This is a genomic window from Xanthomonas citri pv. citri, from assembly GCF_000961215.1.
GTDB lineage: Bacteria > Pseudomonadota > Gammaproteobacteria > Xanthomonadales > Xanthomonadaceae > Xanthomonas > Xanthomonas cissicola.
The window spans coordinates 4788720-4904062 of sequence record NZ_CP008998.1; the positions used below are offsets into that span (position 1 = coordinate 4788720).

87 protein-coding genes, 2 pseudogenes and 1 riboswitch (2 of these 90 cut by a window edge) are annotated in these 115343 nt (G+C 65.5%); of the genes and pseudogenes, 35 read left to right on the forward strand and 54 right to left on the reverse strand.

The features are described from left to right. The 8 genes from tssK to ecfK all read right to left on the reverse strand — a co-directional run. Window positions 1-682 carry the 5' portion of a type VI secretion system baseplate subunit TssK gene (gene tssK, locus AMD14_RS21070; protein WP_011052745.1) on the reverse strand. Its footprint begins 653 nt before the window's first position, so 682 of the gene's 1335 nt are visible here — the first part of the coding sequence; its start codon is at window positions 680-682; its stop codon lies off the left edge, out of view. A gap of 579 nt (window positions 683-1261) precedes the next feature. Then, window positions 1262-2578, reverse strand: coding sequence for a type VI secretion system-associated FHA domain protein TagH (gene tagH, locus AMD14_RS21075; RefSeq protein ID WP_011052746.1), 1317 nt, complete (start codon window positions 2576-2578; stop codon window positions 1262-1264). A 286-nt stretch (window positions 2579-2864) separates the two neighbouring features. Continuing rightward, complete coding sequence (locus tag AMD14_RS21080) at window positions 2865-3413, reverse strand: DUF6931 family protein (protein ID WP_003487349.1); 549 nt, start codon at window positions 3411-3413, stop codon at window positions 2865-2867. Then, complete coding sequence (locus AMD14_RS21085) at window positions 3410-5377, reverse strand: type VI secretion system Vgr family protein (RefSeq protein WP_015463729.1); 1968 nt, start codon at window positions 5375-5377, stop codon at window positions 3410-3412. Before AMD14_RS21085 ends, AMD14_RS21080 begins: the two co-directional genes overlap by 4 nt. Before the next feature lie 150 nt (window positions 5378-5527). Continuing rightward, window positions 5528-6859 (reverse strand): tetratricopeptide repeat protein, encoded by a 1332-nt coding sequence (locus tag AMD14_RS21090; RefSeq protein ID WP_011052748.1) that lies wholly within the window; start codon window positions 6857-6859, stop codon window positions 5528-5530. A 235-nt stretch (window positions 6860-7094) separates the two neighbouring features. Then, complete coding sequence (locus AMD14_RS21095; RefSeq protein ID WP_171843867.1) at window positions 7095-7409, reverse strand: PAAR domain-containing protein; 315 nt, start codon at window positions 7407-7409, stop codon at window positions 7095-7097. 43 nt (window positions 7410-7452) lie between these two features. After that, a complete protein-coding gene (locus AMD14_RS21100) occupies window positions 7453-9972 on the reverse strand; it encodes a serine/threonine-protein kinase (protein WP_015471428.1) in 2520 nt (839 codons plus the stop codon). Beyond that, window positions 9951-10490, reverse strand: a complete 540-nt coding sequence (ecfK, locus tag AMD14_RS21105; RefSeq protein WP_003487343.1) for an ECF-type sigma factor EcfK — start codon at window positions 10488-10490, stop codon at window positions 9951-9953. Before ecfK ends, AMD14_RS21100 begins: the two co-directional genes overlap by 22 nt. Window positions 10491-10838: 348 nt before the next feature. Between ecfK and AMD14_RS21110 the strand changes: the two genes are divergently transcribed. From AMD14_RS21110 to AMD14_RS21130, 5 genes are all read left to right on the forward strand, one after another. Beyond that, window positions 10839-11366, forward strand: coding sequence for an RNA polymerase sigma factor (locus AMD14_RS21110; protein ID WP_003487342.1), 528 nt, complete (start codon window positions 10839-10841; stop codon window positions 11364-11366). Window positions 11367-11431: 65 nt separating this feature from the next. Next, window positions 11432-12433 carry a FecR family protein gene (locus tag AMD14_RS21115; RefSeq protein ID WP_230598913.1) on the forward strand — a complete coding sequence of 334 codons (1002 nt, stop codon included), beginning with the start codon at window positions 11432-11434 and terminating at the stop codon, window positions 12431-12433. Between the two features lie 464 nt (window positions 12434-12897). Continuing rightward, the gene (locus AMD14_RS21120; RefSeq protein ID WP_015463733.1) at window positions 12898-15783 is read left to right on the forward strand and encodes a TonB-dependent receptor; all 2886 of its coding nucleotides are present in this window, start codon (window positions 12898-12900) and stop codon (window positions 15781-15783) included. Window positions 15784-15864: 81 nt separating this feature from the next. Next, a complete protein-coding gene (locus AMD14_RS21125) occupies window positions 15865-17172 on the forward strand; it encodes a histidine-type phosphatase (protein ID WP_015471425.1) in 1308 nt (435 codons plus the stop codon). Between the two features lie 70 nt (window positions 17173-17242). Next, a complete protein-coding gene (locus tag AMD14_RS21130) occupies window positions 17243-18547 on the forward strand; it encodes a jacalin-like lectin (protein ID WP_015463735.1) in 1305 nt (434 codons plus the stop codon). Between the two features lie 648 nt (window positions 18548-19195). Here AMD14_RS21130 and AMD14_RS21135 read toward each other — a convergent pair. After that, window positions 19196-19930, reverse strand: coding sequence for a hypothetical protein (locus AMD14_RS21135; RefSeq protein WP_015471424.1), 735 nt, complete (start codon window positions 19928-19930; stop codon window positions 19196-19198). Window positions 19931-20337: 407 nt separating this feature from the next. Beyond that, window positions 20338-22365 (reverse strand): hypothetical protein, encoded by a 2028-nt coding sequence (locus tag AMD14_RS21140; protein WP_003487331.1) that lies wholly within the window; start codon window positions 22363-22365, stop codon window positions 20338-20340. Between the two features lie 313 nt (window positions 22366-22678). Between AMD14_RS21140 and AMD14_RS21145 the strand changes: the two genes are divergently transcribed. Together AMD14_RS21145 and AMD14_RS21150 are read left to right on the forward strand one after the other, a co-directional pair. Further along, window positions 22679-22942, forward strand: coding sequence for a hypothetical protein (locus AMD14_RS21145; RefSeq protein ID WP_040107697.1), 264 nt, complete (start codon window positions 22679-22681; stop codon window positions 22940-22942). A gap of 511 nt (window positions 22943-23453) precedes the next feature. Next, entirely contained in the window at window positions 23454-24668 is a 1215-nt protein-coding gene (locus AMD14_RS21150) for an IS4-like element ISXac1 family transposase (RefSeq protein ID WP_011050083.1), read from the forward strand. Between the two features lie 420 nt (window positions 24669-25088). On the opposite strand, the gene AMD14_RS24790 is transcribed toward AMD14_RS21150, so the two are convergent. From AMD14_RS24790 to tssB, 9 genes are all read right to left on the reverse strand, one after another. Next, complete coding sequence (locus AMD14_RS24790; RefSeq protein WP_011052759.1) at window positions 25089-26105, reverse strand: LirA/MavJ family T4SS effector; 1017 nt, start codon at window positions 26103-26105, stop codon at window positions 25089-25091. Further along, on the reverse strand, window positions 26092-28872 hold the full coding sequence (tssH, locus tag AMD14_RS21155) for a type VI secretion system ATPase TssH (RefSeq protein ID WP_011052760.1): 2781 nt from the start codon (window positions 28870-28872) through the stop codon (window positions 26092-26094). Before tssH ends, AMD14_RS24790 begins: the two co-directional genes overlap by 14 nt. A gap of 55 nt (window positions 28873-28927) precedes the next feature. Further along, a complete protein-coding gene (gene tssG, locus AMD14_RS21160) occupies window positions 28928-29968 on the reverse strand; it encodes a type VI secretion system baseplate subunit TssG (RefSeq protein WP_011052761.1) in 1041 nt (346 codons plus the stop codon). Further along, window positions 29932-31815: a type VI secretion system baseplate subunit TssF gene (tssF, locus tag AMD14_RS21165; protein WP_011052762.1), complete on the reverse strand. Its 1884-nt coding sequence runs from the start codon at window positions 31813-31815 to the stop codon at window positions 29932-29934. Before tssF ends, tssG begins: the two co-directional genes overlap by 37 nt. 4 nt (window positions 31816-31819) lie before the next feature. Then, window positions 31820-32323 (reverse strand): type VI secretion system baseplate subunit TssE, encoded by a 504-nt coding sequence (tssE, locus tag AMD14_RS21170; RefSeq protein ID WP_003489896.1) that lies wholly within the window; start codon window positions 32321-32323, stop codon window positions 31820-31822. Window positions 32324-32328: 5 nt separating this feature from the next. Then, window positions 32329-33123 carry a type VI secretion system accessory protein TagJ gene (locus tag AMD14_RS21175; protein ID WP_015463737.1) on the reverse strand — a complete coding sequence of 265 codons (795 nt, stop codon included), beginning with the start codon at window positions 33121-33123 and terminating at the stop codon, window positions 32329-32331. A gap of 198 nt (window positions 33124-33321) precedes the next feature. Continuing rightward, complete coding sequence (locus AMD14_RS21180; protein ID WP_003489893.1) at window positions 33322-33825, reverse strand: Hcp family type VI secretion system effector; 504 nt, start codon at window positions 33823-33825, stop codon at window positions 33322-33324. An 80-nt stretch (window positions 33826-33905) separates the two neighbouring features. Next, window positions 33906-35399 (reverse strand): type VI secretion system contractile sheath large subunit, encoded by a 1494-nt coding sequence (gene tssC, locus AMD14_RS21185; protein WP_011052764.1) that lies wholly within the window; start codon window positions 35397-35399, stop codon window positions 33906-33908. Window positions 35400-35402: 3 nt separating this feature from the next. Beyond that, window positions 35403-35912 (reverse strand): type VI secretion system contractile sheath small subunit, encoded by a 510-nt coding sequence (gene tssB / locus AMD14_RS21190; protein WP_011052765.1) that lies wholly within the window; start codon window positions 35910-35912, stop codon window positions 35403-35405. Window positions 35913-36225: 313 nt separating this feature from the next. Here tssB and tagK point away from each other — a divergent pair, with 313 nt between their 5' ends. Then, complete coding sequence (tagK, locus tag AMD14_RS21195) at window positions 36226-36897, forward strand: transcriptional regulator TagK (RefSeq protein WP_011052766.1); 672 nt, start codon at window positions 36226-36228, stop codon at window positions 36895-36897. A gap of 96 nt (window positions 36898-36993) precedes the next feature. Here the strand turns inward: tagK and AMD14_RS21200 are convergent, their stop codons facing one another. Then, window positions 36994-37440, reverse strand: a complete 447-nt coding sequence (locus AMD14_RS21200; protein ID WP_011052767.1) for a universal stress protein — start codon at window positions 37438-37440, stop codon at window positions 36994-36996. A gap of 257 nt (window positions 37441-37697) precedes the next feature. Further along, window positions 37698-38276 (reverse strand): sugar O-acetyltransferase, encoded by a 579-nt coding sequence (locus tag AMD14_RS21205; protein ID WP_011052768.1) that lies wholly within the window; start codon window positions 38274-38276, stop codon window positions 37698-37700. A gap of 317 nt (window positions 38277-38593) precedes the next feature. Between AMD14_RS21205 and AMD14_RS24920 the strand changes: the two are divergent. Next, window positions 38594-38793 (forward strand): annotated as a pseudogene (locus AMD14_RS24920) (hypothetical protein). A gap of 178 nt (window positions 38794-38971) precedes the next feature. Here AMD14_RS24920 and uvrD read toward each other — a convergent pair. From uvrD to AMD14_RS21230, 4 genes are all read right to left on the reverse strand, one after another. After that, entirely contained in the window at window positions 38972-41158 is a 2187-nt protein-coding gene (gene uvrD, locus AMD14_RS21210) for a DNA helicase II (RefSeq protein WP_015463741.1), read from the reverse strand. 239 nt (window positions 41159-41397) lie between these two features. Continuing rightward, the gene (locus AMD14_RS21215; protein WP_011052770.1) at window positions 41398-42789 is read right to left on the reverse strand and encodes an FAD/NAD(P)-binding protein; all 1392 of its coding nucleotides are present in this window, start codon (window positions 42787-42789) and stop codon (window positions 41398-41400) included. Between the two features lie 256 nt (window positions 42790-43045). Continuing rightward, window positions 43046-44464, reverse strand: coding sequence for a cardiolipin synthase (gene cls, locus AMD14_RS21225; protein ID WP_015463743.1), 1419 nt, complete (start codon window positions 44462-44464; stop codon window positions 43046-43048). Window positions 44465-44480: 16 nt separating this feature from the next. After that, window positions 44481-45788, reverse strand: coding sequence for a LysR family transcriptional regulator (locus AMD14_RS21230; RefSeq protein ID WP_003489877.1), 1308 nt, complete (start codon window positions 45786-45788; stop codon window positions 44481-44483). Between the two features lie 101 nt (window positions 45789-45889). Between AMD14_RS21230 and AMD14_RS21235 the strand changes: the two genes are divergently transcribed. The 3 genes from AMD14_RS21235 (at window position 45890) to AMD14_RS21245 (ending at window position 48860) form a co-directional block, all read left to right on the forward strand. Continuing rightward, window positions 45890-46561, forward strand: a complete 672-nt coding sequence (locus AMD14_RS21235; RefSeq protein WP_011052772.1) for a 4-carboxy-4-hydroxy-2-oxoadipate aldolase/oxaloacetate decarboxylase — start codon at window positions 45890-45892, stop codon at window positions 46559-46561. After that, the gene (locus tag AMD14_RS21240; RefSeq protein WP_011052773.1) at window positions 46554-47609 is read left to right on the forward strand and encodes a 4-oxalomesaconate tautomerase; all 1056 of its coding nucleotides are present in this window, start codon (window positions 46554-46556) and stop codon (window positions 47607-47609) included. The genes AMD14_RS21235 and AMD14_RS21240 overlap by 8 nt, the downstream gene beginning before the upstream one ends. 228 nt (window positions 47610-47837) lie before the next feature. Then, window positions 47838-48860, forward strand: coding sequence for an amidohydrolase family protein (locus AMD14_RS21245; RefSeq protein WP_045714629.1), 1023 nt, complete (start codon window positions 47838-47840; stop codon window positions 48858-48860). A 297-nt stretch (window positions 48861-49157) separates the two neighbouring features. On the opposite strand, the gene rpmG is transcribed toward AMD14_RS21245, so the two are convergent. The 8 genes from rpmG to rsmG form a co-directional block, all read right to left on the reverse strand. Continuing rightward, complete coding sequence (gene rpmG / locus AMD14_RS21250; protein WP_002809462.1) at window positions 49158-49325, reverse strand: 50S ribosomal protein L33; 168 nt, start codon at window positions 49323-49325, stop codon at window positions 49158-49160. A 13-nt stretch (window positions 49326-49338) separates the two neighbouring features. Next, complete coding sequence (gene rpmB, locus AMD14_RS21255; RefSeq protein ID WP_002809459.1) at window positions 49339-49575, reverse strand: 50S ribosomal protein L28; 237 nt, start codon at window positions 49573-49575, stop codon at window positions 49339-49341. Between the two features lie 351 nt (window positions 49576-49926). Continuing rightward, window positions 49927-53121: an efflux RND transporter permease subunit gene (locus AMD14_RS21260; protein WP_011052774.1), complete on the reverse strand. Its 3195-nt coding sequence runs from the start codon at window positions 53119-53121 to the stop codon at window positions 49927-49929. A gap of 522 nt (window positions 53122-53643) precedes the next feature. After that, window positions 53644-54915 (reverse strand): efflux RND transporter periplasmic adaptor subunit, encoded by a 1272-nt coding sequence (locus tag AMD14_RS21265; RefSeq protein WP_011052775.1) that lies wholly within the window; start codon window positions 54913-54915, stop codon window positions 53644-53646. 193 nt (window positions 54916-55108) lie between these two features. Further along, the gene (locus AMD14_RS21270) at window positions 55109-56380 is read right to left on the reverse strand and encodes a TolC family protein (RefSeq protein ID WP_011052776.1); all 1272 of its coding nucleotides are present in this window, start codon (window positions 56378-56380) and stop codon (window positions 55109-55111) included. 55 nt (window positions 56381-56435) lie between these two features. After that, window positions 56436-56819: a DUF2946 family protein gene (locus AMD14_RS21275; RefSeq protein WP_011052777.1), complete on the reverse strand. Its 384-nt coding sequence runs from the start codon at window positions 56817-56819 to the stop codon at window positions 56436-56438. Window positions 56820-57056: 237 nt separating this feature from the next. Beyond that, window positions 57057-58901, reverse strand: a complete 1845-nt coding sequence (locus AMD14_RS21280) for a DUF885 domain-containing protein (protein ID WP_011052778.1) — start codon at window positions 58899-58901, stop codon at window positions 57057-57059. A 330-nt stretch (window positions 58902-59231) separates the two neighbouring features. Next, entirely contained in the window at window positions 59232-59870 is a 639-nt protein-coding gene (rsmG, locus tag AMD14_RS21285; RefSeq protein WP_003487708.1) for a 16S rRNA (guanine(527)-N(7))-methyltransferase RsmG, read from the reverse strand. A 223-nt stretch (window positions 59871-60093) separates the two neighbouring features. Here rsmG and AMD14_RS21290 point away from each other — a divergent pair, with 223 nt between their 5' ends. Next, the gene (locus AMD14_RS21290) at window positions 60094-61722 is read left to right on the forward strand and encodes an alkaline phosphatase D family protein (protein WP_011052779.1); all 1629 of its coding nucleotides are present in this window, start codon (window positions 60094-60096) and stop codon (window positions 61720-61722) included. Window positions 61723-61894: 172 nt separating this feature from the next. Beyond that, on the forward strand, window positions 61895-63466 hold the full coding sequence (locus AMD14_RS21295) for an alkaline phosphatase D family protein (RefSeq protein ID WP_011052780.1): 1572 nt from the start codon (window positions 61895-61897) through the stop codon (window positions 63464-63466). 31 nt (window positions 63467-63497) lie between these two features. On the opposite strand, the pseudogene AMD14_RS21300 reads toward AMD14_RS21295, so the two are convergent. Next, window positions 63498-64082, reverse strand: a pseudogene (locus AMD14_RS21300) (4'-phosphopantetheinyl transferase family protein); the annotation flags it as partial. A gap of 126 nt (window positions 64083-64208) precedes the next feature. Here AMD14_RS21300 and AMD14_RS21310 point away from each other — a divergent pair. After that, window positions 64209-64460, forward strand: a complete 252-nt coding sequence (locus AMD14_RS21310) for a GlsB/YeaQ/YmgE family stress response membrane protein (protein ID WP_005914591.1) — start codon at window positions 64209-64211, stop codon at window positions 64458-64460. Between the two features lie 59 nt (window positions 64461-64519). Here the strand turns inward: AMD14_RS21310 and AMD14_RS21315 are convergent, their stop codons facing one another. Further along, window positions 64520-64957, reverse strand: coding sequence for a GFA family protein (locus AMD14_RS21315; RefSeq protein WP_003487696.1), 438 nt, complete (start codon window positions 64955-64957; stop codon window positions 64520-64522). Beyond that, window positions 64954-65733, reverse strand: a complete 780-nt coding sequence (xth, locus tag AMD14_RS21320; RefSeq protein ID WP_011052783.1) for an exodeoxyribonuclease III — start codon at window positions 65731-65733, stop codon at window positions 64954-64956. Before xth ends, AMD14_RS21315 begins: the two co-directional genes overlap by 4 nt. A 389-nt stretch (window positions 65734-66122) precedes the next feature. Here xth and AMD14_RS21325 point away from each other — a divergent pair, with 389 nt between their 5' ends. After that, complete coding sequence (locus AMD14_RS21325) at window positions 66123-67265, forward strand: ROK family protein (RefSeq protein WP_040107816.1); 1143 nt, start codon at window positions 66123-66125, stop codon at window positions 67263-67265. Window positions 67266-67295: 30 nt separating this feature from the next. Here AMD14_RS21325 and AMD14_RS21330 read toward each other — a convergent pair whose 3' ends face one another. From AMD14_RS21330 to AMD14_RS21355, 6 genes are all read right to left on the reverse strand, one after another. Then, a complete protein-coding gene (locus AMD14_RS21330; RefSeq protein WP_033482731.1) occupies window positions 67296-68003 on the reverse strand; it encodes a hypothetical protein in 708 nt (235 codons plus the stop codon). A 166-nt stretch (window positions 68004-68169) separates the two neighbouring features. Further along, window positions 68170-69054 carry a peptidylprolyl isomerase gene (locus AMD14_RS21335; protein ID WP_015463747.1) on the reverse strand — a complete coding sequence of 295 codons (885 nt, stop codon included), beginning with the start codon at window positions 69052-69054 and terminating at the stop codon, window positions 68170-68172. Window positions 69055-69135: 81 nt separating this feature from the next. Beyond that, window positions 69136-70146, reverse strand: a complete 1011-nt coding sequence (locus AMD14_RS21340; protein WP_040145149.1) for a glycerophosphodiester phosphodiesterase family protein — start codon at window positions 70144-70146, stop codon at window positions 69136-69138. Between the two features lie 615 nt (window positions 70147-70761). Further along, complete coding sequence (locus AMD14_RS21345; RefSeq protein WP_003487681.1) at window positions 70762-72489, reverse strand: cation acetate symporter; 1728 nt, start codon at window positions 72487-72489, stop codon at window positions 70762-70764. Next, window positions 72486-72803, reverse strand: a complete 318-nt coding sequence (locus tag AMD14_RS21350) for a DUF485 domain-containing protein (protein WP_003487678.1) — start codon at window positions 72801-72803, stop codon at window positions 72486-72488. Before AMD14_RS21350 ends, AMD14_RS21345 begins: the two co-directional genes overlap by 4 nt. An 86-nt stretch (window positions 72804-72889) precedes the next feature. Beyond that, the gene (locus tag AMD14_RS21355; protein WP_015463749.1) at window positions 72890-74272 is read right to left on the reverse strand and encodes a DcaP family trimeric outer membrane transporter; all 1383 of its coding nucleotides are present in this window, start codon (window positions 74270-74272) and stop codon (window positions 72890-72892) included. A gap of 295 nt (window positions 74273-74567) precedes the next feature. Between AMD14_RS21355 and acs the strand changes: the two genes are divergently transcribed. Both acs and AMD14_RS21365 read left to right on the forward strand, forming a co-directional pair. Further along, window positions 74568-76511: an acetate--CoA ligase gene (gene acs / locus AMD14_RS21360; RefSeq protein WP_011052789.1), complete on the forward strand. Its 1944-nt coding sequence runs from the start codon at window positions 74568-74570 to the stop codon at window positions 76509-76511. A gap of 288 nt (window positions 76512-76799) precedes the next feature. Continuing rightward, entirely contained in the window at window positions 76800-77468 is a 669-nt protein-coding gene (locus AMD14_RS21365; RefSeq protein ID WP_005914583.1) for a response regulator transcription factor, read from the forward strand. Between the two features lie 300 nt (window positions 77469-77768). On the opposite strand, the gene AMD14_RS21370 is transcribed toward AMD14_RS21365, so the two are convergent. After that, on the reverse strand, window positions 77769-78677 hold the full coding sequence (locus AMD14_RS21370) for a DUF4424 domain-containing protein (protein ID WP_005930637.1): 909 nt from the start codon (window positions 78675-78677) through the stop codon (window positions 77769-77771). A gap of 562 nt (window positions 78678-79239) precedes the next feature. Here AMD14_RS21370 and AMD14_RS21380 point away from each other — a divergent pair. Beyond that, window positions 79240-79803: a peroxiredoxin family protein gene (locus AMD14_RS21380; RefSeq protein WP_015471414.1), complete on the forward strand. Its 564-nt coding sequence runs from the start codon at window positions 79240-79242 to the stop codon at window positions 79801-79803. A 3-nt stretch (window positions 79804-79806) separates the two neighbouring features. Further along, on the forward strand, window positions 79807-80010 hold the full coding sequence (locus tag AMD14_RS21385; protein WP_005922076.1) for a hypothetical protein: 204 nt from the start codon (window positions 79807-79809) through the stop codon (window positions 80008-80010). Between the two features lie 206 nt (window positions 80011-80216). On the opposite strand, the gene AMD14_RS21390 is transcribed toward AMD14_RS21385, so the two are convergent. After that, entirely contained in the window at window positions 80217-81839 is a 1623-nt protein-coding gene (locus tag AMD14_RS21390) for a family 43 glycosylhydrolase (protein WP_011052791.1), read from the reverse strand. 90 nt (window positions 81840-81929) lie between these two features. On the opposite strand from AMD14_RS21390, the gene AMD14_RS21395 reads away from it, so the two are divergent. The 6 genes from AMD14_RS21395 to AMD14_RS21420 all read left to right on the forward strand — a co-directional run bounded on the left by AMD14_RS21395 (window position 81930) and on the right by AMD14_RS21420 (window position 87713). Beyond that, a complete protein-coding gene (locus tag AMD14_RS21395; protein ID WP_026007070.1) occupies window positions 81930-82151 on the forward strand; it encodes a hypothetical protein in 222 nt (73 codons plus the stop codon). After that, on the forward strand, window positions 82148-83158 hold the full coding sequence (locus AMD14_RS21400; RefSeq protein ID WP_011052792.1) for an aldo/keto reductase: 1011 nt from the start codon (window positions 82148-82150) through the stop codon (window positions 83156-83158). The genes AMD14_RS21395 and AMD14_RS21400 overlap by 4 nt, the downstream gene beginning before the upstream one ends. After that, window positions 83155-84027, forward strand: a complete 873-nt coding sequence (locus AMD14_RS21405; protein WP_011052793.1) for an amidohydrolase family protein — start codon at window positions 83155-83157, stop codon at window positions 84025-84027. Before AMD14_RS21400 ends, AMD14_RS21405 begins: the two co-directional genes overlap by 4 nt. Next, the gene (locus AMD14_RS21410; RefSeq protein WP_003487654.1) at window positions 84024-84794 is read left to right on the forward strand and encodes an SDR family oxidoreductase; all 771 of its coding nucleotides are present in this window, start codon (window positions 84024-84026) and stop codon (window positions 84792-84794) included. Before AMD14_RS21405 ends, AMD14_RS21410 begins: the two co-directional genes overlap by 4 nt. Before the next feature lie 131 nt (window positions 84795-84925). Next, window positions 84926-85783: a fumarylacetoacetate hydrolase family protein gene (locus tag AMD14_RS21415; protein ID WP_003487651.1), complete on the forward strand. Its 858-nt coding sequence runs from the start codon at window positions 84926-84928 to the stop codon at window positions 85781-85783. A gap of 607 nt (window positions 85784-86390) precedes the next feature. Continuing rightward, window positions 86391-87713 carry an L-fuconate dehydratase gene (locus AMD14_RS21420; RefSeq protein ID WP_015463750.1) on the forward strand — a complete coding sequence of 441 codons (1323 nt, stop codon included), beginning with the start codon at window positions 86391-86393 and terminating at the stop codon, window positions 87711-87713. Window positions 87714-88032: 319 nt separating this feature from the next. Here AMD14_RS21420 and AMD14_RS21430 read toward each other — a convergent pair whose 3' ends face one another. Further along, entirely contained in the window at window positions 88033-88392 is a 360-nt protein-coding gene (locus AMD14_RS21430) for an L-fucose mutarotase (protein ID WP_015463752.1), read from the reverse strand. 2 nt (window positions 88393-88394) lie between these two features. After that, entirely contained in the window at window positions 88395-89696 is a 1302-nt protein-coding gene (gene fucP, locus AMD14_RS21435) for an L-fucose:H+ symporter permease (protein ID WP_011052796.1), read from the reverse strand. Between the two features lie 179 nt (window positions 89697-89875). Here fucP and AMD14_RS21440 point away from each other — a divergent pair, with 179 nt between their 5' ends. Next, window positions 89876-90625: an IclR family transcriptional regulator gene (locus tag AMD14_RS21440; protein WP_011052797.1), complete on the forward strand. Its 750-nt coding sequence runs from the start codon at window positions 89876-89878 to the stop codon at window positions 90623-90625. Between the two features lie 260 nt (window positions 90626-90885). Further along, window positions 90886-91046, forward strand: a riboswitch (yybP-ykoY riboswitch). Window positions 91047-91058: 12 nt separating this feature from the next. Further along, complete coding sequence (locus tag AMD14_RS21445) at window positions 91059-91643, forward strand: manganese efflux pump MntP (protein WP_005930599.1); 585 nt, start codon at window positions 91059-91061, stop codon at window positions 91641-91643. Between the two features lie 170 nt (window positions 91644-91813). Here the strand turns inward: AMD14_RS21445 and AMD14_RS21450 are convergent, their stop codons facing one another. Then, the gene (locus AMD14_RS21450; protein WP_171843851.1) at window positions 91814-95266 is read right to left on the reverse strand and encodes a hybrid sensor histidine kinase/response regulator; all 3453 of its coding nucleotides are present in this window, start codon (window positions 95264-95266) and stop codon (window positions 91814-91816) included. 724 nt (window positions 95267-95990) lie between these two features. Between AMD14_RS21450 and AMD14_RS21460 the strand changes: the two genes are divergently transcribed. Continuing rightward, window positions 95991-98633: a glycosyl hydrolase 115 family protein gene (locus tag AMD14_RS21460; RefSeq protein ID WP_040107701.1), complete on the forward strand. Its 2643-nt coding sequence runs from the start codon at window positions 95991-95993 to the stop codon at window positions 98631-98633. A gap of 91 nt (window positions 98634-98724) precedes the next feature. On the opposite strand, the gene AMD14_RS21465 is transcribed toward AMD14_RS21460, so the two are convergent. Both AMD14_RS21465 and AMD14_RS21470 read right to left on the reverse strand, forming a co-directional pair. Then, the gene (locus tag AMD14_RS21465; protein ID WP_029829669.1) at window positions 98725-101124 is read right to left on the reverse strand and encodes a GH36-type glycosyl hydrolase domain-containing protein; all 2400 of its coding nucleotides are present in this window, start codon (window positions 101122-101124) and stop codon (window positions 98725-98727) included. Window positions 101125-101126: 2 nt separating this feature from the next. Beyond that, entirely contained in the window at window positions 101127-102509 is a 1383-nt protein-coding gene (locus AMD14_RS21470; protein WP_011052801.1) for an MFS transporter, read from the reverse strand. Between the two features lie 157 nt (window positions 102510-102666). On the opposite strand from AMD14_RS21470, the gene AMD14_RS21475 reads away from it, so the two are divergent. Both AMD14_RS21475 and AMD14_RS21480 read left to right on the forward strand, forming a co-directional pair. Beyond that, a complete protein-coding gene (locus tag AMD14_RS21475) occupies window positions 102667-103251 on the forward strand; it encodes a gluconokinase (protein WP_005914567.1) in 585 nt (194 codons plus the stop codon). A gap of 819 nt (window positions 103252-104070) precedes the next feature. After that, the gene (locus AMD14_RS21480) at window positions 104071-105801 is read left to right on the forward strand and encodes an outer membrane protein assembly factor BamB family protein (RefSeq protein ID WP_040259990.1); all 1731 of its coding nucleotides are present in this window, start codon (window positions 104071-104073) and stop codon (window positions 105799-105801) included. 286 nt (window positions 105802-106087) lie between these two features. Here the strand turns inward: AMD14_RS21480 and AMD14_RS21485 are convergent, their stop codons facing one another. The 5 genes from AMD14_RS21485 to AMD14_RS21505 all read right to left on the reverse strand — a co-directional run bounded on the left by AMD14_RS21485 (window position 106088) and on the right by AMD14_RS21505 (window position 113077). Then, on the reverse strand, window positions 106088-106315 hold the full coding sequence (locus tag AMD14_RS21485) for a hypothetical protein (RefSeq protein WP_003490140.1): 228 nt from the start codon (window positions 106313-106315) through the stop codon (window positions 106088-106090). Beyond that, on the reverse strand, window positions 106296-106745 hold the full coding sequence (locus tag AMD14_RS21490; protein ID WP_015463757.1) for a 3-dehydroquinate dehydratase: 450 nt from the start codon (window positions 106743-106745) through the stop codon (window positions 106296-106298). The genes AMD14_RS21485 and AMD14_RS21490 overlap by 20 nt, the downstream gene beginning before the upstream one ends. Window positions 106746-106755: 10 nt before the next feature. Continuing rightward, window positions 106756-107184 carry a hypothetical protein gene (locus tag AMD14_RS21495; RefSeq protein ID WP_003490144.1) on the reverse strand — a complete coding sequence of 143 codons (429 nt, stop codon included), beginning with the start codon at window positions 107182-107184 and terminating at the stop codon, window positions 106756-106758. Between the two features lie 260 nt (window positions 107185-107444). Next, window positions 107445-111299 (reverse strand): translocation/assembly module TamB domain-containing protein, encoded by a 3855-nt coding sequence (locus AMD14_RS21500; RefSeq protein ID WP_011052808.1) that lies wholly within the window; start codon window positions 111297-111299, stop codon window positions 107445-107447. Then, window positions 111296-113077, reverse strand: a complete 1782-nt coding sequence (locus AMD14_RS21505; RefSeq protein WP_011052809.1) for an autotransporter assembly complex protein TamA — start codon at window positions 113075-113077, stop codon at window positions 111296-111298. Before AMD14_RS21505 ends, AMD14_RS21500 begins: the two co-directional genes overlap by 4 nt. Before the next feature lie 391 nt (window positions 113078-113468). On the opposite strand from AMD14_RS21505, the gene AMD14_RS25600 reads away from it, so the two are divergent. From AMD14_RS25600 to AMD14_RS25430, 4 genes are all read left to right on the forward strand, one after another. After that, window positions 113469-113858: an MvdC/MvdD family ATP grasp protein gene (locus AMD14_RS25600; RefSeq protein WP_327213051.1), complete on the forward strand. Its 390-nt coding sequence runs from the start codon at window positions 113469-113471 to the stop codon at window positions 113856-113858. After that, entirely contained in the window at window positions 113765-114550 is a 786-nt protein-coding gene (locus tag AMD14_RS25425) for an MvdC/MvdD family ATP grasp protein (RefSeq protein ID WP_234909447.1), read from the forward strand. The genes AMD14_RS25600 and AMD14_RS25425 overlap by 94 nt, the downstream gene beginning before the upstream one ends. A gap of 98 nt (window positions 114551-114648) precedes the next feature. Next, the gene (locus AMD14_RS24925; protein WP_124632109.1) at window positions 114649-114831 is read left to right on the forward strand and encodes a hypothetical protein; all 183 of its coding nucleotides are present in this window, start codon (window positions 114649-114651) and stop codon (window positions 114829-114831) included. Between the two features lie 327 nt (window positions 114832-115158). After that, a protein-coding gene (locus tag AMD14_RS25430) for a hypothetical protein (protein ID WP_234705907.1) crosses the window boundary here: on the forward strand, window positions 115159-115343 show its start. Its footprint extends 502 nt past the window's final position; the window shows 185 of its 687 coding nt (coding positions 1-185); it begins with the start codon at window positions 115159-115161; the stop codon falls past the right edge of the window.

Genomic DNA, 115343 nt, shown 5'->3' on the forward strand with positions numbered 1-115343 from the left:
CGCCGCGATCGGTCAGCGTCACGCGCGATGCCAGCGCTTCGCCGCGCTGATGCAACAGACCGAGCAACTCGGTCAGAAAGGTGGTCAAGCGCGGCGCCGCCTGGCATACCATCGCGCTGGGAATGAAATGCGGGTCCAGCACCACCTGACGGTCGGCGCGCATCTCGATGATGCGCGCCACCGCGATGCGGTCCAGCCCCTCCAACGGTTGCGAGTGCGGCAGCAACCGCGTGCTCAACCCGCCGACTTCCATCAACACCGCTTCGCTGGTGCTGCCGGAGGCGTCGTTGCTTTCGGTCTCGCGCACGCGGTAGCGAAACAGCTGATCGGCCGGCGATTCCGGGCGCCCGAGTTCGGGCTGCGCCGGCACCCGCAGCGGTACGGTGAGATAGACGATCTGGTCGCGGCAGTTGGGCTCGACCTCCAGCGCAACCGGCAGCGGGTCGTCGCCCGGCATCGCGAAGGGCGTGCCATCGGCGAACACGCCACGCGCGCGCCGCAGGCCCAGCTTGCCCACCGCCAGCAGGTCGCTCTCCCATTCCAGCTCGCTCACGCCCCAGGCATGCGGCCGCAATCGCGCGGCACGCAGATCGACGTAGCGCTCCAGGTAGCGCTCTTGCTGCTGCAGATGCTGCGGGCGCAGGAACAGCCCTTCGCTCCACACGACCTTGTTGTTCTGCATGATGCACTCGCTGAGGGAGGTCGGCCACCGATGCAGCGCACAGGCATCCGCACCGCGTCGCATGCGACCTGCCAGGCACGCTGCAGGAACGTCGATGCGCTGCGTTGTTGGGTGCATTGAGGTGCGTTGCATGCTGCACGCCTGGCGGTCGTTGCCGACGCAAGCCCCGCACTGCCGATGCGTGTCGGTGGAGCGATTCTGCGGCGCACCCGAGGTGCTCACCCGTCAAAATGTCTCAGCCCCCCGGCCTCGACCGCAGGCGGCGATATCATCCATCCGAAGCGGTATCGGGCTGCCGCCCAACTCAGACCGGCGGAACTCTCGCCGAGCCATGCAGAACTGGAAGATGTGCTGGACGACTGCCGCTCCAGCCAGCGACGCCATTGGCGTGCTCTGAACCCGATTCGCTCAACACATCGCCCGACGTCAGGCACCGGATCGTTTTTCTCCAACTCTGCAAGCCCGCCCCAGCGATGACGACCCACGTTGGCGGAGGACAACGGATCGGGCCGCGATCGATCGCGCTTGACCGAAAGCGATCGGCGATTTGGTGCCGGCCATCGTCGACCAGTGGGCCAATCAATGCCGCCGTGCCGATTTCAAGCGCGCCAGTTGCGCCTCGTAGGCACGCGCGAACTCATCGCCGAACAGGCGACGGAAGCAGTCGTCCGGGTCGCTGCGCAGCTGCTCGAAATTGTCGCGGTAGCGTTCCCAGTAACGCCCCTTGCCACCGAAACCCAGGCGCTTACCGCCGGCGTCGGCTTCCTGCTCCAGGCGGTCCGGGCTGAAGTGGAACAGCATGGCGTCGAAGGCCGCGCGCATGCCGGCCAGCATCGCCATCTGATGGCAGCGGATATCGTCGAAGGCATCTTCGAACGCTGGCACCCCGGACAGAAACGACGCGCTTGGCGGTGCGAGCAACTTCTGCAGCGCATCTTCGGCGGTGGCGGCGAACTTGAGCGGGTTGTTCTCCGAGCGTTGGATCACCGTGACCGGCAAGCGAAAGGTGTTCTTGATCTCTGCGCGTGCACGCAGCACATCCATGACGCCATCGACCACGATGGCGAAGATGCGATCCAGCTCCGGCGGCACTGTTGTTGCCGCCGATGGTGCGGTTGCAACCGACACCGCCGCCGGCGGCGCGAATGGCGAGGCCACCGGCGCGGCCATGGGCGCTAACGCAGGCAATGGCGCGGGCGGCGCAAAATCGCCAAGCGTCATGTCCCAGTTTTCCGGCAAGGTGGCGCGCGCATCGGGACTGGCCGGTGGACGGAAATGGTCGTGGCTGGCGTTGCTCTGATTCCACGCGCTGGGGCTGGCATCGCGTGCCGGTGCAGGCGACGGGTCGAGCAGGCGCAACGGATCCAGCTCGCCGGGTGCGCCGCTCAGCAGCAGATCGTCCAACAACGCGTCCACTGCAGGCCGCGCAGAAGGCGGCGTACCGAACTCCAGCAGATCCAGGCACGCTGTGGCGGAGGGGGCACGCCGCGTCGACGGCGGCGGCGCAACCTGGGTGCGGTCGTCCATCGCATCTGGCAGCGGGTCGAATGCCGGCGCCGGCGTCGGGGCTGCAGCCAGCGATTGCACCTGCACATGGATCTCGAAGCTGTCCAGCTGCAGGCGGTCGCCATCGCTGAGCGCGGACGGGTCCGCACGCGTCAGCGCAGTGCCGTTGAGCGACATGCCGTTGGTGCTGCGGTCCTCGATGAAATACATCCCGTTGAGAAAGCGCACCACCGCATGCGTGCGCGAGACACCGGGCGCGGCCAGGACCCAATCGCTTTCGTCGGAGCGGCCGATGCTGCCGCCGGTGCCGGCAAAGCGCTTCTGCGCGCTGGCGCCGAACTGCGCGGCCTGCGCGCCGCCGACGGTGAGGATCAACTGCGAACTGGACACGCCATGGGCTCCTGCAAAGGATCACTGAAAGTGGCCGCCGGCAAGCGTGCAGGCCGGCGGAAAACGCTGGGGACATCGATGCCGCACGCCTGTATGCGGCACGCAGGCAGCCGGTACACAGACCTGCGTCCGCCGATGCGGATCGGCACGCGCGCCCAGCGCAATAGACTTGTGCAAGAAAGCCTGTCGGCGCCGTTTCCGCGCGTGGACAGCGCACCCGCACGCGCAGCCAAACGCCAACGGCCATCGGCGCAATCGACCCCGCCCGTTCGGCGATCAGGCGGCTTCATGGCGCCCCCACACTGGTCAGCAGCTCCATGGCATGCGCTGCATAGCCGCTGCGCCGCGCTTCCAGCTGCGCCGGCTCGCGCGCGGCCAGCAAGGTGATGGCGGCGGCCACCGCGCGCGCAGTGAGATGGTCGGCCGGCGGCACGGGCGTGGTCTGATGCGGCGGCGCTAGGCTGCCGCCGGACCAGGCCACTGCCGCCGCCAGCCACGCACCCAGGGAGACATAGCCGCCGGCATGCGCAAATGCCTGCGCGGCGCGACGATGCGCCTCGCTGGGCTCGCGCACCCACTTCTCGGCCAGTGCCGCGCCGGCACGGTCTTCCTCGTCCAGGGTTTCGCCGCGCACGCATTGGCACAGCCAGGCCACCGCGTAGCGCTTGGGCAGCAGGCGCGCGAGCAGCTTGATGGCATCTTCGCCATGACCGCTGGCCAGCAGCGCGCCGACCGCCGCTTGCGGCGCGATCGGCGTACTAAGCTGCGCGCAGGCGGGCGCAGACAACTGCATCTGCGCACAGGCCTGCGCCAGCGAGAGCGTGGGCGCGCTCATCCGATCATGATCAGGCCGCCGCCGACCTGCACCAAGGCGTCGGCCTTGATGCTGACCAAAGGACCCTTGAGCGTGGCCGAGGCACCGGCTTCGGCACTGAGCATGCCGCCGGAGGTCAGTTTAAGCGTGGCATCGCCAGCCACTTCGGTGGCCGGCGATTTGGCCTGCAGCTGTGCATCGGCAAGGAGCTTGATGGCGGTGGAGGTGATCTTGGCTTCCGAGCTGGCATCGACCAGGATCTTGATGCCGCTCAACACGATCTCGCCGTTCTGCTTCATCACCAGGCGCGCGCTGCCGGTCACCAACTCGATCTCTTCGCCGGCTTTCAGCAGCAGCTTCTTGCCGACATCCACGCTGTCGTTATTGTCGATACGCGCGCTGCGGTCGTGCTTGACGGTCAGCACCCGATCGTTGTCGATGGTGCTGGTGTGATCGTGCTGCACTTCTTCGCGCAGATCGCGTTGCGCACGCAGGTAGAGCTCTTCTGCGCCGGCCTTGTCTTCGAATCGCAGCTCGTTGAAATCGGCAGTGCCGCCCAGCAGGCTGCGGCTGCGCACGCCGCTTTGGGTCTTGTTGTCGGGCAAGGAAAACGGCGGCGCATGGTCGCCGTTGTAGACGCTGCCCACGATCAGCGGGCGGTCCGGGTCGCCTTCCAGAAAGCTCACCACCACTTCCTGCCCCACGCGTGGCAGGCTCATCGCGCCCCAGCCCTTGCCCGCCCACATCGAGGCCACACGCACCCAGCACGACAGTGCGGCATGCGGGCGTGCCGCAGTGGCCCAGTGAAAGGTCACCTGCACGCGGCCATGCGCATCCACCGCAATGTCCTCGTCGGTGTCGCCGGTCACCACCGCCGTCTGCAGGCCGGCAATGGTCGGCGTTACGGTGCGTTGCAGGCTACGGAACGGCAGCCGGCTTTCCATCACCTGCACGCTGCTGGAAAACGGCGGCTCGCCGCTAGCGTGTTCGGGCGCGGCCAGCGTGGTGTGCGCCGACAGCACCAGATATTCCTGATTGAGTTCGGCACGCGGAAACCCGCGCAAGCGAAACAAGGCACCGACCATCAGGCCGCAGGCATTGGTGGTGGCTGCATGGCTGGCGCGCTGCACGTTGTGCGCCTCGCTGCGCACCTGCATGTAGCGATTACCGTCGGTTTGCACTGTATGCGCACCGGGATAGTCGAAGGCGATCAGACCATCGACGGTGTGCAACTGTTCGCCGCTGGCGTCGGCCTCGGCGGCCAGCGATGCACGCGGCTGCAGCGGGTCGTAGTCGGTGCTGCCATGCTGGCTGGAATGTACGCCGCGCGCACTGCGCCAATGGCTCACCACCGAGCGCATCAGGCGCCGGTCGTCGGTGCCCGGCGGCGCATACGGCAAGCTGTCCACGCCATTTTGCGCTGCATGCGCACCCAGCGCATCGGCCAGCACCAAGGTATGCGCACTGCGGCTATGGGTGAAGTAGTAGTAGATGCCTTCGCGTTCCAGCAGCCGGCTGATGAAGCTGAAATCGTCCTCGCGGTATTGCACGCAGTAGGTGCGCTTGGCGTACTGCGCGCTCAACTGCTGCTGCACATCGCCGTAGCCGATCTCGCCCAGCACGCTGGTGACGATCTCCGGCACGCTCATGTCCTGATAGATACGGCAATCGCGGCGCTGTGTCAGCAGCCATGGTTTGGGCACCACCTGCAGTTCCAGCACGGCGTACTCGAGCGCATCGACCACGGCGTAGCCGTTGTGCGCGCAACTGGCCACCATGCCGTGATACCAGCGCTGTTCGCCCTCGCCATCGGCCAGTTGCACCGCCACTGGCGTGCCAAGCAGATCACGCAGGTTGGGCTGCAGCTCGGTGCACAACGCATCGATGCGGTAGTCGAACAGCTGCCCCAACGCTTCGCTGGCCTGCATGCGGTGCAGCAGCAGGCGCTCGCCAAGGTCGGAGTGCAGCATGATGGTGCGCGGCATCGAAGCATCCACAGGTGATGGGGCAACGCACGTTGCGCTGACCGACGGCGCTGTGTTGCGTACCCGCACGTGCAACGGCAGGCGGCTCGGGCACGGCAACCGTCACGCACATGCTCACATGCGTGCGTGCGGCAAAGCCGACATTTCGTCTCAGGCCGACCCAGGCGTGCGCGCGGTCACGACCCAGCCATGCACCGGCTGGCCGCGTTCGCTGCGCAGCACGTCCAATTCCAACGCGATCGGCTGCAGACCAGCGCCTCGCAATGCGGCGCGCACATGCGCATGGCTGTGCCGATAGCGCCCGCTGGCATCGAGTTCGACCCGGTCGCTCCGCGCGTCCAGCGCTTCGACCGTGAAGCCCAGCACGCCCCCTGGCGTGAGCGCGCCAGCAGCGGCAGCGAGCACCGGCTGCAGCGCACCGAAGTACACCAACGTGTCGGCCGAGCCGATCACGTCCCACTGCGCGTGCTGCGCGTGCAGGTATGCAGTGAGTTCGGCCACGTCGAGGCGATCGTAGCCACCGCGTTGGCGTGCCTTGGCGACCATGCCCGGCGACAGGTCCACACCCACCAGTTCACGTGCATACGGGCGCCACAACGGCGCACACAGCCCGGTGCCGCAGCCGGCATCGAGCATGCGCAAGCCTGCATGCGGTGGCGCAAGGCAGGCCGCCAATGCCTCGGTCAGCCGGTGCGGCGCGCGGTACTCCAGGTGATGCAGCAACTGTTCGTCGAAACTGTCGGCAAAGCCATCGAACAGTTCACGCACATAGGTATCGCCAGCACGCGGCGGCGGTTCGGCACCACCACAGGCCGCCAGCATATGCGTCGCCACTGCGTTGCCCGGCTCAAGCGCCAGCCAGTCGCGATACACCGTTTGCGCCTGCGCCTGCTCGCCCAACAGGTAGAGCCCGGTGCCCAGCGCCTCGCGGGCGTGCAGGTTGTCCGGTGCCAGCGTGCAGGCCTGCTGCAGGCACTGCACCGATTGCTGCAGATGCTCGGCGGCCTGCGCGTTGTTGCGCAGGAACAGGCCGAGCAGGTAATGCGCATGCGCGGACTGTGGATAGGTGTGCAACAAGGCCGCATAGGTGACGAAGGCTTCTTCGCCGCGCCGCTGCGCTTCCAGTACCGCTGCCAGATTCGCCAGTGCATCGGCATGCGCAGGCGCCAGCGCCAGCGCGCGGCGATAGCAGCGTTCGGCATCGCGCAGGCGGCCGCATTCGCGGTGCACGTTGCCCAGGTTGTTGCAGGCATCCGGTTGCGCGGGCGCCAGCGTCAACGCCTGGGTGATGGAGGCCACCGCTGCGGCGCTGTTGCCGCGCTGATGCAGCAGGATGCCCTGGTAATGCAGCGCGTCGGCATGCCCGGGCTGATCGTCCAGCAGCTGCGTGTACAGCTGCGCGGCATGTTCGAGTCGGCCACTGCGGTGCGCGGCGATCGCCTGCTGCAGTGCCTCGGGGTGTGGCTGGGTCGCAGTTTGCATGAGCTTCTCCAAAGACACGGCAACCGGTGGTGCGGGTACGAACCTGAGCGCGGAGCGGCACGGCGTCACGCCTGCAACGCGCAGCCAACACCACGACCGTGGTGCTGACGCGCCGGGGCAGCCACTGCCTGGAATCGCTGCGGGCACTGGCAGGCCTGAGTACCTGCGCATGGGCGCGATCGGCGGACAACTGGCGGCAGCCTGCCACCGGTCACCAACCGCCCCACCGCACCGCTCACCCGATCAGCACGGTGAAGCAGCCCAAGGTGATCACCCCGCCATGTGCGGTACTGTCGCCCAGGCGCGCAGCAGGCTGGCCTGCGATCAACACGGTCGGTGCGCCGGCCACGATGCTGTCCGGCGGGCCGACGCATACCGCCATGTCGCCCAGCCGCGCCGCCGGCAGGCCGCCGATCAATACCGTTGGCGCACAGGGGCTGACGATCGGCCCGCCCACATGCGGCACCACCCCGGTCACCATGGGGCAGACATGCAAATCGGTCAGGCGCGCGGCGGGTTGCATCGGCACGCTTCGGTCGTGGCCATGCACGGCACTATCCAGCCAGGCCGCGCCGGTCACCCGACAATTCGTCTCAGCGCTGCGCCACCGCGGTAGTGGCCTCTGCCTCACGGCTGTCGGCCGGCGGCGTCGCCGATGCCAGGGTCTGGCGCGCGGCGCGCAGTGGCGCGTCTGCATCGCCGAAAATGCCGGTAAGAATCTGCAACGCCTGCCGTGCATGATCGCGCGCCGCCACGGTCTGTCCCAGCCTGCGCTCGGCTTCGGACATGCCGCGCAGGATCTCGGCCGTTTGCGGATGCGCGCGCCCCAGCACACGCTCCGATGCGGTGAGCGCGGCGCGCTGTTCGGCCAGCGACGCGTCCACCTGGCCGTCGTCCAGCAGCCAGAACGCATGGTTGCTGCGATAGGCGATGGTGACCGGTGCATCGTTGCCGAAGGCCGCGCGCGCGCGCTCCAGCGCCCTGCGGTAGTACGGCCCGGCTTCGGCCACCTTGCCCTGCTGCCGCAACGCGCCGGCCAGGTTGCCTTCGATCATCAAGGTGTCGGCGGCGCTCTCGCCATACAACGTGCGTGTGACCCGCAGCAGCGGGACGAGTTCGGCTTCGGCACCGGCAAAGTCGCGCTGCATCAGCAGGAACACTGCCAGGCTGTTGCGCATCGACACCACCAGTGGATGCTCGGGCCCGCGCATGGCCATGCGCTCGCGCAACAGGCTGCGCTGCAAGGCGATCGCCGGTACCAGCTGGCCGTTATCGGCCAGCATGGCGGCGTAGCTGTTGCCGGCGTCGATACGCTGGTCCGCGCTGCTGGAGGCATTGGCCAGCGCAGCGACATAGGCATGCCGGCTCTCTGCCAACGCATCGCGCATGCGGCCCTGTTCGCGCAGGGCCCACGCCAACCACGCACGCAGCTCGTTGCCCATGGCCTGCTGTTGCGCATCGCCGCGTGCTGCCTGTGCAATGCCCTGGCGCAAGACACGCTCGGCGTCGCCGGGTTTGCCGTCACCGGTGAGCGCCTGTCCCAGCATGGAAGCGGCCTTCAACGCCGGCAGGCTGCCCGCGCCGGCGGTCTGCTGCGCCAGGGTCTGTGCGATGCGCAGATGCTCCACGGCCTGCGGGAAATTAGCCAGCGCAATGAGCGTGCGGCCCAGCGTCAGTTCCACCTGGGTGCGCGCATCGGGCTGGTCGGCCAGCTCGCGCGCCGCACGCTGCGAGGCCTGCTGCATCACGCGCAGCATCAGGGTCTTGTCCAGGTCGCGCGCCACACCAGGGTCCACGCTGGACAACACCGAACTCATGAAATCGCCGGTGACCTGCGCGCGTTGGGCATCGCGCGCGGCCTGTTGCAGCGACCACAGCGTGGCACCCAGGCCGGCGACCACGGCGATCGCAGCCAGGCCGGCGGCGGCGACGCCGCTGCGATGACGCTGGGTGAATTTGCGCAGCCGCAGCCAGCGGCTCGCCTGCAGGGCGCGCGGCGGGTAACCGTCCAGCCAGCGATGCAGATCGTCCAGCAGCGCAGATACCGATGCGTAGCGCGCACCCGGTTGCGGTTCCAGGGCGCGCAGCACGATCGCATCCAGCCCGTCGCGCAGTTGCTCGTGTAGTTTTTGGTAGGTAGTCGCGCGCGCCGCGCAGATGCGCGCACGCGCATCGGCCGGCACTGCTGCCACCCGCTGCGACGGCGGCTGCGGCACCCCGTCGCGTCCGGCCACTGGCGCCAGCCCGCAACTCAATTCGTAGAACATCGCTCCCAGCGCATAGATATCGCTGCGTGCGTCCACATCCTGCGCGCCGCGTGCCTGTTCCGGGCTCATGTAGCCCGGCGTGCCGCGATCATGCGCGTAGGTCATGCCCGGGTTGGTCGCATCGACGGCGATGCCGAAGTCGATCACCCCTGGCATCGGCCGCCCGTCGATCTCGCTGACCAGCACGTTGCTGGGTTTGAGGTCGCGATGGATCACGCCCTTCTGATGCGCGTGCTGGACTGCCTCGCCGACACGCAGCATCAGCAATACGCGCGCATGCAGCGACAGGCGGTGTTCGTCGCACCACCAGGTGATCGGCTCGCCGCGCAGGTATTCCATCACCAGGTACGGCTGGCCGTGGGCATCGGTGCCCACGTCGTGTATCTGCGCGATCGCCGGGTGCACCATCTGCGCCAGCAGCCGGCACTCGAATTCGAACAGTGCACGGCCCTGCGCATCCAGCGCATCGGCAGCCACCAGCTTGATCGCCACCTCGCGCTCGTACGCGCCATCGGCACGGTGGCCCAGATACACCTGGCCCATGCCGCCAGCGCCGATCAGGCGGTCGATCGCCCACGCACCGAAGCGTGTGCCGGCCGGCAGTTCCGGTAATGGCGCGCGCAATGCGGCGACGGCCTGCTTCAATGGCGCCCGCACGCGCAAGGTGGCCTGCGATTCCACCGCCAGCATCGCCAGCAGGTCGTCGCGCAAGCTGGCGTCGTCGCCGGCCTGCGCGCGCGCGAATGCCTCGCGCTCAGCCGCAGGCAGCTGGCAGGCCCGATGAAACAAGGCTTCCAAACGTTGCCACGCGGTGGCCGCCAGGCTCACAGCTGCGCCGCCAGCCACACCCTGGCAAAACGCAGATCGCGCTCCAGCGTCGGCACCGACACCTCCAGCTGTTCGGCTGCCTCGGCCACGCTGAAACCCACCAGCTCGGTCAATGCGAATGCCTTGGCTTTGCGCTCGTCCACCTGGGCCAGCTTGTCGAAGGCATCGGCCACCAGCATCAATGCCTCCGGCCGTGCGGCGCCGTCGGACAGGCTGATGGTCAGCGTCACCGCCTGCCCCAACCGCTTGGCGCTGGCCTGCTGGCGCGCCAGATCCACCAACAGGTGGCGCATCTGCAGCGCAGCCACCGAATAGAAATGCGCCCGCGAACGAAAACCCTGCTGGCCCTGTTCCAGTCGCATCCACGCCTCGTGCACCAGCTCGGTTGCCTGCAAGCCGGCGCGCGCGTCGCGACGCAGTTCGCGCATCGCGGTGGCGCGCAGCACGTCGTAGACCTGGCGCGCCAATGCGTCGCCCGCGCCGGGTTCGTCGCGCTGCCAGGCCTGCAACAACTCGGTGATCGGCAGCTCGGACATCCAAGCCCATCTCGCCTGCGTGGACACGCAGTATCCCGCATTGGCGCCAACGCGGAACGCGCAGCCGGTAACCAATTGGATTCCCGATCACCGCGCCCCCCACAGCGCGGAGGAGCCAGGCCGGCGACCAGGTGTCGCCGGCAGCCGGGTCCGCCTCGGGCACGCCCAGCCTGTCCCCCGGAAAGCGCGACCTCCGGACGCCGCGGTATCGGGTAGCGGCGGCTGCGTGGGCAAGCACAGGCCTGTGCCCGCCTGCGTGCCTGCCGCCACGTCATGGGCAGCAACCGCGTCACCGCGACGTCATACGACGCCGCTAGCCTGCGCCCCTGCAATCGGCCGGAGGTTGGGGTGTCGGCACATCCAAAGCGCGCCTGGGCACGTCTGTTCACCGAGCATGGCCCGGTGCTGCGCGGCTTCTTCGTGCGCCGCGGAGCAAACGAGGACGCCGAAGACCTGGTCCAGGAAACCTATCTGCGCCTGCTGCGTGCGCATCAGCAGCCGGGCCAGGCCATCGCCAACCCGGAAGCGTATCTCTATACCGTGGCGGTCAATCTGGCGCGCGAGCAGGCGGCGCGGCGCAGGCAGGCCCCGCTGCGCATCGAGGACATGGAACAGTTCGCCCAACGGCTGGTGGCCGGTGACGATGTCGAAGACAGCGCCCAGCGGCAACAGCGCCAGCAACGGCTGCAGACCGTACTGGCCGGGCTGCCCGAGCGCGTGCGTGCGGTGCTGGTGATGCAGTACCGCGACGGCCTGAGCTACAAACAGATCGCCGAACGTCTGGGTGTGTCCTCGCACATGGTCAAGAAATACGTGGTGCGCGGCCTGTCGGCCTGTCGATCGGCGCTGGCCGACGAGGGAGCGCAGTGGTGGTGAGCGTCGCGTCGCTGGCGGCGCGCCGCCTGACCGAGGAAGCGGCACACTGGCATGCGCTGCAACGCATGCAGCCGCTGGATGCCGACCAGCAGGCGCGTTTCATGGATTGGCTGACCGCCTCGCCGGCGCATGTGCGCGAATACCTGGCAGTGACGCAGGTGGCCGGTGCGCTCGGCGAGGCGCTGGATGCGATGGCGCTGGATGTCGAGGCGCTGCTGCAGGCCGAGCGCCAACGCGACACCGGGACGGCGCGCAACGTGGTGGCGCTGCCGTTGCCGCCGCGGCGTCCCGTCGCTGCAAGGGGAACCGCGCGATCGCGGTCGGCGGCACGCCGGTCGCACTGGCATGTCGGTCTGGCCGCCATGCTCGGTCTGCTGACCGTGCTCGGCGGCTGGGCCTGGCCGCGCACCACGACCTATGCGACCGCACATGGCGAACAACGCCGCGTGCAACTGGCCGACCGCAGCGTGGTGTTCCTCGATGCAGACACGCGCATCCAGGCCACCATGTCGCCGTGGTCGCGCCACCTGCAGTTGCTGCAGGGCCAGGCGAGCTTCGATGTCGCCCGGGATCGGCGTCCGTTGCAGGTCCGGGTGCTGGACCTGCGCGTGGAAGACATCGGCACCGCGTTCGACATTGCCCTGCATGGCCAGCAAGCACGCATCGACGTGTCTGCCGGTCGCGTGCATGTCTGGCGCGCCGACCGCCCGGCGCAGCCGATGCTGGCCAACCTGGGTGCAGGACAAAGCGCGCGCATCGATGGCGCCGGCCAGGTCGAGTTGAGCAATGAAGATGTCGCCACCATGCATGCGTGGCAGCAGCAGCGCATCGTCTTCCGCGACGAGCCGTTGCGCAACGTGGCCGAAGACTTCAATCGCCTCAATCGCATCCAGCTGCATATCGACGATGCGCGCGCCGGCGCGATGCGCCTGACCGGCAATCTGCGTAGCGACGATCTCGCCGGCCTGCGCGCGTTTCTCGCGCGGCAGCCCGGCCTGCGGCTCGAACAGCACGCCGATGCGCTGCACATCGTCAGCCATGCACCACCGGCGACCGCCAACCGGTAAGGCCCGCGGCCAACGCGACAGACGCGCTTGCGCTCACGTGCGTGCAGAAGTCAGCACTGCAGGCACCACCGCATTGCTCGGCATGTGCCTGCCGTGGGTCGGCACGCCGCGGCGGCGCACTTTCATGCCTGTTCGCATCGCAGATTCGCGCTGACGCATCTGCGCACCGAACGGCTGGCATCCGGGTTGGCGCAATGCGATCTAGGCGTGCGCATTGCGCTGCATGGTGCCGCGCAACGCAACGATCGACGCAATCGGCGATCGAACCGCCAACGTGCTGTTCGCCGGGCAACACGGGCCTGCATGCACTCCACGGCACGCGCACGCCAGCGCCCCTGCACGTGTCACAGAAAATTCATGGAAAAACGGTGCCCGACTCGGCTTGTCGCGCCTCGTAGATGGGTAGTCGCCGCATCGCCCCATGCGCGTGTGCGGCGCCCCTCTCCCTCTGCCTGGAAGTGACGATGCGCCGCTGCCTGTTCCTGTCCGTTGCCCTTGCCCTGCATGCCGGTGCTGCCGGCGCCCAAACGCCACCCGTCGCGGTCACTGCCATTCCCGCACAACCGCTGGCACGCGCGCTCAATACGCTGTCGCGCCAGACCGGTCTGCAATTCGTCTACGCGGCCAGCGTCGGCGCCGAGCGTCAGAGCCGTGGCACCACCGACGGCGCGGCACCCGAGCAGGCATTGCAACAACTGCTCGATGGCACCGGCCTGCGCTATCGCTATCTCACGCCCACCACGGTGACCATCGAACCGGACACCGCCACCAGCCAGGCGCCGGCTGCAGCGGTGCCGGCTGCGCCAAGCAGCACGCCGATCGCCGCCGGTGCACCGGTGCGCGAACTGGACAGCATCCAGGTGCTGGGCAGCTATGCCGGCAGCCTCAGCGCCGCGCTGCGCGAGAAGCGCTATGCCGACAGCGTGGTGGACGTGATCGCCGCCGAAGACATCGGCAAGCTGCCAGCGCAGAACGTGGCCGAAGCCCTGCAGCGCGTGCCGGGCGTGTCGATCGTGCGCGACCGCGGCGAAGGCGTGTACGTGCGCGTGCGCGGCCTGGGACCGAATTTCCAGGTAACCACGCTCAACGGCCAGACCATGGCGGTCAACGAGAACGTGCGCACCTCCGGCCAGACCGGCCGCCAGTTTCGCTACGACACCTTGCCGGCGGAACTGGTCTCCGGCCTGGACGTGATCAAGAGCCCCACCGCCGATCTGGACGAAGGCGCCATCGGCGGCATCGTCAACGTACGCACCTTCCGCCCGCTGGAACTGGGCAAGACCCTGCTCAACACCTCGCTGGAATCCAGCCAGGCGCAACGCACGCATGCCAACGATCCGCGCGTCTCCGGCCTGTTCAACTGGGTCAATGCCCAGGGCACCTTCGGCATGCTGGTGTCCGGCGCATATGCCCAGCGCAGCCTGCGCCAGGACCGCGTCAACGAAGTGAGCTGGGATTACTACCCCAATGGCGTGCCGGGTGCGCCGGGTGCGTCCTACCTGCCCACCGGCCTGCGCCCGACGCTGGAACTGGAGCAGCGCGAGCGCACCGGCGTGGCCGCCTCGTTGCAATGGCGCCCCAGTGCCGCCTGGGAAACCAATCTGGACCTGCTGTATGCCAGGCAGACGGTGCACTACGACGAATACAGCCTGGGCGTGGGCTTCGACGGTGTGTCCAAGATGAGCAACCTGCAAGTGGACCATGGCGGCGTGACCGGTTTCGACTATCGCAATGGCCAGGTGCAGGTCTCGCGCGAAACCTCCGGCATCACCGACGACAACCGCAGCGCGCGCCTGTCCAGTACCTGGAATGGCGATCTGTGGACGCTTGGCGCAGTGGCGTTCCACTCGCAGGCACACAGCTACGACTCCGACCCGATCCGCCGCACGCGGCTGCGCAGCGGCACCAACCTGTCGATGCGGGTGGAAATGCCGCAGGCCGACGACGACAACGTGCCGAACTGGAGCTTCACCAATGGCTTCGATCCGACCAACCCGGCCAGCGTCAACGGACGCCGGCTGGAATGGCGCGAAATCGATGCCCGCGACAAGGAAGACGCGCTGCAGCTGGACGCCAAGCGCACGCTCGGCGATGGCTGGCTGCGCGACATCAAGTTCGGCGCCAAGTACCGCGAGCGCTCGCGCACCTATGATCGTGCCGACCTGCTGCTCAACCGCATCGCCGGCGTGCGCTTTCCGGGCAGCTATTTCACCGCGCTGCCGGTGAGCGACATGCTGGTCGACGGCAAGGGCACGCTGCCACGGCAGTGGCTGGCGCCGATCGAAGCGCCGTTCTGGGGCGACTGGCCGACCGCCGCCGACCTCAGCGGCACGCCCAACAGCGCCGACCTGCAGAATTCCTACGAGGTGCGCGAGAAGATCGGCTCGGCGTATGCGATGACCGACTTCGGCGGCACCCTGGCCGGGCGCGATGTACGCGGCAATCTCGGCGTGCGCTTGGTGCGCACCGAGCAGACCACCGACGGCCATGCCGACCTCGACGGCGCCGCCCAGCCGGTGCATTTCGAGCGCAGCTACACCAACGCCTTGCCCTCGTTCAACGCCGCCTGGGACGTGCGCGATGACATGGTGCTGCGGACCTCCGCGGCCAAGGTGATCACCCGCCCGGATCTCACCGACCTCTCGTCCAAGCTGACCTTCAACTCCAGCGGCGAAGTGTTGACCGCCAGCGGCGGCAATCCGGCGCTGCGTCCGTTCGAGGCCTGGCAATACGACCTGACCTTCGAGTGGTACATCGACGGCACCTCCGCGCTGACTGGCGGCGTGTTCTACAAGGACATCTCCAGTTTCATCCAGACCCAGCTGTCGTATCTGGATTACCAGGGCCAGACCTACCTGCTTTCGTCCAAGACCAACGGCAGCCAGGCCAGCGTCAAGGGCGTGGAGCTGGCCTACCAGCAGGTGTTCACCGGCCTGCCGGCGCCGCTGGACGGTTTGGGCATGCAGCTCAACTACACCTTTACCGACAGCCAGGCGAGCTACCGCGACGGTACGCGCCGCTTCACCGACAGCCTGGAAGGCGTGGCCAAGAACACCTACAACGCCGTGCTGTTCTACGAGAAGGGCCCGCTGATGGCGCGCGCCAGCTACAGCTGGAGCGACAACATCGTCAACGCGGTGGGCACCGCCAATGTGGCCACGCTCAACAGCGATGCATTCGGCAGCCTGGATGCCAATGTCGCCTGGAAGGTCAACGACACCCTGTCGGTGTTCGTCAACGCCATCAATCTCACCGGCCAGGTGCAGCGGCAGTACGTCGGCGACCACCTGTTCGGCGGCTACACCGACTACGGCCGTACGTGGTCGCTGGGTCTGCGCGCGCGCTTCTGAGCGGGTTTGCATGCGCAGCTGGCGGTCGTCGCGCTGCGCCGATTGTTTCGCCTCTCCGCTTCACTCGTCATGGATCTGCCGATGCTTCTGCACTTTTGCCGCCGCGCTACCGCCCTACTCGGGCTCGGGCTCGCGCTCGTGCCGCTCACCCCTGCCCAGGCCACCGATGCGACGCCGGACACCCTGGAAAAAGTGGTGATCCTCAAACGCCACGGCGTGCGTGCGGCGATGTCCAGCCCCGAACGGCTGGGCCGCTATTCGCTGCATCCATGGCCGCATTTCGGCGTGCCGGCCGGTCACCTCACCGCCAACGGCGCGCAGCTGGAACGCCTGTTCGGCGACTACTACCGCGCGCACTACACCGCGCTTGGTCTGTTGAACGGCGATGGCTGCAACCAGGCCTATTACTGGGCCAACCGCACCCAACGCACCATTGCCTCGGCGCAAGCGCTGGCCAGCACACTGACGCCCGGCTGCGCCGACCCGGTGCATCACGTACCGACCGGCAGTTCCGATGTGTTGTTCGATGGCACCGCTGCGCTGCGCCAGCCCCAGGCGCGTGCGCGCATGCAGGCGGCCATTGCCGGCCGCATCGGTGGCGATGCGCAGGCTTGGAATGCGACCCAGAGCGATGCGCTCGATACGCTCGAACACCTGCTGCTGCAATGCGCGCAACGGCCGTGTCCCGCGCAGGCCGCGCCCGGCAAGCTGCGCCTGACCACGGTACCGGCCGGGCTGGACGATGCCGGGCCGTCGATTCCCGGTCTCGATGGCCCCGCCGCGGCTGCCTCGGGCATCACCGAAAGCCTGCTGATGGGCTGGGCCGATGGACAGGACTTCGCCGCGCTGGGTTGGCAAGGCCTGGACGAAGCCACGCTGCTGCGCGTGTTCGCCCCGCACCAGGCCGAGTTCGCGCTGCGGTTGCGCGCGCCGACCGTCGCTCGCCTGGCCAGCACCCCGCTGGCCGCACGCCTGCTGGCCACGCTGCAGCAAGGCAACGATGCACACGCCGAGGCCGATGCCATCGGCGGCGATGCGCGCCTGGTGGTGGTGTCCGGCCATGACGGCACCCTGACCTTGCTGGCCGGCATGTTCGATCTGCACTGGCAGTTGCCCGGCTATCAATCCGACCAGACCGTCCCCGGTGGCGCGCTGGTGTTCGAACGCTGGCGGCGTGCCGACGGTGAGCGCGTCATTCGCCTGCGCTACACCGCGCAGAGCCTGACGCAGCTGCGCGAACGGGTGCCATTGACGCTGCAGGCACCACCGCCGAGCGCAGCCATCTTCATTCCCGGCTGCAGCACCGCCACGCCGGCGTACGACTGCCCGCTGCCGCAGTTCGCCCGCATCGTCCAGGCCGCACTCGATCCGCTCGCCTTGGACCACTGAGCCCTCCATGCGACGCGCCGGGCCCGACGCGTCGCGTCCATCCGCTGTTCCCCAACCGCACGAGGTCATCATGCTTCAGCATCTTCGTTCTCTGCTCAGCGTCGGAATCGGTGCGACCCTGGCCTGCGCCGGTGTCGCCCACGCCCAATCCAGCGTCGGCGTCCTCGACGTACTCACCTATAACGTCGCCGGCCTGCCGGAGGGCATCTCCAGTAGCAACCCCGCCACCAATACGCCGCTGCTGGCACCGAAATTGGCGCCGTATGCGCTGGTTCACGTGCAGGAAGACTTCAACTACCACGCTGCGCTCTACGCCGGCGACAACCATCCCTACCGCACGCCCACCAGCGGCGGTGCCGCCATCGGCGATGGCCTCAACACGCTGAGCAACTATCCCTTCAACGACTTCACCCGGGTCAAGTGGGACAAGTGCAACGGCACCGATTGCCTCACGCCGAAGGGCTTCAGCTACATGCAGGTGCGGCTGGACAACGGAGTGCTGCTGGACGTCTACAACGCCCACCCCAATGCCGGTACCGAAACCGCCGACCTGGCCGCCCGCCGCGCCAACATCAGCCAGTTGTCGCAATTCATCGGCACCTGGTCGGCCGGTAACGCCGTGCTGGTGATGATGGACTCCAACACCCGCTACACCCGCAGCGAAGACAACATCCGCGAGCTGATCGCCAGCAACGACCTGATCGATCCGTGGGTGGAACTGATCAAGGGCACCGCCCCGGCCGCCGGCGCCGCACCGCTGCTGTGCGGCACGCCGCCGACCAACTCCTGCGAGGTGGTGGACAAGATCCTGTACCGCGCCGCGCCGCAGCTGACCCTGGCCGCCAACCGCTACCAGCTCGACCCAGGCAACTTCTACGACAGCGCCGGCAAGCCGCTATCGGATCACTATCCGCTGTACACGCAGTTCGGCTGGGCGGTGGGCGCCGATGTGCGCACCAGCGACAGCTTTGGCGGACCGCATGGCGTACCGTTCAACGACGTGGCCGGCGGCGCCCACCAGCGCCAACTGCGCAGCGTCACCCTGCGCGGCGCCGAACGCCTGGATGCGGTGGCCGCCAGCCTGGACAACGGCGCCACCCTGGCCCACGGCGGCAGCGGCGGAACCGCCACCAGCTTGGCCCTGCGCAGCGGCGAGACGCTCACCTCGGCCACCGTCACGCTTGGCCAGTACAACGGCCGCACCCGGTTGTTCTCGCTCAGCCTGACCACCAACCAGGGCCGCAGCATCGCCGCCGGCACCCCGACCAGCGAACGCTATACCCTCACCGCCCCCACCGGCTGGCATATCGCCGGCTTCACCGGCCGCGCCGGCGATGAAATCGACAAGCTGGGTGTGATCTATCGAAAGGATTGAGCGCGGCGGATTTATCCATTGCAACGGAGCGGCGTCGGTTCGGCGCCGCTTTTTGTGTGCGGCAATCACGGCGAGGTTGCGGCCGGCATTCTTGCAGCTCGCGATGACGCACTTCTGCAATGCCGCGCAATTGCGTGTCACCCAACGACACATGCTCCACGCGTGCAGGCGCTTTCAATGGCGTGCAGTTCCGGCGTTACATCCAAGATCGCACAGTACCGCAGGCGCTGGCGTTTTCTGGGGACAGCTATGCGCTGACGGTTGGCGGTATTGGCGCGGCAAGGAAACGGGGTTTCAGCAGGTTGCGAACATTGTCAATCGTGGTTCTGTCTGCAGCGAGCTCCAGGCCATCAAGCTAGGCAAGACGCTGGAGCGCGATCGGCCACAGCAATTGCGGCGATGGAACGCCTAGCGGCGCTGGACGATCCGGGACGGTATGACTGACGTATCAGGAAGATTCCAACGATGAACTCGATTGTCCATCCGCTGCCGGCTGAAATAGCGATGATGTTCTGAGTACCAACGCGTGCGACTGCAAGCGTGAATGTTCTTCAGCATCCCCTCGATCACGCACGAGCGAGCGAGCGACCATCCATGCGATGCTGCGCGCAAGGGCTTCCCTGCGCGCAGCAAAACACGTCATCGTCCTCAGCCCTTGGCCGCCTCGCAGAGCTTGCGATTGAACCAGGTGGACTTGGCGATGGGCAGGTATGCATCCCAGTCGCTGGGCGGCAACATCGTGCTGTCCTTGTCCATCTCCGCCTGGAACGACGCCTCGTCGCGGCTGCGACCGGCCATGGTCTGATCCAGTGCCGCCAGGCATTCTTGCGGGCGGTTCAGCCGCAGCAGGGTGAGCGCGCGGTCGTTGGCGAAACGGTCGCGATCGAGCCAGTTGAGGAACTCGCCGCACTCGCCCGCGAACGCCTGCATGCCGGCAAGTGCTTCGCTATAGCGCTTGCCACGATAATCCCGCAGGTACGCCTCACGTCGTCGGCTGCTGGCCGCGGAGGTGCAGCCGGCAGGCAACTGCAGATAGTCGCCTTCGAAGCTGGCGCGCATGCCGCAGTAATCCCGGCAGCTGTCTGGCGTCAGTGCGGCGATGCTGAAGCCACCTGCCACCGGCTTGAACGCGAGCTTGCACGGCGTGTCGCTGGCATCGCTCACTTCCGCCGTGTCGCCTCGCAGCGTGCCCTCCAAGGAACAGGTGTGGCCGTTGGCACCCACCGCAAGCATCTCGAAGTGGCGCGCCCCACCCTTGTCGCCGACCTGCAGGCTGCCCCAGCCTTGCTTGGTGCCGTATTCGCCGGGCGTCGGACCGGCCGCCATCGCGCCGAAAGCCGCCAGCCACACCAGTATCCCGCTCCATCCATATCGCCGTGCCATTGCTTCGTCCTGTGTTCGACCAAGCGGCAAGTGTGCGGCATCGCGGCGACGCCAGGCGAGTGTCGCGCTGGCGCTGGCTCGGCGGTGCGTCCCACCGCCGCTGTCCCGAGCCGATTATCTCGCGTGGCAATCCGCGCACGCCCGTATGTTGCTATCGCCGCCGACGCGCGCACGCTCAGTGCATGGCTGCGGCGCTGCGCTCATGCTGCGATGTGCGTTCGCGTGCATCGGCTGCAGACCATCAAACCCAGCAGTGCGAGCACCGAGATCTCCTGCGCCGATCCACCCAGATGGTGATGTCGATAACACGCTCGCCCTGCCGCTGCTCGGCAAACATCGCCACACCCCATCAGCGCAGGCCCAACACCCGCCGCGCCGCAATGACGTGGCGGGTGCCTGGATGCGAATCAGGCCTCCAGCAGCGGCGACGGCGCGGCGCTCCTGTCGTCCTGTGCAATCAGGAAGGCCGCCCCAGCGCTGGTCGAGGCTACGTAGGCCAGCACGTCCATCGTCGTCTGGTAGGCCCAGATCGCGAAGCTGGTGATCAGTTCTGCCGCCACCGTCGCACCGGCGCTCGCCGCACCGCCCAGCACTTTGGTCAGGATGGTGACCAGCGCCATCGACAGCGCCCACCACCCGGCCATACTCAGCACCAGCCGCAGCAACGGCATGAACACGCCGGCTTCGTACACGGCCACCAACACCGTCAGCAGCGCGCCGGCCGACGCGGTCCGGTTGTTGCCGACCGTGGCGACCAACCCGTTGATCGCGCGCATGACGCTGGGATAGCCCTCGAGCAACCGGTAGACGCCAGGGCCGAGCCTGTCGGCATTGCCGATCAACGGCCCCAGACCAATCGCCAGGAAGCACCCGCCGGTCAGATCCCAGATCACCTTGACCAGCGCCAGATTCAGATCCTCGGTGGACAGGTCACCGCCCACAAACGCCTTGAGATGGTTGTCCAGTCCGGCCTGGGTGGGGTTGAACAGGAAACTGAAGCAGGTGGAAAAATCCGGGCTGTAGTTCCCGCTGCCCACGATCGCGTTATTGGCGTCCACCGCCACGAACGGCGCACCGCCGGCGATACCCAGGTTCAAGGCGCCATTGGACTGCAGCGACGGCACCAGATTGGCCGCGTTCTGCGCACTGCCGCCGGCATGCAAGGTACCGTCGGCGGCCAATTGCACGTAGCTGCCGTCGCTGCAGCGCAGCTGCACGATCGGCGAGCCGGCCGCACCTGGAATCGACAAGGTGAAGGTCTCCGCTGCAGCGCTGGACGCGGCGCTGGCGACGATCTGCTGGTTCGCGCCCACCTGCCAGAAACCGCCGGCCGCGGCGCTGAGCTTGATCTCGTCGCCGGTGGCGAACAGCCCCGCCATCGACACGAAGTTCTGGTCGATCGCAAACGCCGGTTCCGGGCGGGTCAGCGCGACCGGTTGCCCTTCGCGCACCACGGTGCTGGAGATCGCCGCCGACCCCCAGCTGTAAACGGCGACGAAGGATTTGGCGACATTCGGCCAGCTATCGCCGAAGGTGGCGTTGTTGGCCGTGATGTTCAATGCCTGACCGCTGACCAGCCCGGCGACCTTGGCAGTCACATCGCTGCGCCCGTAACTGGCCGCGATGATGTTCAGCGCAGCCGGATCCACCGGCGGCGTGTATGCAGGCGTGGACGCGGTGTAGTCGATGGTGAGCGTACCGCCCTCCTGGATGATGGAAGATTGCGGCGCGTAGTCGGCGTATTGGAATACCACGCACAGCGTCTTTGCGTTACCGGGCCAGCCATCGCCGAACACCGCATTGGATGCCGGCAGGCTCACGTGGCGCTGCCTGACATTGGCCTGCAGGATACCGGTCACATCCTGCAGGCCCCAGAAGGCGCTGAGCACCTGCAGGTGCGGACGATACCTCAAGGCATAGGGGCTGCCTTCCACCACGATGTCGATGAACGGAACCTGCCCCGTGTAGCTGGCCACCACCACCAGGGTCTTGACGTTGTTCGGCCAGGTATCGGTAAAGGTCGCGTTGTTGGCAGTGATATCGAGCGTCTGGTCGCTCTGCTGCACCAGACCCTGCACCTTGGCGGTCACATCCACCGGACCGTAGCTCGCGCCCCAGATCGTGAGCACGGGCCCGGTGGCGGCGATATCGCCTGCCTGCGCGTCGGCCTGCGCGAACTCGGTCGCCCCGACGCTCAGCGTGGCCCCCTCCTTCGCCGCCACGGTGCGCGTTGCACCATCGTCGTAGCGGTAGACCACTGTCAGCACCTTGGCATGATTTGGCCAGGTGTCGGTAAAGGTCGCATTGTTGGCCGCCACCGATAGCGTCTGCGGGGCGGCATTGCGGTTGACCAATGCCGCCACCTGCGCGGTGACGTCCTTCAATCCATACGTTGCGGCCACGATGTTGAGAACGCCGCTGCTCGAAATGTTCATGCTTTTTTCCCGTGAGGTGATGGTCGGTACCAACCGTACCGGGCCTGCGCAAGCGAACCCGACAGAACGTCTCAGTCGTCCGGCATGCGGAGCACTGCATCACTCAAGCCAGGACTCGGAAGCAGGTCTGTCACGCTGCTCGATCCACTTCCCGATCCCGTTCAACCGGGACGACCAGTGTCGGGTTGGCTTCTCACGTGAACCTGCGCCCGTTCGTTTGGGTGACATCACCGGAAGCACCCCGATCGTGCCCGGACGGAGTACTGAACGTTCGTGATCAGTTCTGCCCGGCCGAGCCATTCTGACGCCGTCCGTGATCGTGCCGATCGCCCTTTGGACCTCCGCGCACCTCCGGTTTGGTCCGGCTGTCATGATTGCCCTGGTGATCGCGGCCAGTCAGGACTTTGCGTGCTGCCGCTTTTTCGCTTGCCTGTGCGGCAAGCGCGGATTTCTGGACAACCACGCTCTGCTGCGCCACCACCGTTGCGCCATCACATTTGCGATGACGCTGGTCGGATGGATTCACCGGCTTGGTGACCAATCCCAAGGCGGGCTTCTTGCAGACGCTGCATACTAGTTCAACCATACATCACCTCGTCTTTCGTGAGAGATCCCGGAAGCAGCTGAAGTGGCGCAGTCGCACCGGAGACACGAAATGTCGGCCATCCGTTTGACGTTCGCGACATTCATTCGCCCAATACACCGGGCGCATATCAAGTCCACGAATGCAGCACTTTTTTATGCGGCCTAATGACCTGCGTCCCCTTGTTGGACATAATGTGGCCGGCTAATTACCTGTGCCCCTTTGGCTCTGACCAGCACCGTCGGTGCACCCGGCGCAATAATCGGCAGCACCGACATGCAGCACCATACGGTCACCACTCGGGCGGATGCACGTCGGTCAGGCGGGTGGCGGATTGCATTTAGTTACTCTTCGTAAAATCAGGCTCATGGAGAAAGCGAACCTGATACTGAGGTTTCCCCACATTTCTTCCTGCGAGATCAAGCGCTTGGTGGGCCAGGCGGTGGAAGAAGGTGCGCGCATGGGGCACGCTTCAAGGTGATTAAGCCAGAGAAGAGTGCCGACCATGCGCGCCAGCGAAGTATTGCAGAAGTGCCTGTCTAACTCACTCTCCGGGATGCATGCGTTACGCCAACGTACCTTGCTGGGCGCGGTTGAAGCGCTAGTGCACGGGGGCCGACTGACGCTGATCGACATCGCACGCGCGTGGCCTGGCGCGACGCGGGTACGTGCGCCCCTCAAGGCATGCGACCGCCTGCTGTGCAATCGCACGTTGCAGGCCGAGCGATCCATGATCGAGCGGGACATGGCGCATTGGCTGTTGCGCGGCGACCAGCCGGTGATCGTCATCGACTGGAGCGATTTGAAGCCGGACAAGTCATGGTGTCTGCTGCGCGCAGCCGTGCCGATCGGTGGACGCACACTCACCTTGCTGGACATGGTGGTTGCCGGGAAACAGCAGGGATCGCCCGGCGCGGAAAAACGCTTCTTGCAACAGCTCAGGCGAATGATTCCAGACGATGTGCGTCCGATCCTGGTCACGGACGCCGGATTCCGCACGCCATGGTTTCGCGCGGTGTCGGCGATGGGCTGGGATTGGGTCGGGCGTCTTCGCGGACGCACGCAGGTCAAACCGCAAGACGTGCCCGATGATGCAGCGCAATGGATCGATAGCCGACGCCTGCATGCATTGGCGTCCAACCGTGCATGCGAATTGCCACCGATGCAGGCCAATCGCAGTGATCCACTCGATTGCCGTCTGGTGCTCTATGCCAAGACACGTCTGGGACGTCAGCAACGCAACCGCCGCTCGCCAGCGAAGGTCTCGCGTGCATCCTCCAGCTTGAAAGCAGCGGCGCGTGAACGCGAGCCGTGGTTGATCGTTGCCTCCCCACAGTTACAAGCACCCAGCGCGAAACACTTGGTCAATCTGTACGCACGAAGGATGCAGATCGAGCTGGCATTTCGTGATCTGAAGTCGCATCGCTACGGTCAGGCGATGGAAGACAGCCTGACCCGTCGCGGCGAGCGGTTGCAGATCCTGTTGTTGCTCAACACACTGGCCACCTTTGCCAGTTGGCTGGCAGGACTGGGATGCGAAGCCACCGGTATCGCCCAGTGGCTATCGCCACGCAGCAGTACACGCAAGCTCTACTCGACACTGCGTGTCGGCCGCCAGGCGCTGGCCAGGCGCTGGCCGATGGAACCTGTCTCACGCTGGCTAGAACGCTTACGTACACTGCCCGAAGCAGTGCGTGAGCAGATGACGCTGGTGCTTTAAAAACGTGGGGATACCTAAGAACCTGATACTGTTACCCCGCATCGCTACGGCCGCCTTCGAGGGTAGCCTGACCCGCAAGCGCGAGCGCATCGAGACACTATTGCTGCCGCACGCACTGGCGATGTTCGCCTCATGGTTGGCAGGCATGGCCGCCGAAGCGATCGACGCGCAGCACAATCTCAACCCTTACCGGACCTCGCGCAGACTGTACTGCCTGATGCGGCTAGGCCAGGAAGCTTCATGTCGCGGATGGCTAGAACACCTGTCCACGCATGCTGGACGCACTACGCCACTTCTCGCCGGAAGCCAGTCAGAACCTGCGATTTTTAGCTTGAAAAAGTGTGCAAACCTCAGACCCTGCCCCTTTTTACTGGAAAATTTATTCTTTTTCCGAAAATTTGGAGTGGTCGAATAGTCTAACTAGATAGATACCTTAATGCCGCCCTTGAAACTTACAAATCCAGGCTTCGGTATCATCGCAGCATCAAATGACGAGCCTGTAGCTGCCTTTTCAACCACGGCCATCTCCTCGCTACTAAGATTAAATCCGCGAAGTTCTTTTTCATTTTCAACTGCGGATGCCTTGCGATAGCCGAGTGAAGGCTTTGCCTTATCCGGATAAATCTTCGAAGCAATATTAATCTTCAACACATCTGACGACCAGCCGCGCCCGGACATTCTTTCAAGCCTAGATTTTAAGAACGAACTGAGGACCGGCCATGAATGATTACCATAGCGGGGATTATTAGCAATCCAAGGGTTCATTAACTCGGGGCGCCTAAAGTCATTTGGCTCTACGATAACCCCTTCACGTGCATTTCGATCAAAGACCAGACCCCAGACAAGTCCTGATGACTTGAACGTAGAACTAGTTTTCGCGTTCTCCAACTCAAGCTTCCTCTTAACGACAGAAGCGCAATACCACTGAATTCGGTGCGTGAAGGCTCCATGATCGCTTCCCACATAGTCTTTCGCCAGGTGCATTGATTTTATTGCCCCACCAAATTCATCATCACCTAAATTATTATAAAATGACACACATTTTCCAGCTTCGCTTATACCCTGAAATCCCTCCTTAATCTCCATTTCCGCCAGCACACTTGCCAACAGGTGCTTAGTTGCGTCTAGACCATTTTCTTTACATGCGAATTCCAATTTTCGGCCATGCTCAAACGTTGAAAAGCTATTTAGCTTTATCTTATTTTTCCTGAACGACGCCCCAGTCCTGAGATTAAACAGATCAATCATAGCAGTGTCGAGCAGTTCCAACGCCTCGCAAAAAAGCTCATTTTCTGGATTAAGAAAAGCTCCAACCCTTGCCAGGTCGCGAATGTATTTAGCATCCTTAGGCGCAGGGAATTCACCCCGCTTAACCCCCCAACCATCCTTATAGATCAGGCTTCTAAATTCTTCCAACATACTGTCATAGGTTGCCATTCTTAGTCTCCTGATGCCTATTTTTTAGGAAGTCGTAAACGAAGCTTCTGTCGCAAGCACCCAGTTCGATCCGCAAAACCGGATCACCACTATTCACGCGTTCCAGAAACTCCCGACTGATCTCCGGCAACACCGAGTTAGTCAAAATCGCATCGATCATCCGTCCGCCCGATTCACTCTCGGTGCATCGCGAGATCACTAGCTCCACCACCGAGTCGTCGTAGTCGAATGGAATCTTGTAGCGCTCTTCGATGCGCGTCTTGATGCGGTTCAACTGCAGTCGCACGATCTGTCCGAGCATGGCGTTACTGAGCGGGTAATACGGAATCGCGACCAGCCGTCCGAGCAATGCCGGCGGAAACACCTTCAACAACGGCTCGCGGATGGCCTTGGCCATGCCTTCCGGGTCGGGCATCAGGTCCGGGTCCTTGCACAGGCTGGCGATCAGGTCGGTGCCGGCGTTGCTGGTGAGGATGATGAGGGTGTTGCGGAAGTCGATGCGGCGGCCTTCGCCGTCTTCCATCCAGCCCTTGTCGAAGACCTGGAAGAACAGTTCGTGGACGTCCGGGTGGGCCTTCTCCACTTCATCCAGCAGCACCACTGAGTACGGCTTGCGTCGCACCGCTTCGGTCAGCACGCCGCCTTCGCCGTAGCCCACGTAGCCCGGTGGTGCGCCCTTGAGCGAGGAGACGGTGTGCGCCTCCTGGTACTCGCTCATGTTGATGGTGATCAGGTTCTGTTCGCCGCCGTACAGCGTTTCGGCCAAGGCGAGCGCGGTTTCGGTCTTGCCCACGCCGGAGGTGCCGGCCAGCAGGAACACGCCGATCGGTTTGTCCGGGTTGTCCAGGCCGGCGCGGCTGGTCTGGATGCGCTTGGCGATCATCTCCATGGCGTGATCCTGGCCGATCACGCGCTTGGCCAGCAGTTCGGGCAGGCGCAGCACGGTGTCGATCTCGTCGCGCGCCATGCGCCCGACCGGGATGCCGGTCCAGTCGGCGACGACGGCAGCAACGGCCTGATGATCGACAGTGGGCAGGATCAGAGGCGATTCGCCTTGGAGCGCGCCTAGTCCCGCCTGCACCAATTGCAGGCGCGCCAGCAGCGTGTCGCGATCAACCTGCACCGGTGCGTCGAGCACGGCGATGTCGCCAGACGCTGCCTGCGCGGTATCGGCCTCTGCTTCCAGTGCGCTGCCAGTGCCTTCTACGGGCGCATTGTCACTGCGCAATTGCGCGCGCAGCGACAACAGCTCGTCGACCAATGCCTTTTCTGCAACCCAACGCTGTTCCAACGCCTGCAGGCGGCCGTGCTCGCTTTCCAGCAGGCCAGCACACGCAGCGGCACGCTCCTCCACCACGATGCCGATCGCACGCTCGCGCTCGATGATCGCCTGCTCGGTGTCCAGCGATTCGATGCGTCGGCGGCTGTCGTCCACTTCCGCAGGCGTGGCATGCAGGCTCACCGCCACGCGCGCGCAGGCCGTGTCCAGCAGGCTCACCGACTTGTCCGGCAGCTGCCGCGCAGGGATGTAGCGGTGGCTGAGCTTGACCGCCGCTTCCAGCGCTTCGTCGAGGATCTGCACGCGGTGATGCTGTTCCATCATCGAAGCGACGCCGCGCATCATGCGCACGGCCTTGGACTCGTCCGGTTCGTCCACCTGCACGGCCTGGAAGCGCCGCGTCAGCGCGGGGTCCTTTTCGATGTATTTCTTGTATTCGGCAAACGTGGTCGCGCCCACCGTGCGCAGCGTGCCGCGCGCCAGTGCCGGCTTGAGCAGGTTCGCCGCATCGCCGGTGCCTGCGGCACCACCGGCGCCGATGAGGGTGTGGGTTTCGTCGACGAACAAAATGATCGGCTTGGGGCTGGCCTGCACCTCGTCGATCACCGCGCGCAGACGCTGTTCGAACTCGCCCTTCATGCTGGCGCCGGCCTGCAGCAAGCCGACATCCAGCGCGCGCAGTTGCACATCCTTCAACGCCGGCGGCACGTCGCCGCGCGCGATGCGCTGCGCGAACCCTTCCACCACCGCGGTCTTGCCGACGCCGGCTTCGCCGACCAGGATCGGGTTGTTCTGGCGGCGGCGCATCAGGATGTCGACCACCTGGCGGATCTCGTCGTCGCGGCCGATGATCGGGTCCAGCTTGCCTTCGCGCGCCTGGGCGGTGAGGTCGGTGGTGAATTTCTTCAGCGCTTCCTGCTTGCCGAGTGCGGCAGGCGCGATGGCACCGCTGGTCTCCCCGGGTGCAGCGGCCTGACCAAGCGAAAATCCATCGCTGGGCAGCAAGCCATCTTCCGGCGAGCCGGCCACGATCTCGGCGAAGCGCTCGTTGAGCACTGCGGGCTTGAGCTTGTCGAACTCCTTGGAGATCGCCAGCAACGCATGACGCAAGCCACGCACGCTCAACATACCGACCACCAGATAGCCGGTGCGTACTTGCGCTTCACCAAAACCGAGTGAGGCGTACACCCAACCGCGCTCCACCGCTTCTTCGACATTGGCCGATAGATCGGTCACGGCAGTGGAGCCGCGCGGCAAGCCATCCAGCGCGGCGGTGACATCGCGCGCAAGCGTGGACGGGTTGAGCTGAAAGTGCCTGATGATGCGGTGCAGGTCCGAGTCCTGCAGCTGCAGCAACTGATGCAGCCAATGCACCAATTCCACATACGGGTTGCCGCGCAGCTTGCAGAACACGGTGGCGCTTTCGATGCCGCGGTAGGCCAGCGGATTGAGCTTGCCGAACAGGGAGCTGCGGGAGATCTCGGCCATGGTGCGTCCTTGAATCGAATAGATAGGTGGTGAGCGAATCAGTACGCGCTGCGCGTCACCCGGAGGGGTGCAGCACCACGTCGTCGGCATCGGCAATGCTCCAGGCGCGGCGGCCCAGCCAGGTGTCCAGGCCCAGCCGGCTATTGCGCGCCAGGTGCGGCGTAGGGACCTCGTCGGCCTTGAGCGACAGCTGCAGTTCCCAGCCGAATTCGTCGCCCAGATAGCTGCGCACCGTGGCGGTGAGTTGCTTCAGCGCCTGGCCACCCGGCAGAAAGCGTTGAAACGCCAGGCGCGGCAGCGGCCCCAGGCGGATGCGCACGCGTTGCTGGGCGCCACGCACGTGTGCGCCCACCACGCTGTCCACGCCCAGCCGCGCGTTGCGCGGACCCAAACCAAGTTGCAGGTGCGCATCGGCCGGCAGGCGCATCCATTCGGCGATGAATTCCTGTACCTGCACCGGCCATTCGAACAACTGTTGCAGCAGGGCACGCAAGCCTTCCGGCGTGCGTGTGGCGGTGCCAAGACGGCCGGCGTAGTAACGACGTGCATCGTCCGGCAATGCATCGCGTTGGCGCAGGTGCGGGCTGGCGATGCCCACCAATGCATCCAGCCACGCACGGAACTGGTCGCTCGCCGGGCGCTCGGCCTGCACGCTGGGCTGTGCCTGCGCCCAGGCGCGGTAGAACAGGCTCAGCATGCGGTGGTGGAACACATCGGCAAACGCGGCGAAGGTGCCGTCCTTGGCTTGCTGCGCACGCTCGATGGCGTATTCGGTCAGGTGCAACGGCAACGGCGCGTTTGGCCCGAAAAGACCGAAAAACACGCCATACAGCGCGGCAGGCTGATCGTGCGTTGCCGGTGTGTAGCGGTGCAGCGCATGGGGTGCGAATGCCAGTGACGGCGCATGCCGCAGCCGCAGCACATCGTCGCTGGCGCGCGCCGATTCGCCCAGGCGCGGCTGCTGCGGATGGCAGCGTTCGATCGCGCGCAAGGCCGCGAATGGGCTGAAATCCTGTGGCCGGGTCTGCAGCGCCTGTGCCAGCGCGGCAGCCGCGGCGCTCACAGGCGCGGGCGCGTGCCGGGCTGGGCTGGCCACCGGGCCACCTCGTTGCGTTCGGTGGTACGCAGCACGGTTTCGGTAAAGGAATTCACCGAGACATAGCGCGCGAAGAAGTGCCGCAGCACCGAAGCCAGCAGGAAGGCGCCAGTGCCTTCGAAGGCGGCGTCCTCGCAGGTCAGCGTGATCTCCAGGCCGCGGCCGAAGGTGATCGGACCCGGCACCGGAATGCGCCGCACGATCGGTGTGCCGCTCACCTGCTTGACGCCTTCGATCTGCCGCTGCGCGGACGCGTCGAACGGGTCGCAATACAGGGCGAGGATCTCGCGTAGCGCAGCGGCGCCGTCGGGGCCATCTTCGAACAGCGACAGATAATTGAGCTGCAATTGACTGAGCAGGCGCCACGCAGTCTGCCCATCCGACAATGCCGGGCGCGGCTTGGTCGGCCCGGCCACGCAGCGCACGCTCCGTACCGGCACGCCGCTGTCCATGGTGAAGTCGCTTGCGCCCTTGCCTACCGGCATATGCAGCGGCAGATCGCGGTTGCTGCACCACAGTTGCAGCCCAAGCTGACGCAGGCGCGTGCTGTGGGCCTGATCGTCGGCATCGACCAGGCTGACGAAGACTTCGCTGCCCACATAGCTCGACCGCGCGCCATCGCGGCGCTGACGTGCCGATAGCATGCGCGGTTCACGGCGCATGCTGTAGAACGCGCCATGCCGTGCATGCCAGGTGCGTGCGTCGCCACCATAGAACGCGGTGAAGCATTGCTCGGGCTCCTGACGATCGCCGAAGCCTTCGACCTCGCCCAGGTGATGGATCTCGAAATCCATCGGCCGGGTGCGGTCGGCCAGCACGTGGTACTCGTGCAACCCGGCCTGCAGATGGATGCGATCGGCGCGGCGCGGGAACAGATTGATCGCCGGGGTGCAGAACAATTTGAAGTGCTCGGCGTCTACTGCCGCAGCCAGGCTGGGCAGGCTGCGTTGCAGCAACACCACCACCTCGAAGCTGCTGCCGTGCAACCGCCGCAATGGCGCGCGCAGCCCGGCGAGCTCTGCGAACAAAAAGCGCTCCGGGCAGGCGAAATACTCCTGCAGCAGGCGATAGCCACTGAACGAACGGCCGTCGTACGGAATCAATGCATCGTCGTCGGCAAAGCCGCGCATCTGCACGGCATCGGCGTCCAGCGTCACCTCCAGCGTGCCACCGCGGGCATCGCTGCCACGCACCACCACGGCGGTGGTATCGGCATGCAGTTGTTCGTACAACCGCTTGGGCAGGCCGTCGGCGCCGGCCAGAAACAGCGGCAGCCGATCCAGCGCCAGCGCGTGCGTCTGCGCACCACCCACCAGCTCGAAGCGCAGCCGCACGCCGGCACGCACCACGCGCCCGGGCGGCAAAGCGATGCCGGCAGCGGCCAAGGCGGCTGGCGATTCCAGATACTTGGCCTCGGCCAGTTGCAACGGCCACAAGGTCACCGGATGCGCGGTGCGGAATTCGCAGGCGGTGCGCTCGCCGGGGCCGACCAGGCTGCGCAGCGCGCTTTGCCGCGACACGACGACGCCTGCTGCCAGCCCGCTGTCTTTCAGATCCGGCTGCAACTGCACCACCGCCATCGACGGCAGCGGCGCCAGATAATGCGGGTAGACCATCTCCAGCAGGTGCTGGGTGAACACCGGGTACTGCGCGTCCAGCTTGAGTTGCACGCGCGCGGCCAGAAACGCGAAGCCTTCCAGCAGCCGCTCGACATAGGGGTCGGCGCATTCGAACGCGTCCAGGCCAAGCCGGCCGGCGATCTTGGGATACTCGCGCGCAAACTCCGCGCCCATGTCGCGCACGTGCTGCAACTCGCGGGTGTAGTACGGCAGTAGGCGCGGGTCCATGACGTCAGCCGTTCCCTTCGACGACATCGAGCCGGCCTGTTTCCAGATCCAGCGCAGTCTTCAGATACAGGTTCAGTGGCAGCGGCTGCGCCCACATCTCCGATTCGATGGTGAACAACAGCGAGCGCCGGTCCATGCGTGCGGCATCGGCATGCACGCTCACCCGCAGCGTCTCGGGAATCAGCCGCGGCTCGAAGGCCAGAATCGCCTGGCGAATGCGCTGTTGCAGCGCGGCCGCATCGATGCCGCTCACTGCGACGCCGGCCAGATCAGGGATGCCGTAATTCAGTACCGAGCTGCGCACCTGCGGATGCGCTTCCAGCGGGCGGCTGGTTTCCAGGTTCACGGCATTGAGCAACCACGACAGATCGCGAATGACGCACTCACGCAGGCGCGTGGCCGAAATCACGCGTTGCTCGCGGCTCTCTTCGCGCTGACTGGGCGCTGCATCGGTGAGCCGGTCCAGCAGCGAAGGCTGCAAGCGTTCGGTGGTGGTGAGTTCGGCCATTGAAATCAGCCCGCGTCGAACTGCACATCGCGCACATCCAGCAGCGCAATCTCGCGCGACTCGGTGCTCCACATGCGCTGGCCCATGCCGATCTCGCCTTGTGCGACAAGGGTCCATTCGGTGCGGCGCGCCAGTTGCAGCTCGCCGGCATCCAGGTGCTCGCTGCCGGGGTAACGTACCGGCAAGTAGCCGAAGGCCTGGCCGCCGTTGCGCCACAGCACGCTCACCGGCGCCCACACGGTGTCGCGCAGATCCAGCGGCGCCTGCATGCGCAGCTGCTGGATCTGGCTGAGCGGGGCCCATGCATAGCCGCTATCGAGAATGAGCTCGATACAGGGCCCGAAACGGGTGTCGGCATCTGCGAGCCATTGGAAGCGTTCGCCATTGAGCACGCCGGCACTGGCTGGTGCCCGTTCGAAGGCCTGCGCCCGCAACGCCGCTGCTTGTTCGCCATGCCCTTGCGCCGCCAGTTGCAGCGCCTGCAGATGCATTGCCAGCCACTCGGCCGGCTCACCCATCACGCGCGGTAACCGCTTACCGGCAAACACCTCGGCGCGCGTCTGCTCGCCCTGCAATACCGCCAGATAGGTGTGGACCAAGGGCTGCGTGGTGGCATCCAGTTCACCGCAAGCACGCAGCTGATCTGCGGCGCGCGACCACTGGCCGAGGACGGCCAGCAACTGAAACAGAAACACGCGCTGCGCTGCATCGGCCGGTTGCCGGCGCACCTGCTGGATCAGTTGCTGCAACGCCTGCGCCGGCTCGCCTTGGGCAAGCAGGGTCTGTGCGGTGGCATCCATCGCGCGGTTCCTTATCGAAGAAGGTGGCGGCGCCATGCGCGGCACCGCCAGTTATCGCATGACCGCCATCGGAAGCAGCCAACGTCACAACGCCAACATCCGCTTGGCGCAGAGCAGCGTCTACACGCTCGCTGCGTGCCGCACCGCGTCGCCAAACGCACCTGCGTGGCGAAGGCGTTGTGGTTGCCTGCGTTCGCGTTAGGCCTTGGCCACACCTTGGATGTCGTAGGTGAATTCCTTCGCGCCACCCTGGGAGGCACCCTTGTCGTCCTGCGGCTGGAAGCCGTACTTGAACTTGCCGAAGTGCAGCGTCACGTTTTCGGTGAGGCGGTCTTCGCCACCGGAACCGCCGGTCGACAGCGAGGTAATCAGTACGCCTTCGCTCAACTCCAGGGTGAGAAAGTCGCTCTGCTCGCCGGTGGCGTTGGTGACGTACAGCCAGGCGTTTTCCACGCGCGCACCGGTGCACACCGCATCGAGCAATGCATTGGAGCAGCCATCCACGTACTTGGTGACGGAGATGTCCTGGACATGCGCCTTGCCACCGCTGGCCGAGCCGCCACCGGTGTGCAGGTCGCCGGAATTACTCGCGCCCCACGACCAGGCCAGGATCGGGATCTCGCCCTTGTGCTTCTTGTGGTTGGATGCGCCTTCGATCTTGACCTTGCCACTGCCGAACTTGATATGCATGTCGAACGCCATGGAACTGCTCCTTCAATGAGAGTGACAACACGAGGTGGCGCGACGCGAAGACGTCCTCGCCATGACGCAGATGCGTCGGATCAGGCCTTGGCGGCCGAGGGCAACCGCGAGACCAACCGCAACGACACGGTCAGGCCCTCCAGCTGGTAATGCGGCTTGAGGAAGAACTTGGAGCTGTAGTAGCCAGGCGCGCCTTCCACTTCTTCCACCACCACTTCGGCGGCAGCCAGCGGCTTGCGCGCCTTGGTTTCTTCGCTGGAGTTGGACGGGTCGCCGTCGATGTATTGCGTCACCCAGCGTGTCAGCCAGCTCTGCATCTGCTCGCGATCGGAGAACGAACCGATCTTGTCGCGCACGATGCACTTGAGGTAGTGCGCAAAGCGGCAGCACGCAAACATGTAGGGCAGGCGCGCGCCTAATGCTGCGTTGGCGGTGGCATCCGGGTCGTCGTATTCGTCGGGCTTGTTGAGCGACTGCGCGCTGATGAAGGCGGCCATGTCCGAGTTCTTGCGATGTACCAGCGGCATGAGGCCCATCTTGTCCAGTTCGGCGGAGCGACGGTCGGTGATCGCCACTTCGGTCGGGCACTTCATGTCCACGCCACCGTCGTCGGTGGGAAAGGTATGCGTGGGCAACCCTTCCACTGCGCCGCCGGACTCGATACCGCGAATGCGCGAGCACCAGCCGTACTGCTTGAACGAGCGGTTGATGTTCACCGCCATCGCATAGGCGGCATTCTGCCAGGTGTACTTGTTGGAATCCGCGCCGGCGGTGTCTTCCTCGAAATCGAAGTCTTCCACCGGGCTGGTGGCCGCGCCGTAAGGTAGACGCGAGAGCGTGCGCGGCATGGCCAGACCGATGTACTTGGAGTCTTCGGATTCGCGCAGCGAGCGCCATGCAGCGTAATCGGGCGTGGAAAAAATCTTGGCCAGATCGCGCGGATTGGAGAGCTCGCTCCAGTTGTCCATGCCCATCAATTTGGGCGCGGCGGCGGCAATGAACGGTGCGTGCGCGGCAGCGGCCACCTGCGCAATACCGTTGAGCAGTTCCACATCCGGCGGACTCTGGTCGAAGTAATAATCGCCGACCAGGCACCCATACGGCTCGCCGCCAAGCTGGCCATATTCCTGTTCGTAGACTTTCTTGAAGATGGGGCTCTGATCCCACGCGGTACCCTTGTAGCGTTTGAGTACCTTGCCCAACTCTTTCTTGCTGATATTCAGCACGCGGATCTTGAGCTGCTGGTCGGTCTCGGTGTTGTTGACCAGATAATGCAGGCCGCGCCAGGCGCCTTCGAGCTGTTGCAGATCGGCGTGATGCAGGATCTGGTTGAGCTGTTCGGTGAGCGTGCGGTCGATCTCGGCGATGTAGGCCTTGATGGTCTGCGATACGTCTTCGCCAACCACATCGCTGCGGTTGAGCACCTGCTCGGCGAGCGTGCGCACCGCCGATTCCACTTCTTCCTTGGCGCGCTCGCTCTTGGGACGGAACTCGCGATTGAGCAGCGCGGCAAAGTCGCCCCGCTCGGTTGTTTCGATGCTACGGGTGGCCAGTGCGGCTTCGGTCGCGGACATGGCTCAGGTTCCTTCCGGTTCGGACGCGGGCTTGCCGGCCGACACCAGCGACTGCAGCAACGCCGGATCGCGGATAGCGTTGGCGATCAGCTGCTCTGCACCGGCCTTGCCGTCCATGTAGGTGTCCAGGTTGGCCAACTGCGTGCGCGCTTCCAGCAATTTGGCCAACGGCGCAACCTTGCGCGCGATGGCGGCCGGCGAAAAGTCGTCCATGCTTTCGAAGGTGATATCCACCGCCAGCTCGCCTTCGCCGGTGAGCGTGTTGGGCACCTTGAATTGCGCGCGCGGGCCCATCGACTGCAGACGGCTGTCGAAGTTGTCGACGTCGATCTCCAGTGCCTTGCGCTCATCCAGCGAGGGCAGCTCACCGGCGTTGGCGCCGGACAGATCCGACATCACCCCCATCACGAACGGAATCTGCACCTTCTTCTGCGCGCCGTAGACCTCCACGTCGTATTCGATCTGCACCCGTGGCGCCCGATTGCGGGCGATGAACTTCTGACTGCTGGCCATGCCTGATCTCCGATTGAGCTTACCCGTTGCGCCAGCGTGCGGTGCACGTGCGCTGCGATGTGGCTTGGATGTCGCCGGCCCGACCGAATGCCTGCAGCCTGCGTGCGACGCCGCTGCCGCGGGCTAGCCCGCAACCGCCGCGCACCACGCGGACCGAAGCGGCAGGCCGTGCGATGACGCTTTCTCAGCGCTGCGGCGAGGATAGGAATGCGCTTGTGGGCTCACCCGACAAATCGTCTCAATCGCTGCGATCGTGCAGACGCAGGCGCGGATGCGTGACCCAGCGCCGACTTTGTGAAAGAGGCGTGATGGGTTGGCGCTGCTTTTCTCGGTTGACCAGGGGACAGGCCCCGGGGAGTGGGCCGCAGGCAGCATCCGCATGAGCAGCAGCAGTCATTACAGCGCCATCGTTCCACGCGTATCCACGGCCGCGGAGGCGCACACGCCGCTGATGATCGATCTGCTGGCCTATATCGAGCAGCACATCGGCGAAGCGGAGCTGGGTACCGAGTCGTTGCAGCAAGCGTTCGCGTTATCGCGTGCATCGCTGTACCGCTTGTTTCAGTCGCGTGGAGGCGTGGCCAGCTATATCCGCGAACAGCGGCTAAGCACAGCGCACCGCTACCTGCAGGCCTACCCGGACTGCAGCCTGACCTGGCTGCTCTACGAAATGGGCTTTGCGTCCGAGCGCCAGTTTCAGCGTGCGTTTCAGCAGCGCTTCGGCATGCCGCCCATGCAGTGGCGTCGCCAGTGCCGCGCAGCACCGCATCTTCCTGCGCCACGGCGTGGTCACTACGTGCCGATGTGGCGCTTCATGCGCGAACTGAGTCAGCACGTACAACCCGAGTACGCGTCCCCCCGCGGCGGCGCGGCCACACCCACGCACGGCTCTCCGCTGGTGCATACCGAAGCACTGCGCCGGCTCGCCCGACCGGCACCGCGCTTTGCGGCACAACCGGAGCCGATGGAGAGCGAAGCACTTTGAGTTGCGTGGGAGCGCACCTGGGCGCGACGTGGATTACCTGGACGCCACAGCGCGCCCGGGTACGCGCCTAGGCGAGACAAGGCAGTGGTCTCGGCATCAGCGAATCACCAGCACCGGAATCGCACTGTGGGTGAGCACTTCCACCGTCTGGCTGCCGAGCAGCATGCGCTGCATGCCGCGGCGGCCGTGCGAGGTCATGATGATCAGATCGCTCTTGCAGTCCTTGGCGGTCTGCACGATGCCCTCGGCCGCGAAGCGATCCAGCACATGCCGCGGCGTGGCCTTGATGTTGGCAGCGGCGGCCAACTCCAACGCCGGACGCAGGATCTTTTCAGCGGCCGCTTCGCGCTCGGTGCGGTATTCCGGGCTGGCCTCGTAGCCCACGCTCCAGCCCATTGCGTCGTACATGCCCATCGCCCACGGCTCGGACACGGTGACGATATCCACTTTGGCACCGGTCGCCTTGGCCAGCTCCAGGCCTTGAAACAGGCCGCGATGCGAGAGCTCGGATGCATCGATGGCGATCAGGATTCGTTTGTACATGATGACCTCCCGGATGGGCCGGCAGCCTCGCCGGCACTTGAGATTGACAGCACTCCGCAACGCAGGCCTTGAGATGGATCAATCTTGCAGGTGAGGGACTGTAGCGCTCGAAGCGGCTCAGCTGGTTGACGAGCGACCATCCCTGGCGCCAGTAACGCGTTCGATACTGCTCTGTTCGCGTATGCGCTGCATCGCACCGGCCGCGTCCGCCTGGCAGCTGCGCGATCGCTTTTTGTAGCGGCTCTTCTTCGTTGCGTTCAGTCGGTGGGCGGCGCATCGGCAAGCCGGGGTGCGCGCACGCGCGCCGGATTGCCCACGGCGATCGCACCGGCCGGCACATCGCGCGTGACGACCGCACCGGCACCGATTACCGCATCGTCGCCGATGCAGACGCCCGGCAGGATGATCGCCCCGCCCCCAATCCACACATTGCGCCCGACGCGGATTGGCCGCCCGAACTCCAGCCCGCTGGCACGTCCGGCGGCATCGCGCGGATGGTCGGCAGCGTAGAACTGCACCGCTGGCCCCACCTGCGTGCCATCGCCGATGTACACCTGGCAGATATCCAGGATCACGCAATTGAAGTTGAGGAACACGCCCGCGCCCAGATGGATGTTGTAGCCGTAATCGCAATGAAACGGCGGCCGGATCACCGCATTCGCACCCACCTCGGCGAGCCGCTCGACCAGCAATGCATGCCGCTGCGCCGATGACTGCGCGCCAGTGGCGTTGTAGCGCTCCATCCACACCGCAGCTGCCGCCTGATCGGCCTGCAGCTGCGCATCGGCGGCGTTGTAGAGTTCGCCTGCCAGCATTTTCTGTTTTTCGGTCTGCATGCCGCCGGGCACCTATGCAATGAACTGCTGACAGGGTGGCATGGATGTAGCGCGGTATGCATCGAGCGATGCACCAATGGCCCCGATTGCCGGCTCAAAGTGGCTTAGGGAACCTCGCGATCTGGCCATGAGCTAAAGCGGCTGGCGCGCTCACCACCGGGGTGGAAGCGGCCAATGGAGATTTCGAGCACCGGCCTTGCCCGCGAGGTGGTTGTATCGCCATCTCATTGCTTGCCGCATCCGTTGCAAGGCCGCGGCGCCAGCATCGATACTCCTGACCGTGCCCTTCCGGCACGACCACGGTCAAGGATGACGTCATGACACGATGTGTAGCCGCTTGCGTTGCGTTGTTGCTATGGGCATGCCTGAGCACCCCTGCGAGTGCAACTTCGTCGCTCTCGTTCGAAGGCGGCGCGACACGCGCGTGCCGCCCTTTACCCTGGTCGTGCTCGCCAACAGGTCGACGCTGAGCGTGAACGGCAAGCAGATCAACTCAAGCTTCGGCTGGGAAATGTAAGCGCGCAACAGAGCAGCGTAGGCCACGCCTCATCCATCGATCATCTGTCGCAGATGATCACGCGATCTCGCTCGACGTGAGGTGCAGCAGGGTCGGTTCCGCTTGCTGCACGCACAGTGCAACCGCACTACGCCCTCGCCTGCTGAAGAAACTGCAATCGCAGACGAGTGCAACCTGACTAGACAACAGTCAGATTGGCGTAGGCCATCACCAGCCACTTGGCGCCGACCTCGTCGAACTGCACCTGCACGCGCGCATGCGCGCCAGCGCCTTCGTAATCGACGACCACGCCGCCGCCGAACTTGGGGTGTTCGACGTTGGCGCCGAGCTTGATCGGTGCCGTTTCCACGATGCCATGCACCGGGCCGCCGCGCGCCGCGCCCAGCGATGCGGTGCGCGAAACCTGCACCTTCGGGCGCACTTCGTTGAGCAGGTCGCGCGGAATCTCACGCAGGAAGCGCGAGGGCACGTTGTAATTGTCCTGGCCGTGGATACGGCGCGATTCGGCGTAGCACAGCACCAGCTTCTGCCGCGCGCGGGTGATGCCCACGTACGCCAGGCGACGCTCTTCTTCCAGCCGCCCGCTCTCTTCCAGCGAGCGCGCACTCGGAAACAGGCCGTCTTCCAGGCCGACCAGGAACACAATCGGAAATTCCAGGCCCTTGGCCGAATGCAGCGTCATCAGCTGCACGCCTTCTTCGCCAGCCTGCGCCTGGCCTGCGCCGGCCTCCAGCGAGGCGTAAGCCAGGAAGGCGACCAGCTCGGTCATGCCCTGGCTGTCTTCATCGTCCGGGCGGGTGAAGCGCGAGGCGACCGACACCAGTTCGTCCAGGTTCTCGGTACGCGATTCCGAATCCAGCCCGCCGCGGCTTTCCTTGGCCCAATGCTCGCGCAGGCCCGAGCGCATCAGCACATGGTCGATGCGTTCGGCCAGTTCCATCTCGCCGGTTTCGGCATGCAGCTGGCCGATCAGGCTGAGGAAGGTGGCCAGGGCATTGCGTGCGCGCGCGGCCAGCGTGTTCTGCTGCGTGCACAGCATCGCCGCTTCCCACAACGACAGCGCACTGGCACGTGCCAGCCGGCGCACCTCATCCAGCGTCCGATCGCCAATGCCGCGCGTGGGCGTGTTGACCGCGCGTTCGAACGCAGCGTCGTCGCTGCGATTGGTCAGCAGACGCAAGTAAGCCAACGCGTCCTTGATTTCGGCACGTTCGAAGAAACGCATGCCGCCATACACGCGGTACGGCAACTGCTCGGAAATCAGCGCTTCTTCCAGCGCGCGCGATTGCGCGTTGCTGCGGTAGAGCACCGCCACTTCGCCATAACTGCCGCCGTCGCGCACCCACTGCCGTGCACGCTCGACCACATAGCGCGCTTCGTCCACTTCGTTGTAGGCCGCGTACAGATCGATCGGGTCGCCATTGCCTGAATCGGTCCACAGCTGTTTGCCGATACGGTCCGGGTTGTGCGCAATCACCGCATTGGCAGCGCCCAGAATATTCGCGCTGGAACGGTAGTTCTGCTCCAGCCGCACGGTCTGCGCACCGGGGAAATCCTTCAGAAAGCGCTGGACGTTTTCGACCTTGGCGCCGCGCCAGCCATAGATGGCCTGGTCGTCGTCGCCGACCACGAACACATTGCCCGACTCGCCGGCCAGCACGCGCACGAAGGCGTACTGGATGGCGTTGGTGTCCTGGAACTCGTCCACCAGAATCTCGCGGAAGCGCGCGCGGTAATGCGCCAGCAATGCCGGCGTGTCGCGCAGCAACTCATGCGCGCGCAGCAGCAACTCGGCGAAATCCAGCAGCCCGGAGCGGTCGCAGCGTTCCTGGTAGGCCGCATACACCTGCCGGCGCACCTCGGTCCAATCGTCGTTGGGCTCGGGCTGGATATGCTGCGGACGGCGGCCCTCATCCTTCTGCTCGTTGATCCACCAGCTCATCTGCTTGGGAGGATACTTGCTCTCGTCCAGCTCCAGCGCCTGCACCACGCGCTTGACGAGCCGCAACTGGTCGTCGCTGTCCATGACCTGGAAGCCTTCCGGCAGCCGCGCATCCTGCCAATGCAGACGCAACAGGCGATGTGCCAGCCCGTGAAATGTACCGATCCACATCCCGCGGCTGCCATTGCGCAGCTGCAGGTCGGTACGGTGACGCATTTCGCCGGCGGCCTTGTTGGTGAAGGTCACCGCGAAGATGCCGTGGTTGGGCACGCCCTGGACTTCATTGAGCCAGGCGATGCGATGGATCAGCACGCGCGTCTTGCCGGAGCCGGCGCCGGCCAGCACGAGGTAGTGCCCCGGCGGCGCAGAAACGGCCTCGCGCTGGGCGGGGTTTAAATGATCGAGCAAATGAGAGACATCCACCGGCACATTTTACCGGTTGTGGCGTCGTTGCGGCTGAGATTGCGATGAAGCGGTTGGGTAAGCCCCTCTCCCATCGGCAGAGGGGTTGGAGTGAGGGTACGGGGCGAAGCAGTCGGTGCATCACTTCCGAAGGCGCGTGGCGACGCGTTTGTCACTGCAGGCACTGGCACATGCCTGAGGCGCCCTCATCCGGCGCTACGCGCCACCTTCTCCCGGGGGAGAAGGGAACAATGGGCCCCTCACCGCCCCAGCAATGCCAACACATCCCGCGCAATCGCCGCTGCCTGCTCACGCAACTCCGGCACTGCCAGGCTCTCCCACAGCGACCCGATCCGCAGGCTGCCTATCACCCGCAACCGCGGATTGGCGTGCCCCTCGGCATCGATCAGACAGCCATCGGCAGCGGTATCCACCCCGATCCCATGCGACCCGGCCACCGCAATGCCCTGTCCCAGCAGCTGCTGCAGCAGCGGGTTGCGCATCGCCTGCACGCGCATTTCCACGCCGGTGGCGTTGACCAGCGTCTGCACATCCAGCTGCAAGGCATGCCCAGCACTCGCGCCGGCACTGAGCCGCACGCAGGCGCCTGCCTGGAACGCCACATCCAGCCGCGCGCGATGCAGCTGCAACTGTCCGCGCGCGCGCATCGCCTGCAGTTGCGCATGCACCGGCGCGGCGATGCGGTGACGATGCACATCCCAATAGCGCACCACGTGGCGCAGGAAGCGGCGTTGGTCGGCAACCGACAGCGTTTGCCACAAGACCTGATTCAGCGGGCGCACACGCTCCATCACGCCCTGCCAGGGCAGGCCTTGCGCCATCGCAACCTGCGCATGCTGCCGCAAGCTGCGCATGCGCGCACGCAGCGACAGCGCCAGCAACGGCTGCGGATCGAAGTCCGCCGCAACGCAGTGCGCCTGCGGCAACGGCAGCAGCCCATGCCGCGACACCACGTGCACCGCCCCGCGATGCGCCTGCGCGGCCAACGTCACCACCGTGTCGGCCATGCTCAGTCCCGAGCCGACGATGCACACCGCCGCGTCCTGCGGCAACGCGGCGACCGCCTCGGTATCCCAGGCTTCCAGCCGCTGGGTTGCCGACAGGCCGGTGGCTCCGCGCAGCGGCAACGGCCGCAACGCATTGCCCACCGCCAGCACCACGCTGGTGGCGTGCAGGGTCTGGCCATCGTCGAGCTGCAACAGCGCGCCATCGGCATCGGCGTGCAGCGTCTGCACGCGGGCGCTGTGCACGATGAGCGTTGCCGGGCTCTGCACGCGCGCGGTCTGCAGGCGATCGCGCAGGTAGGGCGCGTAGTGCCGGCGCCCCACGAAAGCCTGCGGCAGCCGTGCGTCTTCCAGCTCCGGGCAGCAGGCGTGCGCACGCAGGTAATCGACGAAATCCTGCGGTGCCTCCACCAACGCACTCATCCGCGCGGCGGGCACATTGAGCAGATGTTCCGGCCGCGCGGTGGAGTAGGCCACGCCCTCGCCCAGCACCGCGTGCGGCTCGATCACCACGATCTGCACCGGCGCCACGGCCTGACGCAACAGCTGCAGCGCCACCAGCACCCCAGATGCGCCACCGCCAACGATGGCGATCACTGCATCGCCGGGATCACGCAATTCATTCATCCGGCAATTGTAGGCGATGCGTCGCGTCGCACCGGTGACAGCGGCCATGCCGCCACGATGGCCGGGATAGCCCCGCGTACGCGCGCCGGCGCGACGCAGCCGTCCAACAAAGCGGTCACCGGACGCGTCCATTCGAGCGCGGGCGCGTTTGCATGCAGCGCGATCTTGCCGCCCCAGACGCGCCCCACTTCACCTGCCACCGCAGGCATCGCGCTGCGCCACAACGGGCACTGCGCGCGCATGGACCGCGCACGCCCTACATCAACGCATCGGCCAGCCGCGCAATGCCCTCGCGACTGCGGCGCCAGGCCGGGCGGCGGCGCCACTGTTCCAACGTCAGTTGCCGCGCGTTGGCCAGATAGTCCTGCTCGATCTCGCGCAACCGCTGCACCACGCCAGTGTCGTAGCAGAGCATGCCGATCTCGGCGTTGAGCGCGAACGAGCGGATGTCCAGATTGATCGAGCCCACCAGCGCGATGTCTTCATCCATGCTCAGGTGCTTGGCATGCAGAAAGTGCGGGCGATACAGCGCAATCTTCACCCCGCAACGCAGCAGCTCTTCGAAATAGGCCTCCTGCGCCCACGCGGCCAAGCGTTGGTTGTTGTGCTCGGACAGGATCAACTGCACATCCACTCCCGAGACTGCGGCGATGCGCAATGCGCTCAGCAAGGCTTCGTCGGGCACGAAGTACGGCGTGACCAGCACCACCTTGCGCCGCGCCAGATGGATCACCGCATTGATCGCATCGCGCGCATTTTCGAACGGATACGCCGGCCCGCTGGGCAGCAATTGCGTGGCGATATTGGCCTCGCACACCGGTGCATCGGGCCACACGTCCAGCCGCTCTCCGGTTTCGGTGAACCAGTCGCTGGCGAAGACCGCTTCCAGATGATTGACCACCGGCCCGCGCACGCGTGCCACCAGTTCGCGATTGGGCACGCCATCAATGAAGCCGGCCTCGGCCAGATTCTGCGAACCGACAAACGCCACCCGGTTGTCGAGCACCGCAATCTTGCGATGGTTGCGCAGATCCATGCGGCCGCTGCGACGCCAGCGCAGGCCGCCCGGCAATACCGCCAACACCTGCACGCCACCGTCCTGCAGGCGCTTGCGGTAGCGACGCAGGCCGCGCTTGGCGCCCACCGCATCCAGCAGCACGCGACAACGCACGCCGCGCGCGCTGGCGCGTTCCAGCGCCACGACCACCGCCTCGCCCACCGCATCGTCGAACATCAGGTAGTACAGCAAGTGCACACGTTTGTCGGCCGCGTCGATCGCCGCGATCAGGGCCTGCAACGACTGCGCATAGTCGTCGAGCAATTCCACCGCGTTGCCCAGCGTGGGCATGAAATCGCCTTCGCGTTCGATCAGCGGCACCACTTCGGCACTGCTGGTGTCTGCCTGGGGCATCCAGCGCAACGCATGCAAGGGCAGTTGTTGTTCGCGAATCACCTGCGAGGCAGTGGCTTGGCGCTCCACCCGCAGCCGCGACAACCACGGGTGGCCGAACAACAGATACAGCGGCAGGCCGACCACCGGTACGAAGCCGATCAGCAGCAGCCAGCTGCGCGCCGCACCCGGCGTGGTGCGGGCGGGAATCCAGAGCAGTGCGGCCAGGCGGATCGCCCAGTCCAGTGCCAGCAGCCAAGTGCCTGTGACCCAATCGGGCAACATCAGTGGTCCGTCTTCATCAGGAACCCGATTCTGACTTGGCCGCGCGTAAACGCAACGGCGGCTGCGCACAGGCAGCGGGGCAATAGCGAAACGGCCCGCCCTGGGCATCGGCAGGCTGCACGCGTTCGGCGCAGACCTGCCGCAACGTCTGCACGAAGGCCGACTGCATCCGGGTGGGATACCAGTCGCTGCGCGTGGTCATGCCGATCTGCCGGCGCAGCAGCGGCCCGGCGCTGCCGATCTCCTCCAGCAGGCCGGCGCGGCGCTCGAACAGGAACTGGTCGCGCGACATCAAGGTCAACCAGTCGCCCTCCAGCAGCAGGCCACGCACGGTCAGTTCGGCGCCGCATTCGATGCGCACCGGCGGCGGCTCCAGCTGGTGGTCGCCGAACAGCTGCTCCCAGCGCGCGCGCACCGGCGTGCCGGCGGCGGCGATCACCCAGGGATAATCGCGCAGTTGCGCAAACGCGTAGCCCTGCCCGGCCAAGGGGTGGCCGCTACGCGCCACGATCACCGGTTCGTCGTCGAACAGCGGCTCCTGCAGCACATCGCGTACCGGCAACGGGTCGCGCAGCGCACCGATCAACAGATCCAGGCCACCCTCGCGCAGATGCGCCAGCAATTGCTCGTACGGGCCCTCCACCACCTGGACGCTGGCGCCCGGGTGCGCATGCGCAAACCGCGCCAGCACCTGCGGCAACAGAATCGCGCGCGCCAGCGGCATCACCCCCAGGGTGAGGCGGCCGGCGTGCTGCGAACGCAATGCGGCCACCTCGTCCAGACCGGCGCGCAACTCGGCCAGCGCCAGCCGCACCTGCCGCAACAGCCGCAGCGCCACCGGCGTGGGCTGCATGGTCTTGCCGCGGCGTACCGTCAGCGGCACTTCGATCACATCGGCCAGCGCTTGCACCGCGCGATAGATCGCCGGCTGCGAAACGCCGGCGCGCACCGCCGCCAACGCGTAACTGCCTGCCACATCCACCGCCACCAGGGCCTGCAGCTGGCCCAGCGACACCCGCCGCTCCAGGCCAGCGCGCGCCGGCAGGCGCAGCGCGCGACGCGCGACCCCGATCCCCCGGCCCAGATGCGCCAGCACCCGCTCGATACGCGGCACCAGCAACCCGGCAGCCTCGGTGGCCGACATGCCGCCTGGGTGCCGGTCGAACAGGCGCACGCCCAGTTGCTGCTCCAATCGCGCCACGGCCTGGGTCAGGGCCGGCTGCGACAAATTCACCCGCGGCGCCGCCGCGCTGACGCTTCCGGCCTGGTGCACCACGACCAGCGCGTAAAGGTGACGCAGATTCGGTTCCGGGCTCGGCTGCATGCTCTAACTATAAGCAAAACCAATATGCATACCTCAAATGAATCTTGAGCCAGCTGGCTCTGCCCGGCCAGACTCGGCGCATTCTTAACGAGGATGGATGGATGAGCCAGGTCGTTACCCGGATCGAGCGTATGCCGTTGGCCATCGTCGACGGGCTGGCGCAGGCCGGCGTGGCGACCGTGCACGAAGCGCAGGCCCGCAGCGGCCTGCTGCACCATCGGCTACGTCCCATCTACACCGGCTGCCGCATCGCCGGCACCGCGGTCACCGTGTCGATTCCGCCCGGCGACAACTGGATGATGCATGTAGCCATCGAGCAACTGCATGCAGGCGATGTGCTGGTGGTCGCGCCGACCAGCGACTGTTGCGACGGCTACTTCGGCGACCTGCTGGCCACCTCGGCGCAGGCGCGCGGATGTCGCGGCCTGATCATCGATGCCGGCGTGCGCGATGTGCGCGATCTCACCGCCATGCAGTTCCCTGCCTGGAGCCGCGCCATCTGCGCGCAGGGCACCATCAAGGAGACGCTCGGCTCGGTCAACGTGCCACTGGTGTGCGCCGGGCAACTGATCCAGCCCGGCGATGTGGTGGTGGCCGACGACGATGGCGTCTGCGTGGTGCCGCGTGCCACCGCTGTCGATGTGCTGACCGAAGCGCAGGCGCGCGAGGCACGCGAACTGCTCAAGCGCGAACGTCTGGCACGCGGCGAACTGGGCCTGGACATCTATGCGATGCGCGAACGTTTGGCCGCCAAAGGCCTGCGTTATGTCTGAGCGCGTGCGCGCGATGTGGATGCGCGGCGGCACCTCCAAGGGTGGATTCTTTCTGGCCGACGAGTTGCCCGCCGACACCGCCGCGCGCGACGCGTTTTTACTGCGCGCCTACGGCTCGCCGGATGCGCGCCAGATCGACGGCATGGGCGGCGCGGACCCGCTGACTTCCAAGGTCGCCGTGGTATCGCGCTCCACGCATGCCGATGCCGACGTGGACTATCTGTTCCTGCAGGTGGCGGTAGAACATGCGCAGGTCAGCGATGCCCAGAACTGCGGCAACATGCTGGCCGGCGTTGCCCCGTTCGCGCTGGAACGCGGCTTGCTGCCCACACGCAATGGCCAGACCCAGGTGCGCATCTTCATGCGTAACACCGGCACCCTGGCCACCGCCACCGTGCAGACGCCCGATGGCCAGGTGCGTTACGACGGCGATGCCCGCATCGACGGCGTCCCCGGCACGGCCGCGCCGATCGCGCTGGCATTCGCCGATATCGCCGGTGCTTCGTGCGGCGCGCTGCTGCCGAGCGGGCATGCGGTGGACACGCTCGACGGTGTGCAGGTCACGCTGATCGACAACGGCATGCCCTGCGTGGTGCTACGCGCCAGCGATGTCGGCATCAGCGGTTACGAAGACCGCGCCACGCTCGACGCCGATGCTGCGCTACGGGCGCGCCTGGAAACGCTGCGTCTGCAGGCAGGTCCGTTGATGCAGCTCGGCGATGTGCGCGACGCCACGGTGCCGAAAATGATGCTGGTCGCCGCCCCGCGCGCCGGTGGTGCGATCAGCGCGCGCTCGTTCATCCCGCACCGCTGCCATGCCTCCATTGGCGTGCTGGGTGCGGTCACCGTCGCCACCGCCTGTCTGTTGCCCGGCTCGCCCGCACACGCGCTGGCGCAGGTGCCCGGCGGGCGCAGCCAGCGGCTGGACGTCGAACACCCCAGCGGCGCAAGCAGCTGCCTGATCGATCTCGATGCGCAGGGCGCAGTGGTCGGTGCCGCGGTGGTGCGCACCGCGCGCAAATTGTTCGATGGTGAGCTGTATGGCTGAGTATTCCGCTGCGTCGCCAAGCTGCGGCAACCGCCATCGCAGCGGCACGTGCGCGTGTGTGCCGTTCGAGCAAGCCATTGCTACGCAGTGCGCCGCGATCCGCGCCCATCTGCACATCGGGACCACCACATCCGCCGCGACCTGCAGCGTCCGTGCACCCGGCCGCCCCACCTTGCGCACAGGCAATCGCTGGCGCGCCGCTTCCGCTGCAACACACACACCATCGCCATGATCATCGACTGCCACGGCCACTACACCACCGCACCCGCCGCGCACGATGCGTTCCGCAAGGCGCAGATTGCGCATTACAACGATGCGCACGCACCTGTGCCGGTGTATCCGTATATCTGCGACGATGCGCTGCGCGAAAGTGTCGAGCTGCACCAACTGCGCCTGCTGCGCGAGCGCGGTGCCGACATGACGATTTTTTCGCCACGCGCCAGCACCATGGCGCATCACATCGGCGACGAAGCGGTGAGCCAGGTGTGGACGCGCCATTGCAACGACCTGATCGCACGCGTGGTACAGCTGTATCCGCAGACCTTCATCGGCGTATGCCAGTTGCCGCAGTCGCCGGGCGTGCCGATCGCGCACGCGATCGCCGAACTGGAACGCTGCGTCAACGAACTGGGATTCGTCGGCTGCAATCTCAATCCCGACCCGTCCGGCGGGCACTGGAATGGTGTGCCGCTGACCGACCGCGCCTGGTATCCCTTCTTCGAAAGAATGGTTGAACTCGACGTCCCGGCGATGGTGCATGTCTCCGGCAGTTGCAATGCCAATTTCCATGCCACCGGCGCGCATTACCTCAATGCCGATACCACGGCCTTCATGCAGTTTCTCGAAGGCGATTTATTCACCGATTTTCCGCAGCTGCGCTTCATCATTCCGCACGGCGGCGGTGCCGTGCCGTATCACTGGGGCCGTTTCCGCGGCCTGGCCGACATGCTGGGCAAGCCTGCGCTGTCTACGCACGTGATGCGCAATGTGTTCTTCGACACCTGTGTGTATCACCAGCCCGGTATCGACCTGTTGTTCGAGGTGATCGACATCGACAACATCCTTTTTGGCTCGGAAATGGTGGGCGCAGTGCGCGGCATCGATCCGCAGACCGGCCACTACTTCGACGACACCAAACGCTACATCGATGCGCTGGCGATTTCCGACGCCGACAAGCGCAAGGTATTCGAAGGCAATGCGCGGCGGGTGTACCCACGGCTGGATGCGCAATTGCGCGCACGTGGGCTGTGATCCCCTTCTCCCTCCGGGAGAAGGTGCCCGTAGGGCGGATGAGGGTACGGGCGAAGCCTCGTGCACTCAGAATAATTGCGTAGGCTTCGCCCCGTACCCTCACCCCAACCCCTCTCCCGAGGGGAGAGGGGCTTTGTCACGCACCTTTGTCTCTCTTGGGCTTGGCTGGCAACCCGATAGTGGAAATCACACTGCCATCGGCGCCTACACGCATCAAGACCATTCCCCAACCCCACAAACGCAAACACCCGCCTTGCGGCGGGTGTTTGCTTGGATGCAGATCGCGTAATCGGTGGATTACTTGATCTTGCCTTCCTTGTACATCACGTGCTTACGCACGACCGGGTCGTACTTCATCATTTCCATCTTCCCCGGCGTGTTCTTCTTGTTCTTGTCCGTGGTGTAGAAGTGGCCGGTAGCGGCCGAGGAAATCATACGAATCTTGTCACGCTTGCCTTTTGCCATGACTGCTTACTCCTCAGACCTTTTCGCCGCGCGCACGCAGCTCTTTCAGAACGGCATCGATGCCGTTCTTGTCGATGGTGCGCAATGCATGCGCGGAAACACGGAGCTTCACCCAGCGGTTTTCGCTGGCAACCCAGAAGCGACGCTCGTGCAGGTTGGGCAGGAAGCGGCGACGGGTTCTGTTGTTTGCGTGGGAGACGTTGTTACCCGTCTGCACACGCTTGCCGGACACTTGGCATACGCGGGACATTACGCACCTCGATAAATGAATTGCCACCCATAGCCTGGGGAGCGGCGGCCCCGACAGCGCCAGGGCTGTCACGCAACGTTGGGAATCAAGAACTTACGCTGGAACAGGCCGGCAACCCCATTGCGCTGGGCACCGCCATCCGGAGCGATCCGGGCACAGCGAGCCGCGCATTATGCACGGCTTTCCTATGTGCCGCAAGCACTTAGCGGACCCAGGACCGGGCCGGGCCACGCATCGGACCCAAGCCTGCCTGGTCGCGGACGATTGCAGGTCGGGCTCACTGCCTGATCGCCCGACCATCCGCATGGCGGCGTACACGGCCAACCACGCCGTGCATCCGCGTGACGCCCGCTACTCAGGCGCTCCACGCTCCCGACGGGGCGCCCGCTGCCGATGCAACCAGCGATACAGCACCGGCAACACCAGCAGGGTGAGCAGGGTGGAGGAGACGATGCCGCCGATCACCACCGTGGCCAGCGGGCGCTGCACTTCGGCACCGGCACCGACGTTGAAGGCCATCGGCACAAAGCCCAGCGCGGCCACCAGGGCGGTCATCAGCACCGGTCGCAACCGCGCCAGCGCGCCTTCGCGCAATGCCCGCTCCAGCGGCATGCCGTCAGCGCGCAGGCTGCGCACGAACGCGATCATCACCAGGCCGTTGAGCACCGCCACGCCCGACAACGCAATAAAGCCCACGCCGGCGGAAATCGACAAGGCCAGCCCGCGCAGGGCCAAGGCCAGCACGCCGCCGGTCAGCGCCAGCGGCACGCCGCTGAACACCACCAGCGCATCGCGCAGCGAGCCGAAGGACCAATACAGCAGCGCGAAGATCAACACCAAGGTGCCCGGCACCACCCAGGCCAGGCGCTGGCTGGCGGAGATCAGCTGCTCGAAGGTGCCGCCGTAGCCGATCCAGTACCCGGTGGGCAGCTTGACCTGCGTCTGCACGCGCTGCCGCACCTCGGCCACGAAGCTCCCCAGATCGCGATCGCGCACGTTCGCGGTGATCACGATGCGGCGCTTGCCGTCTTCGCGGTTGATCTGGTTGGGCCCCAGCACGGTGTCGATCTTGGCGACCTCGCGCAGCGGCACGGTGATCGGCTCGCCACTGCGCCAGCCTGCCGCGCGGCTGGACTCGTCCGCATCGGCACGCTCGCCATCGCCACGCAGCGGGATCGGCAGATCGGCCAGCGCAGTGGGGTCCTGGCGCAGAGATTCCGGCAGGCGCACCACGATGTCGAAGCGCCGGTCGCCTTCGAACAATTGCCCGGCCTCCTGTCCGCCCACTGCCGCGGCCACGGTGTCCTGCACCACACCGGGATTGAGCCCGTAGCCGGCCAGCGCGGCGCGATCGGGTACCACCGCCAGCATCGGCAGGCCGGTGGCCTGTTCCAGGCTCACATCGGCCGCGCCCGGCACCGCGCTGGCGATTTCCTGCACGCGCTGCCCGAGCCTGACCAGCGTGTCCAGATCGTCGCCGTACACCTTGATCGCCACATCCGCACGCACGCCGGAAATCAGCTCGTTCATGCGCATCTGGATCGGCTGGGTGAACTCGTAATTGTTTCCCGGCAACTGCTTCACCGCCTCCTCGATTTCGGCCAGCAACTGCGCCTTGCGCTTGCGCGGATCCGGCCACTGCGCGCGCGGATGCATGATCAGGAACGTGTCGGCGACCGATGGCGGCATCGGGTCGGTGGCCACTTCGGCAGTACCGAGCTTGCCGAACACATGCGCCACCTCCGGAAACTGCTTGATGCGCTTTTCCAGCGTGGATTGCATGGTGATGGCCTGTTCCAGGCTGGTGCCGGGAATGCGCAAGGCATGCAGCGCAACATCGCCTTCGTCCAGGTTGGGGATGAACTCGCTCCCCAGACGCGTGGCCAATACCGCGCACAGCGCCACCGTCGCAAGCGCTGCAATGGCCACCCAGCGGCCGTGCCGAAGCGCCCGATCGAGCAATGGCGCATAGACGCCGCGCGCCCAGCGCATCGCGCGGTTTTCGTGCTCGGCCACCTTGCCGCCGAGCAGCAACGCAATCGCTGCAGGCACGAAGGTCAGCGACAGCAGCATCGCGCCGGTCAGTGCCAGCACCACGGTGATCGCCATCGGGTGGAACATCTTGCCTTCGATACCGGTGAGCGCGAACACCGGCAGATACACCGCAGTGATGATGCCCAGGCCGAACAGGCTGGGGCGGATCACCTCGGCAGTGGCTTCGGCAGTGAGCTCGAAACGCTCGTCGCGTTCGAGTACGCGCCCCAGCCGACGTTGCGCGTCGCCAAAGCGGCGCAGGCAGTTCTCCACGATGATCACCGCGCCATCGACGATCAAACCGAAATCCAGCGCGCCAAGACTCATCAGATTGCCGGACACGCCACCACGCACCATGCCGGTGAGCGTGAACAGCATCGCCAACGGAATCACAGCAGCCGTGATCAACGCTGCGCGCACATTGCCCAGCAACAGGAACAACACCACGATCACCAGCAACGCGCCTTCGATCAGGTTCTTGGCGACGGTGACGATGGTCCGGTCCACCAACGCGGTGCGGTCGTACACCGGCACCGCCTGCACACCGGCCGGCAAGCTGGCGTTGGCCACTTCCAGCCGCTGCGCAGCGGCCTGCGCCACGGTGCGACTATTGGCACCGACGAGCATGAAGACCGTGCCGAGCACCACTTCGCTCCCGTCCTGGGTGGCGGCGCCGGTGCGCAACTCGCGCCCCTCGCCAACCTGCGCCACATCGCGCACGCGGATCGGCACGCCGGCGCGCCGATCCAGCACAACCGCGCCGATCTGCGCGATGTCGTCCACCTGCCCCGGCACCCGCACCAGAAACTGTTGGCCGTTACGTTCGATATAGCCGGCGCCGATGTTGCGGTTGTTGGACTCGACCGCTCGGGCAACGTCGTCCAGGGTAAATCCCAACGCGACCAGGCGCGCCGGATCGGGCGTGATATGGATCTGCCGCGCATACCCGCCGATGGTGTTGACCTCGGTGACGCCCGGCACGTTGCGTAGCTGCGGGCGCACCACCCAATCCTGCAAGGTGCGCAGATCGGTCGCCGTCCATGCACTGCCATCGGGCTTGCGCGCATTCGGCTTGGCCTCGACCGTGTACATGAAGATCTCGCCCAGGCCGGTAGCGATCGGTCCCAGCTGCGGCTCCAGATCGGCGGGCAATTGCGACTTGACCTGCTGCAGACGTTCGGCCACCTGTTGCCGCGCGAAATACAGATCGGTGCCATCGGCGAAGACCGCGGTGACCTGCGACAAGCCATAGCGCGACAGCGAGCGCGTGGATTCCAGACCCGGCAAGCCCGCCAGCACCGTCTCCAACGGAAACGTTATCCTCTGCTCGGATTCCAGCGGCGAATAGCCCGGCGCTGCGGTATTGACCTGCACCTGCACGTTGGTGATGTCGGGTGTTGCATCGATCGGCAAGCGCGAAAAACTCCACGCCCCGATCGCAATCAGCACCCCTGTCAACGCCAGCATCAACCAACGTTGCGCAATTGCAAACCGGATGACGTTGGTCAGCATGACAAGCCCCTCCGCATACGCCTGGTAGCGCCCTGCGCCTGCCGGTGCCCTCGCCGCGTCACCGACCGATAACGCCGCCTCCCTACCGCGCAGCCGCGCAACACGCCAAACGAACAACCACCCAAACACCAGCGCTGCTCTAGCTCTAGCTGTGGCTGTGGCTGTAGCTGTGGCTGTTGGCTTTCGGGGCCCCATACCGCAGCGGCAGGGCCGGCAGAGACAACCCGCAGGGCGGCGCGCATGGATGCGCGTCGTTTTTGTAAGGGACACGGATGTCCCTTACAAAAATTTCTGCCGGACTTGCGCACCCGCAGCGCCACAGGCGCGGAGGGCGCGAGGACGGGGTGTGCTTTCTTTTGGTTACTTTTCTTTGCACAAGCAAAGAAAAGTGACTCGCGCCCGACAGGGCGAGAAAGCCTTTGCTCTAGCCTGAAAGAGCGACGAAGCCTTTGCCCTGGCACGCCCCCTCGCATCCGACAAACGCCTCCACTCAAAAGCGCAATGACATCCATACCAACGCGCTCAATGATCATGCGAAGCCCCCGACTTTTCGATATCGGCCTTCACCAGGTAACTCTGCTCCACCACCACCGCATCACCTGCCACCAGGCCCGATACCACTTCCACCTGCTGCGCATCGCGCGCGCCCAGCTTTACCGGGCGCACTTCGTAGACATCGCCCACCCGCACAAACACCACATCCCAGTCGCGGAACCGCTGCAACGCACCCACTGGCACCACCATCGCCGCCGGTTGCTGCGCCACCGTGACCCGCGCCTTCACCGCAGATCCCGGCCGCCACAACCCATCGCTGTTGCGCAACACTGCGCGCGCCACGGTGCTCTGGCTCGCCGTAGCGGTGCCAGGCAACACCCGCTCCAAGGCGGTCTGCGCCACCACACCATCGCTGATACGCGTGACCGCCACCGGTGCGCCGGCGGTGATATGCCCGGCGTCGGCGCCGAAGATGTGCAGATCCACCCACAAGGTGGACAGGTCGGCGATTTCGAACAGTGCCTGACCTTCGCCTGCGTTGCTGCCGAGGCTGGCATTGCGGGCAAGCACGACGCCGCTGATCGGTGCGCTCACCGAATAGGTGGTCAGGCTCAGATTGCTCTCCACCGTGGCCAGCACCTGACCGGCACGTACCCGGTCGCCCACGTTGACGCGCAGGCTGCGTACCGGCCCGGGAAAACGCGCGGTCGTCTGCGCTTGCGCGCCTTCTGCCGGCGTCAGTAGCCCCTGCACTTCGTGCTGGTCGGCAATGCTGCCGGCGCCGACGGCGGCCACACGAATGCCTGCGTCCTGCGCGACCTTCGCCGCGATGGTGGTGCGTCCCTCGTAGCTGGGATAGCGCCAGCGATGGGCCTTGCCCTGCACGGTGGCACGCACTTCCACATCGAACGAATGCGGCTCGACGACCGTGCTGTCGGCCAGCAGGCTGCCGTCGTCGCGCGGCCGCAATTGGTGCACTTCATTGATGCCGCCGAGCCGCTTCAGATGCACCTCCACCTTGCCGGCGGTGGCCGGCAACGGTTTGCCATTGCGGTACAGCCAGGCCTGGTACGTAGGCGGCGTGCCGTCTTCGGCGATGGCCAGCTCCACGCTGTCGCCGTCCTGGCTAAGCAACCGCCCGCCGTGCGTGCCGGTCTGGGCTTCATCACCGTGCGCATCGGCGCCCGCCTCGCCTTCGGCGGCATGCCCGGTGCGGTCATCGTGCGCGGCGTCGCTGTTGCGGCCGCAGCCGCCGAGCGCCAGCGCCAGGAGCAGCGGCGCAATCATGAAACGTGTCATCGACGGTGGTCCTGGTTGGCGCCGACGCGTTGGGTCGGGCGAACGAATGGAGGTGGCTGCATCGAAGGCGCGCCTGGCGTGGGTATGGCTTGGCGAGCACTGGGCGCGGATGCGGATGCGGATGCGGATGCGGATGCGGCAGATTCAAGCGGGCACGTGCACACGGCACGACAACGCAATACGGAAACCGCGTTCATGGCGTCACCTGCGCAGCAGGATCGCGTACGAACGGCTGCCCGGTCAGGCGCTGGATTTCGATCAACGCGGTCTGCGCTTCCGACGCAGCAGCCAGTTGCTGCCGACGTGCCTCGCTGCGTTGCGCCTGCAGCTGCGCCCAGTCCAGATAACTGGTGGCGCCAGCACGATAGGCGCGCTCGGCGGCGGCATCGGCGCGTGCGAGCGCGGGCAGTACATCCTCGCGCATGCGCGTCACTTCCAGCTGCGCAGCGCGGTAGCGGCCATGCGCATCGGCCAGGGTTGCGTAGAGCACCAACGCCTGCGATTGGCGTTCGATATCCAGCAACGCCAGCTCGGCTTCGGCAGCGCGAATCTCCGGTTGCGCGCGTGCAGCGCTACCCAATGGCAGCCAGACGCTGCCGAGCAACGCAGTGGCGTCATTGCCTTCGAGCCGGCGCACGCCCACCTGCCAGTCCAGATCCGGGCGCGCCTGGCTGCGCGCCAGCCGCACACGGGCTTCGCGCACGCGCTGCTCGCCGTTCAAGCGCGCCAGTTCCGGCGTGGCATCGAGCAGTTGTGCCAGCACCTCGAACTCGGGAATCGCCGGCAGCTGCAGCGGGTCGCCGGTGATCGCGCCGAACTGCGGCGTGCGCTCGCCCCACAGCACGGCCAACTGGCGGCGTGCCGCGTGCAGTTCCTGCTGGGCGCGGTCGCGTTCGAGTTCTGCGCGCGCCTGCAGCGCCTGGGCGGTCAGCAGCACCGATTCGGGCGATGCGCCGGCCTGCAGCCGTTGGCGCGCAGCGCTGACGGTGCGCTGGCGCTGGATCAGCAGTTCCAGCGCCGCCGCGTGCCGCTGCGCGGCCATGCCGATGGCCAGGTAACGCCGCGCCACCTCGGCCAAGACGTCGAGCCGGGCCAGGGCGCGTTGCGGTGCCAGCGCATCGAGACGCGCTTGCGCCAGGGTGCGGCGCGCGTCGAGCTTGCCGCCGCGTTCCAGCACGCCGGCCAGGGTGACGGTGAGTTCGGCCTGGTCCAGCGCGCGGGTGGGACCGGTGCCGAAGACGTTTTCCAGTTCGGCGCCGACGCGCAACGGCGGACGCAGCGCGTCGCGCTCGGCTTCGGCGGTGAGGGCTGCGCGTTGGCCATCGGCCAGGCGCAGATCGGGGTGCTGGCGGGCGACGCGCGCAATGGCGTCGTCCAGCGTCAGCGCGGGTTTGGGCGGCAGGTCCTGCGCCTTGGCGCACGGCACCACCGCGAAGACGGCAAGCGCCGTCAGTCGCAACCACATGAGGGTGTCTCCGGAATCGGGATCGATGGACAGGCCGGCAGCTGCCGGCGATGCATCAGGCCGCGATCGGAGGACGCAATCCGGTCTCGCTCAGATGCGAGCGGTAGGCGGTGGTCAGCACGGGCGGCTGCCCGTGCGTGCGCGCAGGCAACGGACCCCAGGCCAACGCCGGCAGCATGGCCGGGCTGTGCCCGTGGCAGTAGCCGCTGTGCATCAAGGCATGCAGCAAACCCGCACCGTCGCGCTCGCCGGCATCGCCTTCGTCGGCGCCGTCATGGCCATGCGGTGCGGTGTCGTCCAGGTGCGCCTGGTCGTGCGCCAGCGTATGCACATCGCCCAGTGCGCAGGCGACCGGTGCGACCAGTACGCCCATGACCAGCACCAGCAACGCCATCAGGCGCAGCAAGGGAGGCAATCGACGGGCGCGGCGGAGCAGCATGGGCGCAGCGTATAGAGGCCGGGGGAGTTACACAATCGCATGCACGGTCTGGCGCGCAGCATCGTAGAGCGGACCTGGCCGCGACGCCGTCCGGGTCAGCGCGATGGCACTCTGCCTACATCCTGGTTGTTCGCAGACAGCGACCGGGCAGGCGAAAAGCGGCCGACGATGACCTGGAACTGGGATCGAGGCCAGAACGGCGCCAGGAGCGGGACGGCAGCGCGGCCGGGTCCGCTCCTACGGGGAGCGGACCGTTGGCCAGGGTCGGGGCGCGGCGGCGCTGGGCTTGTTGGACGTTGCCGGGCGCGCCTTGCTTTCGGCGATGAAGGCGCGCACCTGCTGCTCCAGCACCGGCAGGGTGACCGAGCCCTGGCGCAGCACCACATCGTGGAAGGCCTTGATGTCGAAGCGGTCACCCAGCTCCTTTTCTGCCTCGGCGCGCAGCTTGACGATGGTGATCTCGCCCAGCTTGTAGCTCAGCGCCTGGCCGGGCCAGGAGATGTAGCGGTCCACTTCGGTGGTGACTTCGTGCTCGCTGAGCGCGGTGCGGTCGCGCAGATAGGCCAGTGCCTGCTCGCGGCTCCAGCCGTCATGGTGCACCCCGGTGTCGATCACCAACCGGCAGGCGCGCCACATCTCGTAGGTGAGCCGGCCGAATTCTTCGTATGGGGTTTCGTAGATGCCCATCTCCTGGCCGAGCTTTTCGGTGTACAGCGCCCAACCTTCGCCGTAGGCGGAAATGTAGTTCTCGCGCCGGAACGCCGGTTGCTCGCCCTGCTCCAGCGCCAGCGACCCCTGCAGCGAGTGACCGGGCGAGGACTCGTGCAGGGTCAGCGCCGGCAGGTTGTACAGCGGCCGCGACGGCAGGTTGTAGGTGTTGACCCAGTAGGTGGTGGCACCGCCGCGGCCGGCGGTCCAGAACGGGGCGATATCGTCGGGCACCGGCTTGATGGTGAAGCGCCCGCGCGGCAGCGTGCCGATGAACTTGCCCACCTGCCCGTCCACGCGCTTGGAAATCCATGCGGCGCGATCGAGCAACTCCTGCGGGGTCTTGGCGTAGAACTGCGGGTCGGTGCGCAGGAAGGCCAGGAACTGCGCGAAGCTGCCCTTGAAACCCACCTGCTGGATGATGGCGTTCATCTGGGTCTGGATGCGCGCCACTTCGTCCAGGCCGATCTGGTGGATCTGCTCGGGACTCAGCTCCAGCGTGGTGTATTCGCGGATCTGCTGGCGATAGAACGCCTTGCCGTCGGGCAATGCTTCGGCCGCCAGCGTGGTGCGTGCCTTGGGCATGTAGTCGTTGCGGAAGAACGTCAGCAGCTTGCTGTACGCCGGAAGGACGGCGGTGCGCAACGCGGCCTTGGCCTGTTGGCGCAGTTGCGCCTGCTCGGCCGCCGGGATCTGCGCAGGCAGTTGCTTGAACGGCGCGTAGAAGGTCGATTCGGTGGGGTCTTTGACATCGGCCACGGTGGCGATGGAGACATCGCGCCCGTCGAGCACGGCACGCGGCACGCTGAATCCGCGTGCCAGGCCGGCGCGCATGTTGACCGTCTGCTGCTCGAAATAGCGCGGTACATCGTTCAGGCGCGCGATGTAGGCGCGGTACTCGGCCGCGGTCTTCATCGGCCGCTGCGCCATGAAACCCAGATTCGACCAGAACGAGCTATCCGAATTGAACGGCATTTCGTACAGGCGCAGACGCACTTCGGCCGCCAGGTTCTCCACCTGCGGGCGGTAGATGGCGAAGTTGATCTGGTTGGCGGGCGAGAGCTGCTTGGGGTCGATGCCGTCGAGCTGCTTGAGTACGCCGTCCCACACGGCCAGACGCGCCTGCTGCGCGGTTGCGCTGACATCGGGCAGATGGGTGTTGTCGCCGGTGGTGTCGCTGTCTTCGTCGGCCTGGCCGGTCTCGGCCTGGCGCCAGGCCCACTCTTTCTCGTAGATCGCGCGGAAGCGCGCGTCGGCCGGTGCCTCGGCGGTGAGCGTGGCCGGGGCGGGTGGGGTGGCGGCCTGCGCCGAGGTGGCGGCAAAGCCTGCGCCCAGCAGGGCGAGCGAGAGTGCGGCGGCGAGCGGAGAGGTCACGTGCGGAAAGCCTGATCTGGAGCGAACGCTCGATCATGGCAGCCGCCGGCCGCGCTGCCATGGGCCGGAAGTCCCAACACGGGCTGGTGCAGGGGCATGGCTGGAGTGTCGGTGCTGCCCCCATCCGCCCTGCGGGCACCTTCCCCCGCAGGCGGGGGAAGTGACTTGGTGTGCTCGTCGAGGCAGGGGTTGGTGTGCTTGTCGAGCGCGGGGAAGGGGCTGGTGTGCTTATCCAGCGAAGGCAGGCGCTGAGCTTGTCGGGAGCGCTGCTCGCTCCCTCTCCCGCCCGCGGGAGAGGGTTGGGGTGAGGGCGCTTCGAGAACGAACGGCTCAGCCCTTACGCACCACCACCAGATGCCGCTCGCCCTCCAGGCCGGGCACCTGCAACGGGTGCACCTCGCCCACGGTCCAGCCAGCCGGCAATGCGGCGATTTCCTCGTGCGGGTACACACCCTTCATCGCCAACAAACTGCCGCCCGGCCGCAGCAGGTGGCCGCCGACGGCGATGATGCCGGCCAACGTGTCCAGCGCGCGCGCGGTGAGGTGGTCGTAGGCGGCCGGCTCGGCCAGCGCTTCGGCACGGGATTCGGCCACGCGCGCGTTGCCCAGCTCCAGATGGCGCAAGGCCTCGCGCATGAAGCGCGCCTTCTTGCCGTTGCTTTCCACCAGCGTCACCTGCAGCTGCGGGCGGGTGATGGCGAGCGGGATGCCGGGCAGGCCGGGGCCGGTGCCCAGGTCGGCCAGGGCGCCGCTGGCGATGTAGGGCTGCATGGCCAACGAATCGAGCAGATGGCGGGTGACCATCTCGCGCGGGTCACGCACGGCGGTCAGGTTGTAGGTCTTGTTCCAGCGCACCAGCAAGGCCAGGTAGCGCAGCAGCGGTGCGGCGAAGGCCGCATCCAGGGATTGGGCCTGCAGGCCGCGCTCGAGCGCGGCGGAGACATCGGGGGCGAGTGCGGCATCGTTCATGGCGCGATTATCGCAGCTGGGCTGGCGGGCATGCGCGGACCGATCTCGGCATCGCGGCTGGAGATGGCGTGGTTGCCTCCGCAGGCCGTTCCCCTGCCACGTACTGTCCGTCCGCGCCGTGGCTACCTGTGCTGAACCACCCACAGTGACGCTGCAACACGCGACACAAAACGGACATGTCCTGGCCACAGCATGGTCGTGTCTGCTTGCCTGCCGTTTGTCCATGCCCGTGATCGACCCGCCTGCCGCCTCACCCCTGCCTGATTGCGCTGCCACGCTTGTGCCACCGGATCCGAGCCGGCGGCGCATCCTCATCGCCGGCGCCAGCCTGGCTGCGGCGGGGCTGCTGAGCCCGTTCGCACGCGCCAGCGGCAGTGCCGATCCCTTCACGCTGGGCGTGGCGGCCGGCGACCCGTTGGCCGATGGCTTTGTGATCTGGACGCGGCTGGCACCCCGCCCGCTGGACCCGGACGGACGCGGCGGCCTGCGCGCGGCGGTGCCGGTGCGCTGGCAGGTGGCCAGCGACCCGCAGATGCGCACCATCGTGCGCCAGGGCGAGACCATCGCCAGCCCCGTCTGGGGCCACGCAGTGCACGTGGAGCTCACCGGTTTGATGGCCGATCGCCCCTACTGGTACTGCTTTCAGGCCCTGGGTGCACGCAGCCCGATCGGCAGCGCGCGCACCCTGCCGGCAGCGCATCAGACGCCGGACGCAGCGCGGTTCGGGTTTGTTTCCTGCTCGCACTGGGAACTGGGGTATTTCAGCGCCTACCGCCACCTCGCCGCCGAGCAGCCGGACCTGGTGTTCTTCCTGGGCGATTACATCTACGAGTACAGCAACCACGGCGAGGCGACGAACAAGATCGTGCGCCCGCACGGCAGCGGCGAATGCCTGGATCTGGCCGGCTACCGCAATCGCTATGCGCTGTACCGCACCGACCCGGACCTGCAGGCGCTGCATGCCGGCAGCGCCTGCGCGGCGACCTGGGACGATCACGAGGTACAGAACGATTACGCCAATCGCTGGTCGCAGGACCCGTCGATTCCGGTCGATACCTTTCTGGCCCGGCGCGCTGCCGCCTACCGCGCCTTCTACGAACATTTCCCGCTGCGTGCGCGGCATCGCCCGCACGGCGCGGACATGCGCATCTACCGCTCGTTCGATTACGGCCAGCTGGCGCGTTTCTACGTGCTCGATGGCCGCCAGTACCGCAGCGAGCAACCCTGCCCGCAGGCCAATGGCTGGCGCGGCGGCCATGTGGTGGCCGACAGTTGCCGCGAGCGCACCGACCCGCGGCGCACCATGCTCGGCTGGGAACAGGAGCGCTGGCTGCATGGCGGCTTCGCGCAGTCGCCCGCCCGCTGGAACGTGATTGCGCAGGATCTGCTGGTGGCACCGATGCGACAGGCGGGGCGCGACGGCGTGGTCGGGCACTGGACCGACGGTTGGGACGGCTACCCGGCCACGCGCGAACGCATGCTCGATGCGATTGCAAAGACGCGCCTGCGCAACCCGGTGTTCTGGGGCGGCGACATCCACTCGTACTGGGTCACCGACCTGAAGGCCGATCCGGCCGACGACGCGTCGGCAACGCTGGCCACCGAATTCGTCGGCACTTCGATCACCTCCGACGGCCAGAGCAACGACGAACTGCATGCGACCATGGCAGCCAACCCGCACGTGCATTACGTGGACGGGCAAACGCGCGGCTATGTGTCGGTGACGCTCACGCCGGGCCGGATGGAAACGCGGCTGCAGGGCATCTCCGATCGGCGCGACCGCAACGCCACGGTGTCGACCACCAAGCGCTTCGTGGTGGAGGACGGCAGGCCCGGCGCAGTGGAGGCGTGATCCATTGCGGCAGCGGCGGACGCACTGCCCCCGAGATGCGGCGCGCGGCATCCCTGATTGCGGCGCACTGTGCGGCCCATCGCGTTAACGCGGCCAGGCGTGGTCACGGACACGTAGCGGTAAGACGGCGGCGCTACACCTGCATGCAGCCGCAGCTGCCTGAAGGACACGCATGACCGCCTCCGATCCCGCCCGTCGCCGCGTCCTGCAAGGCTTGGGTGCCGGTGTGTTGCTGCCGGCCACTGCCGGTTGGCCCACGCGCAGCCTGGCCGCGCCGTCAGGACGACCCACCATCACCGACGGCGTGCAGAGCGGCGATGTGCTGGACGACCGCGCGATGCTGTGGAGCCGTGCCGATCGCCCGGCGCGGTTGCGGGTGGAATGGGACACGCGTCCAAGCCTGCGTCAGGCGCGGCGCGTGGACGGCACGATCGCGTCGGCGGCGCACGACTTCACCGCACGTGCGGACCTGAGCGGCCTGCCGCGCGACCAGGACATCTTCTATCGCGTGCGCTTCGAAGATGCCGACAGCGGCGTGTTGAGCGCGCCCGTCCACGGCCATCTGCGCAGTGCACCGCAGGCGCGCGACGATGTGCGCTTTGTCTGGAGCGGCGACACGGTCGGCCAGGGCTTCGGCATCAACCCGGACATCGGCGGCATGCGTATCTACAGCGCGATGCGCGAGCGCAATCCGGATTTCTTCCTGCACAGCGGCGATACCATCTACGCCGACAGCCCGATCCCCGCCGAGCTGACGGTGGAAGACGGCAAGCGCTGGCGCAATCTCACCACGGCGGCCAAAAGCAAGGTGGCCGAAACGCTGGACGAATTTCGCGGCAACTATCGTTACAACCTGCTCGATGAGCACGTGCGCCGCTTCAACGCAGAGGTGTCGCAGCTCTGGCAATGGGACGACCATGAAACCACCAACAATTGGTCGCCCGGCAAGCAACTGGATGCGCGCTACCAGGTGCGCGACATCGACGTGCTGGCCAGGCGCGCCCGCCAGGCCTTCCTGGAATATGCGCCGATGCGCGGCATGCGCGCCGATGGCAACGGGCGCATCTACCGCAAGATTGCCTATGGCCCCTTGCTGGATGTGTTCGTGCTGGACATGCGTAGTGACCGCGGCGCCAACAGCGACAACCTGCAACCGCAGCCCGGCCCCGATGCCGCGTTTCTCGGGCCGGAGCAATTGGCGTGGTTGCAACGCGAACTGGCCGGCTCGCGTGCGCAATGGAAGGTGATTGCTGCCGACATGCCGATCGGCCTGCAGGTGCCCGATGGCGAAGATGCGAACGGGCGCCCGCGCTGGGAAGCGATCGCCAATGGCGACCCCGGCGTGCCGCGTGGCCGCGAACAGGAAATCGCCACGCTGTTGCGCTTCATCAGCCGCGCACGCATCCGCAATACGGTGTGGCTCACCGCCGACGTGCATTACTGCGCGGCACACTACTACCACCCCGATCGCGCAGCGTTTCAGCAGTTCGAACCGTTCTGGGAATTTGTCGGCGGCCCGCTCAATGCCGGCAGTTTCGGGCCCAATGCACTGGATGCCACGTTCGGCCCGAGCGTGGTGTTTCAAAAAGCGCCACCTGCGCCCAACACCTCGCCGCTGGCCGGCTACCAGTTCTTTGGCGAAGTGGACATCGACGGCCGCAGCGGCGTGCTCACTGTGACGCTGCGCGACCTGGATGGGGTGGCGCAGTTCCGTCAACCGATTCTGCCGCACGGGGTGACGTAGACGCACACGCAGCGGACCGGTTACGCGCCGGCAACGGATAGAACGCCAGCGCCGCGCGGCATTCCGGTGCCGCCCACCATTCGTGCAGCTGCCACTGCGCGGCCTGGCCAAGTTCCGGATCGCACCACTGCAGGTGCAGCGCGCCGTCGGGCGCGAGCGCATATGCCAGCCGGTGCAAGCCGAACGACAGGCCATGCCCATGGGCCTTGAGCAAGGCTTCCTTGGCGCACCACAGCCGAAAGAACAACGCGTGTTGTGCGTCCGGCGCTAGCGCAGCGAGCAAGGCGATTTCGTCGGGATGAAAGAAGCGTTGCGCGATCTCCAGCACACGTGGACGCGCACGAATGCGCTCCAGATCCACGCCCAGTCGCACGCCTTCGCCCAGCCCCACCAGCAGGTACTCGCCGCTATGGCTCCAGCCGGTATCGCGGTCGGGCAGCGCCGGCTGCAACGAGGGACGCCCGCGTGCATCGCGCTGCAATGGCACCGACGCCGGGTCGATACCCAACGTCGGGCCGAGCAGCTGACGCGCCTGCGGCTCGCCACGTTCGCCGGGGCGGTGCGGGCATAGCCATAGCTGCACCGGGCCAACCCGCCAGCTCGCATGCACTGTCACGCGCCGTGCACCAAACCGAACAGTCGGCCACACCGTCCATCGCGTTCGACAGCTGCTTCACGTGCGGCTGCGTTGAATGGCGCCCATGCACCACTTCCGGTGCACGCGAACAAGGAGATCGGCAACATGGGCATCATCATCTGGTTGATCGTCGGCGGCATCGTGGGTTGGCTGGCCAGCATCATCATGCGCCGCGACGCGCAGCAGGGCATCATCCTCAACGTGGTGGTAGGCATCGTGGGCGCGCTGATCGCCGGTTTCCTGTTTGGTGGCGGCATCAACCAGGCCATTACGCTATGGACCTTCGTGTGGTCGCTGGTGGGTGCGGTGATTTTGCTGGCCATCGTCAACCTGGTGACCCGCGGCCGCCTGCGCTAACGCATCGCCTCACAGCTGTCGCATCACGCAACGCCCGGGCCTGCCCGGGCGTTGTCGTCTCAGCCTTTGGCGGCAATGCGATCGGCCGGATGGTGCACGCCGTCTTCCACCGGCACGGCAATGTTCAAGGCATACGGATTGACGCCTTCCAGGCAGCCGACGTTATAGCCGTATTCGTTGGGATTGGAGCGGCGCCGGTGATGCGTATAGATGCCGCACACGCCGCAGAAATAATGCGCTGCCGTCTGCGTATTGAACTGATACAGCTGCAGCACGTCTTCGCCCTGCACGACATGCAGGCCATCGAGGGTGACTGACGCGACGATGGCGCCGCGCCGGCGGCACATCGAGCAATCGCAGCGGCGTGGATCGAGCAGGCCATGCGGCAGATCCAGATCGATTTGCACTGCACCGCAGTGGCAACTCAGGCGATGCACCGGCCCCAGCGTGACATCGCCCACCTTGTGCGTGCTACGACGCAGATGCCGCTCGCTCATGCGCCGACCTCCGCCAGCCGCACCCACGCCGGTGCATGGTCACTGGGGCGCTCCCAGGTCCGCGGCTCGCGGTCGATGCCCGATTCCACCGCGCGCGTGCGCAAGGCATCCGACACCAGCGTCAGGTCGATACGCAGGCCCAGATTGCGGCGGAAACCGGCCTGGCGGTAATCCCACCAACTGAAGTGGTCGGCGTCCTGGTTGTGCAACCGGAAGGCGTCGTGCAAGCCCAGCGCCAGCAGTTTGTCCAACGCGGCACGTTCGTCGGTCGAGGTGAGGATGTGGTGCTCGTTCCACACCGTTGCATCGTGCACGTCGCGCGCATCCGGTGCGATGTTGAAGTCGCCCAGCACCACCAGCTGCGGATACCGCTGCAGCTCCTGCGCGATCCAGTCGTGCGCTGCGGCGAGCCAGCGCAGTTTGTAGGCGTACTTGTCGGTGCCCACGTCCTGGCCGTTGACCACGTACAGGTTGATGATGCGCACGCCATCGACAGTGGCAGCGATGACGCGCTGCTGCACATCGTCCAGCCCAGGGATGCCCATCTGCACATCAATTGCCGGCGAGCGCGACAGGATCGCCACGCCGTTGTAGGTTTTCTGCCCGCAGAACACGCTGCGGTAGCCCAGTGCCGCCAGCGCTGCATCGGGGAACTTGTGGTCTTCCAGCTTGGTTTCCTGGATGCCCACCACATCCGGCGCAAACGCAGCGAGCCACTGTTGCAGGTGCGGCAGGCGCACATTGAGCGAGTTGACGTTCCAGGAGGCAATCTTCATGGCGCGGACCGTGGTTCAAACCACCAATGGTACCGCGCCATGTGTCGCACTCAGGACGGTGAGCCATGCGTCCCCGCGCTGAGGCATTCCGACGCGCGCTGCAGGTGTGTATTTGGGGAGGCACGTGCACCGTCCTGGCACCTGCGTCATCGGTGCCGCCCCATGAGCTGGCGTACCGGATCAGCGCAACTGACGCGCTTGCCGCCGAACGGCAGCGAGGGGCAAGCACCGACGCGCAGGCCCTGCCGGTCGTGCGACCGACGCCTGTGAGCCAGGGCACGAGGCGGGTACCTGTACCGGACAGGTACCATCAATTCAATCACTTACCGTGAAGCAATCCGATCGGTCGAAGTAGGTAAGCTAGCCCGACCCCTATGACACCGCTGGCCATGTCGTCATCCGCTGCAGTCGCGTTGCCACCGCAATCGCCTGCCTTCCCCAGTCTGAGCCTCAACGAGCGCGACATGCTCGACCGCCTGCGTCTGGCCGGCGTGCTCACCCGTGCCGACCTCAGCCGTGGTACCGGGCTGACCGTGCAGACCGCGGTGCGCCTGATCGAAGGTCTGCACGCGCGCGGCATGGTGCAAATGGGCGAGGCGGTGACGCGCCACGGACGTGGCAAGCCCGGGGTGGCGGTGTCGCTGAATCCGGCGCATGGGCACACGCTGGGTATCTCCATCGCCACCGATGCGCTGACCCTGGCGCTGGTGGATTTTTCCGGCGCCGTGCTCGCCTGCAGCGAGGTCGGGCTGACCGACACCACCTTGTACGGGGTGCTCACCCAACTGCAGGCCGCCGATGCGGCGCTGCTGGCACGTGTGGACACGGCCGGCGCACGCCTGGGCATCGGCGTGGCGCTGGGCGGGTTCTTCACCGGCGAGGATGCCTTCATCCATCCGCCCGAACCGCTGCGCGCCCTGGGCCAGATCGCACTGTGTCCGTGGCTGGCAGAGGCGTTCGGGCAACCGGTCTGGATGGATAACGACGGCAGCGTTGCCGCCGCCGGCGAAGCGATGCTGGGCGTTGGCCAGCGCCATCGCGACTTTGCCTATCTGTCCGTGGGGTACGGCCTGGGCGGCGGCCTGGTTATCGACGGCCAGGTGATGCGGGGGGCACGTGGCAACGCCGGCGCGTTCGCCGACATTTTGCCGGCGCGGCAGCTGGAACGGGCCACCCTGGAATTGCTGCGCGAACTGCTGGCCGAAGACGGCCTGGCGTTTGCCGATGTACGCAGCCTGCTGGCGGCCTACGATCCGGCCTGGCCGGCGATCGAGCGCTGGATTGCCCGCAGCGCACCGGGGATCGCGTTGATCGTCTCGGCCATCACTGCCGTGTGCGACCCCGACGCCATCGTATTCGGCGGTCGCCTGCCGGGCGATCTGGCGCAACGCCTGATCGCCGCAGTGCAGATCGCCTCCCTGCCACGCGGCGAGCAGGCGCGCCTGCCGGTACTGCTCCCGGCCGAAGCACCTACCGATGCCTGCGCGCTTGGCGCGGCCACCTTGCCGTTGAAGGCGCGTTATTTCGGTTGAGCGAGGCGCTGCCACGCATGGCAGGCGCGGCTAGCGTTCTTGCGGCGAAGACAGATGCGCACTCTGGTGAGCCGAAGCGGTGCTGTCATCTCCTAGTTGCCGCAGATGGCGGCAGCAATCGTCGAACAGCTCCACGGCCAAACTTCGTGCCTGTTGCTGCTGCTGTTGGGTCAGCGCGTCCAACACCTCCTCTTCGGCCTGCAGCGGCGCAGTTGCATCCAGCGGCTGCCCCGGCGGCTGGCGTGCTGCCAGTCGCCACGCGGCCGCATAGACCGGGTCGGGCGCATGCAGCAGAGGCGATTCCACCACTTGCGCCAAGGTAGCGATGGCATCGCGGTGACCTGCCAATGCCAGCGCTTCCAGGTCGCTCACGATGACAGCCACCTCGCGCTCCGCATCCGGCGACAACGTCGGCTGCGTGCCTGCAGGCGCAGCGGCCACGGCACGCTGCATCAGGTCGGCCGCATGTTGCGCCAGCAGATAGCGCTGGGCATCCACATCGCCACGCGCGGCAGCTGTACGTAGCATCGCCTCGATCTGCAAGGGCGTGTCTGCCACGCATCCGGCACGACCAGACAATCCTGCAACACTCACCGCACCGCGCGCGATCTGCGCAGCCTGTTCGTGCTGGCGTTCGCGGCAGGCGAGTTGCTGCATGGCGGTATCGAACAAGCTGGGCGATGCGCTGTTGGATGGCTGGCGCGATCGGGCGGCGCCCGATGGCGCGCTTGGCGTCATGGGTCGATCCTGGATGCGCTGCGCGTCCGGTGCGTGCAACGCGTGCAGCGACCATGTAAACGCCAGCATCAGCACGATCGCAGCAACCGTGCCCGGCCATGGCCAGGTCGATCGATCGCCTGCCCCATGCGTCGTTTGCAGTCGGCGTGTCATCGCGCCCGGCGCCTCAACGCAGCGCCGCTTCCAGCGCGGCGCGATCGAAGCGCACCGGATTGGCCTGACGCAATTGCTCCAATGCGTTGGCAGCCGCCTGGTCGCGCAATTGCACCTCGATCTGTCCGCGTGCGCTGTCCAGGGTTGCCGGTCGCCGCGCATCGACACGGATCAGGTGGTAACCCTCCGGGCCACGTACCGGCACCGACACCTGCCCCACCGCCAGGTCCTGCACCGGCGCGACAAACGCGTCCGCCACATTGCGCAGAAACATCGGCGACAGTTCGCCGCCCTCGGCCGCAGTACTGGCATCGTCGGACTGCCGCATCGCCAGTTCGGCAAACGGTGTGCCGGACTCCAGCTGTTGCTTGAGGCGCTGCGCCCGGGCAAGCGCCTGAGCATCGGTCAGGGGCGTCCCACGCCGCGCCTCGCCCTGCGGCTTCAACGCCACGAACACATGGCTCAAGTGCACTTCATCGTAATCGTGTGGATGCGCATCGAATTGCGCCTTGATCTGCGCAGCATCGATCTGCGCGCTTTCGCGCGCACGCGTCTGCACGGCCTTGGCCAGGATCGCATCGGTCGCCTGACGTATACGCGCGGCCACGACCGGGTCGTCCTGCAAATGCGCACGCCGGGCCTGCTCCACCAGCAACAGGCGATCGGCGAATTCGCGCACACATTCCGGGTCGGCCGCACTGGCCGGATTGAAATCCTGTGGCAAGCCGGCCAGCGCAAGCGCGCGGTACTCCTGCGCATCGAGCGATTGTTTGCCGATCTGCAGCACCGTTGCCTGGTTGCTGCGGACATCGGATGCGGCAGTGGCGGCCTGCGCCGCTGCCACGCAGAAGATCAGGCTCGCCGCTAGCGCGGCAGGCAACACACGTGGGGAAACCATGAGACAACCTCCGTTAGACAAGAACCGACGGCGGTCAGCGCCGCCGTCGGGTTCGGCCCGTGGGCCAACCAGATGCATCCATTATTCGTGCTTGCCGCGCGCACGCAGATAAGCGATGGCGCCCTTCGGGTCATCGGTGGTGATCAGGCGAAAGTCCTCGTCGCGCGTAATGAAATCCAGACTGCCGCGATTGTCGGCGGTGTCGCGGCCACCGGAGTAGGAGAAATACAGGTCCGACAAGGCGTAGCAGCACGCGCCGCTGTTCTGATAGAACTTGCCGGCATACGGACCGTCGGGAATGGCCTGGAATACGCCGACGCGATAACCGCGCTCACGAATGAAGTCGGCATCGCTTTGCAACAAGCCACCGAGCTGCTTGACGTTGATCTCCATCGTCTGCTGGCCGTCGTTCATCCACGCCGAGATCGTCTGGCGCACGTTGATCTTGCCGAGCATGTTGGTGGTGAACACCGGAATGCCGACCATGCCGCTACCGTCGGCACGGTAGGCATCGCGACTGGTGTATAGCGTTGCATTGACCTTGGCGGCGACATAGCTGCCGGACGCCACCCCGAACGCGCCTTCGGCTGCCCTGCGGACGGCCCGTACCGTCGCCGCATCCTTGATGTCGAACACCATCGGAGTGCGCAGGTTGTGCTGCTTGTAATAGGCGAACACGTCATCGACGCGCGGCACGTGATAGCCGGTAATGGTGGTGCGGTCCGGGCTCAACAGAAAGAGCGCGCTGACCTGCGACCAGGGCGTCACCAGGACTGATGGGTTCACGCCCTGGTTGGTGATGGGGTCGTATTTGACGCCGGGGTGCTGCTGCCACACCGTGGTGGTACGGCCAAGGTTGTAGTCGTGCAACAGGACCGGCACACCGTCGCTGGTGAGCTTGACGTCCAACTCCACGCCATCCATGCACTGGTCGTTGGCAGCCTGCAACGCGCCGCGCGAGTTCTCCGGCAGATCGGCGATCCCGGCGTATTTCCCCCATAGGCCGCGATGCGCCAGAACCGTGGTCTTGTCGGCGCCATTGAACAGGATGGCATCCATTTTATTTGCGGTGGAGTCGTTACAGGCTGCCATCGCCAACTGTGGCAGGGCTGCCAATAGCGCAAGCGTTCCAACGAGCCTGCATGCACGGGCCAGCGGATGGGTCTTACAAGAAGTCGTCATGTCTCTCGTATCCAGAAGGAAGGAAGGAAGGTGCAGCACCAGTGACGAGGACCGATGGGTCGACACCATCGATGCATTCGCCGGACCGCGCCCTCACTCGACCGACCAAAGACGGTGAGCGAGGGCGAGCCGGCCGTGATCGGCGGTCGACTCGGCGGGAAACTTAGTCACTTTCGATGACTTAATTTCTGCGGGCAGATGGCGGTTTGCTACCAACACGCAGCGATGGCGCACGCAGCGAACGACATGTCGAACATGGGCATGCAATGCCGAGTGTCTGGCGTTTCTCAGCAAAAAGAATGCGAAGACCAGGTGGCAGAAGCGGCACGATGCGCGCGGCCTACACGGTGCAGCGCACCCGTGCTCGGGCATCACGACGAAGGCGCGGCTGCGCGGGCCAGGACCGCGTCGGTACCGTCGCGCGATCGTCCGGCTGAAGCATCACCAACGAAGCCGCCTCGCCCAAACGCAAAACGCCGGCACTGGGCCGGCGTCTGCGATCACACCAACAATGACGCTGGTCGATCAGTGACCGGACGCACCACTGGCACCCAGGCCGGTTTCGGCACGGATCTGCTGCGCCTTGAAGGCGGCGCGTTCGTTGGCTGCCTGCGGGCTGCGATCCAGCACGGAGAACAACCAGATGCCCACAAAGCCAATCGTCATCGAGAACAGCGCCGGCGAGGTGTACGGGAACGGCGCCGAGCCGGCCGCGTTGCCCAGCGTGTCCACCCACACCGATGGCGACAGGATCGTCAGCACCAGCGAAGAGATCAGGCCGAGGAAACCGCCGATCACTGCGCCACGGGTGGTGCAGTTCTTCCACAACAACGACAGGATCAGCACCGGGAAGTTGGCCGAGGCCGCGATGGCGAACGCCAGCGACACCATGAAGGCCACATTCTGCTTCTCGAACACGATGCCCAGCAGCACCGCGATCACGCCCAGCACCAGGGTGGTGGCACGCGAGACCTTGAGCTCCGAGCCCGGCGCCGGGTTGCCCTTCTTGATCACCGTGGCGTACAGGTCATGCGACACCGCCGAGGCGCCGGACAGGGTCAGGCCCGCCACCACCGCCAGGATGGTGGCGAAGGCCACTGCCGAGATGAAGCCCATGAACACGTTGCCGCCCACGGCGTTACCGACCAGCACCGCCGCCATGTTGGCCGCACCCTTGCCGCCATGGATGGTGCCGGTGGCAACATCGGCGAACTGCGGGTTGGTCAGCACCAGTGCGATCGCACCGAAGCCGATGATGAAGATCAGGATGTAGAAGTAGCCGATCCAGGTGGTGGCCCACAGCACCGACTTACGCGCCTGCTTGGCATCGGGAACGGTGAAGAAGCGCATCAGGATGTGCGGCAGGCCGGCGGTACCGAACATCAGCGCCATGCCGAAGGAAATCGCCGAAATCGGGTCCTTGACGAAACCGCCCGGTCCCATGATCGACAGGCCTGCTTTTGCCGCATCCTCGGGCGAAGCGCCACCGCTGGCCGCGACCGCGGTTTTGACCCGCACGCCTTCGGCAAACAGCGCCTCGAAGCTGAAGTTGAAATGCCACATGATCGCCACGGCCATGAAGGTCACGCCGGTCAGCAGCAGCACGGCCTTGATGATCTGCACCCAGGTCGTTGCGGTCATGCCGCCGAACAACACGTAGATCATCATCAGCACGCCGACCAGGGTCACCGCCACCCAGTAGTCCAGGCCGAACAGCAACTTGATCAGCGCACCGGCACCGACCATCTGTGCGATCAGATAGAACAGCACCACCACCAACGTGCCCGACGCCGCAAAGCTGCGGATCGCCGTCGGCGCGAAGCGGTAACCGGCCACGTCGGCAAACGTGTACTTGCCGAGGTTGCGCAGGCGTTCGGCCATCAGGAAGGTCAGGATCGGCCAGCCCACCAGAAAACCGATCGCATAGATCAGGCCGTCGTAGCCGTTGGCCATCACCGCAGCGGTGATGCCCAGGAACGAGGCCGCCGACATGAAGTCGCCTGCGATCGCCAGGCCGTTCTGGAAACCGGTGATGCCACCGCCAGCGGTATAGAAGTCAGCGGCCGACTTGGTCTTGGCCGCTGCCCATTTGGTGATCCACAGGGTGGCCAGCACGAAGAAGCCGAACATGCCGATCGCCACCCAGTTGGTGGGCTGCTTGTCGACCTGACCCAGGTCGCCGCCGGCTGCCAGTGCGATGCCGGCGGGCATCAGGCCGGCCAGAATCAGGAGAAGGCGCGAAATCTTGCTCATTTGCGGGCTTCCTCCAGGATCTGCGCGGTCAGCTGGTCGTAGGTGCTGTTGGCGCGACGCACGTAGATGGCGGTGATGACGATGGTGAATACCATCACCCCGATCGCGATCGGGATGCCGATCGAGGTCACGCCGGCACCGATCGGCTTGGCGAGGAATTCCTTGTCGAAGGCAATCAGGCCGATGTAGCCGTAATAGGCCAGCAACATCAGTACGGTAAGCGTCCAGCCCAGCGTGTTGCGCTGACGCTTGAGTGCGTGGTACTTCGGATTGGCATCGATCTTGGCGATCAACGCGTCATTCGAGACGGTCATGGTCTGTCTCCTGATAGAGCGCTGGTAAGACATAAGGCGGCGATGCCCGCTCCACCGCAGTGGAGCAGGCCGCCAGTGGCAGAACGCTAGAAGCTGTACTTGGTGGTGAACTGCAACCGCGAGATGTCGCCGCTGTCGCCATTTTCGGCTTCGCGACGGCCGTACATCAGCTCGGCGCCGACATCCACCTTCGGCAACGGCGAATAGAACACGTTGGCGCGAACGCTTTGCTGGGACTTGCTGGCGAGCCCACCGGTATTGGCCAGCGAATGGTCGTAATTCACGCGCGAGTACATGAGGGTGCTGCGCAGCTTGGCGTTGTAGTCGTGGCGCCACGCCACCCAACCGGCGACCGTGGTGACGGTCTGGATATTGCCGTCGATGTCGATCTCCACATCCGAGCCGTTACCCAGGCCCAGATAGCGTCCCAGGCCCTCGCCGTAGCTGAGCTGGTAACGCAGATCGTTTTTGGAGTTGATGATCCAGCGACCGCCGCCGGCGATGGCGCCGCCGAAGTCGGTGTCGTTGGTCAGCGCGCTGCGGGTGCGGTACTGACGCGCAATGGCCGACAGCCCGAACGTGCCCCAGGTGCCCTTCCAGTTGTAACGCGCGGTCAGGTCCGGCATCGCACCGTGATCCGAGGCCAGGATGGTGTTGCCGCCCTGGTACGGGGTGGTCAGCGTCTCGGGGTTTTCGGCCGACACGCTGAAGGCGCCGCGGGTGTAGCGGATCTGGGTCTGACGGCTGAACAACGCACCGTCGGTCGGTCCGACGATGTCGGCGGCCTCGGGCAGGATCGTGGAATCGATGAAGTTGGACCAGGTCTGGCCGGCCAGCCAGTTGTTCCAGCTCACGTAGGCGTGGCGCAAGGTGCCGCCGTACAGATTGTTGACCTGGTTGGCCAGCGCGTTGCCGAAGAAATCCAGTTCGATGAAGCCGGTGATCTTGTCGCCGTTCTCGGTAACCGTGTCCACGCCCAGGTTGAAGCGCGAGAACTTGGCATGGAAGTCGGTGTCGGTGCTCGAGGCCTGGCCACCGACCGGCGTCTGGGTCGGGATGTACAGGTAACGCCCCACCGCACCTTCAGGCAATGCGCCGTCGGAGGTCCGGGTGGTCATGAAGTCGGCCTTGATGAAACCACCGTAACGGAACGTTGTCCCCGCCGCTGCGTTCGGTGTGATGCTGGTCAGCTGGATCGGTCGCTTGCCCGCCGGTACCGCAGGCGCGGCCGGTGCCTGCGCCTGCGCGGCACGCACCTCGGTCACCTGGGTCTGCGTCTGGGCGATCTGGCCCTGCTGTTGTTGCTGCGCAGAGACCAACAGCTGGACCTGACGCTCGAGCTCGACAATGCGCGCTTCCAGCGCCTTTTCCTTGGCCGTTTGCGCGAACGCCACGCCTGGCAGGATGCTGGCCACAAACAAGGCAGCCGCCAACGGATGGCGCACCAGCGGTGCAGTACGGTGTCTCATGAACCCTCTCCCCAATGAAGGCCTCGCGCTTGATGGCGATGCTGTGCGGAGCGTGAGGCAGTCCGCGCTTCGGAGCCTATTCGCCTTTGGTCGTAGCTGCAACGCAGCATTCCGCAAGATGACCGATGGTCGCACCGCAGCACGCCTGGCATGTGCGTTGGCGCACTCACCCCGGTTACGACCATGGTCTAAGGCGCCGTTGACCGCCGGGACAGAATGGATGCGGCACACTGATTGTCTACCGAGGGCAGCCGCAACGCCCTCTTCCGACAAGTTCATCGCAAGTGAGGGTGCCATGGCTGATGTTTATCCCGTCGATCCCGCGTTCGCCGCCGATGCGCGCGTGACGCGCGAGCAGTACGCCGCGCTGTACCGCGAATCGATCCAACACCCCGAGCAGTTCTGGGGCAAGGCCGCGCAGCGGCTCGAGTGGTTCAAGCAACCCACCCAGATCAAGGACGTCAGCTACGCGCTGGACGACTTCCATATCCGCTGGTTCGGCGATGGCGAGCTCAATGCCAGCGTCAACTGCCTGGACCGCCAGCTGGCCACGCGCGGCGACAAGACCGCGCTGCTGTTCGAACCCGACAGCCCGGACGCAGCGTCGTACCCGGTGACCTACCGCGAGTTGTACGAGCGCGTCTGCAAGCTGGGCAATGCGCTGCGCAACCTGGGCGTCAAGAAGGGCGACCGGGTCACCATCTATCTGCCGATGATCGTCGATGCTGCCGTGGCCATGCTCGCCTGCGCGCGCATCGGTGCGGTGCACTCGGTGGTGTTCGGCGGCTTTGCCGCCAACTCGATCGCCGACCGCGTGATCGATTGCCAGAGCAAGCTGATCATCACCGCCGACGAAGGCCTGCGTGGCGGCAAGAAGATTCCGCTCAAGGCCAATGTCGATGCAGCGCTGAAGATTCCCGGCACCAATACGGTGGAAACCGTGCTGGTGGTGCGTCATACCGGCGGCGCAGTGGAGATGCAGGCACCGCGCGACCGCTGGTTCCATGATGTGGTCGACGGCCAGCCGGCCGCGTGCGAACCCGAGCGCATGAACGCCGAAGACCCGCTCTTCATCCTCTACACCTCCGGCTCCACCGGCAAACCCAAGGGCGTGCTGCACACCACCGCCGGCTATCTGTTGTTTGCCAGTTACACGCATGAAGTAGTGTTCGACCTGCGCGAGGACGACATCTATTGGTGCACTGCGGACGTGGGCTGGGTCACTGGCCACAGCTACATCGTCTACGGCCCGCTCGCCAATGGCGCCACCGCGGTGATGTTCGAAGGTGTGCCCAATTACCCGAACGTGTCGCGCTTCTGGGAAGTGATCGACAAGCATCAGGTCACCATCTTCTACACCGCACCTACTGCGATTCGCGCGTTGATGCGCGACGGTGCGGACCCGGTCAAAAAGACCTCGCGCAAGAGCCTGCGCCTGCTCGGCAGCGTCGGCGAGCCGATCAATCCGGAAGCCTGGCGCTGGTATTACGAGGTGGTCGGCGACAGCCGTTGCCCGATCGTGGACACGTGGTGGCAGACCGAAACCGGCGGCATCCTGATCTCGCCGCTGGCCGGCGCGGTCGATCTCAAGCCGGGCTCGGCCACCTTGCCGTTCTTCGGCGTGCAGCCGGCGCTGGTCGATGCCGAAGGCAAGATTCTGGAAGGCGCCACCGAAGGCAACCTGGTGCTGCTCGATTCCTGGCCGGGCCAGATGCGTAGCGTGTATGGCGACCACCAGCGTTTCATCGACACCTACTTCCGCACCTATCCGGGCAGCTACTTCACCGGCGACGGCTGCCGCCGCGATGCCGACGGCTACTACTGGATCACCGGCCGCGTGGACGATGTGATCAACGTCTCCGGGCACCGCATCGGCACCGCCGAAGTGGAAAGCGCGCTGGTCTCGCACCCCAAGGTCGCCGAAGCGGCCGTGGTGGGCTTCCCGCATGACGTCAAGGGCCAGGGCATCTATGCCTACGTCACCCTGATCGCGGGGCAGACCCCGAGCGAGGACCTGCACAAGGAATTGGTCAGCTGGGTGCGCAAGGAGATCGGCCCGATCGCCTCGCCCGATCACCTGCAGTGGGCGCCCGGCCTGCCCAAGACCCGCTCGGGCAAGATCATGCGCCGCATCCTGCGCAAGATCGCCGAAAACGCCCCTGACCAGTTGGGCGATACCTCCACGCTGGCAGATCCGTCGGTGGTGGATTCGCTGGTCAATGAGCGTCTGGCGCGCTGACGCGCTGGGAATGGGGAATCGGGAGCAGGGAATCGGTAGAGCGATTCCCTGGTTGCTGATAGTGCAATTGGGATGGGGATTGGTTGGAAGCGAATCTCCTCTCTGCGCTGCCATCGGCATCAACTGATTTCCTTCAACGCCGTCCCACTCAGTTCGTTCTTATCTTCTTTTGCTGTCGTTTGCTGTCTGTGCCTTCGTTAGTTGTTGCTTGCTTGCCTGCTTCTGGCCTCGCGTTTGATTTTGCGATTCCCGATTCCCCACTCCCGATTCCCGATTCCCGGCCCCACCATGACCACCCTGCTAATCGCCGACGACCATCCCCTGTTCCGCGAAGCCTTGCGCGGGGCGGTGCAGCGTGTGATGCCGGGGGTAGAACTGTTCGAAGCCGATAACGTGGATGCGCTGTATAGCCTGGCCGATGCGCAGCCGGACGCCGATCTGTTGCTGATGGATCTCAACATGCCCGGCGCACAGGGGTTCAGCGCGTTGGTGCACATGCGCTCGCTGCATCCGCAGTTGCCGGTGGTGGTGGTCTCCGCACGCGAAGAACCCACCGTGATGCGGCGCGCGATCGACCACGGCGCGTTCGGCTTCATTCCCAAATCCGCCGATTCGGACACCATCGGGCGGGCGCTGGCCACCGTGCTCGATGGCGAGCGCTGGATCCCGGCCGAAGCGCAAAACCTGCCGCCCACCGACAGCGAGGAACGCGAGGTTGGCCAGCGTCTGCGCGATCTCACGCCACAGCAATTTCGCGTGCTGCAGATGCTGGGCGCTGGACGCCTCAACAAACAGATCGCCTACGACCTGGGCGTGTCCGAAGCCACCATCAAGGCGCATGTCACCGCGATCTTGCGCAAGCTCGGCGTCACCAATCGCACCCAGGCAGTGCTGATGGCCGGCAAGCTCGCCATCGATGCCGACGGCATCGTGCTGCCGCCGCCGGAAGAAGACTGACGCGTGCAGGTGTAGGTCTGCGTGCGTTGGGGTTGATCGGTGACGCTTGGTCGCGTCATGGCGCGCTCCTGCCTGTGATCCCGCTACCTCGGCCGTCATCGGTGGTGGGCAATCGACGGACTTGCCATGCAACGCAGCGTGGCGCCAACGTAGGAACGCACCTGGGCGCGATGCGCGTTCTCGGCAGCGTTTCATTTGCAGAAGACAACCGATGCGCGTTGGCGCCTACGATCGTGATGGGCGTTGCAGGTAACGCTTCGTCGCGCCCGGGTGCGCTCCTACGCTTGCTGCTTGTCGGGTTCATTCCGGTGCGCGCACGAACAGGATGTTCAGATCGCGCATCGGCACGAAGTTGGCCTGTTTGAACTGGAAGGTCAGCGGGTCGATCTTTTTCAGTTCGCCATCGAAGCACAGGCTCAGGATGTCGCTGGCCGCCTGCTTGCGGATGGTCAGCTGGAAGTCCTTGATCGGGCCGTTCCAGTTTTTGCCGGTCGTGAGCACATAACGCAGGTTGGCCCATCCCAACCCGTAGTTGCCTTCACGACGCTGCATGCTGGCTTTGGTGGCCGGCTCGATGCAGGTGTCTTTCGCGTACGACTCCAGCAGGTAACTGCTGGGCTGCGGGACGCCGGTAGACAGGCTGGGTGTGTAGGTGTGACGGATCTGCACGCTTGCCTTGGCAGGAAACTTCTGCTGCCAGACGAAGTAGGCGTTGAGCGTGAAGCGCGGCTGCCCATCGCCATCGACCCAGCGCGCGGGCAGCGGCTTGCGCCCCTTCGGTCGCGTGGCCGATTCGGTGAAGGCGGCGACATCGTCCTGGGTCCAGCCGGTGGCGGCGAACGCCGTGGAGATGTCGCTACCGTCATCCAGCAGCACCACCAGCTTGCGCGTGGTGGCAACCGGGTTGCCGTCGGCCCAGAGTTTGAAATCGGTCAGCGCATTGTGGTCGGCCATTCCGAAGTACATCGGCGGCATCGGGAAGGCTACCGGCACGCTCAGGTCGCGCTCGCTGGCGTTGGTGAACACATAGTCCACTTGCACGCGTTCCTCGCTGAGCAGCAGCGCTTCGCGATCCATGCTGATGTCGGGCTGATGCAGCAGGCGGATGGTGCCGTTGTCGTCCCCGAAACTGCTGTCATTGGCCTGTGCAGCACTGCAGGCAAGCAATGCCAGCACACACAGCCGGACGGAAAACGCCATTGCGCGCATGAGGTGATCCTTGTAAGGCCGGCACGGAACCCAGGCACCGGGCCATACAGCATGCCACGCGCGGGCACGGCTGGATGTTGGACAGCGCGTCGCGCGACGCGTGCGGCAATCGCGCTGCGTCTGACATTTTTGCGGTTCTGTCGTGCTTGCTGGTGGCGTCCGCCTCGCCCACAGATCAGCCCGCACGCGAGGCGGCGACGCGCCTCGACCGCAGATCCTCCCGCTCGCCTTGATGGCGGTGTTGTTGCGGGGCCCGCTCAGCGCACTGGGTGGTTTGACGTGCGCCTGCGCTCACAACCTCATCCCATCCCTGCGTGCGCTTGTGCATCCACGCTGATGCTGCATGCACGCTCCCACGATGCACTGATTGCGCAAATGCCAATCGCGACACCACGCATCAGTGACAAGCCCAAGCGCGGGGGCGTGATCGCATCCACAACCGCATCCCGTGCGACATCGCAGTTGTCGATATCACCATTGACCATGAGCTGATGCCTGGGCAAGGCTCGAGCACCACGGACGCTTTGGAGCTGGCATGGCGCGACGTTTCCCCTGGCTCTGGATGGGCCTGCTGGTGGCCTGTGCATTGATTGCGATGCTGGCGTGGCAGAACCGGCAGCTGCGCATGCAGCAGCAGTGGCTGCAGACGCGCATCAGCGCGCCATATGACGGCATGTACGTACCGCGTATCGAAGCGACCGATGGCGATGGCCGGCGGCACCTGCTCGGTGCGCCGCATGGGCCGGCGCAGGTGCTGTTCTTCTTTACCACCACCTGCCCGTACTGCCAGCGCTCGGCACCGACCGTGCTGCGGGCAGCGCGGGAGCTGCAGGCCAACCTTCCTGGCCGGCCGCAGCTGTTGGGCGTGTGCCATTGCGATACCGCGCAGGCCGCGCGCTACGCACATGTGCACGGTTTCGATTTCCCGGTGGTCACGTTGACCGATCGTCGCGCGTTGATGCTGTTCCGCGCACGCAACGTGCCGCTGCTGATGGCCATCGATGGGGAGGGGCGCGTGCGTCATTCGCATCTTGGCGTTTTCGATACCACGGAGCGGGTGCAGGACCTCGTTGCCGCCTTGCGCCGCACGGACGCGCCAGCGGCTTTTGCAACGGTGAAGGAGTAATGCATGAAGAAGCGTTGGGTAAGCTTGCGTAGTGCGTTGATGGCAGCGACCTTTCTGGCCAGCACCGGCTTCGGTGCCTTCCAGGTGATGGCGGTCGATAACGCACAGCCGAAAGTCGAATCGTGTAGTGCATGGGCCTGCAAAGCCGAGTGTCCGGAATTCGGCGGCGACCTGGGCCAGGGCAACGTCTGCTACTGCTGCGGTTAACTGCGATCGATAGAGCGATTGCGTCGCTATCAGATGGAGCAGGCCGGCGTATGGAATCGGCATGTAGCACATACACATTCCGATTCCTCGCGCCGTCCGCATCCCGTTGACGCGGTGCGCGACGTCGATGGTCGCTGTTACGCCTGACGGCGAGGTCTCCCCGGGCCTCGCCGTTTGACTGCAGCGCTGCGTGGCGCGCCGCGTCCTTACGTCAGCGCGCGATAGCGGAAATCGCGCAAGACCACTTCGCCTTGCTGCGCGGCATACACGCCCAATTGCAGGCTCAGAAACCCGCCGAACACGTTGTGATGGAATCCGGACACTTCCATGCGGGTGGGGTGCCGCGCCCACTGCTGGCCTGCATCGACCGAATACTCGAACCCTACGACCTGGTGATCGTTGGTCAGCCGCACGCGAATGCGCCGATGCGTATTGGGCGCGCGTGCCCACACCAGTTCCTCCGAGTATTCGTAGGTTTTCATGGTGTCGGCAGTGAAGCCGATGCCGACGAAGGCCTTATGGTTATAGAACAACACGATGCCGCCTTCGGCATCGCCGACCAGTTCCAGCGTCACCTCTGCCATGTAGGCGCGGTCGGGCACGCCGCAGGTCAGTGGCGTGCTGTCGATCGGCGAGCTGCCCGCACAGGCCAGCGTCAGTGCCTTGTTCGCGCGCCGCACCCGCGCCTGCTCGCCGGGCCTGGGCGCATGCAGGCTCCATTGCGTACCGAACCTGTCGCTGGAGAAATCGTCGGACAACGCCAACCCCGTCGCCGGCGCCATGCTGCCGGCAGGCACGCGTGCCGGGGTGCGCAATGGTTTGGACAGATCGCCGCCAATGGCGCGAAACCAGCCGTCGGCCGTCCACTCGATCGGCTCCAGCAAGGTCTGCCGCCCCAGCGTGCGAAAGCCGTTTTCGTAGCCGTGATAGACCATCCACCAGTCGCCGCGCGGCCCTTCCACCAGCGTGGCATGCCCGCGCGACCACCACGGCTCCTGGTCCGATTGGGTGCGCACCAGCGGGTTGCGCGGGCAATGCTCCCACGGCCCATGCACCGAGCGCGAACGCGCGGCGATGACCATGTGCCCGGTCACCGGCCCGGCAGTGCCGCCAACGGCGGTGACCAGGTACAGCCACCCATCGTGCCAGGTCAGCTTGGGGCCTTCGGGCGCGAAATTCTCCACGACCCAGTGGTCGGGATAGCGCCACGGCGCATAGGCCGGTTCCAGCTGCCCGTCGGTGGCCAGGCCGTCATCGCGCAGGCGCACCTTGCGGATGCCGTTGACGAACAGATAGCGCTTGCCGTCTTCGCCGACCACGTGACCGGGATCGATGCAGCCGGCGATCTTCAGATCGATCGGTGCGCTCCACGGCCCGCGGATGTCGTCGGCCCAGATCACGAAGATCGACCAGCCGGTGTCGTCCGGATTGGCCGGGATGTAGATGTAGTAGCGGTCGTGGTGCTTGCACAGGTCCAGCGCCCAGATCGTGCCCAGTCCCTGATGCAACGCCGGGCCGATCGGGGTCCAGTTGACCAGATCGGTGGAATGCCATAGCACGATGCCCGGGTAGGAAAAGAACGACGAAAACGTCATGTAGTAGTCGTCGCCATCCTTGAGGATGGTGGGGTCGGGGTGATCGCCGGCCACGATGGGATTGAGATACGTGCCGTTGCCCAGATCCGCCTTGCGCTGCCCCTCCACGCCGCGCGCCCACTGCGGCGTGCCCGCGCGCTGCGTCGCCGACGCCTGGGCCGCAGCCGCCAGCGGCGCGACCAGTGCGCCGGCGGCCAGCCCCTTGAACACATCCCGCCGTGTCGTGTCTGCCATGCATCAGCTTCGTCGAAGAAGGCAGGTATCTAGCCGCACCGGCTTGCATGCCGCAACCGCAGGCAGGGCGTTATAGGAACTGGTCATGCCATCTGCGAAATCCGACATAGCGCCGCCCGCCTAACCGACCATGCGCACGCCCAGACCAGGGCGATGCTGCACTGCAGCGTGATCTGTTCATTGATGATTGCCATATTCATATGCGAACAGTCCGGCACCTACCGGATGGTGGACGTTGCAATGCTCAGCTTCTGTTCTACGGATTCTCCAGGCACCCGCTCATGCGCCCTGCTCGCGGAGCGGCGCGCATGAGCGGCGTGGCGCGGCAGCGGCTGGGAGGCACCGACGTGCAGCTTTCCGCACTGGGCTTCGGTGCTGCCCCGATCGGCAACCTGTATACGGAAGTGGATGAAGCGGACGCACTGGCAGCGGTCGCAGGCGCGTTCGAGGCCGGCATTCGTCATTTCGATACCGCGCCTTATTACGGCTACGGGCTGAGCGAAGCGCGCCTGGGTCGTGGGCTGGCCGGCGTGCCGCGCGCGGACTACACGTTGTCGACCAAGGTTGGCCGTTGCGTCTACGACGACGCCCACGCCGCTGCCGGCCGCGATGGTTTTGCGGTGGCCGGGCGGCGTGCCGAGTTCGACTACAGCGCCGACGGTGTGCGGCGCGCGTTCGCCTCCAGCCTGGGACGCCTGGGCACCGACTACATCGACGTGCTGCTGCTGCACGACATCGGTGCGCTGACCCACGGCGACAACCACGCCAACGTCCTGCGCCAGGCCTTGGAGGAGGCCTTGCCGGCGATGGCGGAGCTGAAGGCGGCCGGCGCATGCGGGGCGATCGGGCTGGGCGTCAACGAGCAGGACGTGGCACTGGAGGTGTTGCCGCGCTTTCCGCTCGACTGCGTGATGCTGGCCGGCCGCTACACCCTGCTGGAACAGCACGGCGCGCGCGCGCTGCTGCAGCAGGCGCAGCAACGCAATGTGGCGATCCTGTCGGCTGGCCCGTACAGCTCTGGCCTGCTCAGCGACGCACGCGGCCCCGGCGCCACCTATAACTACGCCCCGGTCGACACCGCCACGCTGCAGCATGCGCAGCGGCTGTACGCGGCCTGCGCGGCGTTTGGGGTGGATATCGGTGCGGCCGCATTGCAGTTCCCGCTGGCGCACCCGGCAGTGACCACGGTGGTGGCCGGCATGCGCAGCGTGGCCGAAGTGCGCTCGGCTGCCACGCGGCTTGCGGCCCCGGTGCCATCCGCATTGTGGCAACGCCTGCGCGATGAGGGTCTGCTCGCTGCGGAGTTGCCCACGCCATGAGCCGGGTCGACGCGCACCTGCATTTCTGGCACCTGGCCCGTGGCGATTACCACTGGCTGACGCCCGAGCTGGCGCCGCTGTACCGCGACTTCGGCCCCGATGACGTCAGCGCTGCGCTGGACGCGGCCGCTGTCGATCACGTGGTGGTGGTGCAGGCGGCCGCCACCGAGGCGGAGACCTGCTACCTGTTCGAGCTGGCCCGCGACGATGCACGCATTGCCGGCGTGGTGGGCTGGGTGGACTTCGCTGCGCCCGATGCCGCTGCACGCATCGGCGCACTGGTGCGCGCCGGCGGCGGCGTGCTCAAGGGCCTGCGCCCGATGGTGCAGGACATCGCCGACGTGCACTGGCTGGCCAGCCCCGCCCTGGATGCCGCCTTCGATGCGCTGCTGGCGCATGACCTGGCCTTCGATGCGTTGATCCGTGCCGTGCACGTCCCGGCACTGCAGGCGCGCTTGAAGCGCCATCCGGCATTGCGCGTGGTGCTCGATCACGGCGGCAAACCGCAGATTGCGGCCGGCGAATTCGTTGCCTGGGCCGCCGGCATGGCCGCCCTGGCGCAGCATCCCAATGTGCATTGCAAACTGTCCGGGCTGCTGACCGAAGCCGCGCGCGGCGCTGGCATCGACGCGCTGGAGCCGTATGTGGCGCACCTGCTCGCCCGCTTCGGCGCGCAGCGGCTGCTATGGGGCAGCGACTGGCCGGTGCTGCGCTTGCGCGCCGATTACGCGCAATGGTTCGCGCTCGCCCAGCAACTCGTCACCCGGCATGCCGCCGAGCACGCGGCAGCCATCTTCGGCGACAACGCACGCACGTTCTATCGTCTGCCACGGCCGGCGGCCCCCACCCACGGAACCTCATCGGTATGACTGTCTCGATTCCCACCACTCCCAATAACCGCCTGCAGGGCAAGCGCTGCCTGATCACCGCCGCCGGCGCCGGCATCGGGCGCGAAAGCGCGCTGGCCTGCGCACGCGCCGGTGCACAGGTGATCGCCACCGACATCGACGCCGCGGCCTTGCAAGCGCTGGCCGCCGAATCCGATGCCATCACCACCCAGCTGCTCGACGTCACCGACGCTGCGGCGATCAACGCATTGATCGCCGCACACGGCCCGTTCGATGTGCTGTTCAACTGCGCCGGCTTCGTGCATCAGGGCAGCATTCTCGACTGCGACGAGCCGGCGTGGCGCCGCTCGTTCTCGATCAACGTCGATGCGATGTACTACACCTGCAAGGCGGTGTTGCCGGGCATGCTCGAACGCGGCCGCGGCAGCATCATCAACATGTCCTCGGTGGCTTCCAGCATCAAGGGCGTGCCGAACCGCTTCGTGTACGGCGTGACCAAGGCCGCGGTGATCGGCCTGAGCAAGGCGATCGCGGCCGACCACGTGGCGCAGGGCGTACGTTGCAACGCGATCTGCCCGGGCACCATCAAGACGCCGTCGCTGGGCGAGCGCGTCAAGGCCCTGGGTGGCGACGAACAGGCGGTGTGGAAGAGCTTCACCGACCGCCAGCCGATGGGCCGCCTGGGCGACCCACGCGAGATTGCGCAGCTGGTGGTGTACCTGGCTTCGGACGAATCCTCCTTCACCACCGGCCAGACCCACATCATCGATGGCGGCTGGTCCAACTGAGTGCGGCAACGACGCATGCTGCGATCTGTCGCATGTGCCCGCCTCGAGATGCGCACACCGTCCCTACCCACCCGATGCATGCGCGCTAGGTTTGCTAGCCGCTCCCCTTCTCATCTGCAAAGGAAGACCGCATGAAACTCGTACGCATTGGCGCCGAAGGCCACGAACGCCCTGGCCTGATCGATCGCCAAGGCCGCATCCGCGACCTCAGCGGTGTGATCGACGATGTGGCCGGCGAACACATCACCGCCGCCGGCCTGGAAAAACTGCGCGCACTGGATGTGGCCACGCTGCCGTTGATCGAAGGCGAGGTGCGTTACGGTGCTGCGGTGGGCCGCATCGGTAAATTCATCTGCGTTGGCTTGAACTACGCCGACCACGCCGCCGAATCGGGCATGGAAGTGCCCAAGATGCCGATTCTTTTCATGAAAGCCACCACGGCGGTGTGCGGCCCCAACGACACGGTGATCATCCCGCGCGGCTCGGTGAAGAGCGACTGGGAAGTGGAGCTGGGCGTGGTGATCGGCGACGTGGCGCGCGATGTATCGGTGGAGCAAGCGCTGAACCATGTGGCTGGCTACGCCGTGATCAACGACCTGTCCGAGCGCGAATTCCAGCTCGAACATGGCGGCCAGTGGGTCAAGGGCAAGAGCGCGGACACCTTCGGCCCGATCGGCCCGTGGCTGGTCACCCGCGACGAAATCGCCGACCCGCAGAACCTGTCGATGTGGCTGGAGGTCAACGGCCACCGCTACCAGAACGGCAGCACGCGCACGATGGTGTTCGGCGTGGCCGAGCTGGTCAGCCACATCAGCCGCTACATGACGCTGATGCCGGGCGATGTGATCAGCACCGGTACGCCGCCGGGCGTGGGCCTGGGCCAGAAGCCGCCGGTCTACCTCAAGCCGGGCGATGTGATGGAACTGGAGATCGAAGGCCTGGGTCGTCAGCGTCAGCCGGTCGTGGCGCATCCGCGCGATGGGGGTTGAGGCTTTACGTGTGGAAGAATTGAGGTCGTACTGCAGTGTATTGCGTCCACCTCCAAGAATTTTTCTTGCGCGAAAGCCGAAGTACTCACGCAACTCGAATCGCGCGACAACGCAAAGCCCCTCTCCCATCGGGGCGCCAAGGCACAGCTTGCGCGCCATTGGCGCGCGTGCCTTGAAGCGCCCGCGTTGCCGGCGCGGGCCGGGGCGCGGAGCGGGGGTTGGGTTGAGGGTACCTAGCCACGGAGTCGCGCAACTCGACCTCATGCCGTCTGTGGTTTGGTCTGACATTTCGACGCGCGTACTGACGCAGCACAAGCACATTGTTTTACCCAGCGTGTCGCCGTATTGAATGTCCAAACGCTGTAGCACGTCCATCGCAACGCACAGTTGGTCGTGCAATCGATGCATTGGGCTGAGTTGCAAACGCATGAGTCACTGCAGCGCCTCAACGCACTCGGCGCTACGCGTTCGTACCCTCACCCCAACCCCTCTCCCGGTGGGAGAGGGGCTCAAGCGCAGCTCCCCGTTTTCGTATTTCTTCATCGCTTCATTCCAGCCATTTTTCTTTCATCCGGTTTATTTCCCGCCTTCCATCGCCAGGACTTTCATGAGCACCATCGTCGCCCTCGATACCCACGACGTCCGCTTCCCCACCTCGCGCGAGCTGGATGGGTCGGATGCGATGAATCCCGATCCCGATTACTCGGCGGCCTACGTCGTGCTGCGCACCGATGCGGCCGATGACCTGGCCGGTTACGGCCTGGTGTTCACCATCGGCCGCGGTAACGACGTACAGACCGCCGCGGTGGCCGCACTGGCCGAGCATGTGGTCGGCCTGTCGGTCGAGGAAGTCATTGCCGATCTGGGTGCGTTCGCGCGCCGGCTCACCAACGACTCGCAGCTGCGCTGGCTGGGCCCGGAGAAGGGCGTGATGCACATGGCGATCGGCGCGGTGATCAACGCCGCCTGGGACCTGGCCGCACGCGCGGCGAAAAAGCCGCTGTGGCGCTACATCGCCGAGCTCAGCCCGGAGCAGTTGGTCGACACCATCGACTTCCGCTACCTCACCGACGCGCTCACCCGCGACGAAGCGCTGGCGATCCTGCGCGCTGCGCAGCCGCAGCGTGCGCAGCGCATCGCCACGCTGATTGAGCAAGGCTACCCCGCCTACACCACCTCGCCCGGCTGGCTCGGCTACTCGGACGAGAAGCTGGTGCGGCTGGCCAAGGAAGCGGTGGCCGACGGCTTCCGCACCATCAAGCTCAAGGTCGGCGCCAACGTGCGCGACGACATTCGTCGCTGCCGCCTCGCGCGCGAAGCCATTGGCCCGGACATCGCCATGGCAGTCGATGCCAATCAGCGCTGGGACGTGGGCCCGGCGATCGACTGGATGCGCCAGCTGGCCGAATTCGACATCGCCTGGATCGAAGAACCCACCAGCCCGGACGACGTGCTCGGCCATGCCGCCATCCGTCAGGGCATCGCTCCGGTGCCGGTCTCCACGGGCGAGCACACGCAGAACCGGGTGGTGTTCAAGCAGTTGCTGCAGGCCGGTGCGGTGGACCTGATCCAGATCGATGCCGCGCGCGTGGGCGGGGTCAACGAAAATCTCGCCATCCTGCTGCTGGCCGCCAAGTTCAACGTGCGCGTCTTCCCGCATGCCGGCGGTGTGGGTCTGTGCGAGTTGGTACAGCATCTGGCGATGGCCGATTTCGTGGCCATCACCGGCAAGATGGAAGACCGCGCAATCGAATTCGTCGACCACCTGCACCAGCACTTCCTGGACCCGGTACGCATCCGGCACGGCCGCTATCTCGCCCCGGAAGCCGCTGGTTTCTCCGCAGAAATGCATGCCGCCTCGATTGCGGAGTTCAGCTATCCGGGCGGGCGGTTCTGGGTGGAGGATCTGGCGGCCAGCGCGAAAGGCTGAGCCTACGGCACCTCATCCGCCCTGCGGGCACCTTCTCCCGCGCGCGGGAGAAGGAAGTCGTGGTTCGTCCGGGACGGCGGGGTGATCGGTCTCCGACGTCGCGGAAAGCCAACCGCCGACCGCGGCGCACTGCAGATGCCCGGCGATGGGTCCATCCCCAAGATGCCCGAGCCAAACCGAATCACGCCTTTCTCCCACATGCGCCAGATCACATCCTTCTCCCACCTGCGCCAGATCACGCCCTTCTCCCACGTGAGCCGGATCACGCCCTTCTCCCGCCTGCGGGAGAAGGTGCCCGCAGGGCGGATGAGGGCGCGGCCTAGCGCTGCGCGGCGATCGCCTCGCCCAGCGCAAAGATCCGTCCGGCCTGCCGCCATTTTTCTCCCTGCTTACTGCCAGGCAGCGGCTTCTGAAACCGCCACATCAACTGCTCCCACGCCTGGATGCGCGGGTCGGCTGCATCGCGTGCGGCCTTGGCGGCCGGATCGTAGTCCTCGCGCACCTCCATCAGCATCACCAGCCGGTCGCCGCTGCGAAAGATCTCCAATTCCAGAATGCCGGCCTGCTGCAGCGAGGCCACTACCTCCGGCCACACCTCGGTGGGCTGATGCCAGCGCTCGTATTCGGCGATCAGCGCCGCATCGTCGTGTATATCAAGCACATAACAAAGACGCGGCATGCTCAGGCTCCTGCAACGACGGGCACCGCGCGGCGGGCGCGCAACGCGAACGACAAGATCACCGCAAAGCACGCACCCGGCACCACCATCGCCCAGTGGATGCCGGCCATGTCCGACACCGCGCCCATCACCGCCGTGAGCAAGGCACCGCCGATGATGGACATCACCAGCATGGACGAGCCCAGCTTGCGGGCATCGTCGTGCATGCCGTCCAGGCCCAGCGCAAAAATGGTCGGGAACATCACCGACATGAACACGCTCGCCGCCACCAGCGCATACAACCCGGTCCACCCGGGTAGTGCGATGGCCACCGCGCACAAGATCAGATTGATCACGGCAAAACTTGCCAACAGCTTCGCAGGCGCCAGGTAACGCAACAGCGCGGTGCCGATAAAGCGGCCGGCCATGAACAGCACCAGCGAGATGGTCAGATAGGTCGCAGCGGTTTTTTCCGGCGTGCCAGGCACGGCATCCTGCAGATAGCGAATCAGATAACTCCAGATGCCGACCTGCGCGCCCACGTAAAAGAACTGCGCGACCACCGCAAACACGAACAAGCGATTACGCAGCAGTTCGCTGAAGCGTGCGCGCCTGGGCGCACCGCCGGTGTCTGCATCCGGCGCGCCGCTGGGGAAACGCACCAGCGCGATCAGGATCGCCCACAGCAGCACCACCGCACCGATGATCAGGTATGGCATCTGCACGGCCGCCGATTCTGTGGCGAAGAACGCCTCGCGTGCGGCCGGCGCCATCGCGGCCAGTTCGGCCGGGGTGTGCTCCACGCCGGAGAAGATGAAGTGCTGGCCGACCAGCACGCCGGTAATCGAGCCCAGCGGGTTGAACGCCTGCGCAAGGTTCAAGCGCCGCGCCGCGCCATCGGCCGGACCGAGGACGGTCACCAGCGGGTTGGCCGTGGTTTCCAGGAATGCCAGGCCGCTGGCGATCACGAACAGCGCCAGCAGGAACAGCCAGTAGGTGTGCACCTGCGCAGCCGGATAGAACAGGAAGGCGCCGCAGGCGTACAGCAGCAGGCCCAGCACCACCGCGGCCTTGTAGCTGTAGCGGCGCATGAACATCGCCGCCGGCATGGCAAACACGAAATAGCCCATGTAGAACGCGCTTTGCACCAGCCCGGCCTGCAGATCGGTCAGCTCGAACGCCTTCTTGAACTGCTTGATCAGGATGTCGTTGAGGTTGTTGGCCATGCCCCACAGAAAGAACAGGCTGACAATCAACAACAGGGGAACCATGGCGGTGCGCGCCAGGTTGCCGCGCGGCGACGCGGCAATGTCACTGTGATGCATGCGACCGTTCCCCTCCCAAGGCTGTGGCGCTTGCGTTGCAATCGAGCGAGCGTACTGCGCAGACCAGCGCCATGCAAATATAAAATCTTTGTTTATATTTGCACTGACACGCGCCACCTGACCCCGCCCCGCGTTGCCTGTACCCTGGCGCGCCGCACCTTGCCTGGACCTGCAAACGGATGAGCACCGAACCCGCCAAGTACCGCGCGCCCGCCCTGGACAAGGGCCTGGACATCCTGGAGCTGCTCGCTCGCCAGGCGCAGCCGATGAGCATGGGCGCAATCTCGCAGGGCATCGGCCGCTCGCGCGGGGAGATCTTCCGCATGCTGCAGGTGCTGGAGGAGCGCGGCTACCTCACGCGCGATGGAGAAGGCGACTACGTGCTGACCAACCGCCTGTTCATGCTCGGCATGCAGCAGCCGCAGGTGCAGAGCATCAGCGAGGCCGCGTTGCCGGTGATGCGGCGCTTGTCCGATGCGATCTACCAGCCCTGCCACCTGGTGGCGCCATCCGGCGACCAGATCGTGGTGATCGCGCAAATGGACGTGCCCAGCGACCTGGGCCTGGTGGTACGCCCGGGGCATCGTCGCCCGTTGACGCATTCCAGCTCCGGGCTGGTGCTGTTCGCCTTCCAACAGCCGGAGGTGCAGGCGCGCTGGCTGGACATGCTCGAGGCCAGCGAAGTGCCGTTCGAGCGCGCGCAGTTCCTGGCCGCCGCCGGGCAGGCGCGCCGCGATGGTTATGCCATGCAGCCCAGCGAAGCGGTGGTGGGCGTGGTCGATCTCACTGCACCGATCCTGCAGCGCGGCAGCGCCACCTACACGCTCACGGTGCCCTTCATCGAACGGCGCCCTGCGCTGGTGAGTCCGCAAGCGGCGTTACAGGCCCTGTGCGCGGCAACCGCCGAGATTTCCAGCGCGCTGCACTAGCGACGTGCGCGACCGGCGCACGCGCGCCATCGCCTGCCACGCGCATTTCCAGGCGCCCCACTCCTGCGCGACGCCGCATCGCCCCTGCGCGCCGCACGTCGACGTCTGCGATGTAAAGGAATACACACAATATTGGGCAGCTTGAAGAGGCGGGCAGGCAGCACGCACGGCGCCCGCATAGCCACGGCTATAAAGATCAGACCGACCTTCGCGTGCAGTGCAAACGCACCGAACGCGGCAATGCGTTGGTACACTGCGCGCCCCTTGGGGAGTAGCCTGCTTTCGTCATCGAAAGCGCCTGCATCAACATACTCGGCCAGTGCGCCGTGGTGCAGGCAACCAGTTTCGGTTTGGCGAGACCAGCGGCATGCGTGCACGACGACGGTTGGCGCGGGCGCATGCCGTTGTGACCGTGCCCAACCCGAGAGTGTCGATGTCTCCTTTTTCCATTGTGTTGATCGGTTTTGCGATGTCGACCGACGCGTTTGCCGCGGCGATCGGCAAGGGCGCGGCGATGCGCAAACCGCAGTGGCGCGACGCGCTACGCGCCGGCCTGATCTTCGGCTGCATCGAAGCCATCACCCCGGTGATCGGCTGGCTGCTGGGCCGGGCCGCAGCCAGTTATGTGTCTGCCTACGATCACTGGATCGCCTTCGTGCTGCTGGGCGCATTGGGCACGCACATGATCGTGGCCGGGCTGCGCAACGGGCCGGAAGATGCCGAAGATGCAGCCTCCGACACGCCGAAACGGCATGGCGTGCTGGGCTTGGCCACCACCGGCTTTGCCACCAGCATCGATGCGATGGCGGTCGGCGTCAGCCTGGCGTTTCTCGATGTGCATATCGGCGTGGTGGCGGTGGTGGTGGGCCTATGCACCTTCAGCATGGTCACTGCTGGAGTGATGCTGGGCCGCGCGCTGGGCAATCTGATCGGCAAGCGCGCCGAAATGTTGGGTGGATTGATTCTGGTGATCGTCGGCAGCGTGATTCTTTACGAGCACCTGAGCGGCGCCGGGTAAGTTGCTGTAGGAGCGCACCCGGGCGCGAGAGGCGTTATCGATGACGCCTCTCGCGCCCAGGTGCGCTCCTACGCTGCATGGGATTGCGACCCGCACGCGATCGGCATCATGGGATGCTTGCTCGATGCCGCGTGCATCCCCGCAGTCGCGGCGATGGCCCGATGCACCTGTCAGCGTGTTTTTGCATCGTGGTAGGCGCTCAGGAACGCGCGTAACGAGGCCGGCTTCACCGGCTTGGTCAGCAACCGATAACCGCGATCGCGCGCGAGCTGCTTGAGTTCGTCGCGGCCGTCGGCCGTGAGCAGGGCGCCGGCGATCGGCGCCGGTGCGGCGGCTTGCACGGCATCGAGCGTGTCCAGGCCATCCATGCGGTCGTGCAGGTGGTAATCCACCAGCATCAGGTCCGGCTGTTCGCGCGCACGTTCCAGTGCCTGGTCCACGGTGCTGGCGGTGATCACCTCCACCTGCCAGCGGCCGAGCAGCGCGCGCATGCCATCGAGAATTTCGCGGTCGTTATCCACGCACAGCACGCGCAGGCCGGCCAGCGAATCGCCACTGCGCGATGCACGTGCAGCCGTCGCCGGCAAGGGCGGTGCCACCGGAACCGGCGCCACACGCGGCAACAGGATCGAGAACATGCTGCCGCGGCCGACCTGGCTGCGCGCGCTCAGGTCGTGGTCGAGCAGGCGCGAGATGCGTTGGCAAATCGACAGACCCAACCCCAGCCCCTGCTCGCCCCAATCGAAGGGCTGCTGATAGCGGCGAAATTCTTCGAAGATCTGCCGCATGTGGTGTTCGGGAATGCCCGGGCCGGTGTCCCACACCTGCAGCTCCACCTGCTGCCCGCGCCCGCGCATGCCCAGCACGATGCGGCCCTGGCGCGTGTAGCGCAGCGCATTGGCCAGGAAGTTCTGCATCACCCGGCGCAGCAGACGGCGGTCGCTGCGCACCCAGATCGCGCGCACATGGACCTGTAGCTGAAGACCACGGCTGGCCGCCACCGGCGCGTATTGCGCGGCCAGCTCGTGCATCAGCGCGCTGGCGTCGAAATCCTCGACCGTGGGACGCAACCCACCGGCATCCAGGCGCGAGACGTCGAGCAGGCCGTCCAGCAGTTCTTCGGCCGCACGCAGCGAAGCATCCACGCGTTCGGCCAGATGCCGTTGCTCTTCGTTGTTCTGATGGCTCTCGCGCAAGGCCGAGGCGAACAGGCGCGCGGCGTTGAGCGGCTGCAACACGTCGTGGCTGATCGCGGCCAGAAAGCGGGTCTTGGATTGTTGCGCCAGCTCGGCCTCGCGCGAACGATCGGCGACGCGTTGCTCCAGATTTTCATTGGCGTCCAGCAACGCGCGTTCGGCGCGCTTGTAGTCGGTGATGTCGTTGTAGCTGGTGACGTAGCCACCGCCCGGCAGCGCCTGGCCGCGCATCTCGATCACCTTGCCGTCGCTGCGGGTTCGTTCGAACACATGCGGCGAGCCGGCGCGCATATGCCGGATACGCCGATCGATCTGGTCTTCGATATCGCCCTCGCCCAGTTCGCCGCGCTCGGCGTTGTAGCGGATCAGATCGGCCACCGGCCGGCCCACATACAACATGCCATCGGGATAGCCGAACAACTGCTGATAACGCCGGTTCCAGGCGGTCAAGCGCATGTCCGGGTCGACCACGCTGACCGCGGCGCTGATGTTTTCCAGCGTGGTGGACAAAATCTCGCGATTGAAGCGCAGCTCCTGGCCGGCTTCGTCCAGCACCGCCACCACTTCGCCCAGTTCCATGCCCGAACCGCGCAACAGGCTGGTCAGCACCAGGCGCGCGGAGGCGGCGCCGATGGAGGCGGCGAGCAGGCGTTCGGTGAACTGCACCCAGGCGCGGTCGGCCACCACGGTGGGCTGCAGTTCGCGTTCCAGCAGCGAGGCCTGGTCGACGAAAGCGCGATGCGCGTGCCGTTCGCCCACCACACGCTCGGCCAGCGCCTGCAGATCGGCCACGCGCACATGCCCCGGCCAGTCGCCGGCCACCGCCGGGCGCTGCGCGTACGGGTCCAGAAACGGCGCTGCACGCAGCCGCTCGTCCACGCCGGGACGCCAGCGCGCGGAGACCAGCATCATCGCGCCCACGTTGATCAGCAACGACCAGAACGTGCCATGCGCCAGCGGGTCCCAGCCGCGCATGCCGAACAGCTGCTGCGGCTGCAACCAGGCGATGCCGAACGGCCCGTCCACCAGCCAGTCCGTCTGTAGCCAGCCGGCGCGCGTGGCCGCCGGCAGCAGCAGCGTGTAGATCCAGGTCATGAAGCCGAGCGCCATGCCGGTCTCCACGCCCTTGCGGCTGGCACCACGCCAATACAGCCCGCCGATCACACCGGGCGCAAATTGCGCCACTGCGGCAAATGCCATCAGCCCGTACGCAGCCAACGTGGTGTCGTTGGCGACGCTGCGGTGATATCCGTAGGCAATGAGCGCCAGCAGCAGGATGGCAACACGTCGAATCCACAACACGCGCGAGGCCACCGCCGCGCGCGCATCGGCGCTGCCGCGGCGACGCAGCAGCACCGGCATCACCAGGTCGTTGCTGACCATGGTGGCCAGCGCGATGCTGGCCACGATCACCATGCCGGTGGCCGCCGAAAACCCGCCCACATACGCCACCAGCGCCAGCACCGTATTGCCCTGGCTGAGCGGCAGTGCCAGCACCACCGCATCGTCCACCACCGCACTGCCCTTGCCGAACAACGCGATGCCCGCCGAGGCGATCGGCACCACCATCGCCGAGATGATCACCAGATAGGCGCCGAAGAACCAACGCGCACGGCGGATATCGCCAACGTCGCTGCATTCGACCACCGCCACGTGGAACTGGCGCGGCAGGCAGATCACGGCCAGAAAACTCAGCAGTGTCTGCGAAATGAAGCCCACCGACGGCGTGTGCTCGAACAGCGTGCGCGCCGAATCGGCGATATGCAGTCGGTGCTCGCTCAACCACAGCCACGCGAACAGCCCCACCGCCACGATGGCGACCAGCTTGATCACCGACTCCAGCGCGATCGCCAGCATCATGCCGCGGTGGTGTTCGGTGGCATCCACCTGGCGGGTGCCGAACAAGGTGGCGAACAAGGCCATCAGCAATGCCACATACAACGCCGGGTCGGCGAAGATGCCGCGTCCGGCGCTGCTATGCCCGGTCAACACCTCCAGGCTCATCGCCACCGCTTTGTATTGCAGGGCCAGATAGGGAACGATGCCGATCAACGCGATCACCGCCACCAACGCGGCCAGCCGGCGCGAACGGCCGTAGCGCGAGGAGATGAAATCGGCGATGGACACGGTATTTTCGGCGCGCGCGATCAGCGCCAGGCGCTCAATGATGCGCCAGCCGAACAGCAGCAACAGCAGCGGGCCCAGATAGATCGGCAGGTAGCCGATGCCATTGCGCACCGCCGAGCCGACCGCGCCATAGAAGGTCCACGACGAGCAATACACCGCCAGCGCCAGGCTGTAGACCGCCGGCCGCAGCCACGGCCGCTCCGGATACAGCGGGCGGCGGTCGCCCCACCACGCCACCCCGAACAGCAGGGCTGCGTAACCCAGGGACACCAGCAACAGGATCCAGCTCGAGACCAACATGTCCTCCGACGTGGCGCAGCGCCAGCGGTGGAGTGTACGCAGTCGCGCACATTGGCGGTGCAAGCGCGGCATCCGGGCCGGACGGGGTCTGCCGTGTGGTTTGCATCGGCATGCGCGCTCGCCCTGCCGGGCTGCTCAAGGCCTTGGTGGAATGCGCAGACGCCGCCTTGGCGGGCATTGGCATCGCAGACGCGCAAACATGCCCGCGCGGACTGCGTGCATATCTGTGGTTGGTTTGCCGCCACCGGTGCGGCGCCCATGGTCTGCTCACACATGCCAGCGCGGTTGAATCGCGCTGCTGCCATCGCCTCGATCGGCGAAAACAGGGCCGCGAGAGGCACTACCTGCGCAGGGACATGGCCGCCTACACCCAGCAGCCGCGCCTGCCGGCAGCTTGATGTTAGCGCTAACACAACGTACTTTCTGATCACCTCGAGTCGGACGATGTGCCCAAAGCGTTTCGTTGCTCGATGTCGTCTTGCATGACAGCAGTGCCTGCCACGCAACGCCATCGCTTGCGCCACCGCGTGATGCGATGACTGCTGCACTGCAGCGACGGCAGTCACCTCACCGCGATGCGCGTCATCACAACGCGATGGAACGCACCCTCTCGTGCAGGCGCGGCGCATACCGGCGGTGCATCGGCCGCGCCCGCCGCTTGGCAGTGCCGTCGATACGCGTGTCGCACCCATCCAGAAACCAGCACCGCATGTGTGGAGAGCCCATGACCGTTCAAGCAAGAAGCCAGATCTCGTCGAGTGCGCCGTCGCGCATGCGCTCCCTGCTGATCATCGTGGCCGGCCTCTTCGCCGCCGACGGTGTCTGGGCCTGTACCACGCCAGTGTCGGTGTGCGAACGCGACAGCGCCGGTGCGTTTGCGCTGATCCGCTCGGAAGCACCTGCCACGGTCGTGGTCGATGCCTCGGCCGATTCCGCGGTGCGATCGGCGGCCGACAATTTCGCAGCCGACCTGCAACGGGTTGCCGGCCGCACCAGTGACGTGAGCACCGATCTGGCAGGCGTCCGCGGAACGGCCGTGATCGTTGGCACGCTCGGCCAGAGTCCGATCATCGATGCGCTCATCGCCGCCGGGAAAATCGACAGGCGCGCCTTGCTGCAGCGCTGGGAGGCGTACACGCAAATTGTCGTCGATCGCCCCACGCCGCAGATCGATCGGGCGCTCGTCATTGTCGGCGCCGATCGCCGTGGCGCGGTCTTCGGTACCTACGATGTCTCGGAAAAGATTGGCGTGTCGCCGTGGTACTGGTTCGCCGACGTCGCAACGGCGCATCGATCCAACCTGTTCATCACCCGCGGCAGCGTGTCCGATGCGCCGAAGGTGCGCTACCGCGGATTGTTCATCAACGACGAAGACCCTGCCTTGAAGGGCTGGGCGACGAAGAAATTCGGTGGCGTCAATGCGAAGATGTACGCGCATGTCTTCGAGCTGGGCCTGCGCATGAAGGCCAACTATCTGTGGCCGGCGATGTGGGGCAAGGCATTCAATGTCGATGATCCCGACAACATGGTGCTGGCCGATCAGATGGGCATCGTCATGGGCACCTCCCATCATGAGCCGATGATGCGCGCGCAGAAGGAGTGGCACCTCAAGAGCATTCCCAACAGCGGCGGCGCCTGGGACTACACCAGCAATGCCGCCAACCTGCGCGCCTTCTGGAAGGGCGGCATTGCGCGGATGATGTCCAAGGGCGGCGGTCAACGCTACGACAGCCTGGTGACCGTGGGCATGCGCGGCGATGGCGACGAACCGATGGCCGAGAGCACGGCCAGCCATTTGCTGGAAAAGGTTGTGGCCGACCAGCGCGCCATCATTGCCGATGTGACGAAGGCGCCAGCCGCGCAAACGCCGCAGGTGTGGGCGCTTTACAAGGAAGTGCAGGGCTACTACGACCACGGAATGCAGGTTCCCGACGATGTCACGCTGCTGTTTTCCGACGACAACTGGGGCCAGATCCGCCGTCTTCCGGTCACCGACCTGCAGCGCACCGGCGGGTATGGCGTGTACTACCACTTCGATTATGTGGGGGTGCCGCGCAACTACAAATGGATCAATACCAATCAGATCGAAAAGATCTGGCAGCAGATGGATCTGGCCTATCAACGCGGCGCACGGCAACTGTGGGTGGTCAACGTCGGCGATATCAAGCCGATGGAATATCCACTGAGCTTTTTCCTGAAGATGGCCTGGAATCCGCAAGCGATGACGCCCGGCGCACTTGCGGCGTATCCGCAGCAATGGGCGCAGGAATCGTTCGACGCGGCGCATGCCGCGCGTATCGCAGAGCTGATCACCCGCTACAGCATGTTGGTTGCACGGAGAAAGCCGGAATTGGTCGATCAGGACAGCTTCGCCCTGGGCGAAGGTGCGCCGGCCAAGCTGGATGGCGGCGAGTTCGGCGCGATCGTTGCGCAATGGCAGGCGCTCGAGCAGCGCATGCTGGGCGTCAAGGCGAGTTTGCCCGCCGACCAGCAAGACGCCTATTACCAGCTGATCGAATACCCCATCGCGGCCGTCTCCAATCTCTACCAGCTCTATTACGCGGCCGCATGGAACAAGCGCCTGGCCGCACGCAACGATGCACGTGCCAATTACTTCGCCGACATGGTCGAAACCACCTTCGAGCGCGATAAGGCCCTGACACAGCGTTACCACGCGATCAACGGCGGCAAATGGGACGGCATGATGAATCAGGTCCACATGAGCTATGTGATCTGGAACGACCCCACCCAGCAGTCCATGCCCTCGATCAGCCGCGTCGGCGGCGATACGCCGCCCGACCGGATCGCACGCTCCATCGCGTTCGCACCGCCTGCGCCGCAAACGCCAGGGGTCCTCTCGCTCGAAGCGCCCATGTTCTCGCGGGTCATCGCCAACAAGGGGCTGCAATGGACGTCGATCCCCGCGCTGGGACGCACCCAGGGCGCCCTGGTCGCGCTGCCGCAGGGGCAGCCTGCCACCACGGCCGAAGACCGTGTCGCAGTGGAGTACGACGTGGTGGTCTCCACGCCGGGCCCTGCAACGCTCGGCCTGTATCTTGCGCCCACACTGGAGACGTCCAACCGCGGGCCGCTCCGCCTCGGCGTCTCCATCGACGACGGTCCGGTGACCACCGTCAATTGGGAGCTGCACCCGACCGGCGGGGCGCAGAACACGCCCGCCGAAAAAGCCTGGGCAACCGCGGTACGGGACAATGCAGTGTTCGTATCGGTGCAGATGGGCGCGGTGGCGAAGGGTCGGCACACGATCAAGGTCTTCAGGATCGACGACAACATCGTCCTGGAGAAGCTCGTGCTGAGCACCGTGCCGGTGCCTGCGTCCTATCTGGGGCCAGGGCCGACACGCTGACGCAAGCCGGCAGGAGGGCGTCGCGAGCGCGCTCCCGCTGCTTCAGCCACCCATTGCCGCCGCCAGTGCTGACACGGCGAGCGACCCGCCATCAACCGGGCAGCCTTACCTCGACCCGATACACCTGCCCGCGCGCGATGTTGCCGATGCGCTGCTCCGGACAGAGCTCGCCATCCACCAGCACCTCCATCGCGGTGCGGCCCGGCTCGCGCGTCAGCGTGAGGTCGAAGTCCGCACCACGGAACTGGCGCCTCGCACGCGCCTGCGGCCAATGCGAGGGCAGCTGCGGGCGGATCGCCAGCGCATCGCCCTCGCCCACCAACCCGAACAGGCCTTCCAGCACGCAGCGATACACCCACGCCACCGTGCCGGTGTTGAACAGCTGGCTCGAACGCCCGGCCGTACGCGGATACTGATGCCACGCGCCACGGTAGTAGTTGGGCAGCGACACCGGCAGGTGGCCGCGTTGCAGCACATCCTCGCGTGTCGGCCCTGGCAGCAGGGCGCGCAGGATCTCCCAGGCGCGGTCGGCCTCGCCAATCTGGTAAAGGCTGTACAGATAGAATGCCGCCGCGTGGTTGTACACCGCACCGTTTTCCGCCGCACCCGGCCACTTCTGGGTCAGCCGGCCCACGTCGTCGCGCATGTGCGTGTACGCCGGCGCCAGCATCACCGGGCCGTACGGCGTGTGCAGCTGCTCGCGCACCGCCTCCAGCAGCGCCGCACGTTGCTGCGCATCGGCAGTGCCGGCCAGCAGCGCGAAGCTCTGCGGATTGAGATAGATGCGCCCCTCCACATCGTCGGCGATGCCGAAGCGCACCCCGTCGTCGGTGATGCCGCGCGCGTACCAGTTGCCGTCCCACAGCTCACGGTTGGCGTCGGCGTTGATGACGGCAACCGCCTCCCCGAATGTCTGCGCCTGCACGCTGCGCCCTTGCGCGGTGCAGATCTCCGACCACAGGCGCACTGCATACGCGGTGGCCACGGTGAGCCAGCCGGACACGCCCTTGCCGCGCCAGCCGACCATGTTCATCGGGTCGCACCAGTCGCCCTGCGCGATGAAGCTCAACCCACGTGCATCGCGCGCATCCAGCAGCCATTGCATGGCCGCATCCAGGCGCTCGGCCACGCTCAGGCGCTGCCCGTCATGGGTTTCCACGCGCGCGCCCAGGATGCTGGTATCGCCGGTTTCGGAAAGATAGGCGCTCAGGAAGATCGGCAACCACACGCAATGATCGGTATGCGGCACCTGGTTGATGTATTTGAGCTCGGCGCCTTCCACCAACAAGATGCCGTCCGGCATTGCGCCGCTGGGCTCCTGCTGCGACAGGGCATGCAACAGCGCCGCGCGTGCGGTGGCAGGCTGCAGGTAGGCCATGCCCATATGGTCCTGCAGATAGTTGCGCGTCTGCGGATCGGTGGTCAGGCGATTGACGTCGCCGTGATAGAACACCTGGCGCGGCAACCAGTGGTTGACCAGATTGTCCAGCGCCGCATCCGGTGTTGCGATCTGAACGCAGCCACGGCCGGCCTGCAGATAGTCCGCATATGCACGCGCCGCCTGGGCGAAACCAGCTTCGGACAGATAGCGCGCACGCAGCGCGGCGATTTCGGCATCGTCCTTGGCCGGCCCGAATGCGAAGCGATACACGCTGGCCGCATCGGCGTCCAGGGTCAGCCGGTATTGCAACGCGGCCGCCGGCGTTTCGTAGTGCGCATCGTGGTTGCCCAGCTGTTCGGCCTGTACGGCCGAAGGCGCGTGCAACCCACCCTCGCCTTCGAATGCCATCTGCTGCGCGTCCCAGGCGACCGGCGTCTGCTCGTGCAGCAGGAAGGTGCAATCCTTGAAATCGCGCTGGCGGAAGTAATCGTCCACCTTTTGATACGGCGCCACGCTACGGCAGACGATCCCGCCCAAGGCCGGCTCGTATCCGCCGGATTGATGCATCCACGACATGTAGCCGACCGGGAAATACGCATACAGGCTCAGTCTGCGTGTGCGCCCGGATCCGTTGTGCACACGACATTCCCACAGCTCCACCGCATCGTCGGTGGGCAGAGAAACGCACAACTCCACCACGATATCGTCGTGGCGCACCCGCCAGCGCACATCGTGCTTGCCGGCAGAGAATTCGAACGCCTGCGGCTGCGCGCGCACCGGCTCGTGCGGCACCGAGTACAGCGCGCCGGTGTCTTCGTCCTTGAGATAGAAAAACCGCCCAGGATGATGCGCGTAGTACGGCTGCTCGGGCATCATGAAATTGCGCGCTTCCAGCATCGGCGCATGCGCGTATTTCGATGGCTCCGGCTGCATGAACTGGCCGGTGGCATAACCGCGGCAGGTCAGCTGCACCATCATGCGGCGGTTCCACAAGAAGCCGCTGGCATTGGGCATTGCAGTAGGGCTGTAGAGCGCATAGCGCGCGCCATCGGCGCTGGGCGCCATCAAGCTGGACAGCGCATCGGACGTGGCGTGGGGCGTTGCAGACACGGTCAGGGGTGCTCCGGTTCGTCGCGCTTGCGCGCGGCCAGTTCATGCTGGATGCGGTTCAACAGCCCGTCGTCCAGCGGATAAAAACGCATGGTCCAGGCCGCCAGCAGTGCAACCGCGCCTGGAATCACGGTCAGCAGCAGCACGATGCCGGTCAACGACCCGGTGGACTGCGCGGTGTTGGCGACATAACCCATCGCAGCCAGCACCCAGGCAATGCCGGCCGAGGCCAATGCCCCGCCGAGCTTTTGCGAAAACGTCGCCGCGGCGAACGTCATCGCCGTGGCACGGCGGCCGGTGCGCCATTCGGTGTAGTCGGCGCTATCGGCATACATCGAAAACGCCAACGGCGATTTCGGCCCCAGCGCCAGGCCGATCAGCATGTTCAAGACAAACACCGCCCACACCGCATCGGCCGGCACGAAAAACATCGCGCAGCTCAGCAGGCCGACGAGCACCATCAGCCAGAACATCAGCTGGCGCTTGTCCCAGCGCCGCGTCAGCAGCGGCGTGATGGCCGCACCCACGCCCAGGGCCACCGAATAGCTGCCCAGAAACAGGCCAACCAGATCCGGGCGTTGTACGTAGTACTTGAGGTAGTACACGCCCGCACCACCGCGCATGGTGATCGTGATCATGATGATCAACGACAGCACGAACAGTACGCACCACGGTTTGTTCTGCAGCAGATCGGCGATGTCGCGACGAATCGGTGTGCGTTGTTGCGGCGGCGGCTGCACGCGTTCGCGCGTGGTCAGCGCCACGGTGACGAGCAACGCCAGCGCCACCGCACCGTACAGCATCATCGTGCGTTGCCATCCCAGCGCGTCGTTGCCTGCGCCGAACCAGCGCACCAGGTCCATCGTGAAGTAATTGACCAATGTGGTCCCTGCAAACGCACCGATGAATCGCAGGCTGATCAGGCCGGTGCGCTGCTGGCTGTCGGCGGTAATCACGCCGGATAATGCCGAGTACGGAATGCTCACCACCGTGTAGGCCAGCATCATCACCAGGAAGGTGATCGTGGCCCACCACATGCGCCCATGGTGGTCCAGATCCGGCGTGGTGTAGGCAAGCACGCCGGCAGCGGCCATCGGCAGCGCGCCCCACAGCAGGTACGGGCGGAACTTGCCAAGCCGGCTACGCGTGCGGTCGGCCAATGCGCCCATCGCCGGGTCGGCGATCGCATCGGCGATCTTGGTCAAGAGGATCATGGTGCCGACCGCAGCAGCCGGCAGGTGCATGGTGTCGGTGTAGAAGATCAGCAAAAACGCCGAGATGTTGGCCCAGTACAGATTCAGCCCCAGATCGCCGGCGCCATAGCCCAGCTTTTCGCGCCAGCGCAGGCGCGCCGATGCAGGAGACGTTGCGGGCGATGACGGCATCGACACACCTTCAAATGCGTTGTACCCGGCCGAGCACGCCGTTACGCTGAGTGCCCGCGCACCTGGCGAGGAGCGCCGACGCTACACCACGCATCGGCTGCCGCCAACGTGAAATCCATTCGAATGCCGAATCGATCCAGAGATATAACCTGACGTGATGGACACCGCCACACATGCCACGCCCGCGTCCGCTTCGCCGCTTGCCATCGTGGTGATGGGCGTGTCGGGCAGCGGCAAGACCACCATTGCACAAGCGCTGGCAGCGCATTACCGCTTCCGTTTTCTGGACGCAGACGACTACCACAGCGTGGCAGCACGCGCACAGATGGCGGCCGGCCAACCGCTCACCGACGCTATGCGTCTGCCATGGGTAGAACTGCTGTCGGCCACGCTGCGCGATTGCGTGCAGGCCGGCGAATCGGTGGTGCTGGCCTTCTCCGGTCTGCGTAGCGCGCATCGCCAATTGCTGCGCAACAGCGGCGTGCCGATGCGCTTCGTGTTCCTGCACGCAGCCCCGCACGTGATCGCCGCCCGCCTGAGCACCCGCGCAGGCCACTTCATGCCAGCCACATTGCTCGACAGCCAGCTGCAGACATTGGAGCTGCCGCTGGACGAAGCGGACGTGGTGTCGGTGGACGTGGATGCCAGCGTGCCTGCGGTTGTGCAGGATGCGATCGCACAGCTGGCAGCGATCGATCCTGCCGCAGTGCAACATACTTCACGTGCATCGGAGCGGGTGTAAGCGGACGCACACGACGTGCGTGATGCCTACGGTGAGTGCCGCCTAGGCCGTTGTGCGTTGTGCGTTGTGCGTTGTGCGTTGTGCGTCACGAGGCTACCGCTTCCGTGCCGATGGACAACCCGTAGCGATAGCGCGACGCGCAGCATTACCGCAGTGCACAGAGGGCAAGACACAACGGCGCAGCGCCAAACCTGTCGCGCTAGCTTGCGCATCCAGCGCGCATCCACGCGGCCGCATGCCGCAGAAAAGTACCGCATCAGCAACGCGCCATTCCCTTCTCCCGCCGGGAGAAGGTGCCCGGAAGGGGCGGATGAGGGTACGGCCACCCGCATCGCGCATCTCGCCACCTCCGCACGCCGTACGACAGGCAACGCGCAGCGCAATCAGCCGCAGTGCTGAGCCAATAAGCCCCATTCGCTACATACCGCAGAACGCTGCAATCGACCGCCGACATCGCGCACCGGGTTCGTCGTGCCCTTCCCCATCGCGTCCATCCGTTGCAAAGGCCCACACCCAAGGTTGCGCAACATTTCCTGGTTACTTCTTGCAAACCGCCATCATCGGCGCATCTTCGGCCAAGACCGCATCAATCATTTTTTCTATCGCAACACAGGAAATAGTGATGAATCATCACGATTGGTGCGAATAGCGAACCGATTGAACGCAAATTTTTCAAGCTGGTCGCACCAGATGCGAACGGACCCGACCATTGTCTGAATGCAGCGCTGCGCAAGTGTTGCGCGGTCATGTCAATCGTCCATCGTTCGGTCAGCCGATCCGGGGGGATCCAGCGCTTCCTTCCATCTAGGACATGCCGTGATGACCAACCCCAAACGCCGTTTGCGACTCCGCAGTTTGACGCTCGTTCCTTGCCTGCTCATCAGCGCCGTGGCTTTGGCGCAGTCTGGCGCCACCACCGCGCAGCAGCCGGTATCGTCCCTGGATACCGAGGCATTCGCACGCTCCGGCCAGGTCTGGCGCAGCTTCGGTCAAGACCTTCCCTTCGCCAGCCCCACCAACTGGACCACCGCCGGTGGCGGCTACTTGAACTCGCGTTTCGCACCGGGCGAGTGGAAGATCAATCGCACCACCGCCAAGACGCTCAAGCCGGCGTGGACGCTGACCACCACCGGCGACATCTCGGCCACGCCCAGCGTCGAAGGCGGCACCCTGTATGTGCCCGACTGGGGTGGCACGCTGTATAGCGTGGACACGCAAACCGGCAAGCCGAACTGGCAAGCCAAACTGTCCGATTACACCGGCAACGCCAACTCGGTGACGCGCAACACGCCGGCCATCAGCGCCAAGAGCATCATCGTTGGCGACCAGGTCGCCGGTACCTTGCTGGCGCTGGACAAGAAGACCGGCAAGCTGCTGTGGAAGACCACGGTGGAAGCCAACCCGCAGGCGCGCATCACCTCCTCGCCGGTCATCTACGGCAACCGCATCTACGTCGGCGTCTCCTCCGGCGACTGGGGCAACCTGGCGGCCAACCACACCTTCAGCTTCCGCGGCAGCGTGGTGGCGGTAGATCTGAACACCGGCAAAAAGGTATGGCAGTTCTATAACGTGCCCGAGGGCTACACCGGCGCCTCGGTGTGGGGCCAGGTGGCCATCGACCCGATCAACCGTCGCCTGTATTTCGGCACCGGCAACAACTACAACATTCCGCAGGGCGTGGGTAACTGCATTTCAAACGCGCGCTCTTATCGCGGCAGCGAACTCACCGTGCAGGATGAGCTCGACTGCATGGCGCCGGACAACTACGTCGGTTCGGTGATTTCGTTAAATCTGGATACCGGCAAATTAGTCTGGGCCAACCGTGCACAGGGGTACGATGCGTGGAACCTGTCCTGCGTCGTGGCGCCGACCAACGGTCTGTGCCCCAACACGCAGGCAACCAACCTGACCGGCCCGGATTACGACTTTGGCGGTGCTGGCGTGCAACTGTTTGCCGTGCCGCGCAACGGCAGGTTGCAGCAGTTGGTCGGCGCTGGTCAGAAGAGCGGCATCTACTGGGCCTTCGACGCCAAGACCGGCGCCAAGGTCTGGTCGACCCAGGTCGGCCCCGGCGGCACCACCGGTGGCGTGGAATGGGGTACCGCGTTCGACCCGTACAAGTCGCAGATCTACGTGGCCATCAACAACAACTCCAACGCGACTTATACGCTGGGGCCGGCGAACGTGCAGACCCATAACGGCGGTTCGTGGGCCGCGCTGGACGCGGCAACCGGCAAGATCAAGTGGCAGGTCAAGGTGCCCGGCATCAACCCGGTGAATCCGACCGTGCCGGCGGGCGGCCAGGGTTCGCTGACGGTGTCGCCAAACCTGCTGTATGCCGGCTCGATGGCCGGCAATATGGTCGCACTGGACGCCGACACCGGCGCCACCGTGTGGAACTACAACGCCAGCGGCTCGGTGATCAGTTCGCCGGCCATCGCAAACGGCGCGCTGTATTGGGGCGCCGGCTACGGCCGCTTCAACTTCGGCACCGCGGCCACAGGCAACCAGCTGACCAAGTTCGTGCCCGATAACGCGGCAGCCAAGTAAGCGGCGTCTGCAGGACGGCAGTGACGCGTCCTGTCTGCACACGACACTGCCGCCTTCGGGCGGCAGTGTCTTTCAGTGATTGTTGTTGGGCTGGTGTGGCTGCAAGCGCTGCAAGGAGTAGGCCGCAATGCGGTGCGGGATCGTCTGCAGCGATGACGCTACGTCCACGCGCCAAGCACAGCGCGGCAAGCAGAAAATCGCCAGTGGTTGCCAGGCGGGTACGGACGTCGTGCAGCACCCGCCTAGCGGCTGCGCACACTCTGTTGTAGCTGCTCCAAGCTTGCAGCTATAACCGCGTGACCTGGCACAGGCGAATCTGCCCTGCTTCCAGGCCGTGCGCCTCGGCCGCACGCCGGCGCAGCGCACGCACCAGGGCGGCTGCGTCCAGCTCGCCCTCGGCCGACACGTCCACGCTATGCGCCAGTTGCCCCCACAGCACCGGCCGACCATCGCAGTAGCCCTCGTAATCGGCGAAGTAATGCAGCTGGCGCCGCTCAGGTCCCGACGTGGACATCGCCCTGGATCTCCGTGCAGCCCAGATGTTCCAGCGCGATCTCCAGCCCCAACAGATAGCTCTGCGCGCAGTAGCCACGCACCGTGGCGATGCACTGCCCCAGACCGTGCGGCAGGCAGCGCTCCGGACGGTCCACGCTGTCGTCGTGCGTTTCCACATAGGGGTAAGGCAGGTCTCTGAGCACGCGATGCAACCGCGCACTGTCCACGCAACTGCCCGGATCGATCAGCGCGATCTCCATCCGCGCCTGGGCGGCCACACGCAGCGCATCCAGCAGTTCCTGTTCCGAGCCACAGGCACGCAAGGCCACCGTCCTGCCCGCGTCCCCGGCACACGCCACCAATTGGCGAATGACGGCGCGCGGCAACGGCTGCGGCCCACGCACCAGCGGCGTGGCCGCCTCCGGCCCACGCATGATCATGATCGACATGGCGACCTCCTCAGGCAGCAACGCGCAATGGCGCGTGCAGCGACGGCAGACACCGTGCGGCAATGCCGAGCGACATCGCATACGCACGCGGCGCATCGTGCGGCGTGATCACCACCGCCAACGGCGCATGCTGCGCATGCAGCCACGGCTCCAGTTCCTGATCGGCATGGGTATGCAGCTCGATATACGGCGTCGGCAACGCGTCCACCGCTGCCCGCAAGGCGCGCGCGCAGCTGCGCTCGGACAAGGGCAGATCGCCCGAATCCAGCAATACCAGCTCCACCTCGGCATCGCCACCGGCCGCATGCAGCTCGGCAATCAAGCGATCCACATCGGCACACGCCAGCGTGCGCAACGCACGCCCAGCGCACGCAGGCAGTTGCATCGGCACCAACGGTGCCGGATCGGCCTGAGGACCGCGCAAAATCAGGATACACATCGTGTTCGGCTCAACGCACCACAGTGCGGGAGTGCCAAGGTAGGCCTGGCGGGCATAAAGGGGCTATCCGCACGCCAGTGCGCGAGCATAAAGAGTGCGTAATGGCGCGTTGAAACGGTCCAACGCGCCATTGATGCCGATGCGCAGCGAAGGTAAAGCAGATGCAACCGGTGTGATCCTCCATCCATGCAACAAAAGCTGCACACTAACGGCAGCAGACGCCGCAGAAGGACCAGCAGTTTCTACCAGCTCACCGTCGCCTACTTCTCCCGCCGCCAGTTCACCGACCCCTTGGTCTCGATGGTGCTGGATTCGGCTTCGATATCGAAGCCGCGGCTGAGCAGGTATTTGAGCGTCAGTACCGAGCCGCCGCCGACCATCGACACGCCGTAGCCGACGTAGAGTTTGGGCGAGAGATACTTGCCGAAACCGACCACCGAGCCCAACGTGCTGGATTGACTGACGCCAGCTTCGTCCAGGCCGAGCTTGGCGCCGATCTGCGAGGCGATCAGGCTGCTGCCGGCCGATAGTGCCGCCGAGGCGGCGCTGACCTGCTGGGTTTCGTCGCTGCTGGCGGTGGACAGGCCGCGGCCCAGGACCAGGTACGAAAGCGCTTCGGATTGCGACATCGCCGGCTCGGACCACACATCGGCACGCGGCGATTCGGCGCGGCCGCTGACGTCGATGCCGGCGGTGACATCGCCGATCTTGCGTTCGGCGCGCAGGCTCACGCGCGGGTCGGAGACGATGTTGTTGTTCCAGGTCAGCTGGCCACGGGTGATGGTCAGATCCTGGCCATAAGCCTTGTAGCGCCCACGCACATCCAGCCCGCCATTGGCGGTCATTTCGCGGCCAGGGCGCGCGCGGATCTGCATCTGCCCGCTCAGCCCACCCTTGAGGCCGAAGCCGCTCATGTTGACCTTGTCGCCGAGCACGATCGCCAGGTCCATATCCAGTGGCGATGCGGGCGTCTGTTCCGGGTCCACCGGGTCCAGCACCACCACGTCTTCGGACACCGAGGTGCCACGGTCCAGGCGTTCCAGGTCGATATCCGCTTCGGGCACGGTGACCTTGCCGCGCAACTGCATGGTGTTGTCGGTAATGCCGAACTGCATGTCCGGGTTGGCGATGATGCGCAGCTCGCTGGTGTTGTAGGCCAGCACGTTGTCGCCGCGGATATTGAGCAGCAGCGGGGTGCTGGTCCCGAACCACGACAATCCGCCATCGACGGTGAGCGTGCCGGGACCGGACTTGGCCGAGGCGGTGATCTTGGCCGAACCATCCGGCAACGCGTCGAAGCGGCCCTTGCCCTCGCTCAGCGTCAAACCCATCGACGGGTATTCGGCGGTGAAATCGCTCAGGGTCGCATCGCCGCCGAGCAGCGGTTTGTCGCGGGTGCCGCGCAGGCTCACGTGGCCTTCGACCAACCCCTTCGGCCGCACCACGTCGGCAATCACCAGCTCAAGCCAGTACAGCCGCGACATATTCAGATACAGCTCGCCGTTGAGCGGCGCGTACGCATCCCAGCCGGTATTGAACTTGGCATCGACAAAGCCGGCGCCCTGGAAACCGATACCGAGCTTGCCCTGGATCTGTTGCTGGGTGAAATCGGCCTGCACGCTGAATTGGTCGTAGCGCAGCAACTCGCCGCGATTGGGATTGCCGGCCACTGCAGCGTAACGAGTTTCGCCCAAACGAATGCCGCCTTCGGGCGACGCGATGCGCAGGCTGCCTTCCCAGGCATTGCCGCGTGGCTTGAAGCTGCCGTCCAGCGACAGTTCGCCACGCAGATAGATCTGCCGACCTTCCTGCTTGGGCAGCCACGGCTGCACCAGCGACAGCGGCAATGCGTCGCCGTGCACCACCATGCCCTCGCGCGGCCAATTGGCGCTGGCGCACAGTGCGCCGCCGGTGGCCGCGCCCAGGCAGGTGTCGGACAAGGTAAACGCGGCGCCATCGGTGCTGAACTGCGCCGGTTGGCGCAGCGACCAGGCATCGCCCTTGGCCGGTGCGATGCGCAGCGTTGCGACCTGGCCCTGCCAACGCTCGCCGTTGCGACGCACATCGCCCTGCAGGGCGACGCTGGCCATGCTGTTGGCGATGTCGGCATCCAGCCGCAGGGCCTCCACCGCGCCGCGCGCCTGCACGCGCACGCTGTCGAGCACCACACCGGCTTCGATGGCGGTCCCTTGCAAGGCCAGTTGGCCATCGCTGCCGCGCCACGGTAGCCGGCCACGCAGGCTGATGTTCTGGGCGCTATAGGTGTCCCACCGCAGGCCGTTGCCGGCAATGTCGGCGGTGATGTCGGGTGCGTCGCGCTTGCCGCTGACCTGCAGCTGCCCGCGCACCACGCCGGTGGCGCCGGGCAGCACGTCGTCCAGCTGCAACGGCTGCAGCTGCGCGGCGATATCGAGCTGGTCGCCCACCTTGCCCTTGGCGTTGATGCGGCTATTGCCCAGCGCCAGCTGCAGTTCGCCTTCGCCCTGTTGGCCGCGCAACGCGAACTTGCCATTGCCCGACAGCGCGCGTTGACGCAGCTGCCCGGTCAGGCTGGGAATTTCCGCAGTGGCCTCGAACCCCGGCGAGACGCCGCCGGCTGGGGCCGGCAATTGGCGACCTTTGGACGCGATCTTGCCGGACAGGTTGCCGTTCCAGCCCGGCGCGAAATAACCCGGATCGAACTTGGCAAGTTGCGCGCTGACATCCCATTGCAGCGCCGGCGCCCAAGCCACTTCACCGGTGAGATCCAGCGAGCCGCCCGGGGTTTTCGCCTGCACCTGCTTGAGCTGTGCACCTCGGTCGTTGCCACGGCTGTCGAAGACCAACTCGGCCTGCTGACCATCGCGCTCCACGGTGGCGCGGCCGATCGCGGCCCAGGCCTTTAACGTGCCGGCCACGCCCAGGCGCGCGTCTTGCAACTCCACCGGCACCAGCGGCGCGTCGGGCGTGGCTGGATCCGCGGCCGGGGTGAAGCGCAGGCCGCTGGCGTTGACTGCAAACCGGAAACTCGGATTCTGGGTGTCGCGGAAATCGGCGGTACCACGCAATTGCGTGCGGCCTTCGAAGGTGTCGATCACCAACGGTTCGACGGTGAGGACCTGGTCGGCCAGGGCGATATGCGAAGGCTGCAGCGTGGCGCTCAGCTCGCCTTGCTTGAGGCTGCCGTGCAGATCGGCGTTGCCACCCTTGCCGGAGGCTTGCAGGTTCAGCGCGATCGGCGTGGCCGGCGGATTGGCTTGACCCTCGGCGGCCGGAATCAACAGCGAGGTATCCAGTGCTTCGGTCACGGCCTTGAACGCCCAGGTCGGGTCGTCGCGGCCGGTGAACACCAGGCTGGCCTGCAGCGGCGCCGGCGCCCGGCCGGCGATGGCTACTTCCATCTTGTCCAGATCCCCGCGTGCCACCAGCCCCAGGCTGGCCGGGGTGCGCCCGCGTGCGGCCGGTAGCACCGCAGTGGCGGTCAGGTCGGCACGGTAATCGTCGTTGGGCAGGTAATCGCCGTGCAGGCGGAAGTCGCCCATGTCGGTGTCGATCACCAGATCGCGCGTGCGCAGCTCGCCCGTAGCCACATCGAGTCCGCCCTGCACCTTGTGCAGCACGATCATCGGCTGCTGCAGCTGGGTGATGCGCAGGTTCTGCACATCGATCTTGTCGGCCTGGATCGCCAGCGGCACATTGATCTGCGGTAGCGACTCGGGCCAGCTGGGCAGGGTGAACGGTTCCTCGCTCTTGCCCAGGTTCAACGTGGCATTGCTCACCTGCACCGCATCCAGCTGCAGCTTGCGCCCCAGCAGCGGGCGCAGGTCCGGCTCCAGATACACGCGCTCTGCAGTGAAGTGGATGTCCTGATAATGGAAATCCACATCGCGCAAGGTCAGCGGGCCGGCTACCGGGCCTTCGACCTTGCCATAGGTAAAGGTGGCGCCCACCGGCAGGCGCGCGGTGACCTGTGCCAGCAACACATCGCGCCCGGCCACGGTCTGCAGCAGCCAGTAGATCGCGATCAAGGCCAGCAGCACCAGCCCGAGCACGGTCAGGCCCGAGCCCACCCAGAACCGGCGCCGGCGATAGAAGCGCGGGCGCGGTGCCGGCGGCGTAGGTGAGGGTGCGCTCACAGGTTGGCCCCGATATCGATGTAGAGCTGGAATTGCGAGTCGGGGTCGTTCAAGCCATGTGCGATATCCACGCGCACCGGGCCCACCGGCGAGCGCCAGCGCAGGCCGAAGCCGATACCGGTGTGCCAGTCCGGCCGGTCATCGAAGGCGCTGCCGCCATCGACGAACACCGCCCCGCCCCAGGGGCCGCCCTTGAGGTAATGCTCGTATTCGGCACTGGCGGTGACCACGTTCTTGGCACCCAGCGCGAATTCGTCCGGCTTGGGCGTGCGTGGGCCGACTTCGCGGAACGCATAACCGCGAATGCTGTTGGCGCCACCGGCGAAGAAGCGCAGGCTCGGCGGCATCGCCACCAGGTCGCTGGTCCAGGTGGTGCCGCCTTCCCCGCGCAGGATCAACCGGCCATTGTCGCCAGCGCCCAGAAACCAGCGCAGCTGGCCATACAGCTGGCCGAAGTTGGTATCGGAGCCGGCACCCTCGGCGCCGCCGCGAATGAACATCTGCGCCGACACGCCACTGCGCGGAAACAGCCGGTCGTCGACATTGACGTAGTTGGCCTGCAGTTGCGGATAGATCAGTGTGGAGGTCTCGTACACCGCGCCTTCGAAATCGTCGCCGCTGCTGAAACGCCAACGCTCGCGCAAGGCGTTGATCGAGGCGATCGCGCTCCAGCGCTCGTTGATCTGGCCGCTGCGGCTGCCGGTGAGTTTGACGTTGCGCAGGTCGATGTACTCGGTCTGCTCGTCGTACAGCCGCGCCGAGGCGGTGTACCAGCCATCCAGCCAACGGAACGCCGGCACGCGGTAACTGGTGGTCAGGCTCTTGCGGTTCTGCGCGTAATCCAGCTGCGTGTCCATCTTGTGGCCGCGCGCGTTCACGTAACGCCGCTCCACGCCACCGCGCACACCGGCGCCGCTTTCGCTGCCGTAGCTCAAGCCGGAGGTGTAGACCGTGCGCTTGGCGCGGGTGAGTTTGACGTCCACCGGCACGCAGCCCTGGTCGTCCGCCTCTTCGGGCTTGGGTTGGATATCGATGGTGCTGAAGTAATCCAGCTTGGTCAGCGACTCGCGCAATCGGTCAAGCTTGCCTTCGTGGTAGTAGCTGCCTTCGTCCCAGTACACCAGCGGGTCGAACAGGCCATCGCGGAAGTAGTCGTAGTCGAAGCGCACCTTGCCCATGTCGTAGCGGCGGCCGCTGTCCCAATTCAGATCGATGTCGGCCGCATGCTCGGCACGCGTGATCGCAACGCGGCGCTGGGTGAAGTCGGCATCGAAGTAGCCACGCTCGGCCAGACGCCGGGTGATGCGGACCTTGCTGGCTTCGTACTGCGGATGGCTGAAGACCTGGCCTTCGCGCGGCTCGAACTGCTTGAGATCCTGGCCCAGATAGCGGTCCTGCTCGGCCCAGCCGGTGATGGAGATATGCGAGGTGCGCACCCGCACCGGCTCGCCACGATCCACCGTGATCACCACGGTCACTTTGTCGCCGGCGCGTGGTGCGGCCAGCGTAATGGTCGGCGAGTAATAGCCAAACGGCTCCAGCGCCTCACGCGTCTGCCGCTCGGCCTGTGCCAACAGATATTCCAGACGCGACTCGCCCTGCTCCTTGCCCACGGCCTCATACAGAGACAGGGAGACCTGGATGTTCTCGATCATCTCGGCGTCGTCGCCGTCGTCCAACCCCTTGATTTCGATCTTGTCGATGGTTGCCCGAGCAACCGCTTGCAGCGGAACGAACAGGGTGCACAGCAAGAAAAGAGCAAACGCGACTTTAAGCATCTGCAAAGGATACCCAGCCTTGGCGTGAAGGGCTAAAAAATGTGAGCAGACGCGACTATACGGGCGGCGCAACCTCCTTTGAGCCGAGATCACTTTAACGCTTTTTTTACACTCTCACCGCCGTTCTGTCTCGTCGGAATTAGACAGGATTTAGCTAAGCCAGTTGCTCCGCTTGAGCTCGCTGTGTTATGGCTCGCGAGTCGCAAATAGATGCACGTTCCGCTTTCTGCACTTAAACACCACGATCAATTCAATACCAAAATTATTTTTTGTCATGCAATGAAGGGAAAGGTGCTTAAAAACGCCAGTTGCTTAGGTTGTTTCCGTCTCTTTGGGGGCCGCAAGCTTGCGCTGAGAATTGCGGGTGCAATGAAAGGATGCGAGGACAGACATGCGTGATACCTACAAAAAAGCCGTACTGATCAATTCTCTCGACGGGGATTTCCATGCAGCCGTCTTTGGGCAAGCACTGTCTAGGCGCGGCAGTCGCGTCATCCGATGGAATGCCGAGGACTATCCCACAAAATCTTCGGTGAGTATCAGCTATGCAGAAAGGCATGCGGATGTAAAAATCAGCACAGGGGAGCATAACTTTAATGAAGATGATATCGGTGTCGTCTGGACAGGCGTCGGCGTGTGCCGGAAGTTCCGAAAGTCATCGACGTCAGGGATCGTCAGTTCGTCCAGATGGAGCTGGATGCGGCGTTCCATGCGCACAAGTCGCTCTTTAGAAAGGCGTTCTGGATTAATAAGGGTATTAGCGCAGACGCCTGTGAGTTGAAGATTCATCAGCTCTTGATGGCGCAAACTGTTGGGCTGCTCATTCCGCGAACGCTGATTAGCAACAAACCTAAGGAAATTCGTGCCTTCATTGAAAGTACTGGGGAACATATCTACAAGCCATTAACCGGCTATCTGTGGCAAGAGCAAGGCTCAGTGACCCAGACATTTACCGCGAAAGTGACGGCAGAGCTATTGCCCGAGAATAGCCTGCTAGCTGCAACTCCAGGGATATTCCAAACCAAGGTTCCGAAAAAGTATGAAGCACGCATCCAGTTCTTTGGCCGTTTCTACGGCGGGGTGAGGATTGAGTCCCACACGCTGAGCGGTGGAGACCTCGACTGGAGAATAGGACAAGGCGGCATCAAGGCGTGTGCGCCGGCAGTTCTCCCCGAAGAAATTTACCACAAATGTCTCAACCTCATGGAGCGGCTCGACATTGTCAGTGGCGGATTTGATTTCATCATTGATGAGAATGATCAATGGATCTTCCTAGAGGTCAATGAAGCCGGGCAGTTCATGTTTATTGAGACATGGTGCCAGAGTATCCCGCTCACTGAGGCGTTCTGCCAGTTCGTCGAGCGCGCAGATCCACAATTCGAGTATGAGCCAGTTTCCCAACCGCTTACTCTGAGAGAAGCCTACGAAGATGCTAAACGTTCGGGATTGGAAACTGAGTTGGTTTTTCCCTGAGTATTGATGCATTAGCGCATCAATTTGGTTCGCTATTCGCATGGATGGTCCATGCGTTGACGCGCAGCATTACCTGCGCACTTACTGGAGTCGATGAAATGAGCAATGCTGATGTCACGAAAAACCGTAAGAATGCTACTGAAACGGGACGTGTGCTTGCACGGGTCCTTTCTCGGGATGAAGTAGGCCAGGTTGCAGGCGGCGCCACGAACCCGACGCCGACCAATTCATGGAAGGACCAGAGCAAATGTACGCCGAAGACTGATCCCGGCTCCGCCTGAGGCAGCGCAACAATCGGTAGTTGGGCGATCTTGATCCGACTACTGGTGGGCGCGTCCAGCGGCTCCAGAGTTGGGCGCGCCTTAGTTGCGCATACGCCATTATTGATTACGAGCCCACGCCTCGCAGATCGAGCAACGAAATTCTAGGATCAATTCCGACCCGTCTCTAATGTGTGGCGATAGGTCATCTGCACATCGCAACCTGCTTACCTGCCCAGGTATTACGTCGCAGCCCCACGCCCCCTGGCCCTCTCTTTGAACGAGGTCGTCTGGATGTACGTGGCGGGTCGCGCAGCGTGACTGCTGTATTTGAGGATCTGGATATCTATGAAGAGAACTCCTTGGACTTTTCTAGCGTTAGCAACTATTTCCTGCGTGGCAAGTGCAGCAGATAAGAGTGTCTATATCGAATTTCTCTGGGACGCCCAGCCGCCTCATTCAATCGTACGCCAGCAGACCATCCAGTTCTTGACCGATGGTAAGCACGATCATCAGGTATGCGTCGCAACCGA

Bases quoted from the DNA above. Each gene is read 5' to 3' on its own strand.
- cls (WP_015463743.1), bottom strand. From the start codon at position 44,464: ATGTTGCCCGATTGGGTCACAGGCACTTGGCTGCTGGCACTGGACTGG.
- AMD14_RS21245 (WP_045714629.1), top strand. From the start codon at position 47,838: ATGATCATCGACTGCCACGGCCACTACACCACCGCACCCGCCGCGCAC.
- AMD14_RS21240 (WP_011052773.1), top strand. From the start codon at position 46,554: ATGTCTGAGCGCGTGCGCGCGATGTGGATGCGCGGCGGCACCTCCAAG.
- tssB (WP_011052765.1), bottom strand. From the start codon at position 35,912: ATGGCCAGCAGTCAGAAGTTCATCGCCCGCAATCGGGCGCCACGGGTG.
- AMD14_RS25425 (WP_234909447.1), top strand. From the start codon at position 113,765: ATGGAGCTGGATGCGGCGTTCCATGCGCACAAGTCGCTCTTTAGAAAG.
- rpmG (WP_002809462.1), bottom strand. From the start codon at position 49,325: ATGGCAAAAGGCAAGCGTGACAAGATTCGTATGATTTCCTCGGCCGCT.
- AMD14_RS21350 (WP_003487678.1), bottom strand. From the start codon at position 72,803: ATGACCGTCTCGAATGACGCGTTGATCGCCAAGATCGATGCCAATCCG.
- AMD14_RS21450 (WP_171843851.1), bottom strand. From the start codon at position 95,266: ATGTTGGTCTCGAGCTGGATCCTGTTGCTGGTGTCCCTGGGTTACGCA.
- AMD14_RS24790 (WP_011052759.1), bottom strand. From the start codon at position 26,105: ATGGCAACCTATGACAGTATGTTGGAAGAATTTAGAAGCCTGATCTAT.
- AMD14_RS21290 (WP_011052779.1), top strand. From the start codon at position 60,094: ATGCCCGTGATCGACCCGCCTGCCGCCTCACCCCTGCCTGATTGCGCT.
- AMD14_RS21275 (WP_011052777.1), bottom strand. From the start codon at position 56,819: ATGCTGCTCCGCCGCGCCCGTCGATTGCCTCCCTTGCTGCGCCTGATG.
- AMD14_RS21125 (WP_015471425.1), top strand. From the start codon at position 15,865: ATGCTTCTGCACTTTTGCCGCCGCGCTACCGCCCTACTCGGGCTCGGG.
- AMD14_RS21340 (WP_040145149.1), bottom strand. From the start codon at position 70,146: ATGGCAGCCTGTAACGACTCCACCGCAAATAAAATGGATGCCATCCTG.
- AMD14_RS21355 (WP_015463749.1), bottom strand. From the start codon at position 74,272: ATGAGACACCGTACTGCACCGCTGGTGCGCCATCCGTTGGCGGCTGCC.
- AMD14_RS21295 (WP_011052780.1), top strand. From the start codon at position 61,895: ATGACCGCCTCCGATCCCGCCCGTCGCCGCGTCCTGCAAGGCTTGGGT.
- AMD14_RS21460 (WP_040107701.1), top strand. From the start codon at position 95,991: ATGACCGTTCAAGCAAGAAGCCAGATCTCGTCGAGTGCGCCGTCGCGC.
- tssE (WP_003489896.1), bottom strand. From the start codon at position 32,323: ATGGCCGAACTCACCACCACCGAACGCTTGCAGCCTTCGCTGCTGGAC.
- AMD14_RS21430 (WP_015463752.1), bottom strand. From the start codon at position 88,392: ATGCCGCGTCTTTGTTATGTGCTTGATATACACGACGATGCGGCGCTG.
- rsmG (WP_003487708.1), bottom strand. From the start codon at position 59,870: ATGAACGATGCCGCACTCGCCCCCGATGTCTCCGCCGCGCTCGAGCGC.
- AMD14_RS21370 (WP_005930637.1), bottom strand. From the start codon at position 78,677: ATGCGCGCAATGGCGTTTTCCGTCCGGCTGTGTGTGCTGGCATTGCTT.
- AMD14_RS21260 (WP_011052774.1), bottom strand. From the start codon at position 53,121: ATGCTGACCAACGTCATCCGGTTTGCAATTGCGCAACGTTGGTTGATG.
- AMD14_RS21130 (WP_015463735.1), top strand. From the start codon at position 17,243: ATGCTTCAGCATCTTCGTTCTCTGCTCAGCGTCGGAATCGGTGCGACC.
- tssC (WP_011052764.1), bottom strand. From the start codon at position 35,399: ATGTCCGCGACCGAAGCCGCACTGGCCACCCGTAGCATCGAAACAACC.
- AMD14_RS21345 (WP_003487681.1), bottom strand. From the start codon at position 72,489: ATGAGCAAGATTTCGCGCCTTCTCCTGATTCTGGCCGGCCTGATGCCC.
- AMD14_RS21205 (WP_011052768.1), bottom strand. From the start codon at position 38,276: ATGCAGACCGAAAAACAGAAAATGCTGGCAGGCGAACTCTACAACGCC.
- AMD14_RS21415 (WP_003487651.1), top strand. From the start codon at position 84,926: ATGAAACTCGTACGCATTGGCGCCGAAGGCCACGAACGCCCTGGCCTG.
- AMD14_RS21475 (WP_005914567.1), top strand. From the start codon at position 102,667: ATGGACACCGCCACACATGCCACGCCCGCGTCCGCTTCGCCGCTTGCC.
- AMD14_RS21115 (WP_230598913.1), top strand. From the start codon at position 11,432: ATGCAGCCGCTGGATGCCGACCAGCAGGCGCGTTTCATGGATTGGCTG.
- AMD14_RS21400 (WP_011052792.1), top strand. From the start codon at position 82,148: ATGAGCGGCGTGGCGCGGCAGCGGCTGGGAGGCACCGACGTGCAGCTT.
- AMD14_RS21120 (WP_015463733.1), top strand. From the start codon at position 12,898: ATGCGCCGCTGCCTGTTCCTGTCCGTTGCCCTTGCCCTGCATGCCGGT.
- AMD14_RS21480 (WP_040259990.1), top strand. From the start codon at position 104,071: ATGACCAACCCCAAACGCCGTTTGCGACTCCGCAGTTTGACGCTCGTT.
- AMD14_RS21175 (WP_015463737.1), bottom strand. From the start codon at position 33,123: ATGGATGCCACCGCACAGACCCTGCTTGCCCAAGGCGAGCCGGCGCAG.
- AMD14_RS21150 (WP_011050083.1), top strand. From the start codon at position 23,454: ATGCGCGCCAGCGAAGTATTGCAGAAGTGCCTGTCTAACTCACTCTCC.
- AMD14_RS21335 (WP_015463747.1), bottom strand. From the start codon at position 69,054: ATGGTTTCCCCACGTGTGTTGCCTGCCGCGCTAGCGGCGAGCCTGATC.
- AMD14_RS21380 (WP_015471414.1), top strand. From the start codon at position 79,240: ATGGGCCTGCTGGTGGCCTGTGCATTGATTGCGATGCTGGCGTGGCAG.
- AMD14_RS21090 (WP_011052748.1), bottom strand. From the start codon at position 6,859: ATGCAAACTGCGACCCAGCCACACCCCGAGGCACTGCAGCAGGCGATC.
- tssH (WP_011052760.1), bottom strand. From the start codon at position 28,872: ATGGCCGAGATCTCCCGCAGCTCCCTGTTCGGCAAGCTCAATCCGCTG.
- AMD14_RS21325 (WP_040107816.1), top strand. From the start codon at position 66,123: ATGTCGTCATCCGCTGCAGTCGCGTTGCCACCGCAATCGCCTGCCTTC.
- AMD14_RS21235 (WP_011052772.1), top strand. From the start codon at position 45,890: ATGAGCCAGGTCGTTACCCGGATCGAGCGTATGCCGTTGGCCATCGTC.
- AMD14_RS21315 (WP_003487696.1), bottom strand. From the start codon at position 64,957: ATGAGCGAGCGGCATCTGCGTCGTAGCACGCACAAGGTGGGCGATGTC.
- AMD14_RS21230 (WP_003489877.1), bottom strand. From the start codon at position 45,788: ATGCAGCCGAGCCCGGAACCGAATCTGCGTCACCTTTACGCGCTGGTC.
- AMD14_RS21420 (WP_015463750.1), top strand. From the start codon at position 86,391: ATGAGCACCATCGTCGCCCTCGATACCCACGACGTCCGCTTCCCCACC.
- tssF (WP_011052762.1), bottom strand. From the start codon at position 31,815: ATGGACCCGCGCCTACTGCCGTACTACACCCGCGAGTTGCAGCACGTG.
- fucP (WP_011052796.1), bottom strand. From the start codon at position 89,696: ATGCATCACAGTGACATTGCCGCGTCGCCGCGCGGCAACCTGGCGCGC.
- AMD14_RS21310 (WP_005914591.1), top strand. From the start codon at position 64,209: ATGGGCATCATCATCTGGTTGATCGTCGGCGGCATCGTGGGTTGGCTG.
- AMD14_RS21405 (WP_011052793.1), top strand. From the start codon at position 83,155: ATGAGCCGGGTCGACGCGCACCTGCATTTCTGGCACCTGGCCCGTGGC.
- AMD14_RS21215 (WP_011052770.1), bottom strand. From the start codon at position 42,789: ATGAATGAATTGCGTGATCCCGGCGATGCAGTGATCGCCATCGTTGGC.
- AMD14_RS21270 (WP_011052776.1), bottom strand. From the start codon at position 56,380: ATGTGGTTGCGACTGACGGCGCTTGCCGTCTTCGCGGTGGTGCCGTGC.
- ecfK (WP_003487343.1), bottom strand. From the start codon at position 10,490: ATGTCCGAGCTGCCGATCACCGAGTTGTTGCAGGCCTGGCAGCGCGAC.
- acs (WP_011052789.1), top strand. From the start codon at position 74,568: ATGGCTGATGTTTATCCCGTCGATCCCGCGTTCGCCGCCGATGCGCGC.
- xth (WP_011052783.1), bottom strand. From the start codon at position 65,733: ATGAAGATTGCCTCCTGGAACGTCAACTCGCTCAATGTGCGCCTGCCG.
- AMD14_RS21085 (WP_015463729.1), bottom strand. From the start codon at position 5,377: ATGCCGCGCACCATCATGCTGCACTCCGACCTTGGCGAGCGCCTGCTG.
- AMD14_RS21265 (WP_011052775.1), bottom strand. From the start codon at position 54,915: ATGACACGTTTCATGATTGCGCCGCTGCTCCTGGCGCTGGCGCTCGGC.
- AMD14_RS21410 (WP_003487654.1), top strand. From the start codon at position 84,024: ATGACTGTCTCGATTCCCACCACTCCCAATAACCGCCTGCAGGGCAAG.
- AMD14_RS21180 (WP_003489893.1), bottom strand. From the start codon at position 33,825: ATGGCGTTCGACATGCATATCAAGTTCGGCAGTGGCAAGGTCAAGATC.
- AMD14_RS21385 (WP_005922076.1), top strand. From the start codon at position 79,807: ATGAAGAAGCGTTGGGTAAGCTTGCGTAGTGCGTTGATGGCAGCGACC.
- AMD14_RS21495 (WP_003490144.1), bottom strand. From the start codon at position 107,184: ATGTGTATCCTGATTTTGCGCGGTCCTCAGGCCGATCCGGCACCGTTG.
- AMD14_RS21330 (WP_033482731.1), bottom strand. From the start codon at position 68,003: ATGACGCCAAGCGCGCCATCGGGCGCCGCCCGATCGCGCCAGCCATCC.
- AMD14_RS21135 (WP_015471424.1), bottom strand. From the start codon at position 19,930: ATGGCACGGCGATATGGATGGAGCGGGATACTGGTGTGGCTGGCGGCT.
- AMD14_RS25600 (WP_327213051.1), top strand. From the start codon at position 113,469: ATGCGTGATACCTACAAAAAAGCCGTACTGATCAATTCTCTCGACGGG.
- AMD14_RS24925 (WP_124632109.1), top strand. From the start codon at position 114,649: ATGAGCAATGCTGATGTCACGAAAAACCGTAAGAATGCTACTGAAACG.
- AMD14_RS21445 (WP_005930599.1), top strand. From the start codon at position 91,059: ATGTCTCCTTTTTCCATTGTGTTGATCGGTTTTGCGATGTCGACCGAC.
- AMD14_RS21505 (WP_011052809.1), bottom strand. From the start codon at position 113,077: ATGCTTAAAGTCGCGTTTGCTCTTTTCTTGCTGTGCACCCTGTTCGTT.
- AMD14_RS21200 (WP_011052767.1), bottom strand. From the start codon at position 37,440: ATGTACAAACGAATCCTGATCGCCATCGATGCATCCGAGCTCTCGCAT.
- rpmB (WP_002809459.1), bottom strand. From the start codon at position 49,575: ATGTCCCGCGTATGCCAAGTGTCCGGCAAGCGTGTGCAGACGGGTAAC.
- AMD14_RS21390 (WP_011052791.1), bottom strand. From the start codon at position 81,839: ATGGCAGACACGACACGGCGGGATGTGTTCAAGGGGCTGGCCGCCGGC.
- AMD14_RS21490 (WP_015463757.1), bottom strand. From the start codon at position 106,745: ATGTCGATCATGATCATGCGTGGGCCGGAGGCGGCCACGCCGCTGGTG.
- AMD14_RS21365 (WP_005914583.1), top strand. From the start codon at position 76,800: ATGACCACCCTGCTAATCGCCGACGACCATCCCCTGTTCCGCGAAGCC.
- AMD14_RS21485 (WP_003490140.1), bottom strand. From the start codon at position 106,315: ATGTCCACGTCGGGACCTGAGCGGCGCCAGCTGCATTACTTCGCCGAT.
- AMD14_RS21140 (WP_003487331.1), bottom strand. From the start codon at position 22,365: ATGAACATTTCGAGCAGCGGCGTTCTCAACATCGTGGCCGCAACGTAT.
- AMD14_RS21440 (WP_011052797.1), top strand. From the start codon at position 89,876: ATGAGCACCGAACCCGCCAAGTACCGCGCGCCCGCCCTGGACAAGGGC.
- AMD14_RS21080 (WP_003487349.1), bottom strand. From the start codon at position 3,413: ATGAGCGCGCCCACGCTCTCGCTGGCGCAGGCCTGTGCGCAGATGCAG.
- AMD14_RS21470 (WP_011052801.1), bottom strand. From the start codon at position 102,509: ATGCCGTCATCGCCCGCAACGTCTCCTGCATCGGCGCGCCTGCGCTGG.